This is a genomic window from Anaerococcus nagyae, from assembly GCF_017874535.1.
Taxonomy (GTDB): domain Bacteria; phylum Bacillota; class Clostridia; order Tissierellales; family Peptoniphilaceae; genus Anaerococcus; species Anaerococcus nagyae.
This window is the reverse complement of sequence record NZ_JAGGLS010000006.1, coordinates 1-115,343: the sequence shown is the minus strand read 5'-3', so window position 1 is coordinate 115,343 and position 115,343 is coordinate 1. Positions and strand designations below refer to the sequence as shown.

General features: G+C 31.0%; 94 protein-coding genes, 1 rRNA gene, 1 pseudogene, 1 riboswitch and 1 other annotated feature (1 of these 98 running past the window's edge). Of the genes and pseudogenes, 70 read left to right on the top strand and 26 right to left on the bottom strand.

The window, feature by feature from the left end:
• The 7 genes from gyrA to J2Z39_RS06010 form a co-directional block, all read left to right on the top strand.
• A protein-coding gene (gene gyrA / locus J2Z39_RS06035; RefSeq protein WP_209814288.1) for a DNA gyrase subunit A crosses the window boundary here: on the top strand, positions 1–2,266 show its 3' portion. Its footprint begins 197 nt before the window's first position; the window shows 2,266 of its 2,463 coding nt (coding positions 198–2,463); the start codon falls outside the window, past its left edge; its stop codon occupies positions 2,264–2,266.
• Positions 2,259–2,561 (top strand): STAS domain-containing protein, encoded by a 303-nt coding sequence (locus J2Z39_RS06030; protein ID WP_117520590.1) that lies wholly within the window; start codon positions 2,259–2,261, stop codon positions 2,559–2,561. The genes gyrA and J2Z39_RS06030 overlap by 8 nt, the downstream gene beginning before the upstream one ends.
• 3 nt (positions 2,562–2,564) lie before the next feature.
• Positions 2,565–2,897: an ATP-binding protein gene (locus J2Z39_RS06025; protein ID WP_117520592.1), complete on the top strand. Its 333-nt coding sequence runs from the start codon at positions 2,565–2,567 to the stop codon at positions 2,895–2,897.
• A 2-nt stretch (positions 2,898–2,899) separates the two neighbouring features.
• Positions 2,900–3,688 (top strand): SigB/SigF/SigG family RNA polymerase sigma factor, encoded by a 789-nt coding sequence (locus J2Z39_RS06020; protein WP_117520594.1) that lies wholly within the window; start codon positions 2,900–2,902, stop codon positions 3,686–3,688.
• Positions 3,689–4,289: 601 nt separating this feature from the next.
• Positions 4,290–4,679, top strand: coding sequence for a cytidine deaminase family protein (locus J2Z39_RS06015; RefSeq protein ID WP_209814286.1), 390 nt, complete (start codon positions 4,290–4,292; stop codon positions 4,677–4,679).
• Positions 4,670–4,840 (top strand): hypothetical protein, encoded by a 171-nt coding sequence (locus J2Z39_RS08475; RefSeq protein WP_245325718.1) that lies wholly within the window; start codon positions 4,670–4,672, stop codon positions 4,838–4,840. The genes J2Z39_RS06015 and J2Z39_RS08475 overlap by 10 nt, the downstream gene beginning before the upstream one ends.
• A 12-nt stretch (positions 4,841–4,852) precedes the next feature.
• Positions 4,853–5,359 carry an MBL fold metallo-hydrolase gene (locus tag J2Z39_RS06010; RefSeq protein WP_316153859.1) on the top strand — a complete coding sequence of 169 codons (507 nt, stop codon included), beginning with the start codon at positions 4,853–4,855 and terminating at the stop codon, positions 5,357–5,359.
• A gap of 172 nt (positions 5,360–5,531) precedes the next feature.
• On the opposite strand, the gene J2Z39_RS06005 is transcribed toward J2Z39_RS06010, so the two are convergent.
• The 3 genes from J2Z39_RS06005 to J2Z39_RS06000 are packed head-to-tail and all read right to left on the bottom strand — an operon-like array spanning position 5,532 to position 6,075.
• Positions 5,532–5,708: a hypothetical protein gene (locus J2Z39_RS06005; protein ID WP_209814284.1), complete on the bottom strand. Its 177-nt coding sequence runs from the start codon at positions 5,706–5,708 to the stop codon at positions 5,532–5,534.
• A 13-nt stretch (positions 5,709–5,721) separates the two neighbouring features.
• Positions 5,722–5,856 (bottom strand): hypothetical protein, encoded by a 135-nt coding sequence (locus J2Z39_RS08610; RefSeq protein WP_281063103.1) that lies wholly within the window; start codon positions 5,854–5,856, stop codon positions 5,722–5,724.
• Positions 5,857–5,874: 18 nt separating this feature from the next.
• Complete coding sequence (locus J2Z39_RS06000) at positions 5,875–6,075, bottom strand: hypothetical protein (RefSeq protein ID WP_209814283.1); 201 nt, start codon at positions 6,073–6,075, stop codon at positions 5,875–5,877.
• 601 nt (positions 6,076–6,676) lie between these two features.
• Between J2Z39_RS06000 and J2Z39_RS08470 the strand changes: the two are divergent.
• From J2Z39_RS08470 to J2Z39_RS05955, 11 genes and pseudogenes are all read left to right on the top strand, one after another.
• Positions 6,677–7,124: pseudogene (locus tag J2Z39_RS08470) on the top strand (transposase); the annotation flags it as partial.
• A 125-nt stretch (positions 7,125–7,249) separates the two neighbouring features.
• The gene (locus J2Z39_RS08605) at positions 7,250–7,378 is read left to right on the top strand and encodes a DUF1343 domain-containing protein (RefSeq protein WP_147318535.1); all 129 of its coding nucleotides are present in this window, start codon (positions 7,250–7,252) and stop codon (positions 7,376–7,378) included.
• 331 nt (positions 7,379–7,709) lie between these two features.
• Complete coding sequence (locus J2Z39_RS05995) at positions 7,710–9,065, top strand: hypothetical protein (RefSeq protein WP_209814281.1); 1,356 nt, start codon at positions 7,710–7,712, stop codon at positions 9,063–9,065.
• Positions 9,034–9,705 (top strand): ABC transporter ATP-binding protein, encoded by a 672-nt coding sequence (locus J2Z39_RS05990; protein WP_209814279.1) that lies wholly within the window; start codon positions 9,034–9,036, stop codon positions 9,703–9,705. Before J2Z39_RS05995 ends, J2Z39_RS05990 begins: the two co-directional genes overlap by 32 nt.
• A gap of 575 nt (positions 9,706–10,280) precedes the next feature.
• Positions 10,281–11,180, top strand: a complete 900-nt coding sequence (locus J2Z39_RS05985) for a helix-turn-helix domain-containing protein (protein ID WP_117521924.1) — start codon at positions 10,281–10,283, stop codon at positions 11,178–11,180.
• A 68-nt stretch (positions 11,181–11,248) separates the two neighbouring features.
• Entirely contained in the window at positions 11,249–11,425 is a 177-nt protein-coding gene (locus tag J2Z39_RS05980; RefSeq protein WP_181965144.1) for a hypothetical protein, read from the top strand.
• Between the two features lie 262 nt (positions 11,426–11,687).
• Positions 11,688–14,513, top strand: coding sequence for a lectin like domain-containing protein (locus tag J2Z39_RS05975; protein WP_117521925.1), 2,826 nt, complete (start codon positions 11,688–11,690; stop codon positions 14,511–14,513).
• Positions 14,514–14,569: 56 nt separating this feature from the next.
• Positions 14,570–16,333, top strand: coding sequence for a CAMP factor family pore-forming toxin (locus tag J2Z39_RS05970; RefSeq protein ID WP_117521926.1), 1,764 nt, complete (start codon positions 14,570–14,572; stop codon positions 16,331–16,333).
• An 11-nt stretch (positions 16,334–16,344) separates the two neighbouring features.
• Positions 16,345–17,310, top strand: a complete 966-nt coding sequence (locus J2Z39_RS05965) for a CAMP factor family pore-forming toxin (RefSeq protein ID WP_117521927.1) — start codon at positions 16,345–16,347, stop codon at positions 17,308–17,310.
• Between the two features lie 234 nt (positions 17,311–17,544).
• The gene (locus J2Z39_RS05960; protein ID WP_209814277.1) at positions 17,545–19,017 is read left to right on the top strand and encodes an aldehyde dehydrogenase family protein; all 1,473 of its coding nucleotides are present in this window, start codon (positions 17,545–17,547) and stop codon (positions 19,015–19,017) included.
• Positions 19,018–19,166: 149 nt separating this feature from the next.
• A complete protein-coding gene (locus J2Z39_RS05955; RefSeq protein ID WP_209814275.1) occupies positions 19,167–19,331 on the top strand; it encodes a hypothetical protein in 165 nt (54 codons plus the stop codon).
• Between the two features lie 76 nt (positions 19,332–19,407).
• Here the strand turns inward: J2Z39_RS05955 and J2Z39_RS05950 are convergent, their stop codons facing one another.
• The gene (locus J2Z39_RS05950; RefSeq protein ID WP_209814273.1) at positions 19,408–20,409 is read right to left on the bottom strand and encodes a hypothetical protein; all 1,002 of its coding nucleotides are present in this window, start codon (positions 20,407–20,409) and stop codon (positions 19,408–19,410) included.
• Positions 20,410–20,634: 225 nt separating this feature from the next.
• Here J2Z39_RS05950 and J2Z39_RS05945 point away from each other — a divergent pair, with 225 nt between their 5' ends.
• The 13 genes from J2Z39_RS05945 to J2Z39_RS05885 all read left to right on the top strand — a co-directional run bounded on the left by J2Z39_RS05945 (position 20,635) and on the right by J2Z39_RS05885 (position 40,049).
• A complete protein-coding gene (locus tag J2Z39_RS05945) occupies positions 20,635–22,800 on the top strand; it encodes a peptidoglycan amidohydrolase family protein (RefSeq protein WP_209814271.1) in 2,166 nt (721 codons plus the stop codon).
• 489 nt (positions 22,801–23,289) lie between these two features.
• A complete protein-coding gene (locus J2Z39_RS05940) occupies positions 23,290–25,515 on the top strand; it encodes an ABC transporter substrate-binding protein (protein ID WP_117521931.1) in 2,226 nt (741 codons plus the stop codon).
• Between the two features lie 297 nt (positions 25,516–25,812).
• Positions 25,813–28,032, top strand: coding sequence for an ABC transporter substrate-binding protein (locus J2Z39_RS05935; protein ID WP_209814268.1), 2,220 nt, complete (start codon positions 25,813–25,815; stop codon positions 28,030–28,032).
• 429 nt (positions 28,033–28,461) lie between these two features.
• The gene (locus tag J2Z39_RS05930; protein ID WP_117521933.1) at positions 28,462–29,424 is read left to right on the top strand and encodes an ABC transporter permease; all 963 of its coding nucleotides are present in this window, start codon (positions 28,462–28,464) and stop codon (positions 29,422–29,424) included.
• A 10-nt stretch (positions 29,425–29,434) separates the two neighbouring features.
• Positions 29,435–31,411, top strand: coding sequence for an ABC transporter permease subunit (locus J2Z39_RS05925; protein ID WP_117521934.1), 1,977 nt, complete (start codon positions 29,435–29,437; stop codon positions 31,409–31,411).
• Positions 31,412–31,419: 8 nt separating this feature from the next.
• Positions 31,420–32,427, top strand: coding sequence for an ABC transporter ATP-binding protein (locus J2Z39_RS05920; protein WP_209814266.1), 1,008 nt, complete (start codon positions 31,420–31,422; stop codon positions 32,425–32,427).
• Positions 32,408–34,027, top strand: coding sequence for an oligopeptide/dipeptide ABC transporter ATP-binding protein (locus J2Z39_RS05915; protein ID WP_209814264.1), 1,620 nt, complete (start codon positions 32,408–32,410; stop codon positions 34,025–34,027). Before J2Z39_RS05920 ends, J2Z39_RS05915 begins: the two co-directional genes overlap by 20 nt.
• On the top strand, positions 34,024–34,212 hold the full coding sequence (locus J2Z39_RS05910; RefSeq protein WP_117521937.1) for a hypothetical protein: 189 nt from the start codon (positions 34,024–34,026) through the stop codon (positions 34,210–34,212). The genes J2Z39_RS05915 and J2Z39_RS05910 overlap by 4 nt, the downstream gene beginning before the upstream one ends.
• 333 nt (positions 34,213–34,545) lie before the next feature.
• Positions 34,546–37,764 carry a carbamoyl-phosphate synthase large subunit gene (gene carB / locus J2Z39_RS05905; RefSeq protein WP_117521938.1) on the top strand — a complete coding sequence of 1,073 codons (3,219 nt, stop codon included), beginning with the start codon at positions 34,546–34,548 and terminating at the stop codon, positions 37,762–37,764.
• 61 nt (positions 37,765–37,825) lie between these two features.
• The gene (locus J2Z39_RS05900; protein WP_117521939.1) at positions 37,826–38,041 is read left to right on the top strand and encodes a hypothetical protein; all 216 of its coding nucleotides are present in this window, start codon (positions 37,826–37,828) and stop codon (positions 38,039–38,041) included.
• A gap of 199 nt (positions 38,042–38,240) precedes the next feature.
• Positions 38,241–38,396 (top strand): IS3 family transposase, encoded by a 156-nt coding sequence (locus J2Z39_RS08710; protein ID WP_117521993.1) that lies wholly within the window; start codon positions 38,241–38,243, stop codon positions 38,394–38,396.
• Positions 38,396–38,914, top strand: coding sequence for an ATP-binding cassette domain-containing protein (locus J2Z39_RS05890; protein ID WP_209814315.1), 519 nt, complete (start codon positions 38,396–38,398; stop codon positions 38,912–38,914). Before J2Z39_RS08710 ends, J2Z39_RS05890 begins: the two co-directional genes overlap by 1 nt.
• Positions 38,904–40,049, top strand: a complete 1,146-nt coding sequence (locus J2Z39_RS05885) for an ABC transporter permease family protein (protein ID WP_209814262.1) — start codon at positions 38,904–38,906, stop codon at positions 40,047–40,049. Before J2Z39_RS05890 ends, J2Z39_RS05885 begins: the two co-directional genes overlap by 11 nt.
• A 219-nt stretch (positions 40,050–40,268) precedes the next feature.
• On the opposite strand, the gene J2Z39_RS05880 is transcribed toward J2Z39_RS05885, so the two are convergent.
• From J2Z39_RS05880 to J2Z39_RS05870, 3 genes are read right to left on the bottom strand one after another with little or no spacing between them, the layout of a single operon-like run.
• A complete protein-coding gene (locus J2Z39_RS05880) occupies positions 40,269–40,724 on the bottom strand; it encodes a hypothetical protein (RefSeq protein ID WP_117521942.1) in 456 nt (151 codons plus the stop codon).
• A complete protein-coding gene (locus J2Z39_RS05875; RefSeq protein WP_209814260.1) occupies positions 40,705–41,514 on the bottom strand; it encodes a DUF3100 domain-containing protein in 810 nt (269 codons plus the stop codon). Before J2Z39_RS05875 ends, J2Z39_RS05880 begins: the two co-directional genes overlap by 20 nt.
• 9 nt (positions 41,515–41,523) lie before the next feature.
• Entirely contained in the window at positions 41,524–42,702 is a 1,179-nt protein-coding gene (locus J2Z39_RS05870; RefSeq protein ID WP_209814258.1) for a M20 metallopeptidase family protein, read from the bottom strand.
• Between the two features lie 157 nt (positions 42,703–42,859).
• On the opposite strand from J2Z39_RS05870, the gene J2Z39_RS05865 reads away from it, so the two are divergent.
• Together J2Z39_RS05865 and J2Z39_RS05860 are read left to right on the top strand one after the other, a co-directional pair.
• Positions 42,860–43,132 carry a glutaredoxin family protein gene (locus tag J2Z39_RS05865; protein WP_209814257.1) on the top strand — a complete coding sequence of 91 codons (273 nt, stop codon included), beginning with the start codon at positions 42,860–42,862 and terminating at the stop codon, positions 43,130–43,132.
• A gap of 197 nt (positions 43,133–43,329) precedes the next feature.
• Complete coding sequence (locus J2Z39_RS05860) at positions 43,330–44,712, top strand: Na+/H+ antiporter NhaC family protein (RefSeq protein WP_209814313.1); 1,383 nt, start codon at positions 43,330–43,332, stop codon at positions 44,710–44,712.
• Here J2Z39_RS05860 and J2Z39_RS05855 read toward each other — a convergent pair.
• Entirely contained in the window at positions 44,675–45,607 is a 933-nt protein-coding gene (locus J2Z39_RS05855) for a LysR family transcriptional regulator (RefSeq protein WP_209814255.1), read from the bottom strand. The two genes, J2Z39_RS05860 and J2Z39_RS05855, sit on opposite strands and share 38 nt — an antisense overlap.
• 76 nt (positions 45,608–45,683) lie before the next feature.
• Between J2Z39_RS05855 and J2Z39_RS05850 the strand changes: the two genes are divergently transcribed.
• Positions 45,684–46,880: an aminotransferase class I/II-fold pyridoxal phosphate-dependent enzyme gene (locus J2Z39_RS05850; RefSeq protein WP_117521947.1), complete on the top strand. Its 1,197-nt coding sequence runs from the start codon at positions 45,684–45,686 to the stop codon at positions 46,878–46,880.
• A gap of 83 nt (positions 46,881–46,963) precedes the next feature.
• Here J2Z39_RS05850 and J2Z39_RS05845 read toward each other — a convergent pair whose 3' ends face one another.
• Complete coding sequence (locus J2Z39_RS05845) at positions 46,964–47,248, bottom strand: YkvA family protein (protein WP_117521948.1); 285 nt, start codon at positions 47,246–47,248, stop codon at positions 46,964–46,966.
• 139 nt (positions 47,249–47,387) lie between these two features.
• Here J2Z39_RS05845 and J2Z39_RS05840 point away from each other — a divergent pair, with 139 nt between their 5' ends.
• From J2Z39_RS05840 to J2Z39_RS05820, 5 genes are all read left to right on the top strand, one after another.
• A complete protein-coding gene (locus tag J2Z39_RS05840; RefSeq protein ID WP_209814253.1) occupies positions 47,388–48,407 on the top strand; it encodes a DUF4236 domain-containing protein in 1,020 nt (339 codons plus the stop codon).
• 9 nt (positions 48,408–48,416) lie between these two features.
• Positions 48,417–49,424 carry an ornithine carbamoyltransferase gene (gene argF / locus J2Z39_RS05835; protein WP_209814251.1) on the top strand — a complete coding sequence of 336 codons (1,008 nt, stop codon included), beginning with the start codon at positions 48,417–48,419 and terminating at the stop codon, positions 49,422–49,424.
• 111 nt (positions 49,425–49,535) lie between these two features.
• Positions 49,536–50,630 (top strand): YkvI family membrane protein, encoded by a 1,095-nt coding sequence (locus tag J2Z39_RS05830; RefSeq protein WP_209814249.1) that lies wholly within the window; start codon positions 49,536–49,538, stop codon positions 50,628–50,630.
• Between the two features lie 298 nt (positions 50,631–50,928).
• Positions 50,929–51,438 (top strand): helix-turn-helix domain-containing protein, encoded by a 510-nt coding sequence (locus J2Z39_RS05825; RefSeq protein ID WP_209814248.1) that lies wholly within the window; start codon positions 50,929–50,931, stop codon positions 51,436–51,438.
• Positions 51,439–51,901: 463 nt separating this feature from the next.
• A complete protein-coding gene (locus J2Z39_RS05820; protein WP_209814246.1) occupies positions 51,902–53,986 on the top strand; it encodes a GmrSD restriction endonuclease domain-containing protein in 2,085 nt (694 codons plus the stop codon).
• 114 nt (positions 53,987–54,100) lie between these two features.
• Here J2Z39_RS05820 and J2Z39_RS05815 read toward each other — a convergent pair whose 3' ends face one another.
• The 3 genes from J2Z39_RS05815 to J2Z39_RS05805 are packed head-to-tail and all read right to left on the bottom strand — an operon-like array spanning position 54,101 to position 59,378.
• The gene (locus tag J2Z39_RS05815) at positions 54,101–57,427 is read right to left on the bottom strand and encodes a DEAD/DEAH box helicase (protein WP_209814244.1); all 3,327 of its coding nucleotides are present in this window, start codon (positions 57,425–57,427) and stop codon (positions 54,101–54,103) included.
• A complete protein-coding gene (locus J2Z39_RS05810) occupies positions 57,427–58,452 on the bottom strand; it encodes an Eco57I restriction-modification methylase domain-containing protein (RefSeq protein WP_209814242.1) in 1,026 nt (341 codons plus the stop codon). Before J2Z39_RS05810 ends, J2Z39_RS05815 begins: the two co-directional genes overlap by 1 nt.
• Entirely contained in the window at positions 58,449–59,378 is a 930-nt protein-coding gene (locus J2Z39_RS05805) for a restriction endonuclease subunit M (protein ID WP_209814241.1), read from the bottom strand. The genes J2Z39_RS05810 and J2Z39_RS05805 overlap by 4 nt, the downstream gene beginning before the upstream one ends.
• A gap of 313 nt (positions 59,379–59,691) precedes the next feature.
• Between J2Z39_RS05805 and J2Z39_RS05800 the strand changes: the two genes are divergently transcribed.
• The 6 genes from J2Z39_RS05800 to arsB all read left to right on the top strand — a co-directional run bounded on the left by J2Z39_RS05800 (position 59,692) and on the right by arsB (position 68,095).
• Positions 59,692–63,900 carry an NACHT domain-containing protein gene (locus tag J2Z39_RS05800; RefSeq protein WP_209814239.1) on the top strand — a complete coding sequence of 1,403 codons (4,209 nt, stop codon included), beginning with the start codon at positions 59,692–59,694 and terminating at the stop codon, positions 63,898–63,900.
• Positions 63,901–64,084: 184 nt separating this feature from the next.
• Positions 64,085–64,387, top strand: a complete 303-nt coding sequence (locus tag J2Z39_RS05795; RefSeq protein ID WP_209814237.1) for an ArsR/SmtB family transcription factor — start codon at positions 64,085–64,087, stop codon at positions 64,385–64,387.
• A gap of 104 nt (positions 64,388–64,491) precedes the next feature.
• The gene (gene arsD / locus J2Z39_RS05790) at positions 64,492–64,863 is read left to right on the top strand and encodes an arsenite efflux transporter metallochaperone ArsD (RefSeq protein WP_209814235.1); all 372 of its coding nucleotides are present in this window, start codon (positions 64,492–64,494) and stop codon (positions 64,861–64,863) included.
• 29 nt (positions 64,864–64,892) lie between these two features.
• Positions 64,893–66,635, top strand: coding sequence for an arsenical pump-driving ATPase (gene arsA, locus J2Z39_RS05785; protein WP_209814234.1), 1,743 nt, complete (start codon positions 64,893–64,895; stop codon positions 66,633–66,635).
• 6 nt (positions 66,636–66,641) lie between these two features.
• Entirely contained in the window at positions 66,642–67,058 is a 417-nt protein-coding gene (locus J2Z39_RS05780; protein ID WP_209814232.1) for an arsenate reductase ArsC, read from the top strand.
• Positions 67,055–68,095 (top strand): ACR3 family arsenite efflux transporter, encoded by a 1,041-nt coding sequence (arsB, locus tag J2Z39_RS05775; RefSeq protein ID WP_209814230.1) that lies wholly within the window; start codon positions 67,055–67,057, stop codon positions 68,093–68,095. Before J2Z39_RS05780 ends, arsB begins: the two co-directional genes overlap by 4 nt.
• Positions 68,096–68,431: 336 nt before the next feature.
• Here arsB and J2Z39_RS05770 read toward each other — a convergent pair whose 3' ends face one another.
• The gene (locus J2Z39_RS05770; protein ID WP_209814229.1) at positions 68,432–69,589 is read right to left on the bottom strand and encodes a cobalamin-independent methionine synthase II family protein; all 1,158 of its coding nucleotides are present in this window, start codon (positions 69,587–69,589) and stop codon (positions 68,432–68,434) included.
• A 72-nt stretch (positions 69,590–69,661) separates the two neighbouring features.
• Positions 69,662–69,896, bottom strand: a binding site (T-box leader).
• Between the two features lie 255 nt (positions 69,897–70,151).
• Between J2Z39_RS05770 and J2Z39_RS05765 the strand changes: the two genes are divergently transcribed.
• On the top strand, positions 70,152–70,697 hold the full coding sequence (locus J2Z39_RS05765) for a hypothetical protein (RefSeq protein ID WP_117521961.1): 546 nt from the start codon (positions 70,152–70,154) through the stop codon (positions 70,695–70,697).
• A 118-nt stretch (positions 70,698–70,815) separates the two neighbouring features.
• On the opposite strand, the gene J2Z39_RS05760 is transcribed toward J2Z39_RS05765, so the two are convergent.
• The 3 genes from J2Z39_RS05760 to J2Z39_RS05750 form a co-directional block, all read right to left on the bottom strand.
• A complete protein-coding gene (locus tag J2Z39_RS05760) occupies positions 70,816–71,016 on the bottom strand; it encodes a hypothetical protein (RefSeq protein WP_147318537.1) in 201 nt (66 codons plus the stop codon).
• Between the two features lie 383 nt (positions 71,017–71,399).
• A complete protein-coding gene (ahpF, locus tag J2Z39_RS05755; RefSeq protein ID WP_209814227.1) occupies positions 71,400–72,950 on the bottom strand; it encodes an alkyl hydroperoxide reductase subunit F in 1,551 nt (516 codons plus the stop codon).
• A gap of 21 nt (positions 72,951–72,971) precedes the next feature.
• Positions 72,972–73,541 carry a redoxin domain-containing protein gene (locus J2Z39_RS05750; protein ID WP_209814225.1) on the bottom strand — a complete coding sequence of 190 codons (570 nt, stop codon included), beginning with the start codon at positions 73,539–73,541 and terminating at the stop codon, positions 72,972–72,974.
• Positions 73,542–73,927: 386 nt separating this feature from the next.
• On the opposite strand from J2Z39_RS05750, the gene J2Z39_RS05745 reads away from it, so the two are divergent.
• The 12 genes from J2Z39_RS05745 to J2Z39_RS05690 all read left to right on the top strand — a co-directional run bounded on the left by J2Z39_RS05745 (position 73,928) and on the right by J2Z39_RS05690 (position 92,477).
• A complete protein-coding gene (locus tag J2Z39_RS05745) occupies positions 73,928–74,458 on the top strand; it encodes a hypothetical protein (RefSeq protein WP_209814223.1) in 531 nt (176 codons plus the stop codon).
• Between the two features lie 14 nt (positions 74,459–74,472).
• Entirely contained in the window at positions 74,473–76,158 is a 1,686-nt protein-coding gene (locus tag J2Z39_RS05740) for a hypothetical protein (protein ID WP_209814222.1), read from the top strand.
• Entirely contained in the window at positions 76,158–77,192 is a 1,035-nt protein-coding gene (locus tag J2Z39_RS05735) for a protein kinase domain-containing protein (protein ID WP_209814220.1), read from the top strand. The genes J2Z39_RS05740 and J2Z39_RS05735 overlap by 1 nt, the downstream gene beginning before the upstream one ends.
• 6 nt (positions 77,193–77,198) lie before the next feature.
• On the top strand, positions 77,199–80,177 hold the full coding sequence (locus J2Z39_RS05730; protein ID WP_209814218.1) for a hypothetical protein: 2,979 nt from the start codon (positions 77,199–77,201) through the stop codon (positions 80,175–80,177).
• A gap of 7 nt (positions 80,178–80,184) precedes the next feature.
• Positions 80,185–84,042, top strand: a complete 3,858-nt coding sequence (locus tag J2Z39_RS05725) for a tetratricopeptide repeat protein (RefSeq protein WP_209814217.1) — start codon at positions 80,185–80,187, stop codon at positions 84,040–84,042.
• Positions 84,043–84,240: 198 nt separating this feature from the next.
• Positions 84,241–85,857, top strand: a complete 1,617-nt coding sequence (locus tag J2Z39_RS05720) for a CAP domain-containing protein (protein ID WP_209814216.1) — start codon at positions 84,241–84,243, stop codon at positions 85,855–85,857.
• 354 nt (positions 85,858–86,211) lie between these two features.
• Positions 86,212–87,489: a bifunctional folylpolyglutamate synthase/dihydrofolate synthase gene (locus J2Z39_RS05715; RefSeq protein WP_245325712.1), complete on the top strand. Its 1,278-nt coding sequence runs from the start codon at positions 86,212–86,214 to the stop codon at positions 87,487–87,489.
• Between the two features lie 123 nt (positions 87,490–87,612).
• On the top strand, positions 87,613–88,842 hold the full coding sequence (locus J2Z39_RS05710) for an ABC transporter ATP-binding protein (protein ID WP_209814215.1): 1,230 nt from the start codon (positions 87,613–87,615) through the stop codon (positions 88,840–88,842).
• Positions 88,835–89,470: an ABC transporter permease gene (locus tag J2Z39_RS05705; protein WP_117521970.1), complete on the top strand. Its 636-nt coding sequence runs from the start codon at positions 88,835–88,837 to the stop codon at positions 89,468–89,470. Before J2Z39_RS05710 ends, J2Z39_RS05705 begins: the two co-directional genes overlap by 8 nt.
• The gene (locus tag J2Z39_RS05700; RefSeq protein WP_245325710.1) at positions 89,470–90,435 is read left to right on the top strand and encodes an osmoprotectant ABC transporter substrate-binding protein; all 966 of its coding nucleotides are present in this window, start codon (positions 89,470–89,472) and stop codon (positions 90,433–90,435) included. The genes J2Z39_RS05705 and J2Z39_RS05700 overlap by 1 nt, the downstream gene beginning before the upstream one ends.
• Positions 90,428–91,069, top strand: coding sequence for an ABC transporter permease (locus tag J2Z39_RS05695; RefSeq protein WP_209814214.1), 642 nt, complete (start codon positions 90,428–90,430; stop codon positions 91,067–91,069). Before J2Z39_RS05700 ends, J2Z39_RS05695 begins: the two co-directional genes overlap by 8 nt.
• 457 nt (positions 91,070–91,526) lie before the next feature.
• The gene (locus J2Z39_RS05690) at positions 91,527–92,477 is read left to right on the top strand and encodes a dihydropteroate synthase (RefSeq protein ID WP_209814213.1); all 951 of its coding nucleotides are present in this window, start codon (positions 91,527–91,529) and stop codon (positions 92,475–92,477) included.
• Here J2Z39_RS05690 and folK read toward each other — a convergent pair.
• From folK to thiW, 6 genes are all read right to left on the bottom strand, one after another.
• Complete coding sequence (gene folK / locus J2Z39_RS05685; protein ID WP_209814212.1) at positions 92,474–93,304, bottom strand: 2-amino-4-hydroxy-6-hydroxymethyldihydropteridine diphosphokinase; 831 nt, start codon at positions 93,302–93,304, stop codon at positions 92,474–92,476. The genes J2Z39_RS05690 and folK overlap by 4 nt on opposite strands.
• Before the next feature lie 8 nt (positions 93,305–93,312).
• The gene (locus J2Z39_RS05680; RefSeq protein WP_209814211.1) at positions 93,313–93,789 is read right to left on the bottom strand and encodes an HD domain-containing protein; all 477 of its coding nucleotides are present in this window, start codon (positions 93,787–93,789) and stop codon (positions 93,313–93,315) included.
• A 5-nt stretch (positions 93,790–93,794) separates the two neighbouring features.
• On the bottom strand, positions 93,795–94,349 hold the full coding sequence (folE, locus tag J2Z39_RS05675) for a GTP cyclohydrolase I FolE (RefSeq protein ID WP_209814210.1): 555 nt from the start codon (positions 94,347–94,349) through the stop codon (positions 93,795–93,797).
• Positions 94,350–94,806: 457 nt separating this feature from the next.
• Complete coding sequence (gene thiE, locus J2Z39_RS05670) at positions 94,807–95,445, bottom strand: thiamine phosphate synthase (RefSeq protein ID WP_209814208.1); 639 nt, start codon at positions 95,443–95,445, stop codon at positions 94,807–94,809.
• The gene (gene thiM, locus J2Z39_RS05665) at positions 95,432–96,223 is read right to left on the bottom strand and encodes a hydroxyethylthiazole kinase (protein ID WP_209814206.1); all 792 of its coding nucleotides are present in this window, start codon (positions 96,221–96,223) and stop codon (positions 95,432–95,434) included. The genes thiE and thiM overlap by 14 nt, the downstream gene beginning before the upstream one ends.
• Positions 96,216–96,722, bottom strand: a complete 507-nt coding sequence (thiW, locus tag J2Z39_RS05660; protein ID WP_117521979.1) for an energy coupling factor transporter S component ThiW — start codon at positions 96,720–96,722, stop codon at positions 96,216–96,218. Before thiW ends, thiM begins: the two co-directional genes overlap by 8 nt.
• Before the next feature lie 26 nt (positions 96,723–96,748).
• Positions 96,749–96,846: riboswitch (TPP riboswitch) on the bottom strand.
• Positions 96,847–97,077: 231 nt separating this feature from the next.
• On the opposite strand from thiW, the gene J2Z39_RS05655 reads away from it, so the two are divergent.
• From J2Z39_RS05655 to pepF, 4 genes are all read left to right on the top strand, one after another.
• Positions 97,078–98,169 carry a glycerate kinase family protein gene (locus tag J2Z39_RS05655; RefSeq protein ID WP_209814205.1) on the top strand — a complete coding sequence of 364 codons (1,092 nt, stop codon included), beginning with the start codon at positions 97,078–97,080 and terminating at the stop codon, positions 98,167–98,169.
• 147 nt (positions 98,170–98,316) lie between these two features.
• A complete protein-coding gene (locus tag J2Z39_RS05650; RefSeq protein WP_117521981.1) occupies positions 98,317–99,000 on the top strand; it encodes a rhomboid family intramembrane serine protease in 684 nt (227 codons plus the stop codon).
• Complete coding sequence (locus J2Z39_RS05645) at positions 99,001–99,891, top strand: hypothetical protein (RefSeq protein WP_209814203.1); 891 nt, start codon at positions 99,001–99,003, stop codon at positions 99,889–99,891.
• An 11-nt stretch (positions 99,892–99,902) separates the two neighbouring features.
• Entirely contained in the window at positions 99,903–101,684 is a 1,782-nt protein-coding gene (gene pepF / locus J2Z39_RS05640; protein WP_209814201.1) for an oligoendopeptidase F, read from the top strand.
• A 109-nt stretch (positions 101,685–101,793) separates the two neighbouring features.
• On the opposite strand, the gene J2Z39_RS05635 is transcribed toward pepF, so the two are convergent.
• The 3 genes from J2Z39_RS05635 to pdxS form a co-directional block, all read right to left on the bottom strand.
• Positions 101,794–103,134, bottom strand: a complete 1,341-nt coding sequence (locus tag J2Z39_RS05635) for a sodium-dependent transporter (protein ID WP_209814199.1) — start codon at positions 103,132–103,134, stop codon at positions 101,794–101,796.
• A gap of 68 nt (positions 103,135–103,202) precedes the next feature.
• Entirely contained in the window at positions 103,203–104,843 is a 1,641-nt protein-coding gene (locus tag J2Z39_RS05630) for a tryptophanase (protein ID WP_209814197.1), read from the bottom strand.
• Between the two features lie 14 nt (positions 104,844–104,857).
• On the bottom strand, positions 104,858–105,709 hold the full coding sequence (gene pdxS / locus J2Z39_RS05625; RefSeq protein ID WP_209814195.1) for a pyridoxal 5'-phosphate synthase lyase subunit PdxS: 852 nt from the start codon (positions 105,707–105,709) through the stop codon (positions 104,858–104,860).
• An 81-nt stretch (positions 105,710–105,790) separates the two neighbouring features.
• Here pdxS and pdxR point away from each other — a divergent pair, with 81 nt between their 5' ends.
• The gene (gene pdxR / locus J2Z39_RS05620) at positions 105,791–107,146 is read left to right on the top strand and encodes a MocR-like pyridoxine biosynthesis transcription factor PdxR (protein WP_209814194.1); all 1,356 of its coding nucleotides are present in this window, start codon (positions 105,791–105,793) and stop codon (positions 107,144–107,146) included.
• A 71-nt stretch (positions 107,147–107,217) separates the two neighbouring features.
• On the opposite strand, the gene J2Z39_RS05615 is transcribed toward pdxR, so the two are convergent.
• On the bottom strand, positions 107,218–108,573 hold the full coding sequence (locus J2Z39_RS05615; RefSeq protein WP_209814192.1) for a sodium-dependent transporter: 1,356 nt from the start codon (positions 108,571–108,573) through the stop codon (positions 107,218–107,220).
• Between the two features lie 198 nt (positions 108,574–108,771).
• Here J2Z39_RS05615 and J2Z39_RS05610 point away from each other — a divergent pair, with 198 nt between their 5' ends.
• The 7 genes from J2Z39_RS05610 to J2Z39_RS05580 form a co-directional block, all read left to right on the top strand.
• The gene (locus J2Z39_RS05610; RefSeq protein WP_117521988.1) at positions 108,772–109,062 is read left to right on the top strand and encodes a hypothetical protein; all 291 of its coding nucleotides are present in this window, start codon (positions 108,772–108,774) and stop codon (positions 109,060–109,062) included.
• Between the two features lie 130 nt (positions 109,063–109,192).
• A complete protein-coding gene (locus tag J2Z39_RS05605) occupies positions 109,193–109,897 on the top strand; it encodes a glycerophosphodiester phosphodiesterase (protein ID WP_209814189.1) in 705 nt (234 codons plus the stop codon).
• Between the two features lie 85 nt (positions 109,898–109,982).
• Complete coding sequence (locus tag J2Z39_RS05600; RefSeq protein ID WP_209814187.1) at positions 109,983–111,371, top strand: ABC transporter substrate-binding protein; 1,389 nt, start codon at positions 109,983–109,985, stop codon at positions 111,369–111,371.
• Complete coding sequence (locus tag J2Z39_RS05595) at positions 111,371–112,228, top strand: carbohydrate ABC transporter permease (RefSeq protein WP_209814185.1); 858 nt, start codon at positions 111,371–111,373, stop codon at positions 112,226–112,228. Before J2Z39_RS05600 ends, J2Z39_RS05595 begins: the two co-directional genes overlap by 1 nt.
• Positions 112,215–113,090 (top strand): carbohydrate ABC transporter permease, encoded by an 876-nt coding sequence (locus J2Z39_RS05590; RefSeq protein ID WP_209814182.1) that lies wholly within the window; start codon positions 112,215–112,217, stop codon positions 113,088–113,090. Before J2Z39_RS05595 ends, J2Z39_RS05590 begins: the two co-directional genes overlap by 14 nt.
• Before the next feature lie 3 nt (positions 113,091–113,093).
• Positions 113,094–114,320: an ABC transporter ATP-binding protein gene (locus tag J2Z39_RS05585; protein ID WP_209814180.1), complete on the top strand. Its 1,227-nt coding sequence runs from the start codon at positions 113,094–113,096 to the stop codon at positions 114,318–114,320.
• 725 nt (positions 114,321–115,045) lie between these two features.
• A 16S ribosomal RNA gene (locus tag J2Z39_RS05580) occupies positions 115,046–115,343 on the top strand; the annotation flags it as partial.

The window sequence follows — 115,343 nt, the reverse complement described above, 5'->3', positions numbered from 1 at the left end:
TAAATCAGCAAGAGTAGTCGGAGAAGTAATGGGTAAATATCATCCTCATGGTGACTCTGCCATATATGATGCTCTTGTAAGACTTGCTCAAGATTTCTCAACTAGATATCCTTTAGCCCAAGGTCAAGGTAACTTTGGTTCTATAGACGGGGATGACCCAGCCGCTATGCGTTATACAGAAGTTAAGATGAGTAAAATTGCCAAAGAAATGCTACGCGATATCAACAAAGATACAGTAGATTTTATGCCAAACTTCGATGAAGAAGAAAAAGAACCAATAGTTCTACCGTCCAGATTTCCAAATTTACTTGTAAATGGTTCTAATGGTATAGCTGTAGGTATGGCAACAAATATGGCACCGCATAATCTAAATGAAGCCATAGATGCATCAATTGCCTATATGAAAAATCCTGAGATTAACATCCAAGAATTAAATAAAATCATAAAAGGTCCAGATTTTCCAACAGGTGCAAAGATTTTAGGAAAATCAGGTATTAAAGAAGCCTATGAAACTGGACGTGGCAAGGTTAAGCTACGTGGTATTGCAGAGATTGAGCCATTTAAGAAAAATCGTGAACGCATAATAGTTTCAGAGATTCCTTATCAAGTTAATAAGGCAAGACTTATAGAAAAAATTGCAGATCTTGTAAAAGATAAGAGAATAGACGGCATATCTGATATACGTGATGAATCAGATAGAAAAGGTATGCGTATAGTTATTGAAATTAAACGTGATGCAAATGCTAATATAGTTTTAAATAACTTATACAAATATACTCAATTAGAAACAACATTTGGAATAATAAATCTAGCTTTAGTAGATGGTGTTCCAAAGATATTAAATCTTAAGGAACTAATAAAATATTATATTGATCATCAAAAAGATGTAGTAACTAGAAGAACAGAATTTGACTTGGCACGTGCAAATGCCCGCAAGCATATAGTGGAAGGATTGATAATTGCTATAGATAATATAGATGAAATTATCAAAATTATCAGATCTTCTTATGATGATGAGCAAATTAAAGGGATTTTCTTAGAGAGATTTGGACTTACAGATCTCCAATCTCAAGCTATCTTAGATATGAGATTAAAACGTCTATCAGGACTCGAAATTGAAAAGCTTAATGCTGAAAATAAAGAGCTTGAAGAAACAATTTCTTATTTAAGATCTATTCTAGATTCTGAGGAGAAATTAATCGAACTTATAGAAGATGAGCTTAATGAAATCAAAGAAAAATACGGAGATAAACGTCGTACTAAAATAGTAGCTGACGAGGGTGAGATTGATATAGAAGAACTAATCGAAAAAGAAGATATACTAATTACTCTTACAAATGATGGATATATTAAAAGACTTCCAGTAGATACCTACAAAGTACAAAATAGAGGTGGTAAAGGTATATCTGCGGCAAATACTAAAGAAGATGACTTTATTAAACGCATAATGACAACAAATACTCATGAAGATTTACTATTCTTTACGTCATTTGGTAGAGTTTATTCCTTAAAGGGATATCAAATCCCAGAAGGGAGTCGCACAAGCCGTGGTCAAGCTATTATAAACATTCTAAGCCTAAATACTGGAGAAAAGATAACAGAAATTATGAGTCTATCAGAACTAAATGAAGATGATCAGATAGTTTTACAAACAAAAAATGGTAAAATAAAGAAAACTGATGCAATTAATTTCACATCTATACAAAGAAATGGAATAATAGCTATAGGTCTAGAAGAAGATGACAAACTAATTTCAGCACGTCATATTGAAAAAGAAGAAGAACTAATAATATCAACTAAAGATGGTATGACTATCCAATTTAATACGGAGGATGTAAGAAGTATGGGTCGTCAAGCTCGTGGTGTTCGTGCTATAAAACTTAGCGATAACGATGAAGTAGTAGCAATGAATATCAGAGGAGATGAAACTTACTTACTAGTAGTGACAGAAAATGGCTTTGGTAAAAAGACTTCCTTTAACAATTTCAACAACCAAAACAGAGGTGGTAAAGGAATCAGATGTCATAAGGTCACAGAAAAAACAGGCTGTGTAGTAGATACCCTTCCGGTAGATCTAGATGATGATGTCTTGATGGTATCCCTAAATGGTGATATGATTAGGATTAAAGCAAAAGATATATCAACAACAGGTAGAAATACCATGGGTGTGACACTTAAAAATCTTAAGGATGAAACAGATAAGATAGTTTCTGTTGCAAAGTATGATGGTACTATTGAAGTAGAAGCAGAGGAAGAAAATGTTTGATAAAAAATTAGAAACAAATGGTAATACTCAAACTATTAAATTAATAGGCGATTTAGATGTATACTCTGAAGATGACTTTAAGTCATTCATTGATGAGCAAATAGATGTAAATAAAGATATAGTATTAGATCTTTCCGACCTAGAATATTTGGATTCCACAGGTCTTGGTATGTTTATGAATATATACAAAATGTTAGATGCAAATGGTAAGAGTATAAAAATCATAAATGCTAAAGAAAACATCAAAAAATTATTCAAAATAACAGATCTTACTGCTCTTTTTGATATGGAGTAAAGAATGGAAAATATAAGTATTAAAATTCCACCGAATAAAATATATATAAAGTCAATCAGACTATTTACAGCTTCATTAGCTAGTGATTTAGGATTTAATATAGAAAAGGTAGAGGATTTAAGAGTAGTAGTAAGCGAAGCTATAAATTATAAGCTCAGTGATGAGGCTATAACAGTTGAATTTTTACCAGAAGATGAAAGTCTATCTATAAAAGTTATAGGTAAAGATAAATCCCTAGATGAACGAGCACTAAAAATGCGTGATCTAATCCTTAAAGAGTTAGCAGATGAAGTTAATATAAGTGAGGATGCTATCGAAATCACACAAAAGGCATAGTTATGACAGATAAGAAAGACAAAGATAAAACTGAACAAGAGCATAAAGAAGAGATCAAAAGAAAGTTTGAAGAGTTTTATCAAACCCGTGATAAGGATCTTCGTGATGAGCTTATAGAAGAGCATATGTATATAGTTGATATTTTATCAAATAAATACGTTGGAAAGGGCATAGAAAAAGATGATCTTTATCAAGTAGCAAGCCTTGGCTTAATCTATGCTATCGACAGATATGATCCGACCAAAGGTTACGAATTCTCTTCATTTGCTACTCCAACTATAATGGGAGAACTCAAAAGATATTTTAGAGATAAGGGTTGGGTAATAAGAGTACCAAGAAGGATTCAAAACTTATATAAAAAGATAAACTCTGCCAAAAAAACTCTACCCCAGGAGCTTCAAAGAACTCCAACAGTAAAAGATATAGCAGACTATCTTGGGGAAGATGAAGAAACTATTCTAGAAACTATGGAAGCAAGCAAAGTATATTCTCCACAAAGCTTAGATATGAAATATCAAGTTCAAAAAGGAGAAAATTCCATAGACCTTGCAGAGATGATAGGAGAAGAAGATAGGAACTTCGATTCAGTAGAACTATCAGATCTTATAGAAAAATCAACAGCGAGACTAAATGATCTAGAAAAAGAAATACTTGAACTAAGGTATTACGAGGGACGTACACAAATAGATATAGCTAGTACCTTAGATATATCTCAAATGACAGTAAGTAGAATAGAAAAGAAGATACTCCAAAAGTTCACACTAGAACTAGAAAAAATGGAGGAAGTTTAAGGAACTATTACAAATCAATAGTTATCTATTGTTATATCATTGGACACCCTATTAGAAAGCTTGAGATCTAGTATTTCGATTCTCATATAGACTAAACTTTCTAATAGGGTATTTTAATAATTTTAGAACGATTTATCTATTTTTAATAGATTTTTTAATTATATAAATTTTTTATATCTTGTTATATTATTATTCAATTGTTTCAATTCAAATGGTATCTATAGGATTATGAAATGAGGGTTGGAATAGTATAGTTAAATACCTACAACTAATTTCTAGCAGGATCATCATTCGGTGGCTACAAAGAATCAGGAATCGATCGTGAAACAGATAAACTTGCTCTAGATGAATATACCCAAGTTAAAAACATCATGGTAGATGCATACCAAGATAAATTGGGTATGTTTTAACTAATAGAATAAATAAAAAAATTAGACTTCAATTGAGGTCTAATTTTTTAAAAATTAATAACCATTTATAAATTTTGATCTAATTTTACATAATTATTTTTATAATTGTATAGTAAAACTAGATATTTAATGATTGAAGTAAAGATCAATATATTTATATATTAATAATTATAATTAAAAAAGGAAAAATAATGACTAATAAAGAATTGTATAAAATTGCATATAATCATATAAATCATATTGATTTAAAGCAGTTTGGAACTGCAGGTCATGTTGCATGTGCCCTAGAAAGTAAAGAAGGAAATATATTTACAGGTATTTGCATTGATTTACCATGTTCAATTGGTCTTTGTGCAGAACAATCAGCTATTGCTGAAATGATAAAAAATAATGAGACTGTAATTAATAAAATAATTGTCGTGTATGAAGATGGAAGCATTTTACCTCCATGTGGAAGATGCAGAGAATTTATTTCGCAAATAGATAATAAAAATATAGAAACTATAATAGTGCTTCCAGAACTAGAAGAGGTACTACTTAAAGACTTATTACCAGAAAGTTGGGATTACAAATGGAATTAGTGAAATTTAGTGATAGAATATTTTATCTACCTCATGAAACTCAGACTGACAGGCCCCTATTAGCTTATGTAAAAGGTGAGAAGTTTTCTCTTGCCATAGACGCAGGAAATTCTGCTGACCATGTTAATAAATTCTACAAATCTTTAGAAGCAGAAAATTAAAAAAAACCAGAAGTGACAATTATTACCCATTGGCATTGGGATCATACTTTTGGTATGCACAATATAAATGGATTATCCATTGCTCATAAAAAAACCAATGAATTTTTAAAAGAAGAAAAGAATAAACTTAGAGATTCTTCTTATTTAGATAATATAAAAAAAGAAAATATTTATCTTGCTAGAGAATATGCAAATAATGAGGATATTATTGTCACTTTATCAGATATTGAATTCGATAAGAAACTTGTAATTAATCTTGGAGGTATTAAAGCAAAAATTTTCCATACCAAAGCGCCTCATTCTGAAGATACAGTTTTAATTTATATCCCTGAAGAAAAAATCTTATTTTTAGGAGATTCTACAAGTGAAGATTTCTTTAATAACAATTATATGGATATAGATAAATTAAATTCATTAATAAAAACTATAGAGAGAATAGATTGTAACACTTGCATTTTAGGACATACGTCCCCCTTAGAAAAAAATGATTTACTTAATTATTTAAGATCTATCTTATAAGTTGCTTTAAAAAGCCTAGCAAAACTAAAATAAAACCATAGCTGTACTAACCCCAAAAGTCAGAATAAAAACTGACTTCCTTAAGTTTGATTTTAGATCTAACTTTTGAAGATAAGTTCATTACGTAAAATCTACTCGTTAAAAATCTTTTTACAAGTAATATATAGCATTTTTATTTTTTTATAATATTCTTAACTATATTAATAATACCTGTAAACATTATAACTCCTGATATTATAGTCATACCATCATAAACTGAGTTACTTATATTTTTAAAAAATAAAATTGCTGCCAAAATTACAGCTACTAACTGTAATACAGTTAAGTATGTGTTATTACTTCTATCCATTTTTAAATCTCCCTTAATATCGGCCAACCGATAAATTAACTGGATACCATCCTTCTTCATAATTACCTGTATAATAGGAATATACTTTCTTATACTCTAAATCAATAGCTAAAGTTATACCAGATTTTCCAGTTAATCCATTAATCAAAGCTCCTGTTCCTAACATTCAAGATATAATATTAAGTCCAGGTAAAAATTTAGATCCTAATTTTTTTGCTATAGCATCTGCTGCAATCTTAACGACTTTAGTTCCAGATGCTAGACCTATAGTACTAGCAACACCAGAAGGTAATCCCATCGCTTCATTAGAAATTTTAACCGTATATTTTCGTTTGTCACCAACTTTAGGAGCTGAAGAATAATTCATTAAGAATTTTGAATTATTTTTTATATTACTATAATATATATTTTCAGTGATCTCTACACCCCAAGTAATACCATTTTCATCGGTAACATCTATTACTTGAGTATCTTGTCTTAATTCTTTACTCCCTCAAGACATATCAGATGCATATGAAAGATTTGGTAAAAATGAACTAATTGTCATTACCATTGCTAAAATTAACATAACAAACTTATTATTTTTCTTCATTACTTTTTCTCTGTTTTAATTACTTTAAAATATTCCCCTAATAAATAACCAACTAATATAATATTATTTAATTTATATCTTCATCTCCTATGATTTGTTATTTAATATAATAATATTTTTTATATATAATTACAATACACATAAATGTGGATTATTATAATTTATATTTAGTTTACTATAGAATATAAGATTTTAGATGAGGTATGATTTTTGTTGTTAACTTAAGTGAGTTGATCGAACAAAAAATATTGAAATAAAAATCCACCTTCTATGTAGGTAGAGGGATTAAGCTTTAGCTTCAAGCACCAAGAAAACCTTTGTAAAGTATAGTTGTGATAATCACATGGAGTTATTCATGGATAAAAATACTTTATAACATACAAGCTGGAGATGTAAATATCATGTAGTTTTTGTATCAAAATATAAAAGCCAAGTAATATATAGATAACTAAGAAAATACATAGTAATTATACTTTGAGAACTATGTTTAAGAAAAAGAATAAAAATAATAGAAGTTGAGCTATGTCCACATTTTTATAGAAATTACACAAAAATAGATAATATCACATATTATGTATATCTAAAAGTAAAAATTCATTAATAATATTCAATATGCACGCCAATCTGAAATATAAATAAGGAAATAGATATTTTTGGTATAGGGGATATTATGTATATATAGTGGGAAGAAATGAAAAAAATAAAAAAATATATACTAAATCAATTATAAATAAGATTATTACATTGACTGAATAAGTATAAAGGAATACTATTACCCTTTTACAGGAAAGTCAGTAAATAAAACAAATGGAAAAACTGATTAAGCAGTAGTTTGAAAAGTGGTGCATATGATTAAAATACTCGGCAATCATAATAGTTAGTATTGATATTTGCGCCTTATAGGTGCTGTACAAAATACAAGCGATTAAAAAATTAGGATTTTGATAAATTGATTGATCAATATAATGGTCCACTTCAAACTGGAGTCAATTCTGATAATTATGAATTAATTGATTTATTAATTAAGAATGGTTTTTCTTTAAAGAAAAAATGTTATGCGGTAGAAGTTAGCAAATAAGATTTAAAATTTGCCCTAGAAAGTATATTTGGGGATATTTTAAAAACTAAAAATGGTCAATTGGAGTATAAGTATTGTTGTAAAATTCTCTATAATTATTACGCTAAAACACATTGTAGTGTGAATTCACTTACAGAAAACTTAAACGATTTTATTGATGTAGTTCCCAAAACAATAATTTATACAAAGTCTAAAGACAAAATTAAATATTGTACATTTATTGAAAAAAAAGCAATTGCTTATCTAGCTTCTTTTAACGATACTATATGATATAAGCATGTGGGATTTTATACTTTTGAATTTGACAGATCATTATTATGTTTTGTATTGTATGATAATTTCGCTTATTGTAATAATTTCAAAAGATATAAAGGACATAAATTATACTCAACAGCTTAGGTATAAAAATATATTTGCCTATAACTTAAGTAGGATAAGATATTTTTTAGCTTTTTTAAACTTATATTTTTTAGCTCATATACTTATACTCTTGCTAATAGGCGCTTTAAATTTTAAAAATACCACATCTATAAGTCCTATAAGGCTAGAAGGATACAGTGAAATAGTCGATTTATATAATAGATATATAAATATATTTGATAATATAATTTTAGCTAATTTTGCTGTTATTATATATTTTATATTTGGTTTTACTGTATTATATGCCTTATTAACCAAGATTAATCAAAATAAGGGATATAAAAATACAATTGTATCTGCTATTATCATATATATTCTTACATATATAGGGTTTAAAACTGATTTAAAAACGAAGCTTCCAGTTTTATTTTTCAACAACTATATATTGCTACACCATGGGCTAATTGTAAATGGTTTGTTTAAATTTATATTAGTAATTGCTATTGGAATTTTAATCATACTTTTTTCTGTAGTTAAGCCCAAAACAATAGCAAAGACTAATAGATCGTTTAATGAATTAATAATAAATAGAAAAGATATAACTATAAGTCTTCTAGTAGTTTTAATCTTATACATACTTACATATATAAAGAATGTAGATAATATAGACTTTGGTATTAGAGAGCTAGGTCTTCTTACTTTGTTTGGTAGTTCTACTAAGGAGAAATCTTTTATATCTTTCTTAAGTTTAACTATAGTAAATACTACTCCTATATTTATACTTGGCTTATCTAAGAGTAGGCTTAAGAATTATTTTAACGAACCGTTGCTTATAAGATTTAAGAATATTGAGGACTTTAAATACAATGTAAGAAAAATTCATTTTTTTTATATTGTTATCTATATATTAATAGTAATTTTGATAAATTATATAACGTTTTTCATAGGAAAGACATCTGATTTGAGTTCTACTTTTCTTAAAGAAGCATATGGGATGATTTACGATCTAGGTATATTAAGTAAATATAATGTAGGATTTGCTATAAATCTTCTTTTTTGTTTTGGATTATTTTATATCCTATCATCATTTATTGGAGAAGTATTCGCTATAGTTATAATCTTACTAAGTAAGTTTATTCTTTTTTTCCTAGCTTCTTATGATGTATTAAAAATAAATTATGGGATAGTGAATTTATTAGAAGATGGACAAATCAGTTCAGTGATTTTTGTTAAATTATTAGTAGTTTTACTATATTTAATTATAGTAATTTTAAAATATAATAGAGGTTATAATTATGAAGGCAATACAAGTAGAAAATATGAGTAAAAAATTTGGCACAAAAATCCTTTATGAAGATGTATCATTTACTATAAATAAAGGAGAATGTGTAGGCATAGTAGGAAGTAATGGTACAGGAAAAAGTGTACTATTTAAGATGCTTGCAGGTATTGAAGATTATGATAGTGGTAAGATAATTGTTAAGGGCAAAAAAGTAGGTAAAAACTTAGACTTTCCAGAAGATATAGGTTACTTTGTAAATCAGCCAGGATATATAGAATTTTATGATGGTTTTACAAATCTAAAAATGCTGGCAGATATAAAAAACTTAATTACGGATGATCAGGTTATAGAAACTATGATAAGTGTGGGATTAAATCCTGATGATAAAACTAAAGTTAAGAATTATTCCCAAGGTATGAAACAAAAGCTTGGTATATGTCAAGCTATAATGGAGGGTCAAGATTTAATATTCTTAGATGAACCTTTCAACGCTCTTGACTTTCAATCAAATGTTGATGTAGTTAATATAATAAAAAATCTTAAGTCACAAGATAAAACTATATTAATAAGCTCTCATCAACATGAATATTTAGAAAAACTCTGTGATAGAATGTATATTATTATAAACAATAATATAAAATTATTAGATGAAAATCTTAAAAAGACATATTTTGAAATATTTTAATAAAATATCTCGAAATCAAAAAAATATATAATTGTTTATATACAAGACTTTAATTAAGATTTTTTGCTCTAATATTTTAGAGCATGAAATCCAATGGAACAAAATTTGTACTAAATAATAACATTGAATATGTAACTATTTTAGCAGAGAATTATTCAAAATATTAAAAAAAGAATTTGAATGAGTTTTGCTATATAAAATCACACCAAGAATAAATTTGGTGTGATTTTTATTGTTCAATTTAGTGAGTTTAGCGGGATGAAAGTAAAAACACTTGTTATTTAGATATATAATAGGACATTATTTGCAGAGGTAAAAAATCCTTATTAAAAAGTAATCGTTATTATTATGTATATGATTATAACATTAACTATTGTTTCACATGAAACAATAATTTTTTAATAGTATATAATAGCTGAAAAATTTATCATAATACTACGTTATTGTAAAAATGTAACAATTCGTTATAAGAAATTAAAAACTTTTATAGATTATTTGTAAAATCGTTTATTGTTGGTAAGATAATTATGATTAAAATCCTATACTATAAGATATAGCATGTAAAGGAGGAGCAAATGTCTTATGACTATAGCTTTATAGGTAGTGAAATTAGAAGAATTAGGAAAAGTAGAAATATTTCTCAAAAGGATTTATCTCTTATGGTTGGAATTTCTGAAGAGAGTCTTAGAAGAATCGAAAACAACCATAATAATCCACGAGTAGATAATTTTTTAGAAATTCTTGATGTTTTGGGTATAGATTTTGAGATTATTTTAATGGATGATAGTGGTTCTTCATGGAATTTGATTAACAAACAGATCAAGATCATAGACAATGATTTAGAAAATCTTTCTTTAGATAATTTGCATACCAATATTGATAAGCTTAAAAAATTAAAAGATTTTATTCCCTCATCATATGAAAAAAAACTTATGCAATATATATTATATTATGAAGGTATATATGAGAAGGATATAAAGAAAGATTATCTAACTTTTCGTAACTGTTTATTAAAAGCCTTAGAGATTAATGGTAAATCTCTAGAAAAAGGATTTAAAAATTCATATAGTGATATAGAGAAAAGAATATTAATAAAATTATCAGAATATTACTTTTATAATAATTTTGAAGCTAATTCAAAACTTATTTTAGATTATCTAGCTGAGAACATAGAGGTTACAGATATAAATTATATAGATATATTATATAATTTATCTAAATACAATTACATACAAAAAAATTATAAAGAATCAATAAATATTTGCCAAAAAGCTATAGATATAAGTTCTAAAACTAATAATTATAGGAGAATAATATTGGTTTACTACTTAATTGGGATTAGTAAATTTAAACTAAATGAAACTTCTTTTAGTGAAGATATAGAAAAATCTTTAGTCCTATGTGACTTGTTAGCTAAGCCTGAATTGAAACTTATTATAAGAAAAAATGTATCCTCAATATTAGAAGAAAAGTAACCCCACAAAACTGTGGGGTTACTTTTTTTTGTTAGTAATATATAATTATAGTTGAAAGGATGATAGATATGAGAAGAAAAAATATAAAAAAATTATGTACCTTATTAATTTTTACTCTTACTATATTTTCAAGTGCAAAATTACAAGCTAAAGATAATATGATAACTTATTCTAGAAATCCAGAGACTGAACCTATATCAATTTATAGGATTACTTCAGAAGTTGAGCCTATATCTATTTATTAAAACTAAGTTTTATAAACTTTACATTATAAAGACCATTGTGTCTTTATTTCTTTTTAACAATATATCGTAGTGATTTGCTAGGATATGCACTTATATTCATAGACAATTTGATATTAAAATTCTATCACTATGTATATATCATCTGAATAAATTTTAACTTCTGTAGATAAATTATAAATTTAATCTATCAATAACTATAAAGTATATGGCCTTATCGGCAGTTTATATCAAACCCTAAATAACAAATTGAAAGAAGGAAATCGTGAAAAAGAAGTACTTAAAAAATCTATTCGCTCTATTGGTTATGGGATCACTAATATTCCAAGCCGATCCAGCCTTAGCTACGGATCAAAAAGCTGATAGTTCAGTTAGCACACAAGAAAAGCAAGAAGCAGAACTTATTCCTCAGCTAGAAATAGCTCCAGATCCTACAGATATCTACCAAGACTCAAAAGATGAGAATGAAATACTAGAAGTAAGCCCGATATCAGATGAATTTAAGGCAGCTCAAAAGTCTGGTAATAAGGTATCTCCATTAGATGTAAATTTTGATTATATAAAGACAAGGACAAGATCCAAATCTTCAAATTTACCAGAAAAATATGATCTTAGAGATCATAATAGAGTATCACCTGTTAAAAATCAAGGAAAAAATGGTTCATGTTGGGCTTTTGCTACATATGGTTCTATGGAGTCAGTTTTAAGTAAATATGGAAAATTTGATTTTTCAGAAAAGCATCTTAGAAATACCCATGGATTTGACTGGGGTCCAAATGATGGTGGAAATAGGGATATAGCTGCAGCATATATGGCTAGATGGTCAGGTCCTGTTGATGAAAAAGACGATATGTATGATCCAGTAATATCAGTATCTCCAACAGATGTAGATAGGGTCTTAGACATTGATAAAGTTTTATATCTACCAGATGTGTACAATTTTGTAGATACTACGGATATCAAACAAACTATTATGAAATACGGTGGTGTTTATACAACTATCAATAGTTCAAAGTACTACGAAAATGCTAAAAATAATAGCTACTTTAACCCAGGTGGGGGCAGCGATGATCATGCAGTTACTATAGTTGGTTGGGATGATACCTTCCCAAAAGAATTATTCTCAATCAAGCCAAAGGCGAATGGTGCATGGATTTGTAAGAATTCATGGGGATCTTCCTATATGGATAATGGATACTATTATGTATCCTATGAAGATGTTTATGCAGGTAAATCTAATGCTTGTTTTATACCCAAGAAAAAAGATCCTAATGGGCATATTTACCAATATGATCCACTAGGTGCTACTAGATCTGTAGGCTATAATAAACAAGGATATATGTGTAATATCTTTAAGTCAGATGGTAAAGAAACTCTTCACGAAATTGGAATTTTCAATGTAAGTATGTATACAGATTATAAACTATATGTAGTAAGAAATATTGAAAGGACTAGCCAATTAGATAGTGAAAAAGTAGAAGTGGCTTCAGGAACTTTACAATATCCAGGATATTATACAATTGATATTAGTCAAATGGAATTAGAGGAAGGTGAACAATTTGCTGTGATGGCATATCTAGATTCATCAAAGGCAAATTACAAATATCCTCTAGCAGTTGAAGCAAGAATAAATAATTTTTCATCCAAAGCAGATTCGGAACCTGGTCAATCTTTTGTATCAAGTGATGGTAAAAAATGGACTGATCTTTCAAGCGAACTAAAAGGAGCAAATGTATGCCTAAAGGCTATTACTACAACAGGTGAAGTTATAGGAGATGATGAATTACCAGTAGATCCTAACACTCCAGAACCTGTTAAAGAGGTTAAAAATATAAGTGTTGCAGAAGGAGCTGGTGGTTATCTAAGAATAAATAAAAAAGGAAAACTAACTCCAATAATTGAACCTAAAGATATAGAAAACGTAGCCATAAAGATCTACACTTTAGATACAGATATAGTAGATGTAAAAGCAGATGGAGTGATAGTTCCTAAAAAAGTTGGAACGGCAAATATATTAGTAGAAACAAGAGTTTCTCGTGGAATTCTAAGATCTAGATTTAACCTTGAAATAATTCCAGAAAATTTACGTTATGACAAATTAAGTGAAATACCTGTGGTAGGGGATAACGAATTGTATGAGAATGGAGAAATAGATAATGGGGAAAAATTCCCGGATCCTCCAAAGCCATATGAAGATCCTTACATTATAAGAAATATGTCTATAAAAATTCCTCAAGCAAGCCTAAGGGAAGGTGAAACTTTAGACCTATCAGAAAAGATTACAGTTTATCCAGATACTGCTAAAAGAGAATTCACTTATGAATCAAAAAATCCAGAAATAGCAAATATCGATAAAAATGGTCTAGTTACAGCAAAATCTGTAGGAAAAACTACATTAACTGTTAAAACAAATAACAATATAAAAAAATCAGTAAACGTAAGGGTACTACCAAACTTTGAAAATTATCCGGTTGAATTAGATGGATTTGATGTATCACAAAGAAAAAGTGGATATTTCACTATAAGCCTTAAAGCCAGTCAAAATGGAGTGGGATATCAAGGTCCTGCAACTATTACAACTAGGGCTGGCAATAAAGAAGATAAGCTAGTAGAAAAAACGTCAACACTTTACTTTAAAAATGGAGAAGCTAGTATCACATATAATGGTGGACAATTTGGTGTTTGGAGAACTAACTTTCAAACAGATCTAAAACTACGTGATATAGAGGATCATATATCTTATGAATTCTCTAAGGATAATAAGTCAGAAGCTTTTATAAGAGAATATCCTAAAAAAGTTGTTGGTCTTACTCAAAAACAATATGAACTTGGTGATATAAAAGTGGGACAACGAGAAAATGGATTTTTTACTTTATCGTTTGAAGCTTTTGAAGATGGAAATCTTTATAATGGCATGGGTATTGTAGAAACAATATCTGAAGGGACAACAAGAATAAATACTGTGAATTTTAAAGATGGCAAAGCTAGTATTAGATATTCTGGAGGTGATTTTGGAGTTTGGAAAAAAGATTTTGTAACTAGCTTAAAAGTTGTCAATACTCAATCAAGTGTTGCTTATAGTATGAACTAATAATAATTGTGGTATTTAGTAAGGCTAAATATAAATAAATCCAATGGGAGGGAAATATGAAAAAGAGCAAAAATGTTGCCATAGCTCTTGTACTTCTAATGTCAAGTTTGGCAGTAGCTCCAGGTATCAGTTCTATTGCTTATGCAAATAATCTTGAAATCAATGAGGATACATTGATTAGAGAAAGAAAACCAGGCATAACAGTAGATACTAATATCGGATCAGACCAACAAAAGCTAGAAATTGCAGAAGTTAGAGAAGAACTAACTAAAGCACAAAAGTCAGTAGAAGGAGTAGAAGCTGCCGATGAAAAGTATGAAGAATGCTTAAAACAATTTAATGAGGCAGTAAGAACAGTGGGTCTAGAAATAGACGATTATGAACAAGGTGTAGAAAACGGAACGCTATCTCGTCAAGGTGGACTAGCAGAAGGAAGCATCTATGATTTAACAACTATTCCAGTTAGAGTTCAACTTTTAATAAGAATAGGTAGAGCAATAAGGTTTGGTAGTACTGAATTATCAAATAAGATTATAGCAGCTCATACAAAGCTGACTGAATATATACTAACAGGAATAGTATATGCTGCTAATCCATTTGCGAGTGAAAGTCAAATCATGGAATACATAGAAAAATTTGAAGCTTTAGAGCAAGAACTTCTATCATATCCTGATCTATCACCAGAAGATATAGCAACCATTTATAAAAAGGCTGCTTATCATAGAACTATAAGAGAAGCTCGCAAGGTAAGAAATGATGCTAATAGAACAGGTAGAAAATTTCAAGCTAGAGAATTGGATAAGGAAATATCCAAAGCAGCAGGATTATGGTGGAGAATCACCGTCACTTGTGGAGAGCTTGATGAAGAAGAGGAAAAATTAATATTAGCTATAGAAAAAGTTGCTGGACCTAAAATTAGAGCAGAAAAAATCGAATTTATGGAAGGTGGAGCAGGAGCTATCAACATAGATAATAAAACAAAGATAAGACCTGTAATCATGCCAGCAGAGGTAAAAAATAAAGATTATATAATTTACTCATCAAACCCATATGTAGCTCGTGTTATAGGCAATGAAATCATTCCTCTAAAAACAGGTAATGTAATTATCACTGTTATGGCTTTAGATAACGGAATAACAAAAGATTTTGAATTACAAATCCTAAATCCAGGTGAACCAACAAGCCTACCAATGCTAGAACCAACTGGTGCAAATGATCAATATTTAAGTGCAAAAAAAGATACAGATAAACAGGAAAAATTAGTTAAAAATAATTCCGATGAAGTAAATGATATATCATTTACAGTAGGATCTGTTGAAATGAAATTAGGTGAAACTTATCCACTAGGACAAAAGGTTCTAGTATTTCCAGAAAGAGTAAGTGATAAGACTCTTACTTATGATATTTCTAATCCAGATATAGCAAGTATAGATGAAAATGGAAATATAACAGCCCTTAACCCTGGTAATACAGAAGTAACAGCAACAAGTGTAAATGGTATAAAAAAATCTATAAAAGTAAACATAGCCGAAAAAGAAGTGGAAAAAACTTATTCTATTACAAATATTGAGATTTCACCAAGGAATGCAGGAGTATTTACTATTAGTGTAGAAGCTATGGAAAATGACAAGGCTTACAATGGTCCATGCGATATTACACTTTTTTACGGAAATAAAACTATAAACAATAGAATATATCTAAAAAATGGGAAGGCAGTTAAAAAATATACAGGCTTTGATATACCAACATGGCAAAAAGAATTATCAGGCACAGTCAATATAAAAGATATCAGTCAAGATATAGAATTAGCTTTTAATTAAAGGAGAAATAAATGAAACTTAATAAAATTTTTGCATCAGCCCTAGCAATAACACTAACATTTGGACATATTGCTCCAACATTTGCTTCAAATATTATAGTAGATACACCAGAAGAAACAAATAGTCTTACAATGGATGAGGCAGAAGTATATAAACAACAAATTAGGTCAATGAGAGATGAAGTTAATTCACTAAATATCACAGATGACCAAGATAAAGAAATGGTAGATGAATTTAACTCAAAAACATTAGAAATTGAAGATAATATAGAAAAATCTTCACAAGGATTTAGTGCTGCTGACCTATATGACCCAGCATCAATTCCGCAAAGATTATTAGTATTAGGTAGAGTTGGTAGAGCAATTAGATTTGCAACAACACAACTAAGATACAAAGTTGATGATGCCCATGCAGAAATAGCTGAATACGTATTTGAAGGCTTAGTCATAGCAGCATCACCATTTCATACAGTAGAAGATATGAAAGCTTACATGGCAAAATTTGAAGTATTAAAGGCAAAACTATTATCTTATCCAGAAATGGGCCTAAATGATACAGCAAATATGTATGTAAGAAGTGATCTAGATGTTAAACTTCACAAGGCAAGATTCATGAAATATAATGAATTAAAAAATAAACCAACTTATGTAATTAAAGAATTGGATAAGGAAGTAGCTGAGATTACAAATGGTAGATTACGTCCACAAGCAACAGTTCTAGAAATTTATCAATTATCAGATAGACTAGATCAAGCTGTAGCAGTAGCTCTAAGTAATGAAGATGAAAGAGCAATGCCAAATGAAATTGATAAATTGAAAGAACTTTTAGCAGATCTAAAGAAGGCAAAAAGACGTGGAGATAGCAGACCAGAAGTAGCAGAAGCTATTGATAGAGCAAAAGAAGAATTAGGATACATTCGTCCTTCAAAAATGAATGTAAATGGCCTAATACAAACAATGGAGGCATTAAAATACTAGGATAGTATTGTATAAAACTTATTAATTTAAAATTTTCCTTCTAAATAGAAAATCACACCAATTTAAGTTGATCCTAAAAAAGTTGTAGATATTAATACAACTTAAGGAGTCGATCAGTTCAATTATGGTGTGATTTTTTATTGTACAAATTTTATTTTAGTTTTGAATACATAACTTTAAGGGTAAATTGATATTAAATATCAATTGATTAAATTATAATACTTAGGAGGATATATGAATACTTTAGATAGATATGAACTTTTTATAGATGGCGAATGGGTTAAGCCGGAAAGTGGCGAATATATAGATATTATTAACCCATCCACTGGGGAAAAGCTTGGTGAATTTGCTGCTGCAAATAGTGCTGATGTGGATAAGGCTGTTGTTGCAGCTCGCAAAGCTTTCGATGGAGAATATGGTTTATGGTCAAAAGAGAAGAGAGTAGAACTTCTATTAGATATAGCAGCTAAGGTTGATGAAAATAGAGAATATTTAGCAAAACTAGAATCAATGGATAATGGTAAGCCAATTCGCGAAACACTTAATGGAGATATTCCGCTAGTTTCTGATCATTTCAAATATTTTGCAGCCATTCTAAGAGCAGATGAAGATGAGATTACAAAACTCGGTGGAAGATTTATATCAATTAGAAAACGTGAACCATGGGGAGTAGTTGGACAAATGATACCTTGGAACTTTCCTCTACTAATGGCAGCTTGGAAGCTTGCTCCAGCAATAGCAGGAGGAAATACTATAGTAATTTCTCCATCAAGTCATACATCACTTTCTATTCTTGAGTTTATACGTATTATCGAAGATATACTTCCAAAAGGTCTTATTAATCTTGTAACAGGAAAAGGATCAGTAACTGGAGAATATCTACAACACCATCATGGATTTGATAAATTGGCCTTTACTGGATCTACAGCGATAGGCCGTCATATAGGAGTATCAGCAGCCGAAAATATAATACCAGCAACTCTAGAGCTAGGAGGTAAGTCAGCTCATGTCATATTTGATGATTGCGATATTGATAAAGCTATAGAAGGCACTCAATTAGGTATATTATTTAATCAAGGTGAAGTATGCTCAGCAGGTTCAAGATTATTTATTCAAGAAACAATTTATGATGAATTTGTAGAAAAACTTGTAAAAGCATTTGAACATGTAAAGGTAGGCGATCCGTTAGATCTAGAAACTCAAATGGGAGCTTTGAGAGATAAAGAAAGATTTGCAGTACTTGAAAAATTTATTGAAAAAGCTAAAGCTGCTGGTGGAAAAGTTCTTACAGGTGGTCATCCACTTACAGAAAATGGACTAGATAAAGGGGCTTTCTTTGCACCAACCATACTTGCAAATGTTCCAGAGGATAATGATGCAGTAAAGGAAGAAATTTTTGGTCCTGTAATAGTTGTAGATAAATTTAAAGATGAGGAAAATGTAATCGAAAAAGCCAACGATAGTAGATATGGCCTAGCAGGTGGAATATACTCCAATGATATATATAGAATAATGAAAGTAGCAAATGGAATGAGAACAGGAAGAGTTTGGGTAAATACTTACAATCAATTCCCAGCAGGATCCTCATTTGGTGGCTATAAAGAATCAGGTATAGGTCGTGAAACAGATAAACTTACTTATGAAGCCTATACACAGGTTAAAAATATTATGATAGATGGTTCAAAAGATAAGATTGGTATGTTTTAAGTAAATATAAACGAAATCAGATTTAACTTGAAGTTCAATTTTTTATTTAATAAATTTTACTATATATAGTTTATAGGATTCCAAAAAAATTGTGCAGTAGTTTAGGGATTTATAGAAATTTTTTATTTAATAAATTTATGAGTTAGAATATGAATAAAACATTAAAAATAGTACAAATAATAGCTATAATATTTGCAATTATATTACTTATAAAAAATTTAAGTACCGGTAATTACGATTTTATGACTATATTAGCAGCTATTATAGCTATAACAGGAGTCATTAATATAGTTAATGATTTAAAGAATAAATAGAAAATAAAATAAGGATAATTTATAAAAAATGAACTGGAATGCATTATAAAAATACACAAAACAGTTCATTTTTTTATTAATTATTTGATTCAGAATTCTCGCTTTCATCTCCTGGATACATTGTTGATGAGCCTGGATACATCTTACCTAATTCTTCAAATATTACTCCTATATCACCAAAGCCTGTTTCATCTAATCTTTTTAAAGCGCGTGTATAGGCTATATCTATATCTTCGTTGGTCATTTGATTTACACTTGAAGGACTAAATTCATAGTATTGCACTAGAGCTGATTTTATAGCATCATAGTCTGTTTGACTTGATCCATATTTTTTAAGTTTATTTTTGTCACTATTATTAGAAGTATTATTATCTGTTTCTTCTACATTTTCTTCACTTGTTTTTTCTTTATCATCTTCTGCATTTTCGGTTGCTTTATTTTCTTCTTGATCATCTATTTTTTCAAAGAGTAAATCGGCTGCATTTTTAACATAATCATCATAATAAAGTTTTGGATCATTTTCATAAGCTGTATGGAAGGCATCTTCAATTAGCTTATCATCTATAGACCAAACAGAATTTGATGGATATCCCAAATCTGCCATGACTTGTCTTTCATAGTTAAATTTATCAGTAACTTCACCTTTTTTAGATGCAGTCCAATTTTCTCTTCTTCCTATAGTATCTAAAGGAAATTTATTAGATAATTCTGGATATTGTCTGGATAATTCTTGAAATACAAAATCTTTTACATCCCAATATCCAGTTTCTTTTGATTTTTTAGTAGCATCATCTACTAGTTCTTGAATTTGATCATCTGTAAGATTTTTTGCAAGTGTTTGGGAAAAATCTCCCATATCTACTATTATATCTCTCCAGTCATCGGCACCTAATTTTTTTGATTTTTTTTCTTTATCATCTGAATCTAAGATTTCATTAGATTTTTTTTCTTTTTCTCCATCTAAGGCTTGGGCTATGGTTTCTTCTGACACTGAATTTTTATTTTGGTTATTTGTTTGATTGCAAGATGTAAGAAGTAATCCTAAAGATAAGCTTATAATAATTTTATTTTTTTTCATAAGGCCTCCTTAATTGCTTTTATTTTACCATATATAGCTAAATTTAAATAGCTTTAGACCTAATTGTAATTAATTTTTAACTAATTTTGTAAGAAGTCTTGATATTTTTTAATAAAACTGTAACCTTTTTGTTGCAATTATCAGAAAGATATATTATAATAGGGGCAGTGATTAGCGAAAGAATTAAATTTGTAATAATATTGTAATATAGAGTGAGGGAGAATAATGAAAAAATTAAATAAAACATTGTTACTTGCCTCAACATTATTTGTATCCTCAACTGTTAGCTTAGCTGATAAATCTTATGCGGATGAGGGGTATGACCTAAATGTTGAACCGAGCAAGTCGACTAATTTAGATAATAACGAAACTCAAACAAATAACGAAGCAGAAAATTCAAGCACAACTGAAGCTAGTGAAGATGAATCTAGCTTTATTTCTGATGGAACAAATGAATATTCTGAAACTAATAATGATTCTATAGATAAAACAGATGAAACTACTAGTCTTACACCACAAGAAAATACTTTAGAACAACAAGATGAAGAATCAGAACAATCAAAAGAAATAAAAGAAACACCAGAAGTAAATGAATCTTTAGAAAATCCTGAAGCTAATAAAGATTTTGAAGATGAAGCTGATAAGGACGATATTAGCAAAGATGATGATAAACAGCAAGATAAAAAAGAAGAAGATTCTGATGGTATAGAGAATGACTATAAAGAAGATGAAGATAAAGAAACTATATCTAAGGAAAATTTAGATGATGTAGTTTATTATAACAACAAAAATCTCGATGAAATCTTTAATCCTAATTATAAGCCAGCAAAAACTACTAACAAAAATGAAAATCAAACTCTAGATACAAATCAAAATACTACTTCTGATAATAAAGCTGATGAAGAAAAATCAGATTCCAGCAATGATAAATCAAAAAAATTAGATGATGATGAATCTAAAGAAGAAGAAACAAAATTAGAAAAAACAAATTATTACTCACAAAAAGGTACTGGCTACCTTGTTAATGAAAATGGTAATGTTAAATACTATGAAGATAATAAATTAGTTAAGAATGCTCGTATTCTTATAGAAGATAAAATTTATGATATAGATCAAAATGGTATTGCTACAAATCCAAAATCTATGTGGTCAAGCATTAATAAGAATATTTTCTATCTGAATGAAGAAGGAAATATTATAAGAGGTATCAAGGAGATTAATGGCAGCAAGTATTATTTCAATAAGCAAGGTCATTTACAAAGAAATAAAATTATAGTAACGAATAAATCATTTTACAATGTATCCAATGATGGTTCTATGATAAATCCTAAGAATCAATGGATAAATATTAATAATCGTAAATACTATAATGATAACAATGGTAAATTATTAAAAGGTATTGCAACTATCAAGAATAAGTCATATTATTTTGATAGTAAAGGTGCACTTTCAACAAATAAAAAGCTAATAGCTGCTGACAAGTATTATTTAGTTGATAGAAATGGTGTGGTTAAAAACCCTAAAAATGCTTGGTTTAGCATGGGTGGTAAGACATATAGATCTGATCAAAATGGTAAACTTGCAAAAGGTGCCAAGACAATAAATAATAATACATATGTGTTTGAAAGCAATGGTGTAATGATCCAAAATAGATCTGTAATATCTGCTGGAAAATACTACAGAATTGATAATAGAGGTGTAGCAACTGTTGTTAGAAACTCTTGGGTAAATCTTGATGGAAAAAAATATCATACTAATTCAAATGGATATGTTAAAGAAGGTGTTTGGAAAATAGATAATCAATACTACTATTTCACTCAAAATGGATTGACACCAAATAAGAAAATTACTCAAAGAGGAGTAGTATATACAGTTGATAAAAATGGAATAGCAACAAAAGAAGATAATAATATCCCAGGAAGTAAGAGTTTAGATAAAGCTCTTGAATGGATGTTCAATGCAAGAGATAGAAGAATGACTTATAATATGGGAGCTGGAAGAAACTCTTCAACTCAAGCCGATTGTTCTTCAGCTGTTTATAGATCATTAATATATGGTGGTTTCCTAAGTAAAAATGCTTGGGTGGGTAATACAGAAACTTTATTCCAACTAGGAGCAGAGGGTAAGGTTATGTATGAAATCAAAGAAAATGAACTTCAATATGGTGATATATTCGTATCAGGAAGACCAGGAGGCTCAGCAGGAGCAGCAGGTCATACAGGATTTATATTAAACCCACATAAAGATACAATTATCCATATGACATATAGCAAAAATGGAGTAGCTGTAACACCTAGAAAAGGATATATGGGAGACTCTAGAGGTTTACCAGTTAGGTACTATAGACTAGTAGGCTCAAACTCTAGTAAGAAGTACCTAAATAGAAGATAGACTAATAACATGTTTAAAGAGCTGTTGTAGAAAATTGATTTTCTATAAGAGCTCTTTTTTTGTTATAATATAAATTCATATATTATCTTTTCTGCTAGTATATAGTTTTAAATATTGATAATAAAAACAATTCTATAAGTTTGATTAGATAAAGAAAATTTTTAAAGTAGGTTTTTTATAAAGCCTATTTTTTATTAGTCAAAGAGTAATTAATAATTTATAGTAAAACTGCATAATGAGCATAAATAATAATTAATAATCTTTACTTGGGAAATCCATATCCTAAACGGCTATATATCAGTACCCAATATTTTAATGAGATAAAGAATTGTGGAATTTAATCCAAATGATTTTGTATAATCCTTAAATATTAATCATCTTTGTGTATAAAAATACTTAATAATATATAATAATTATATATAAACTATTGACAAAATGATCGATAAGGATTAAAATGAAAGTTAACAAAATATTAATGGAGGGTAAACCATGAAAATGAAAAGAGTTTTTTCTTCCTTAATGGCTTTAGGACTTGCAACAACCCTAGTGGCATGTGGAGGAGATACAGATTCAGCAAAAAAATCAAAAGATGATTCAAAGACTAAGGATTCTGCGACAGAAGATAAAAAAGATGATAGTCAAGATGCTGATAATGCAGATGATAAAACAGCTGATGGAAAAGAAGGCGAACAAAATGCAGCAGATCAAAAAGAACTTGAAGACTTCGATGCTCAAACAAGCGATGATACTATAGTTTTAGGTATCGGAGAATTTTCTGGAGACTTCCTAGAAGGTTGGCAAAACAACACATCCGACGTACAAGTCAGAAGACTTCTTGGTATAGAAGGTAATAATGGCTATAGAACAGTAGTTCAAGATGAAACTGGTGCTTGGGTAAATAATAAAGCCGTTCTTGAAGAAGATCCAAAAGTTACAGACAATGAAGATGGTTCTAGAACATATACTTATAAGATTAAAAAAGGTTTGAAATGGTCAGATGGAAAAGAAATCACTGCTGATGATTATTTATATGATTCATTAATATATTCTCACCCATCATTTATACCAGTAACTGGATCTACAAGAATTGGTTCAAATGCCTTAAAAGGATATGAAGATTATCATTTAGGTAAAAGTGATACATTCGAAGGTTTAAAGAAAATTGATGATTATACTTTCGAATCTACAATAGATAGCTCATTCTTACCATACTATGAAGAAGTATCTTTAGCAGCGTTAGATCCACTTCCATTACATGTAGTAAGTGAAAACCTTATTCTTAATGAAGAAGGTAACAAACTAGTAGCTAAAGATGGCTATGAACCAAGTGAAGAAGAAAAACAAAAATACAAAGATTCTCTTCAAGAACAAATTGACAATTTAGATAAAGATTTTGAAGAAAATAATGAAAAACCAGCAGATGATGCTTCAGAAGATGAAAAATCAGCTTATGATGAAGCTAAAAAGGAACATGATGATCAAGTAAAAGAGCTTGAAGATCGTCTTAACGGAGATGTAGATCCTACTCAACAACTTCTTGAACAAGCTATGCTTAATATAACTAATGAATATAGATTAGCTCCAAGTGTAGTTTGTGGACCATATGTATTTGACGAATACAAGAATAATATGGTTAAGTTATCTCTAAACCCTAACTACGCTGGAAACTTCAAGGGTGAAAAGGCAACTATACCACATATTATAGCTCAATATGTAAACCAAAATATAGCTGTTGACTTAGTAGAAAATGGCGACATTGACGTTTGGGAAAAAGAAACTGATGGCGGTAAGATTGACCAAATCAGATCAGAAGCAGATGCTGGTAAGATAAAATACAATACTTATGAAAGAAATGGTTATGGTTCTATAAATTTCTTAACGGATAGAGGAAATACAAAGTATAAAGAAGTGCGTCAAGCTATAGCTCACTTAATAGATAGAAATTCTTTCGTCCAATCATATGCAGGTGGTTACGGTGTAGTAACTAATGGTATGTACGGTACTAGTCAATGGATGTATCAAGATAGAGGGGCTGATCTTGAAGGAAAACTTACAAATTATCAATTAAATATAGATAAAGCTAATGAATTACTTGATAAAACACCTTATAAGTTTGAATCTGATGGTAAAACTGCTTGGGATAAAGCAAAAGCAGAAGAAGCGTTCAACTCTGACGCAGATAATTTTGATTATTATAGATATGATGAAAATGGCAAGAAGCTTGTAGTTAATCAATACGGATCTGATGAATCACCTATAACTACATTGATTTCTAACCAACTTCCAAACAACGCTAAACAAGCAGGTATGGAATATAATGTAACAGCTGGTTCTTTTGCTACACTTCTTCAATATTATTACACACAAGAAGAAGATCCAGAATATACAGCATTCAATATGGGACAAGATTTTGGTACACCATTTGATCCATGGTATCAATATAATTCTAAGGGTAATGATAACAAGACTCATACAAATGATCCTAAAGCAGATGAGTTGACAGTTAAATTACGTCAAACAGATCCAAAGGATAAAGAAGGATATCTAGATAATTGGGAAGATTTTGAACTTTGGTACAACGACTATCTACCAGAAATACCACTTTATTCTAATCAATACCACACAGCTTATGCAAATAGAGTTCAAGGATTTGATGTAAGTACTCCAACATGGGGATTCTCTGATCAGATCAATGCATTATCATTGGAAAAATAATAGAGATTATTAAACAGCAGAGTTTATTCTGCTGTTTTTTTATATCTATTTTTAGAAATAGTAAAAATTTTGTTTACTTTTACACGGAGTGATAAAAGAACAGTTTATTTTAACAAAGTATTGCTATAATATGATAAAGGTTTATGGAATAAATTACAATGAAAAAATATATTCGTTAAATTATAGCGAATACAATGTATAAGAATGCAATTATATAAATAAAAAAACATATAAAGTATTGACAAAAGTTAAAATTAAGAATAGAATATCAATAATATAAATTATGGAGGTTAGATTATGAAAATGAAAAAAGTCTTTTCTTCTTTAATGGCTTTAGGACTTGCTACAACTTTAGCAGCCTGTGGCGGAGGAAATGATTCAATAAATACATCTGATGAAAAAGATAAGAAATCAGATGTAGAAAAAACAGACGAATCTAAGAGTGAAGATACTTCAAAAATTGATGAAGATTCTACTGAATTAGGAAACGAAGAAGATAAACAAGGCCTTTCTGAAAAAGATAAGGCAGAGCTTGCTGACTTTAACAATGTAACAGGAGATGATACTCTTGTAATTGGTACAAGTGAGATGAGTGGAGACTTTTTTGAAGGATGGTCTAACAATTCTTATGATGTTATCGTAAGAAGACTTATAGGTACTGAAGGGACTAATTCTTATGCTACTGCAGTAGTGGATGAATCTGGACAATGGGTAAATAATGATACAGTTCTTGCTGAAGAACCTAAAAAAGTTGAGAATGAAGATGGATCTAAAACTATTACTTATAAGTTAAACAAAGATTTGAAATGGTCTGATGGTAAGCCTGTAACAGCAGATGATTATCTATTTTATAGCTTATTATTCTCTGATTCATCATACATACCAGTAACTGGAGCTACAGCAGTAGGTAAAGATTCTTTAAAAGGCTATGAAGCTTTCCATGATACTAGCAATCCTGCTGAGGAATTTGAAGGACTTGAAAAAATTGATGACTATACTTTTTCGGTAACAATAGACTCATCGTTCTTGCCTTATTATGAAGAATCTTATTTAGCCCAACAAGTTCCATTCCCAATGCATGTAGTAACTGATAACTTATCAATAAGCGATAATGGTAAAAAACTTGTAGTTAAAGACGGTTATGAGGTTACAGAAGAGGATAAGAAAGCTTATAAGGAATCTATTGAAAAGCAAATTGAAAACTTAAATAAACAATTTGAAGAGGAGAATGAAGGTTCTGAAGTTGATGAGGAAAGTCAAAAAGCTCATGATGAAGCAATAGCTAGTCTTAAAGAAAGATTAAATGCTGATGTAGATCCTATTCAGCAGCTTAAAGAACAAGCTATGCTAAAAGTAGCCAATGAATATAGGCTAAATCCATCAGTAGTATGTGGGCCATATGTATTTGATAGTTACTCTAATAATATGGCTAAACTTTCTCTAAATGAAAACTACAAGGGAAATTTTAAAGGTGAAAAAGCGAGCATTCCTCATGTAATAGTTCAGTTTGTAAATAAAAATATAGCAATTGATCTTCTTGAAAATGGAAATATAGATATATGGCAAGATGAAACTGAAGGTGGACAAATTGAACATATGAGAAGTGCCGCTGATGAAGGAAAAATTAAATACAACACTTATGATAGAAATGGTTATGGCAACGTAGCTTTCTTAACAGATAGAGGCTCAACTCAATATAAAGAGGTTAGACAAGCTATAGCACATCTTATGGATAGAAACTCTTTTGTTCAACAATTTGCAGGTGGTTATGGTGTAGTAACAAATGCCATGTATGGTACTAGCCAATGGATGTATAAGGAAAGAGGAGCAGACCTCGAGAACAATCCAGAATTAGTAAACTATCAACTAAACCTAGATGAAGCTAATGAATTATTAGATAAGAGTCCATATAAGTATGAATCTGATGGTAAGACAGCTTGGGATAAGTCAAAGGCTGATGATTTATTTAGTAAAGATTCAGATGGCTTTGACTACTATAGATATGATGAAAAAGGTGATAGACTTGTTGTAAATCAATATGGTTCTGATGAATCACCTATAACTACATTGATTTCTAATCAAGTTCCAAACAATGCTAAGCAAGTAGGTATGGAATATAACGTAACAGCTGGAAGCTTTGCTACATTGCTTGACTACTACTACAATCCAACGGAAAATGCGGAATATACAGCATTTAATATGGGACAATCATTTGAACCGCCATTCGATCCATACTATCAATTTAACTCTAAAGGATTTGATAACCATACTAAGACAAACGACTCTAAGGGCGATGAGGTAACAGAATCTCTTAGAAAGACAGATCCAGAGGATAAAGAAGGATACTTAGATAAATGGGAAGACTTCCAATTATGGTATAACGACTATCTACCAGAAATACCGCTTTACTCTAATCAATACCACACAGGGTATACAAATAGAGTTCAGGGTTTTGATATAAATACACCTCAGTGGCCAGCTTCATATCAAATAAACGCAATGTCACTTTCAAAATAGATTTAACTAAATAGGGGCTGTTGCAGAATGAATAAATCGTCCCAAAATCATTAGAGAATTTCTACGGAAATTTTGTATTCACTAGTTGGCAGGCTATGTAAAAAAATTTCCTAAGATGACCTTCTAATAGTGGGACGATAATTATTTATAGTTTTGCAACAGTCTCTTTTGATTTTTGTTATGAATAAATTATATATCATTTTGTATTTATAAAAATTATTGCATAATTATATTTTGGGGAAATAAAAAAAATAGAAAAATTAATCATCTATAATCCCATGATTTAGAGTTTGAGAACGGTATTTTATTTGACAAAATTTGTGAATTATTATAATATAGTACTAATAAAATTTATTATTTAAATTTTACATTTTAATAATTTATTGGAATGAATAATTGAAATTTAAATATGAACTAGGAAGGGAAATTATGCTTCGTTATATAGTAAAGAGAATTATTAACTTAATACCAGTAGCTCTTATAATCTCTATTTTGCTTTTTGCTTTTTCTAAGGCCATGCCTGGAGATCCTATCCAAGCAATGATGCCAACGGGTACACGTATGACCAAGGCTCAGCAAGAAGAATTATATCAAACCTTATCAGAACGTTATGGTCTTGATAAACCGCTACCAGAACAATATGTTAGATGGTTAGGTAGAACCCTAAAGGGTGACTTTGGTGAGTCTATAAGAGTAAGACGCGACGTACGTGAATATCTAAGAGAACCACTTAAAAACACTATTTATCTAAATCTCGGTTCTACAATAATATCATTTATTCTTTCGGTGCTTATAGGTATAAGGTCGGCCACCCATAGAGGCGGGGTTTTTGATAGGACTTTCCAGACTTTAACTCTAATTGGTATGTCTATACCAGTATTTTTTATAGGTCTAATTTTAATTTATATTTTTGCATTTAAACTAAAATGGTTGCCAGCCAATGGTATGCCTCGTGAAAATACATTTGGTCAATGGGTTAGATACTTAGCACTTCCAACTATAACCTTAACTATAGGTTCTCTTGCAGGTCTTTCCAGATATGTAAGAAATTCTATGATAGATGCTTTAAATCAGGATTATATAAGAACAGCTAGATCTAAGGGTCTTAAGGAAAAGACAGTTATTTATTCTCATGCTTTTAGAAATGCTTTAATTCCTGTTGTTACAGCTCTTACTTGGGCTATACTTGGAATGTTTTCTGGTTCTGCTATTACAGAAAGAATTTTCTCTTATAGGGGAATTGGTAATGAGCTTATAACTGCTGTTATGGCCCAAGACTACAATATCATACTAGCCCTATCAATGTTTTATGCGGTTCTTACACTTTTAGGAAACTTGTTAATGGATATAGCCTACGCATTAGTAGATCCAAGGGTTAAATTAGACGCTTAAGAGGGGTAATATGAATAAAACTTTTAATAAATCAATAAAATCTTATGCTAGGTTTTTAAAATCATATGCCCTAAGGGGTTTTACTTTCTCAAGTGATACACCTGATATGGCTAATGAGCCTAGATTAGCGGAAGATCAGAGACTTGATCCAGATGTTCGTGAAAATTTAAATGGATCAAATACAAATGTGGGACAAAATCCTCAAAATAATGAAAATGACAAATTAAAAGAAGAAGCTATCCTTTCTCCAGGTAAGGTAGCTGTCAGAAATTACTTTAGAAATCCACTTGGTGTTATTGGGCTTATAATGTTTATAGCAATTATCCTAATTGTATTTGTAGGGAGTGCTATATTACCATTTAATCAATATTATTCACAAGGTAATCTTACTAATGTAGCTCCAGGAGGAGCTTACATGAACTACCCTAAAGAGATGGAAAAAGAAGGAACTGAGAAAATATCCATAGGTAATACATTTGCTGTCGGCCTTACTAAAGAAGGCAATGTTTATGTTTGGGGATCAGATAATGAAGATAAGATTATATCTATACCTGAAAAGGTAAAAGATGGTCTCGATGGCAAAAAGGTTACCGATGTTACTGCAGGAGATAGACATATACTAGTAGCAACTGAAGATAACGAAATATATGGTTGGGGAAATAATTCTTTCCAACAAACTGAAATGCCAAAGATGCAAGAAAGTCAAATCAAAAGCGAAGGTATAAAAAAACTTGGTGCAGGTGTTCAATATTCAGTTGTCCTAACAAATGCGAAAAATATCGTTGTTTGGGGTTCTACAATGGCAAGTCGTCTTAATCTAATACCATCAGATGTTCAAGGCAAAGTAGAAGATTTTGACACTTCTCCAATAAATATGATAGTAGCAAAGACAGATGGTACTGTTCAATTACTAGGTGTAATGGGAGCGGAAAATCAAACAGCTATGCCAAGTGAAGTAACAGATGGGTCACACTTTATCAAAAAAGTAGCCTTATCTAGTTCATCTGCAGCAGCACTTGATGATAAGGGTGAACTTTTTGTATGGGGTCCTTCTCGTTCGGGACTTACTGGGGATAAGATACCAAAATTTGAAGCTCCAATAGTGGATATTCAAGGTGGAGATACAACATTTACTGCACTTGATAAAAATGGAAAAATTTATACTTGGGGTAAGGATAATTACGGTGAGCTAAATGCTCCTGAAGGAGAATTTGACCAAATATATGCTTCTTACTTCAATCAATATGCAGTAGAAAAAGAAGGTGGAATTAAAACTTGGGGTCTTAATGGATTTAGATTTGGATCAGATGACCAAGGTCGTGATATTTTTACAAGACTTATTCATGGTGGTCGTATGACTATGATAATTGCCCTTATTTCTACAGTGATCCAAGTAGTTCTGGGTGTATTAATTGGTATGATATCAGGTTTTGCAGGCGGTAAGGTTGATAATGTATTAATGAGAATTTCTGAAATTATTTCATCATTCCCATTTTATCCAATGCTTATCTCCTTATCAGCTCTACTTCCGCCAGGAGCCAGTCAAACAAAGAGGATTACTATGGTAATGATACTTTTAGGTTTGCTTGGTTGGACAGGACTTGCTCGTCTTGTACGTGGACAAATACTTGCAGAACGTGAACGTGATTATATTACAGCTGCTCGTGCCCTAGGTGTGAGAAACTGGTCTATAATGATAAAACATATATTGCCAAATATACTTTCTATAGTTATAGTAAATGCAACTTTAGGATATGCTGGAAACTTACTAACAGAATCTGGTTTATCATTTTTGGGTTTTGGTGTTCAAGAACCTACACCATCTTGGGGTAATATGCTAACAGCAGCACAAAGCTCTGATGTACTTAACATCTACTGGTGGAGATGGATATTCCCAGTACTTGCAGTATTTTTAGCATCTTTTTCAGTAAACCTTATAGGTGATGCTATGCGTGATGCTATAGATCCAAGAGCAAATGAGAGATAGAGGAAAAGATGAGATTACTAGAAATTAACAAGCTTCACACATATTTCTCTACAAGAAAAGGCCTTATTAAGGCTGTTAATGGGGTTTCTTTCACTATAGATGAGGGAAAGACCTTAGGTCTTGTAGGAGAATCTGGTTCAGGTAAGAGTCAAACTGCTATGAGTATTTTGCAGTTATTTGAACCTAATCAAAAGATATATGAAGGGGAAATCATCTATAAAGGTGAGGATATGACTAAATATAGTCGTAGCCAAATGGAAAAGATAAGAGGTAATGAAATCTCTATGATTTTCCAAGAACCTATGAGCTCCCTAAACCCAGTATTTACAGTTGAAAAACAAATTTCAGAAGTACTCATGCTCCATAGGCATATGAGCAAACACGAAGCAGCAAAAAGATGCGAAGAGCTCCTAGCATCTGTAAAGATACCTAATCCGCATGTAGTAGCTAAACAATATCCATTTGAGCTATCAGGTGGTATGAACCAAAGGGTAATGATTGCTATGGCTCTTGCTTGTGAACCCAAACTTCTTATAGCAGATGAGCCTACAACAGCCCTAGACGTAACTATACAAGCTCAAATCCTAAGACTTATGAATGACTTAAAGCATAGACTTAATACCTCTATTCTTTTTATTACCCATGACCTTGGAGTAATTAATCAAATGGCAGATGAAGTTGCGGTAATGTATTCAGGACAGATAGTAGAGCAATCACCAGTAGAATTTATATTTAAACATGATATAACAGACTATAACCATCCATATACGGTAGCTTTATTAAACTCAATACCATCTATAACAAGTGATAAGAACCAAAGACTTGATATAATCCCTGGTTCTGTACCACATCCACTAAACTTACCACCAGGATGTAAATTTGCAGATAGATGTAGCTTTGCCACAGAAAAATGTGTAAATCAAATGCCTGAGCTAGTTGCACTTAATGAACATCAAAAAATCAGATGCCATTATCCAAATAGAAAGGAAAGAGAAGATGGAACATACACAAGATAAAAAGGTCTTATTTAAGATAAAAAATCTTAAAAAATATTTTCCATTAAAGAAAAAAGGTCTTTTCGATAAAGGTCCAGGATCTTATGTTCATGCTAATGAATCAATTACTATAGATATTTACCAAGGAGAGACTTTAGGTCTTGTAGGAGAATCAGGGTGTGGAAAGTCAACTTTTGGTAGAACACTTCTTCAAATATATGATCAAACAGAGGGAACAACTCTGTATTATGGAAAAACTTTAGAAGATATAGCTCCTGAATATATGGGAAAAATGATTAAAAACATTCCAAGTCAATTTCCTCATTATGCCAATGCTCAAAAAGAGCTAGAAGAAATTTATGCTAATCTAGATAAAGCTGATACAGATGAGGCTAGAGCAGAATTTAATGAAAAGGCTATGTTTAAACGACGTGAGATAGAAGAAAAATATCTTAATATGATAAGAATTGCTGGAGGTCTTTTAACCAGCAAAGATCTAGCTAAGGTATCTAATCTATTAGCTGATTATTACAAGCTTCTTAAAGAACGTGCAGCTATCTTAGAATCTATAGAAATATTTGAGTATAAGCTCCAAATGAGAACTAGACAATTGGATCAGTATCATAAAGCACTTGAAAATGATTCAAAATACCAGGATTTATTGGATAAAAGAGCTACACTTTCTAAAAAAGTTGGCGAAAAATACAACAAAATCGAAGAATATAGGCAGAGTCTTGCTGGTAATGAAGGCTTTAAAGAACTAGAAAGTCAAAGAGATAGTGGTATCGACTTATCAGAATTAAATGATGAAGAAATGAGAGCTATGAGAAAAGACCTACAAATGATCTTCCAAGATCCATATGGATCTCTCGACACTAAGATGACAGTAGGTAATATCATAGGTGAGGGCGTCCTAGGTCACGATTTATTTAAATCTAGAAAAGATAAGGGATACAATGAATATATTCAAGAAATTATGGAAGAATGTGGTCTAGCACCATATTTCTTGCATAGATATCCTCATCAATTTTCAGGTGGGCAAAGACAAAGAATAGGGATTGCAAGAGCCCTTGCCCTTAAACCAAGCTTTATAGTATGTGATGAAGCGGTATCAGCTCTTGACGTATCAATACAATCACAAATTATAAATTTACTTCAAGACTTAAAAGAGGAAAATAATTTAACTTATTTATTTATTACTCATGACCTATCAGTCGTAAAATATATATCTGATAGAATAGGTGTAATGTATCTTGGAGTTCTTGTAGAATTAGCAAGTACAGAACAAATCTTCGATAGTCCATACCATCCATATACTAAGGCCTTACTTCAAGCTATACCAAGAACAGACGTAGACCAAGGGCAAGAACTGCAAACTATTGAGGGAGATATACCATCAGCAGTAAATCCACCAAAAGGATGCCGTTTCCATACTAGATGTAAATATGCTATGGATATTTGTAAAACATATGTTCCAGAGCTTAAAGACTATGGTAATGGCCATTATGTATCTTGTCACTTGATGGAAGTAAGTGAAGAGGAGAAGCAAAAAGCTCTCGAAAAGAATAGGAAAGCCAAAAAAGAATTAGACCATGAATTAGAAGAGATGAGTGCTATATGAAAAAGCCTATAGATAGATTTGAAGGAAAAAGTGAAGAAGAAATCTATCAAAAAGAGCTGCTACTAGATGAGGATAATTTGGAAAAAAACGACCGTCTAGCTATGTTTTTAGCAGCACTTAAGGTATTTCTACCAGGTCTATTAATAGTAGTAGGTCCTCTATTACTATTTGCTATATTATTATGAAATTTAAAGGGTCTGTTGCAGAATGAATAAATTGTCCTAAAATAATCAGAAGAACCTCTACGGAAGTTTTGCCTATACGATCTGGCAAGTTATGTAAAAAGATTCCTAAGAGATTCTTCTGATGATGAGATGATAGTTATTTATAGTTTTGCAACGGCCCCATTTTTATTTATATAGATTAAAATTTATAAGAAAACTTGTAATTTTTTCTAAAAAGTGTTTTAATGATAAGGATAAAAAATTTCTAGGAAGATTTTTCTACAAATTTTTTTTGTCCATTTTTAGTGATTTCAAAGACAAATTTTTTTTGCCTATTTTTAAGAAAGGATACTTATGACATTTGATAATTCTATTAAAAAGACACTTGTAATTGGATCTGGTCCTATAGTTATAGGACAAGCAGCAGAGTTTGACTATTCTGGAACTCAAGCTATAGAAACTTTTAAATCTTTAGGGATTGAAACTATTTTAGTAAACTCAAATCCAGCAACAATAATGACTGATAAAGGTGTAGCTGACAAGACTTACATAGAGCCAATTACCATTGATGTAGTAGAAGAAATAATCAAAAAAGAAAGACCGGACTCAGTTATAGCCTCTATGGGTGGTCAAACAGGGCTAAATATGACCCTTGACTTACAAGAGTCGGGTATACTTGATAAATATAATGTAAGGCTTATAGGAACAGATATTAATGCTATTAAAAAGGGTGAAGACCGTGATCTTTTCCGTCAAACTATGAGAGAAATTGGTCAACCTATTATAGAATCAGAGATTGCAACAAGTCTTGAAGAAGGTAAAAAAGCAGCAGAGAAAATTGGATACCCACTTGTTATTAGACCTGCATATACCTTAGGAGGTACTGGCGGAGGATTTGCAGCTAACGAAAAGGAATTAATAGAAACTCTAAGCCTTGGGCTTTCCTTATCACCAGTTAATGAATGTCTTATAGAAAAATCTATAAAAGGTTGGTCTGAAATAGAATTTGAAGTTCTAAGAGATAATAATGGTGGCAAAGTCATAGTTTGCGATATGGAGAATGTGGACCCAGTAGGAGTTCATACAGGAGATTCAATAGTAGTGGCTCCATGTCAAACTCTTAAAAAAGAAACTGTTGATAGGTTAAAACAAGCTTCCTTTGATATAGTAGAGGCAATCGGTGTAAAGGGTGCTTGTAATGTTCAACTTGCTTACAACAAAGAAAATGATGAATATGCAGTTATAGAGATTAATCCAAGGGTATCTCGTTCATCAGCCCTAGCAAGTAAGGCAACAGGTTATCCTATAGCAAGAATTGCTACAAAGATTGCCACAGGACTTAACTTTGATGATATTCTTAATGAAACTACGGGAGAATCTCTTGGTACAGCAAGTCCTACTGTGGATTACACAGTAGTAAAAATACCAAAATGGCCTTTTGATAAGTTTAAAAATGCTAACAGAAAACTTGGCACTAAGATGATGGCTACAGGGGAAGTTATGGCCATAGGTGATAACTTTGAGGAAGCTCTCTTAAAAGGCATTAGATCTCTAGAAATAGGTAAGTTTGGTTTAGAGTCTAAGTTTTCTAAGACTAAATCTGATCAAGAACTAGAAAAAAGAATGGAGTATCCAGATGATGAGAGACTTTTTGATATAGCTGAGTTTATAAGACGTGGCAATTCTATAAAAAGAGTTCATGAGATTACAAAAATAGATATATTCTTCCTTGAAAAAATCGAAGATCTTGTAAAAACTGAACAAGGATTAAAAGAAAAATCTTTCTTTGACCTTGATAAGGAAACTTTCCTAAATTTAAAACAAAAAGGGTTTGCTGATAAGCTCATAGCAGATTCTACTAATGCTAGTTTAAAAGAAGTTATAGCAAAGAGAAAAGATTTTGATATTCGTCCTTCTTACAAAAAAGTAGATACATCAGCATTTAGAAACAATGGTGCCTATTATTATTCAACCTATAATGATAATATCAGCGTACAAGTAGATGATAAGAAGAAAGTTATAGTTATAGGGTCAGGTCCAATTAGGATAGGTCAAGGTATAGAGTTTGACTATTGCTCAGTACATTCTATAAAATCTCTTATAAATATGGGCATTGAAACTATAACTATCAACAATAACCCAGAAACAGTAAGTACAGACTTTGACACATCTGATAAGTTATACTTTGAACCACTTACTGAAGAAGATGTAAAAGAGATTATAGATATAGAAAAACCATATGGAATTATCCTAGCCTTTGGTGGACAAACAGCTATCAAGCTTGCCAAATCTTTAGACGAGTATGGAGTAAATATACTAGGAACTGGATTTGATGCTATAGATAGGGCAGAAGATCGTGAAAGATTTGAAGAGATGCTTAAGAAACTAGATATAAACCATCCACAAGGAGTAGGCGTTACTAGTGTAGAGGATGGTATAAAGGCTTTAGACAAGCTAGGTTATCCAGTACTCGTAAGACCTTCCTATGTTCTAGGTGGACAAGGTATGGAAATCACTTATGAAGAAGAAAAACTTAGATCTTACTTAGAGTCAGCTTTTGATCGTGATAGTGAAAATCCAGTCCTTATAGATAAGTACCTCATAGGTCGTGAGATAGAAGTAGATGCTATAGCAGACGGAGAGAATGTACTAATTCCTGGTATCATGGAACACTTAGAACGTGCAGGAGTTCACTCAGGAGATTCAACGTCAATTTATCCACCTATAAATATTAGCGATAAAATCAAAGAAAAAATATTAGACTATACTACAAAACTTGCCCTAGAACTTGGAATCAACGGTATGATTAATATTCAATTTATAGAATACGACGATGATTTATATGTCATAGAGGTAAATCCTAGGGCATCCCGTACAGTTCCATATATCTCAAAGGTAACAGGTCTTCCAATAGTTGATATAGCAACAAAGCTTATGATGGGAGAAAAACTAAAAGACATGGGATATGGAACAGAAATATACAAAGAAGCAAAGATGACTTGTGTAAAAGTTCCAGTATTTTCCTTAAATAAACTTGCACGTGTAGAAGTATCCTTAGGACCAGAAATGAAATCTACAGGAGAAGTACTAGGCATAGGTAATAGCTTAGAAGAAGCACTCTATAAAGGATTTTTTGCAAGTGGAGAACCTATATCTAAAAACCACAAAAAAGTCTTAGCAACAATAAATGACACAGATAAGGAAGAATTCTTAGAAATAGCTAAGGATATGAAAGATCTAGGCTACGAATTTATAGCAACCTATGGAACAAGTGATATGCTAAAAGCAAATGGTATAGACTCAACTAGAGTTTCAAAAATAGGTAATAACGAAAATCAAGATATAGATATATTAGAACTAATAGAAAGTGGAAAAATAGATCTAGTAGTTAATACGCCAACCAAGGCAGGAGATAGCGAACGTGACGGATTTAAGATCAGACGTAAGGCTATAGAATATGGTGTAGAGATTATTACGAGCCTAGATACCCTAAGAGCAAGGATAGATATAGCAAGTTCAAACTTTAACGACTTAGATCTAAATATATATGAATTAGGAGAAGTATCTGAGTAAATTATATATATATATATGAAGTATCCTTGGGAATAAAAAGATCAAATTTTAGGAGATTAATATGGCAAATTTAAATATAAAAGATTTATGGACTGAGCATAGAGACTCAGCAATAGCCCACTGGGGCAATCTAAAAACAGAACCCCTAGAAGCAGACTTTACAAGTGTAGAAAACTTCAAAGAGTTTTTAATAGGTCAATATGGTTGGGACGATCATACAGCAAAAGAAGAGCTAAAGTGGTTTTCAGACTTTTCCAGAACTTTTGAAAGTAAATAAAAAAATTTAATTGGAGCTGTTGCAAAACTATGAATAATGTTGGAAGGATTTATTCATTTTGCAACAGCCTTTTTTTCCTTCTTTTTACTTATTTATATTCTCACCATCTCTAAATTTAATTTTAGAGTTGACTCATTCTATTTATTTACAATTTATCATTTATAAAAAATTAATATTATATTGACAATTAAAAAATGAAATTTATTATGATTATGAAAAGAGCTATAGCTCTTTTGAAGAATTTTCGAAAGTAATTGAGGAATATATTGATTATTACAATAACGAAAGAATTCAATCAAAAACAAAATGGATGCCACCTACAAAGTATAGGTTAGCATCCACTACAATTAGTTAATTATATATTGTGTCCAGTTTTATGGGTACACATCAAAGAGCACTCTTTTAAATATATTATCCTCCTATGACCAAGACTATGAAGGAGAAGTTAACTTAAATAATTTATCCATAGGATATTTATATCAAGATGATCTTTTGCTAAAAAACCTAACTGTAAGAGATAATCTGAAGCTTGAAGAATATGCTCAAAATAAAATAATAGATCAAAAAGGAATCAATATTATATCTACTAAACTTGGGATAGATGAGTTATTAGATAAAAAAGTTTCTGATTTATCTGGTGGTGAAAGAAAAAAACTATCAATTGCTCAGTTAATAATAAAAGATAAGGATGTAATATTTCTAGATGAGCCAACAGCAAATATAGAAAAGACCTACGCCAAGGATCTTATGCAATATTTACTGGATACTTTTAAAGAAAAAATAGTACTTATAGCTACTCATGATCAAATGCCTATATTTAATAGAGATATTAAGGAATTGACTCTAAAGGGGGCTAAAATATATGGACTATAATATTATCAAGATAGTAAATAATAAAAGAAAGAAGATTCTTAATATTCTTTTTATAATTTTCATTTTGGTATCTATAATTTTATCATTTGTATTGTCTTATTCATTAGGTCAATATAAAATGACAAAGTCAAATTTTACCGATAATGACTATGCTAAAATAGTAGAAGTTTCTATGGCAAGATCTTCTAATAATGAGAATAGATCTTTAGAAGAAAAAGATATAGAAGAAATCCAAAAAATTATGGAGGATTCACCTTATAAGGTAGATATATATCCTTCCTATGCTATAAATTTTGGAATATCTGCTAATGATGGAAATGTATATTATTTAAAATCTTTTTCTGATAATCTTTTTAAAGACAATTCTATTGATGTAACAAATAGTGCAATTATAAAGTTTAATAGTAGTCTAAAAAATATAAGATTAGATATACCAATAGTAAAAGAAAAGGATGGAAATTATAGCTCTGATAAGTTATTTCATAAGAATTTTAAATTAATTAGCATAGATTCGAATTCTATTTTATCTAAATATTTTTCAGATAATGAACTTTTAATAAGCCAAGAAGATTTTCAAAAAATAAGTGAAAAGATGTCTGAAAACTATAAGAATCAAGATTTAAAGAAAATTTTAGTAAAGACTAGTGATATATCTAATGTAAGAAAAGTAGCTAAATTATTGACCAAGCAAGGTTATGAAGAAACAGATGCTTTTATGTACTATAATGATTTGGATAGCAGTATATCTTCTACTCTTAAGATTAGTAAGCTAGTTATTGTAATTTTATTTATCTTTACTTTAATAGTATTGCCATTAATATATGAGATTAGTCTAAAAAGTTCAGTAGGAGATATTGCTGTTTTAAAACATATGGGTTTTTGCCAAAAACAGATTGAAAAGATATATATGGATCCTATTATTAAAGGAATTGGTATTTCATGTATCATAGTTATAGTAATTAATTTTATTTTATATAAGTTTGGTATAATAAAAGGATTTACAGACTTTTTAAATATCATTATATCAATAGGGATATTAGCCGTATTATTGATTATAATAATACATTTGAGATTAAAAGAATACTCTAAAGAGAATATATTAAATTTAATGAAAAAATTAAAGATTCAAGAGTAGGATAAATTATTAACACATATGAAAAGAAAATAATAATAATGCAAATCGCTAAGCTTATTAAGCATGGGGTAATTAATATAGAAATTAATTTTTAAAACAGCTTTTTAATAAAACTTAGCGATTTTTCATTATCTATTTTATTAAGTTTAGTAAGTAAATGTTAGTTCTATATAGACTAAATAATTAACCATAAATACATTAAGTGAGTTAATACTTTTATTAGTTAAATATTCCCATAAAGAAGTCACCTAGAAGTGATGATATTAGGAAAGTTCCTACTATTACAAATATAGCCACTATTATACCCTTGATTCCAACTGACTTGAAAGCTCCCCAGTCTTTGCCTATTATAACTCCTGCATAGGCGAGTATTGGGGTAATTATCGCATTTATATTAACCCCTTCTACGCTTTTTATAACAAAGTCTGAAACTGGGGATATTGGACTTGCAAGCAAAATTGCTATTATAGAAATCCATAGTACAGATGATATCTTTTTAAGAGGGACTACATAGGATAGGAAGTAACCAGCAAGAGTAATAGCTGATAGAACTACTATACCAGGTAGGGAATTACCAAATGTATCATATCCTATCATATTTGAAACTGTGCAGGCTATTATAGTAAATAATAGAGCTATTAATATTGATGGAAAATCAGTTTTGAACTTTTGCATCTTTTCCTCCTCTAAGCCTATTTAGCTTTTTATATAAAAATTCTGTCAGTGGTAATCCCAAAAATATACCTAGTGGCAAGGCTATTACACTCGAGATTAGATTTGAAAGTCCTGCAAATGCTGTCATCTCTGCTTCTAGGTTAGGATAATTAGCAATCAAAGCAGAAAGCCCAGCTGTCATCATAGATGCTGAGCCTGCACCAGTTCCCATAGCTGCTGCTTGAGGGCTTACTATACCTAAACTAATAGTGATTGATGTTAGTATGCTTAAAATTATAGGTCCAAGGATAGTTCCTATAATATAAACGGCCATTACACCCCTAAATTCAGGAGACTCTGCTCCATAATTATCTTGGATAAGTCCAACATTGGCCTCTCTACTTAAGGCATGGCACATGCCTATTGATTCTCTTTTTAAACCTAGAAGTATGGCGATTGGTAAAGAAATAATTATAGTTCCAAGATTACCAAAATTTTGAAGTACAAGGGCAAGTCCAGCTTCTTTGATAGCTTCAAGCTGTGATCCACTTGCGACTCCAAGCTTTGCAATTAGTATTGCAAGCATTAAGCTCATCATAGAATTTGCTGACGGTGCATCCTTTTCACTCATTGATTTTATAGGAGACATGTATAAAGCAAATGCTAATATCATAGCCCATATTAATGGAGAAAAGACTATGGTAATCCCTCCTATATTTAAGTTTTTAGGCCCTATGAGGATACTTATAATAGCTATAATAATTACTGATATATGTAGCCTTAGATCTTCTTTTAATTTAAATTTATGCATAATTCATTCCTATTGTAGTATTTCAAAAGCAGAAGCCACAAATGTAGCAACTCCCTTATAGAATAGTGATTCGTCAAGGTTAAATCTAGGGCTATGATTAGGATAGCATATACCATCAGAATGTTCTTTTAGATTTGACAAGAACATAAAGCAACCAGGTACTTCTTTTTGATAAAACGCCATATCTTCTCCGCCCATTACTGGTTTTCTCATTTCAAATACATCTTCTGGGATCATTTTGGAAACTATACTTTTAATTTGATTTGTAAATTCTGGATCATTATCTAGCACAGGATAAAATCTTTGATAATTTACTTTAGCGGAGCCACCATAAGTTCTAGCAATACCATCTGATATTTCACTGATTCTTTTTTCAACAATATCTCTTACGTCCTCATCTAATGCTCTAGATGTACCCATCATATCAACCTTATCTGGGATAATATTTTGTGTAAATCCACCATCAATTTTGCAAACGGAAACTACCGCACTATCCACGGGTGCTATTTCTCTTGATATAATTTTTTGCAGACCTAGTAATATTTCCGCAGAAATTATAATTGGGTCTACTGCAGCATGAGGACTTGCTCCATGTCCACCTTTTCCATTGACTTCTATAGTAAACTTATCCATAGCAGCCATCATCTCATTTTCTTTAAAGGCAATGCTTCCTCTAGGCACATCAGCAAGGTGACCACCGTGCATACCGACTATGAAATCGACCTTAGGATTTTCAAGGACTCCTTCTTCTATCATAGGTTTTGCACCACCAGGGATTTCTTCGCCTGGTTGGAAGATAAATTTAACAGATCCTTTTAGTTTATCCTTGTTTTCGTTGATAATTTTTGCAGCAGTTAGAGCTATGGCTGTATGAGAGTCATGTCCACATGCGTGCATCTTGCCAGGATGAGTAGATGCAAAATCTAAACCAGTTTCTTCTGTAATTGGAAGGGCATCCATGTCAGTTCTGATAGCAAGACATTTGCCTGGCAGGCTTCCTTCTATTAAGGCTGATAGACCGTTGCCATTTACGTATTCTTTGTACTTAATGCCAAATTCATCAAGCTTTGATTTAACAAAGGCAACAGTTTTTGGTAAGTTTAGTTCCAATTCTGGGATCTTATGTAGTTCACGTCTCATTTCTATGCAAAGATCTTCGTTATCTTTAGCAAGTTTGATATAATCCATATTTATTCTCCTTTATGATTTAGATTATAATTTATTTATTTTACTAATTATATGAAGATACAAAATGCTTGTCAACTAAATTCTTTTATCGAACGAACTTAAAAATTGGGTATGTATAAACTATAAGAGATACTAGATAAAATAAAAAGGAGTAAATATGACTAAGGAAATAGTAAGAAAACAAGATTTTGAATTATATTTTAAACCAGATTGTCCTTTTTGCTTAAAAGTATTAAATTACTTTAAAGATAATGGTATTATAAAATTTATTTCATATAATATAGAAGATGAAACAGCAGGATATGAAAATCAAGAAAAGCTTGAAAAAGTTGGAGGCAAGATCCAAGTACCATGCCTAGTAGTAGATGGCAAAGCTATGTATGAATCTGATGATATTATAGAATATGCTAAGGAAAACCTTGTAAAATAATTACATTTAGAGTAAACTCTCAGGGAATCTTCCCTGAGAGTTTTTGTGTGTATTAATTGAAAGTTACACATTTGGAAAAGTTTATATTTGTTGGCTATAAGTAACTCTTATAACAGATATAATTTATAGATATTTAACATTGCTGGCGTTTAATGTTAATATTTAATTAGAAAACGTTATCATGAATGGAGGTGAGAATAATGAATACCGAAAGAAAATCAGCAAAAGCTTTGATACCTATGCTAGTTTTTATTATTCTATATTTGTTAACAGGGCTTGTATTACAAGCTTCAGGAGCAGAGATGGCCTTTTACCAGCTTCCCCCACCTGTAGCTGCATTTGTAGGCATAATAGTAGCCTTTATTATTTTTAAAGGTAGTATCGAACAAAAAGCAGATACTTTTATAGAGGGTTGTGGAGACTCAAACATAATTATAATGTGTTTAATTTATTTACTAGCCGGTGCCTTTTCAACTTTAGCAAAAGCATCAGGAGGAGTTGAGTCTGTAGTAGGTATAGGACTAAGCTTAGTGCCAGTAAGATTTCTTACAGGGGGAGTATTTTTAATATCTTCCTTTTTATCACTGGCAACAGGTTCATCAGTAGGTGCTATCACAGCTCTAGGTCCTATAGCAATAGGTCTTTCATCTACAGGAGGAACAAATCCTGCTATGATGTTAGGCGCTCTAGTGGGTGGGGCTATGTTTGGTGACAATCTATCAATCATATCAGATACTAACATAGCAGCAACTAGAACTCAAAAAATAGATATGAAGGATAAATTTAAATTAAATATTAGAATGGCACTTCCAAGTGCTATAATAACGTTTTTTCTATTTTTATTCTTAGCAAAACCCGATGGTACTCCTCAAATAAGCAATATTTCATACAATATAGTAGATATACTACCATATGTATTTGTATTTATAGCAGCCCTTGCTGGAGTAAATGTATTAGTAGTCTTAACTGGTGGAGTATTTTTTTCAACTATTCTATTGTTAACTAAGACAAGTTTTGATTTATTAAATGCTGGACAGCTCATATGGGAAGGATTTACTGGTATGTTTGAAATATTCCTTTTATCCATGTTTATAGGTGGTCTCTCTCATATGGTTGAGAAGGAGGGCGGTATAAACTGGATTATTTCAAAGATTGAGAAGTCTATAAAAAGCAAGAGGTCCGCAGAAGTAGGAATAATAACTCTGGTATCTATAGCTGATATAGCTGTAGCAAATAATACAGTGGCTATCATAATTTCTGGGCCTATAGCAAAAAATATGTGCAGTAAATATAAAATTGACCCTCGAAGATCAGCCTCCTTATTAGATACCTTTGCTTGTATTTTCCAAGGTATTATACCTTACTCTGCACAGGTTTTAATAGCAGCTGGATTTACGAATGGATCTGTATGTCCCTTAGATATAATGCCATATTTATGGTATCAGTTCATTTTGTTAATATTTGCTGTAATATCAGTATACATACCATATGCTAACCCGAAAGGAGAATGGGACTACGAGAAAGATCTCCCAAAGGATAGCGCTAATTCACAGAAGAATCTTCAGGCAAACAATTTATAAGCTCAATTTTAGTAAGTTTAATAAATTCTTTTGAAAGAGGACTTAATTTATTGGATGACTTATATATGTATCCTATATCCATAGAAAGTTTTTCTGGATTATATAGCTTTATAGATTTTATATTAGGAAATCCAGAGTAAGGATCAATACAACCAGTTCCTATATTGAAAGCATTAGAATTTGCAATAAGACTTAAGGTAGTTCCTTTATCTTTAGTGTATATAATTTGTTTGTGGTCAGGTAAGTTAGTAAATTCTTCAGGTAATATTGTAGTTTCATTTTGCTCATATATAATCATAGGATAATTGTAAAGGCTTTCGGATTTTATCATATCTTCAGCTGCTAGGGGATGAGTATCTCTTAAGAATATATGGGGGTTAACGTTTGCTAATGATCTATAAGTTAATTTCTTATCTTTAAATAAGCTAAATATTGCTTTTTCATAAGATGAATTAACATATATGAAAGCTAAATCGCTGTAGTCTTTTTCTACATGTTCTATGGCTTCTAAGGAAGTGCTTTCTTTAAGAAAAAATTTAAAGTTATCTTCCTTATATTTATTAATCAATTTTATAAAGGAGGATACTATAAAGTTGTAATGTTGGCTAGAAACTCTTAGTGAAAGCTCATCCTCTTTGGGGTTATGTATGTATTCTCTTTTTAGAGCGCTGTATGAATTTACTAATTTGTTGCATTTGATCAGAAACTCCAAGCCCTTTGGAGTGGTTTGACAGCCAGAATTTGTCCTTATAAATATCTCGAATCCTAGCTCGTTTTCTAAATCTGCTATGGCTTGAGATATAGCGGGCTGAGAGATATATAGTTTTGATGCTGCTTTAGAAAAGGATCCAGTTTTAGAAACTTCTACAGCATATAATATTTTATTTAAGTCCATAAGTAACTCCTTAAAGTATTTATATATTCAATTATAGATTTTAAGGTTAACAATGTAAAATTTAGGAGGGTAAATAATGATAAAAGATTTTAATGATAAAAGATTTTCAACAAAGACAATCCATGGAGGAGATTATAGCAACGAATTTGGAAGTTTGGGTATACCGATATACCAGACTTCAACATTTATATTTAAAGATGCAGATGAAGGAGCAAGAAGATTTGCCCTTGAGGAAGATGGATTTATATACTCAAGATTAGGTAACCCAACCAACCAAGCAGTTGAAAATAAACTTGCTTTACTTGAACATGCTGAGGCAGCAGTATCATTTTCATCTGGTATGGGGGCTATTACCTCATCCATATGGCCATTTGTTAAAGCAGGAGATCATATATTAGCTTGTAAGACTCTTTATGGATGTACATTCGCCTTTTTAAATGAAATTCAAAAATTTAATATCGAAGTAGACTTTATCGATATGACAGATCTTGATAATGTAAGAAACTCTATAAGGGAGAACACTAGGTTAGTTTACCTAGAAACTCCAGCTAATCCAACCCTTGATGTTATTGATATAAAGGCTATATCAGAGATTGCCAAGGCAAATAGTAAAGATACTATGGTTATAACAGATAATACATTTGCAACACCATTTTTACAAAATCCACTTAAACTTGGAGCTGATATTGTAGTTCACTCAGCAACTAAGTACCTAAATGGCCATGGAGATGTAATAGCAGGATTCTCAGCAGGAAAAAAAGATTTAATGACTCAAGTTAGATTTATAGGTCAAAAAGACTTTACTGGATCAGTGCTTAGCCCAAATGATGCTTTTATGATTTATAGAGGAATGAAAACTCTAGGAATCCGAATGGAAAAGCATATAGCAAATGCCAAAGAGATAGTTAATTTTTTAGTAGATCATCCAAAGGTAAAGAAAGTAAACTATCCTGGCTTAGAAGACTTTGTAAATCATGAAGTAGCAAAAGAGCAGATGAATGACTACGGAGCTATGATATCATTTGAAGTTGAAGGTGGCTTAGAAGCAGGCAAGACTATAATGAACAATGTTAAGTTATGTTCATTAGCCGTTTCTTTAGGAGATGCAGAAACATTGATCGAACATCCAGCTAGCATGACTCATTCAACTTATAGTCCAGAAGATTTGAAAGAAGCAGGTATAGATCCAGGTTTAGTAAGACTTTCACCTGGACTTGAAGATGCAGAAGATATAATAGAAGACCTAAGAGAAGCTATGGATAAAATTAAGTAAAAAATAAACTAAAAATTTTGTATATAAAAAAGAGTTATTGCACAAACTCATGTGTAATAACTCTTTTTCTTTAACAATTAACCTTAATCTACCATTTCATAGTCAATATCATCTATTACTTCAGATTTTTTGGCATCCATTATATAATCTGGGATCATTTTATTTGCTATAGAAAATAAGACTGTCATGACGATGGCATCATCAAACCAACCTAAAAATGGAATAGCATCTACTACTAGGTCAGCTGGCAATATTGCATAAGCAATTGCAGCGACTACAGCAAGTTTAGCTATAATTGGTGTATTTTTATTTGTTAGAGCCTTAAAAAAAGCTGGAATTGAAGTTCTAATTGTATTGAATTTATTCATAAAAACTCCTTTATTAAAACAAGTTTAAATATAATTTATTTACATCATTATTATACTTCAAATATTTGAAAGTCAAGTTTAATTATTTTAAGTTTATTAAAATGTTTTATCTTTGGTATAATATCTATAAGGAGTTAATATGGGAATTAGATATAGAAAAAGTATAAATCTCGGTAAGGGTTTTCGTGTAAATATGAGTAAGACGGGTCCTGGTTTTAGCTGGGGTGGCAAGGGATACAGGATAACTCGTACTGCAAATGGTAACATCAGGGGTACAGCCTATATACCTGGAACAGGCATTTCATATCAAAAAGATTTTGGAAATCCTCATAAAAAAATTAATACAGCTAGCAAGGAAAAGTCATCCTCAAAAAATACAAAGTCAAGGTCAAGTGAGCCAACAAGTGTAAATATGAGAAGATTTGAGAATGACCTTTCTGCTATAAATCCAGGATCAATGGCAGATGTTATAGAGATTAGTCAAGAAAATAGGAGCAAAAAAATCCTAGCTATTTTACTAGTGGTAGTTGGTATAGGTCTTGCTATTGTCAATCCCTTGTTTTTGATCCTAGCTATTTTAGGGCTTATTTTGTTATTTTATAACAAATCAAATGACAAAATTGCTATAGACTATGACATGACAGAAGATGCTAAGAAAGAGCTAGATGCTAGCAATGATTTCCTTGCAGGAATCATGGAATCTGACCAAGTTTGGCTTGTAAGATCAGTAGAGGAATTACCAGAAACAAGTGAAGCTGATATGAAGATTAACCAGCGTATATCAATGAAATTTAGTAAGGATAATGATGAAATAGAAACTAATGCAGAAACATTTACTCTGTCTAATGACCAAACTAAACTAATATTTTTACCAGATGCATTGTTTATTAAAGAAGGATCCAAAATGTCTGCTTTAAGCTTTAATGATATGGAAATAAGTTTGCATAAGCTTACATTTTTGGAAGAAGATAGACCTCCAGCTGATGCTACACTACTAGGTAAAACATATGAGCATACCAATAAGGATGGTAGTCCTGATAAAAGATTTAAGGAAAATAGAGAGTTAAATATTGTAGAATATGGAGTTCTTTCCCTATATAAAGAACCAGGACTTAATAGCTTTATAGTATTTTCAGACACAGTTCTAGATGGAGAATAGGAGGAAATTATGGGAATCAATTTAAGAGGTAGAAGTGTACTAAAAATAGCTGATTTTAGTGAAGAAGAGATACTTTATTTATTAGATCTAGCAGAAGAATTCAAAAGATTAAAACTAACGGGGACAGATCATAAATACCTTACAGGAAAAAATATTGTTTTGCTATTTGAAAAAACCTCAACAAGAACACGTTCATCATTTGAAGTAGCAGGTTTTGATTTAGGAATGGGGGTTACATTTTTAAATAAGTCAGATAGTCAAATGAGCAAAAAGGAATCCATAGAAGATACAGCAAGAGTTCTAGGACGATATTATGATGCCATAGAATATAGGGGATTTGGACAAGAAATCGTAGAAGAAATATCTAAATACGCTGGTGTACCAGTATATAATGGACTTACAGACCAGTGGCATCCAACTCAAATGTTAGCAGATATGCTGACTATAAGAGAGAATTTTGGTAAAATACATGGTTTAAACTTTGTTTATATGGGAGATGCAAGAAATAATATGGCGAACTCCCTTGCCGTAACATGTGCTAAGCTAGGCGTAAATTTCACAGCCCTAGCTCCAAAAGACCTATGGCCAGAAAAAGAAGTTATAGACCTAGCAAAAGATTTTTCTAGAAATCATCATACAGAAGTAAACTTTAGCGAAGAGATAGAGGATACTGTCAAGAATGCAGATATTATTTATACAGACACTTGGGTTTCTATGGGAGAAGCACCAGAAGTGTGGGATGCTCGTATCAGAAAACTTTATCCATATCAAGTAAATCAAAAGATAATGAATATGACAAATGATGATGCTATATTTATGCACTGTTTACCAGCCTTTCACGATACAAATACAGAAATAGGCAGAGATGTAGCAGAAAGGTTTAAGGGAGAGTTTGATCTATCAAATGGTATGGAAGTTACAGATGAGGTCTTTAGATCAGGCAAAGCAAAATCTATTGACCAAGTAGAAAATAGGATTCATACTATAAAGGCAATGATGTATGCTACATTAAAATAATTATTTAGTCATAATTGAGACTTTTGACAACATATATCCTATGATTTTTCAATTCATTAAAGTATATTATTACCTATAAATAAGTAGATAAGAAAACATTAAGGAAGAATTATGAATAAAAAAGTTAGAATGTCAAAAGTCTTAATCTATGCTGGAGCGTTTATGGCTCTTTTGATAGGTTCAGGATTTGCAACAGGCCAAGAACTTATGCAATTTTTTGCTTCATATGGTATAAAAGGTCTTTTAGGAATAGTAGTATCGTTTATACTATTTGCATTTGTAGGAGTTGAGTTTGTAACATATGGCCATGAGAGAGAATTGGCAAATCCAAATGATGTATATAAGGAAATAGCAGGTAAGAAGATAGGGACTTTCTATGATTATTTTTCTACCTTTTTCCTATTTCTATCATTTACAGTTATGGTAGCAGGCGCCGATGCTACAGTCGAGTACCAATACCATGCACCCAACTACCTAGGAGGAATCATTCTAGGAATACTAGCCATAATAACAGTAGCATTTGGTCTAAAGACCATGGTAGAGATTATAGGAAAGATAGGACCTGTCATAGTAGTACTAGCTATCCTAGTAGGAGGAATTTCTATAATACAAAATAGAGGAGGGCTAGGAGAGTCCTTAGAAACCATCAAGGTCCTAAGCGCTAGCAATGACCTTACCAAGTCCACAAAGCTAGGATTTTTCGTATCAGCCCTAACCTATGTAGGCTTTAACATGATGTGGTTAGGAGCCTTTTCTGCAACAGTGGGAAGTGAGGCAGAAAACTTCAAGGAAGCTAGGGATGGCCAAATCCTAGGAGCCATAGGCCTATCATTAGCCATTCTTGTGATGTACTTTGCCATTATCCTATCTATAGAAAAGGTATACGATTCACAAATTCCATCCCTAATACTAGCAGGAAATATCAACCCTATCCTAGGCAAAATATTTTCCTTAACAATCATCCTAGGAATCTACACCTCAGCGGTCCCACTCCTATGGAACCCTATAGCAAGGTTCTTTGAAGAAGGCACCAAGGGATTCAAACTAGCAACTGTACTCATAGGAGCAGCCGGAATAGTAGTAGGACTACTATTTGACTTTAATATTTTGGTCAAATATATTTATGTGGTTAATGGATACTTAGGGATAGTGCTTTTGGCTATAATGGTATTTAAGTTTTTTAAGAGAAAATATAGAAGTAGTTAGAAATATCTAACTGCTTTTTTTGTGGTTAAATTGTGAAACAGTGATGGAAAGATTTAACATATTTGTGAGAATATATTATTCTAATAAAAATATATTATAAAAAATTATAAATAAAGAACTTTAATAATTTATTAAAAAATTAACCACTCACATCGATTGCATGAAATAAGTAGAGAAATCTTATAAATTAGCAAAATACAAAGAAAAAACTAAAAAATATAGGGAAAAGTGCCTAAGTTGCCCTATAGTTGCTAGCTTTTTTGAAAAATTTCCTTACAATAGGAAAAAAGGAGATTTTATGATTGGAGAAAAAATTAAAAATAAAAGAAAAGAATTGAACTTGACCCAGGAATATTTAGCAAAAGAATTAAACATTTCAAGGCAAGCTGTATCAAAGTGGGAAAAAGGACTTAGCGAACCATCTATGGATAATCTAGTTAAACTATCTGAAATATTCGGAGTTGATATAGACTACTTTAAAAAAGACAATGAGATAGAAGAGGATAAGTCCCTTGGTTCAAGAATATTTTGGGATATTTTGTACGCTGCTATAGGAATAGTTTTCTATTTCATATATTACTTTGGAATAATGGAGGGAGCCTTAAACAAAGACCCAAAACAAATGCCATTTTTAATACTTACAGTTTTTCTAGCCATATCAGTAATAGCCTTCCCACAAGCAGTTAAAAATATGGGAAACAAACTAGAAGATACCGATTATTTTACATTTTCAAAATTAATACTGCCTGTAGTTTTTATAATATCACCATTTATAGTTTTTTATTATATTTTTAAAAAAGAAAGATAAAAAAATCGACTAGGAAAGCATACTATTTAAAAGTAAATTTACCTAGTCGATTTATTATCTGTAAATATATATTAATCCTTAGGATCAATCAGGGCGTAGACAAAATCAGTTTAATAATTCATTAATAATTCAAAAATAAAATCACGCTATAACCCATCTCGACTAAGTGAGTGAAACGAACGCATGGAGAGATCTCATGAGATTTCTCCGCTCGTTGCACTCGGTCGAAATGGGCAAATTTTTAGTTTGTCAACAGTCTGATCAATCCTTAGGATCAATTATTACTTGTTGCTTTTATTTTATATACAATTCTATAACTAACATATATTGTTTATTATATCTATTCTGATGCCTATTTTCACAGAATGTGTGAATACTTTATATTCTAATTTATTCAAAGAAAGGCATGTGCAAACCAGTATAATGTATCTAATAAAATTCAAATCAATTATTAGGAGAACGAATGTCGAATATACAACCACCAATTAGAACAGGTTTATTAGATTTTATTCAAAAAAGTAGTGGAAGTCAATTTGTAATTCCGGTATATCAAAGAAATTATACTTGGACAGCCAATAAAGAAGTCAAACAATATCTGGATGATTTGAAAAGTGTTTTAAATGGAGAATACAAAAATCATTTCTTAGGAATAATCATTTATATAGATACAGCTATTGACTTTTCAACTAAAGAATTCTCGGTTATTGATGGTCAACAAAGACTCACTACAACTTTTTTAATCCTATATGCTATTAGATACATAATGAAAGAAAATAAAATGGATGATGCTATAGTAGCTTTAGATGGACAGTTTTTAACCAATCCATTTGCTAGCGAAAGGATTAAATACAAATTAAAGCCACTAGTAGCAGATGATGATGTTTATCAACTCATTATTAACGAAAAGCTTGAAAATATAACAAATAAAAATTCCACTGTTTACAAAAATTTTGTGTACATTTATAAAGAAATAAAAAAGTTAAATAAAGAGTATGATTTAAATCAAATTCTAACAGCTTTAAATCAGCTATATGTCGTTTGTATCCCTCTTTCAGAAGATGATAACGCCCAAAAAATCTTTGAATCTATCAATGCCACAGGCGTCAAATTAACAGCATCAGACCTAATAAGAAACTTTTTGTTGATGGATATGGATAGTGAAATTCAAGAAAAGTTTTATAAAGACTATTGGATGGAAATTGAAAGATTTTTGGGAAATGATTCTAAAAAACTAGAATCATTCTTTAGATTATTTTTAGCAGCTAAAAATTATAATCTTCCAAATAAAAACAGTGTATACAATGAATTCGTAAAATGGTACAAGAAAGAAAGCCAGATATTAAATAAAGAAACAATTTTTAAAGAAATAATCAGGTATGCATCATTCTATAACGAAGTTTACTACAAAGACATATCAAGTATAGATCCTGACATAAGTAAGTCTATAGGGGAATACCGTAAAACCTTATCTGAAATGCCAGCTTCACTCATAATGGATTTATATGATAAGTATGATCAAAATTTAATTAGTATAAAGCAGTTGAGTGAGTGTATATATGTTATAAATAATTATTTAATTAGACGCGCCTTAGCGGACTTAGACACTAATGCAATTACAAGGTTGTTTCCAACTCTTATTAAAGATATAGAGATCGAATGCAAGGAAAACTATAGTAACATTACATCTATTTTAAAGAAAAACTTAGTGTACAAAAACATTAATAATAGTATGTACGTACCAGATGATAAACAAATACATGACTTAATTGTTAATTCAAACATGTATAAGAACAAATCGGCCTTAAGAATATTCTTAGATAAGCTAGAACATGATAATAATCCGGCTCCTGTGAGACTAGAAAAATTAAGTGTAGAACATTTGATGCCACAGACACCTACAAGAGAATGGATAGAAATGCTTAGGACTACTGAAGATGACTACCAGAGAAATCTTAATAGGTTAGGTAATCTAACTCTGGCAGCAAAATCTGACAATAGTAAGATGAAAAACAACCCATGGGAATATAAAAATGATGTCTTAAAATCTACATCACATTTAACTATAAACCAGAAATTATTAGAAAAAGATAAATGGAATATAGAAGAGATTGACAAAAGAACTGAAGAACTCATCTGTGAAATCAACCGTCTTTTCCCATATCCAGAAACTAGTGATAAGTTTATTAAAAAGGAAGAAATATTCATAAAAACTACTAAAGTAAAAGCTGCAGTTTATCTATATTTAGATACCGGCGATGTTGAAATACTACAAGGATCTGAACTTTATAAATTTGATAACCCAGAAAAATATCCAGATGTTGAAGAAGAGAGAGACCAACTTTTAGAAGATGGCATTATCTACGATGATGGTGATAAACTTATATTTTTAGAAAATTATGTAGTTACATCTAAATCAACTTATGGAACAGCCCTTACTAGATCGGCTAATCTAATACTTCACGGTTTTAAAAATGGTTGGGATCATTGGAGAGATATTAATGGGGAATTTTTAAATAAAAATCAAAAACTTATGAATGAATTACTGTAATATAAATCTGAATATAAAAATGGAATGCAAATTGGATATTTTCCACTTGCATTCCATTTTTTATTATAATTTTATTTAGATTATTAATACTACGAAGCATCAAAGATTCAATTACTATTCGTCTAGCTCAGGAAAGACACTGATTAAATCATCTTCAAAACTATCATTTTGTATACTGTCTAGAGAATCTAGAAGCCTTAAATTATGTTTATCAATTTTTATATATTTACTAAATCCTAGGATATAGTTTGTAGCTATTTTATAAATTATTTCTGTAGGAGCAAGACCGTAAACTTGTTTAGCAAAGATATGCTTAAGTCTTTCTTGTGAATCCGGATAAAGTTTTTTAATTTTATCACTTCTGTATAACCTTTTAACAATCTCAGCCACATATAGGCCAGACTTCATGTAAGGATCCATGAAGGTAAATTCAGGGTTATCGAAACATCCTGGATTTTGCTCTTCAAGCAGGTCTAACATTTGGTTTACAACATTTATAGGTGTAAATATCTGGTTAGTTTTTTGTGGTGGGATATAGTCAAAAATATCTCTCTTAACTTCCTCATCGAAATAGTTAGCTAGACTTTCTTTTTTATCTAGGAATTCTTTTACAGAATCATCAAATACTCTTTGGTCAAAGAGATTACCTTCATAGTGCTTAACTTCTCCAGTCTCATCATCTATATAATCAAATCCATCTCTAAGCTCTCTAAATTCATCTAAGCTTATACTTGTAACCTCTAAGAAGACATCATTAGGTATAATCTGATCAAAATTTGACAATTTCGTATCATAATCCCCATAGGCCATTAGGAACGATGGTATAGTTCTAGAAAATCCTCTAAGCCTATCTCTAATATCATCTTCTATTGTTTTCTTTTGCTTTTCTTTTTCATCAGTTTCTATGATTTCTACTGTAGTATTTTTAGAATATTCTATAATATCATGGTCCTCAAAAGCTTCATTTACATTTTTGGTAAATTCATCATATTGAGACTTACTTAAGTCTTCGTACTTTTTCTCAATTTGACTAGATTCTTCTGAAGATTTAGAAGCTTTTAATTCTTCTTGTTTTTCAAAATCGAGCTTATTTCTCTTTACTTCATAATCACTATATTCTTCTCTAACTATAGCACCCACCTTATCTCCAATAGATTTTGTAATCTCTCTTTCTACAGATTTAGATACTTGATTTTTGTAAGAATTTTTAGCAATTTCCATAATAGGGTCGCTCACAGACTTGCTATAAACATCGACTATATTTTCTAGCTCATTTTTACTAGGTTTTTTCTTAATAACTTGTTTATCTTCAACCTTTTTAATGTTATCTTCTATATCTGCGTAGATTTTTTCACCGAAGATATTTTGAGCTTGGCCTATAATCTTTTCATCTGATATACTGACCTCACCATTTTGATTAAGGTCTAGATTATCAGCAGTATCATCATCTATATCGATTGATTTAACTTTCGTCTCTTTATATGGTTTTATCTTAGTTAGTGTTTCTCTAACAACTTCTGGTGCTCTAAAGATATTAGATATATTTGCAAACAGGAAGTTTGACATAAATCCACGGTTTACAACTTCAACCGACTTTATTTTTCTAGGAATACTCAATACTTTTTCAGCATCGAGCTCAATCATAATTCCATTTTCATCTTCACCATATATAGGGAAGAAGTTTAAAAGTTCTCTTACTTGTTTTTTTCTAGTCTCTTCGTCTCCACTTCCGCCACTGGTATTAGGGGATAGGTCATTAGCAAATTGTTCAAAAATCTCTAAGGTTCTGGCTGGATCAAAGTCAAAAATATAGGCGTTTTTCTTTCTTAAATAGTTATTACCATCTGAGAAAAGAAAAGGGTTTTGTGCTCTAAAAGCAGCTTGCATATAAAGAGATGGAGATTTCATATTGGCAAGCATGAGTACAGCTGTCCACTCAGGTACAGTAACCCCAGTTGTAAGTTGACCTACTGATAGCGTTATGGTTTTTTCATATTTTTCTATTGCAGTCCTTACTCTATCTAAAGACTCCTCTGTTATAACTTCATCATCAGTTTTGCCATCCCCAGCAGCAAGAACAATATCATAGTCCCTAAAAACCGGATTAACTTCTAATTTTCTTTTTAAAGCTCTTGCAGAATCAACTCTATTAAGTATCCAGAAAGAATGTTTTATTTCATCTCTAAGCTCTGGAGTAGAAAAAGGAAACTTGGTTCTATTTTCATCTGTAAGAGCATCTAAGAATTTATCCACATCCTTATCATAGACAAAAGCTCCTCTCTTATCTGTTGAGAAAAACTCATTTAGGTCAAAAGCATATTCAACCATCTCCCCATCTAAATTTATACCATCATCGAGCTTATCCATGATAATATCGGACATTTCATAGGTAAATAGATTAAGCTTTGGTAAAACTTCATAGGGATTTTCTTCTAACTCTTTAGTATTGTAATTTTCTTTAGCATCTTGCTCATCTAGATAGGTCCAATTATATATAGCATCATCATTGAACTTAAAATTAGCTAGTGCCTTAAAAGGAGTTCCAGAAAGGTGGAGAGTGTTTTTTCTTTTAATTTGATGAAAGGCTTGGTCAGTCTTATAAGTATCCACACCTTCATGGGCCTCATCAATTATAAGTATATCCCAATTAGTATTTGCAACCTCATCAAGCTTTGGCTTATCACCACCAAAATGTATTGAACCCTTTAGGTCTTGTAGGCTTACAAATTCTATACAACCCTTACTTGTATCAGGATCAAGTAAATCCATATACTCATCTCTTGAAAAGACATACTTCTCATCCTTAATACCACTTACACGGCTAACAAAAAAGTAACCACTTTTTGGTCCTATAAATTTAATATAATCATCATACCAAGAATCAGCAATGGCAGGCCTATTTGTAACTATAAGTATTTTTTCAAAACCCATCTTCATACAGAGGTCATAGGAAGTTAGTGTTTTACCAAAACGAGGTTTGGCATTCCACAAGAACTCTGGATTATTATGACTTTTGAAATACTTAATAGTTTTGTTTACCGCATCCTCTTGCTCTGCCCTTAGCTTATATGGAAGAGCTTGGTCTAGATCATCATAGGAAAATTCTTTTTTTCTAAACTTAAAAAACTTTGACTCAGCTGAATCTGGATCAATTTCAAACCATTCTTTGCCATCTTCTCTTTTCACACCCATATTTATAAGGTATTTGTGAAAATCAGTATCCTTGAAGGTTTGATTACTATTTTCATAAGTAGCATTGTTAGCCCATTCTATATTATATCTAATGCCAGCAGTAGCTACTTGTTCCTTAACCCTCTTTTCAACATCTCTTTCTGTATAGCCAATCTTAGTCCATCCCTCATGGTAGGTCACTCCTGGTGTAGTATAGGCATAGCAAACAGGGACAACAGGCTTTGTAGTATCTATCTTAGCTTTTCTCATTATTCCATCTCCTGTACTTTTTCTTCGATAAAGGCAATTTCATCATCAGATAAGCCATATTTTTTATAAAGTTGTTGGTCTATTTCAGCAATTGATTTAGTCCAGTTGATATCGGAATTTTCTGTGAAGTTCTGGAGTGGAACATTTTTCCAAACTTTTGAATTTTTATTACCTTGAGTAACTTTTCTTGAATTAAGCATAGCTCTCGAAAATTTAGTTTTTATATATTTAAGAATGTTTTCTGCTTCTCTAGAATTCGTAAAATCACCAAAAGTTACAAATGTTTCTGTATATCCTTCCATAGGTTTACCTATAAAAGGATCACTCAAAGTTTCTCCGAAATTTCCGCTACCATTTGAGCTTGGAATCACAAGCTTATAACTATAGAAATTTTGCGGAGGATTCAAATATTTTTTGTTAAAGTATTTTTTAGTTCTTTTAGAGTCCTTTCTTCCGATTATTTCTATACTATTTTGATTGATTTTTTTTTCTGTAAATACTTCTGGAAATTTTTCAAAACAAGATGATGTTAAGTACCTTTTAGACCCCCCGGAAACCCTATTTTCAAAACCAGGATTTTCTATGTAGAAAGCTTTATCATATTTATAACTTGTATTTGAATATATGATGCTATCAAAGAATGTATCGCTTATAGTTTTTACTTTTTCTACAATATTTTTAATTTCTTCATAGGGATAGAATATCTTTATAGGTTCTAAGATTTTATTGTTATCCCACGATGTAATAGCTACACCACCTTTAATATCGGTAGTTGGAAAAACTTTGGATCCATCGGGTTCATAACTTAGAATATCAAAATGTATACTATTTATCATTTTTTTATTCCATTTTGATGGCGTTTTTCCAGTATCAAATAAAAACCTGGAAGGAGTTATAAAAGTTACATTATTTCCAATATTAATAGAAGCATCATACAAGAAATGATAAATTGGTGGCTCTTCACTTCTACCCTCTATAGTTTCATTATAAGGTGGATTACCCACTACAAAATCAAATTTTTTCATATATTCTCCTTTAAAGATGCGAAGGACTGTGATTTGTTTGCCTTCCAATCATAAATTCTACATGCTACTGGTTCTTCTTTTTCTACTTCTGTCATATTATTGACCTCTGTCATACTAATCTGATTATCCTCACCAAGTGGTGCACCAAAAGGCACATTACCTGTCAGACCATCCATTTGCCAGAGGTTCCAAGATATGATATTGGATAGTTTTTTGAGCGTTTTCTTATCAACATCCTCATCCCAGCGTCTCTCAAAATACTCTACAAAGGTTAATAGGACATTTATTCTAGCTAAAAGTAGGCTATCTCCCTGGTACTCATATCCATAGCAAGACATAACTGCCTTAGTAGCCCACAAAACCCACTCTTCCTTAGTATTTGTATTTTCGTTGACTACCCTAAGCTTTCTATCTAAGATACCAATTCTATTTATAGTATGTCTGATAGGCTCACTACTTGCGGCATCATATCTAGATACCAAGTAGGGTGCCTCTCCACAAGTGATTTCTAATCTTCTAGATTCTACATAGTCTTGCCAGGTCTTACCTTCAGGAAAGGTTATTTTCTCCCTTATAGGTTCCCAAGTTTGGTCATTTTGGATATTAAATACATCCTTCCTACCAAACCAGACTTCATCACAATGATTATTCATAAGATTGACCACCCATGATGGGGTATAGACCTCAGCCTTTTTTCTGGTTCGATCAAGCTGTATTTTTGCACTCTTGCTGGTCCTAGGATTTAAGACAAATCCATGAGTAAAAGAAGCTTCCTTCATTTCGGACCTATCATCAAAACTAGCTCCCAAGTACTCATAAGTATTGGTAGCCCATATTATATTTTTTTTAGTAGATTTATCCTTTAGCAGATTCTTAAGAGTAAGCCTAATAGGATAAAAATTAAAATCAATCAACGGTTGTGTCATAAAAACCTCAAATCTAATATAGTAAAATTAGCTATTAATAATATTGTATCAGGTTTTAGTATAGATTTGAAACTGGGGAGTAAATGATATATATAAAACATCGGAAGAAAAAAGATAAATTAAGAATGACTTACCATTTATATATGTAATATGAAGTATAATTTATAATAATAATTATCTTTTAGTTACAGATTTAATCATTCTTCAACTATTATATTGATTCATAATTTATATTTTTCGATAAAAAGAGATATAGGATAGGTTTAACAACAATAAAAATATATTATATATTTAAAAAAGGAAGGTTTTAAAAATGGATTCAATTAATTGGGCGCAATTTGAAGTGGTGAATGCAAATACAACAGAGAGTTTTGAAGATTTATGTAGAAATTTATTTAGAAGACAGTTTTTCCCCAACGATACAGTATTTAATTCAAAGCCTAATCACCCAGGAACAGAGATATATCCTTTATTTAGTGAGGTGACAGGATCAAGAATCTCTTTTCAAGCAAAGTTTCTTTCTAGAAATGATTACCCACAGATAAAAAAATCAACAGATAAAGTAATTAACAACGACAGTAATAAATTAGATATTTTATATTTATATTGCAACAGAGAATTAGATATAGAAAGCGCAGGTTTTACTAAGATTAAAGATTCATTAGGCGATTCTGGTATAAAAATTGAACTCATAACAAATAAAGAAATACTTGATCAAGTTATTACGCATAAGGATTTATATTCATACTATTTCAAAAAACATAGTATAGATAAGAAATGGTTTGAGGATGAATCTAACAAATCTTTAGCTATCTTAGGTCCTAGATATAATCCTGAATTAAATGAGAAAACAGAAGCAGAATCCTATATAAATTTATTTATTAGATATGAAGAAGCAATAATTGATATTAACAATAAGAAAAAAGATTTAGAAGATTATTTGCTGGATTTAAATCGAGAAATTAGTAGCCAGAAAATATCAAAGGTTGTTGATAATATTATAGATGGAATAGAAAATTTAGATGATGTAGACTATTATACAATGGATAAAGCCATTGAATGGTCAAGTCAATTAAAAAATGAATTTTCTAATTCAATGGAAATAATTAATAACGAAATAAATGATATAAACGAGAAAAAAGATGGACTATCTAATGAACTTAAAATCGATAATCTACAAAATGAATACCATAATAAACTAAATGAACTAGATAGAAATTCTTTGTATTTAAAAAAATTATTAAACTTTTATAAGGAAATTGAATTAAGTGAAAATGAAAAAGGAATAATTAGTAATAAAATGCTAATACTTACAGGTAAAGCTGGTTCAGGTAAGTCTCATTTATTTGGTAGTACTAATAAAAGAATAATTGATAGAGATGATTATTCAATATTGATTTTAGGTCATACTTTTATAAATAATAATACTGTCATGAATCAAATAATGGAAAATTATGGATTAGATTATAGTTTTAATGAATTTCTAGATATATTAGAAGGTATAGGATCAATTAATAAACGAGATGTATATATTTTTATAGATGCAGTAAATGAAAGCAACTTCAAAAAAATATGGAAAAATAACCTATCTAATTTATATGAGGAAATAAATAAGAGAAAATTTATTAAACTAATAGTGTCAATAAGAAATGGATATGAAAAATACGTTTTAAACGAACACATAAAAAATGAAATTAAGAATAATAAAATAGCGAAAGTAGAACACTTTGGATTTAGTGGAGATAGTATAGAAGCAATGAATAGTTTTTTTAATTACTACAATATAACTTTTTCTCCTTCTGATTTTTTAAATTATGAACTAACTAATCCACTATTTTTAAAATTATATTGTGAAGTTTATTCAGAAGGTGAAAAGAGCTTTTCTAAACTTTTTGAAGATATTACTGATACAACTTATTTAGAAGTAAAAGAACGATTGAGTTTAGAATATGAATATAATATACTTAAAGATTTATTATTAGATATAGCATCTGTTCTTTATCAAAATGATGATATGTCAATATCTAGGAAAGATTTATATAGACTAGAGTATTGGAGTGTGTACAGTCTAAGAGCATTAGATATCATTCCAATATTACTTAAAAATGGCTTACTATTAAATTTTCATGTACAAGGTGAGGAATATTATAGTTTTAGTTATAATTTATTAGGTGATTATTTACAAGCTAAATATGTAGTAAAGGAATCTAAAGATATCGAAAATGTATTTTCTTCTATAAATTATTTATTACAGATAGGTGATGGAAAAATACAAAAATCTAATAATTTAGATATATTTAATTTTATATGTGAGTTATCTTTTAATAGATTTAATGTAGATCCTATAAATGACACCCTTACTAAATTAGATGATGAGGAGAGTATTGGTTTATTAATAGACAAATATATTGAAGGTCAATCAGTAAGGGACTCTAGGAATATAGATATTCAATCTTTCAATAAAATAGTAAAAAACAATTCTATAGTTCCAGAAACTTTTTTTAAAATGTTAATCGAAAATAGTTTGAAAAGTGACAGTGAATTAAATTCTAACTATTTGCATAATGTTTTATATAAACAAAATTTAAATAATAGAGACAGAATTTGGACTACATATATTAATCAGTTAGCACATGATGAAGATAGATTATATCAAATAATAAAATATATTGAAGTAGGAAGAAGTATAGATGGTTTAAATATGGAAGACAAAAAACATCTAATAACACTCCTAGCTTGGCTATTCACATCATCTAATAGAAATTTAAGAGATAAGGCTTCGAAAGCTTTAATTGAGGTATTAAAAAATTCTTATGATTTATGTTTATATACTTTAGAAAGATTTGAAGGTGTCAATGACCCTTATGTTATACAAAGATTATATGGATGCGTTTTTGGAGCTTGTACAAAAAACATGGATAGCAACAAACAGGAATTTAAGAAATTAGCAGAATATGTTTATTCATCAGTGTTCAATAAAGAAAATGTATATCCTGATATACTATTGCGTGATTATGCTAGGCTAATAATAGAAAAATATTTATCTATAAATGGGAATGGTGAAACTTCCATTGATAAAAAAAGAATACTTCCACCATATAATTCAGAAAAAATTCCAATAGTATCAGAAAAAAAATATTACGATGAGGAATTACTAATGGATAATGGATTAAATATGATCGATTTTTCTATGAGACCGGATATAAAAGGTCTGGGATATGGTGATTTTGGAAGATACGTGTTTCAAGGGGCATTAAATTATTTTAAAGATGTTGATATTTTAAATTTATATCATTATGCTGTGCAGTATATATTAAATGATTTGGGATATAAAAATGAACTGTTTGGAGTTTATGATTATCATATTGGCTATACTGATAGACATGATACAAAAAAATTAGAAAGAATAGGTAAAAAGTATCAATGGATAGCTTTTTACAATATTTTAGCTAGAGTATCAGATGAAAATCAGTTAAAAGATCTATATGGTGATGGTTTTGAATTTATAGGGTCTTGGAATCCTTACGTTAGGGATTTTGATCCAACAGTAAATATGAAAATATGTTTACCTGATAATCAAAAGCCTAAATTCACCATAAATAATAGTGAAGATTTTATATCTGAGCAGGAAAAAGACGATAAGAAAATTACAGAATGGACTGCGCTTAAAGCAAATATGTTTGATGAATCCTTAATCCAATCTGATGATAGTTCGAGGGAATGGATTGTTTTATATAATTTTAAAGAATTATATAGTAAAGCGGATAGCTATACAAAAAATAGTGAATATAATCGTAATGGAGAGCAAAATATTTGGAGAATCTCCCAAGGATATTTTATTAAAGAAGAAGAATTTAATAGATTGAAAAAATCGTTAATTAATAAAAACTTTTTAGGAAGATGGTTTCCGGAAGGATATAGTTCTATATACAATCTGTTCAATAGAGAGTATTACTGGTCATCAGGATATAAAGATACTTTCACGCATGAATGGAGCGAATATTTAAAAAAGACTGGTGAGAAACAGATAATACAAAGAGAAGGTAAATTACCTAAACTTGATGGATTCAGTATAACTTTTGAATCAAAAAAATGGGAAGAAGAGATTGAATTAAAAGAGAAGGTGGCTGATATACTACCTGCATTCCATAAGTATGTTTGGGAAGAAGAGTTTGATGCATCTCAAGACGATCCAACATCTTTTCACATCCCTTGTAAAGAATTAATTGAATCACTAAAAATTCAACAAAAAAAATATGATGGATACTTTTATGATGCTCAAAATCAGTTAATTGCATATGATAGTGTTGATAATAAATATTCCCATAGGTTTATAATAAGAAAAGATTATATAGATAAGTTTTTAGAAGAAAAAAATTATGTTTTGTTTTGGACAAATATGGGAGAGAAAAGATTCAATGTAGGAATTAACGAATTAAAATACAGTGAGTGGAGCGGACTTAATTGGTATTCTAAAGGAAAATACCAAGGAGAAATGTCTAATAAAAGAGTAATAAGATAGAACTATGATCTCCTTAGTAAATAATTATTAATCAACTTATATTATAACTTCTTATCATAGGATTTAGTCCGACAAACTTTCACTATTGTCAACAAAACTTATATCAAATTTTCCCCACCCCATTTGACACCCCCAAATCCACCGGTATTATAACATATAGAGATATTTCTATATGAGGTGGATTATGAGTGTTGATTATGAACAAATATCTAAAAAGTTAAAGGTAATATCTGATCCTAAGAGGCTTAAGATTATAGATATGTTATCTTGCGATGAGCTTTGTGCTTGTGAGATACTTGAAAAATTTGATATAAGCCAACCCACCTTATCTCATGATATGAGAAAGCTAGAAGAGGTTGGACTTGTTTCTAGCAGAAGAGAGGGTAAGAATACCTACTACTCTTTAGATAAGGCTAGTTTAGATGAGATTGAGGATGGTTTAAAGCTTATATTTCATATCCAAGATGACTGTATTTGCAAAGTGTAAAATCCTAGGCAAATATTTTTTCTAAAACATATAGAAATATTTAAATGTGTCTATATGTATTTTGTTACATATATTATTATGATTTTAAATTAAGGGAGGATTTTATGAAAAAGATGTATATATATGAAGGTGCTATGTGTTGTTCAACAGGTGTATGTGGACCAAGTCCAGATGAGGAACTTATGAGAGTGTCTACTCTAGTAGACAAGCTTAAAAAAAGTGGAGCTAGCATTGAAAGATATAACTTAACTAACAATACTAAGGAGTTTGTGGAAAACAAAACTGTTAATAGTCTCCTAGATGAAAAGGGTGAAGATATCCTACCAGTTGTAATAGTGGATGATGAAGTTGTTATGACAGCTAAGTATCCTAGCAATGAAGAGTTTTATGAAATGTTATTTTTAGATAATGATGCCATAGAAGAAACAAATAATGACGGTGGATCTTGCTGTTCTGGCAGTGGATGCTGCTGCTAATATAATTAAGAAAAAGGAAGTGACTTTAAGTGAAACAATTTGATATTAAAGAAATCGACCTAACTAAATACTTATTCTTCACAGGAAAGGGAGGAGTAGGAAAGACTTCTACTGCTTGTGCTAGCGCTATCAGCCTAGCTGATGAGGGCAATGAAGTCCTATTAATAAGTACTGACCCTGCTTCAAACCTTCAAGATGTTTTTGAAACTGAGCTTGATAATAAGGGTGTAAGGATAGAAGGTGTAGATGGTCTTACTGTTGCAAACTTAGATCCTGTAGAAGCTGCCAATGAGTATAAGGAAAGTGTGGTTGCTCCCTATAGAGGACAGTTACCTGATAGTGTAATAGAAAATATGGAAGAGCAATTATCCGGATCTTGTACCGTTGAAATAGCTGCTTTTAATGAATTTTCTAAGTTTATAACTGCTTCAGACCTTAAAGATAAATATGATTATATAATATTTGATACTGCGCCAACTGGCCATACCCTAAGGATGCTTCAGCTTCCTTCTGCTTGGACTAACTTTATCAGCGAAAGTACTCACGGAGCTTCATGCCTAGGTCAATTATCAGGTTTAGAAGATGAGAAAGAAACATACAAATTTGCTGTAGATACCTTAGCTGATAGAAAGCTTACAAGCTTAGTATTAGTTGCAAGACCTGAGGAAACTCCTCTTCTTGAAGCAAATAGAGCATCTCATGAACTATCAGAATTAGGTATTAACAATCAAATCCTTATCATAAATGGACTATTAAGTGGCCATGACGATGAAGTGTCAGAAGCTTTTTATAAAAAGCAAAAAGAATCTTTAGATAATATGCCAGAAGCTATTAAGAATCTTAAAACTTTCTTTATCCCACTTAGGGGATACAACTTAAATAGTATCGAAAACCTAAGATCACATCTGGTTGAGGATAAGGAAAATACTAGTGATGTAGATATTAATATAAATGAAAGCACAAGGCTAAAAGATATAGTAGATGACTTATATAAAAATGATAAGAAAGTTATCTTTACCATGGGAAAAGGTGGTGTAGGAAAGACTACTATGGCATCTGCTATTGCCAAAGGACTTACAGCTAAGGGAGAGAAGGTCCACCTAACTACAACCGATCCAGCTAACCATTTGACTGGCATGCTTGAAGAAGATGACTTATTAACTATAAGCCATATAGATGAAGAAGAGGAGCTTAAAAAATACCAAGAAGAAGTTCTAGAAAATGCTAAAAAAACCATGTCTGATGATGACTTAGAGTATGTAAAAGAAGATTTAAGATCACCATGTACTCAAGAGATTGCTGTATTTAGAGCCTTTGCGGATATAGTTGATAGGGCGGATGATGAGGTTGTTGTAATCGATACAGCTCCAACAGGACATACACTTCTTCTACTAGACTCTACAGAATCCTACAACCAAGAGATAGAAAAAAACCAAGGTAATGTTCCAGAATCAGCAAAAAAACTTCTACCTAGACTAAAAAATAGTGATGAAACAGAGGTCCTAATTGTAACCCTTGCTGAACCTACTCCTTTCTATGAGTCTAAGAGACTTGAAGAAGACCTAAAAAGAGCGGGAATTTATAGCAAGTGGTGGATTATAAATTCATCTATATATAAAACTGGCTCTAGAAACAAAACTTTAGAAGCTAAGGCTAATAGTGAGCTAGAATGGATAAATAAAGTTGACGAGCGCACAGATGGTAACTTCACAATAATCCCATGGTCAAGTGATGAGATTAAAGGATCTAGTTTAGATAAATTAATTAAGTAGGTATATATGACAGAAAAAACAAAAGCTGCATTTATATGCGTTCACAATTCTTGCAGGTCTCAGATAGCTGAGGCCCTTGGCAAGAAATTTGCTGGAGAAAAAATAGATTTTTACTCTGCAGGAACTGAGCTAGTAGATCAGATAAATCAAGATGCAGTAAGGCTTATGAAAGAAATACACGGGATAGATATGGAAAGAGACCAGTATTCCAAACTTATAGATGACCTACCAGAGGTAGATTATGTCATCTCTATGGGTTGCAATGTGGTATGCCCATTCCTTCCATTTAAACACAAAAAGTATGACTGGGGCATAGAAGACCCTACTGGTAAGTCTGATGAGGAGTTTATCAAAGTAATATATGAAATTGAAGGAAAGTTAAAGGACCTAATCCGAGAGATAGATGGGGAGGTAGATAGATGAAAAAACAACAAGATATAAGCTTTTTTGAGCGAAACCTTACATTCTGGGTTTTGATATGCATGGCTATAGGTGTTTTAATTGGACGCTTCCTACCTGCTATTCCAGAGGCTTTGGGAGAGTTTGAGTTTTATAATGTATCTATTCCAACAACTATACTTTTATGGATTATGATCTATCCAATGATGCTAAAGATAGACTTTAACAGTATAAAAAATATTAAGAATAATCCTAAGGGTTTATTTATAACATGGATTGCCAACTGGATTATCAAACCATTTACTATGTATCTAATAGCTAGATTATTTTTCTTTGGAATTTACAAAAATATTATTAATGAAAGTCTAGCATCAGAGTACCTAGCAGGTGCAGTTTTATTAGGGGCAGCTCCATGTACAGCCATGGTTTTTGTTTGGAGTAAGCTAACAAGAGGGGATAGTGCCTATACCCTAGTTCAAGTGGCTAGTAATGATTTGATTTTATTAATTGCCTATATACCAATAGTAAGCTTTTTACTAAAGAGGGGCAATATTAATATACCTTGGGGGACTCTACTTTTATCAATCATACTATTTATAGTAGTTCCTCTTATCCTAAGTATCATTACTAGAAGGTATATTATAAAAAATAAGGGCGAAGATTACTTAAATAACGAATTTATACCATCTTTTGATAAGTATACTATGGTTGGATTATTACTAACTTTAATAATTATATTTTCATTCCAAGGGATGAAAATTATCGATCAACCTCTAAATATTGCTCTTATAGCAGTACCACTTATTCTTCAAACCTTCCTGATATTTGCCATTACCTTTGGCATGGCATATCTTGCAAAGCTACCTTATTCTATAGCTGCTCCATGCGGTATGATAGGAGCATCTAACTTCTTTGAATTAGCTGTAGCTGTTGCTATTTCACTATTTGGACTATCCTCAGGTGCAACCCTTGCTACAGTGGTAGGAGTTTTGGTAGAGGTACCAGTAATGTTACTCTTAGTAAGAATTGCAAACTCGATGGAAAATAAGTTTAACAGATAAGTGTATAAATATTTTTAAAAATTATCATAAAAATCAGCCTATATATTAAGATGACCCCATAAAGTTTAATCTAATAGCAGAGTTAGTGTTAAAGCTTACTCTGCTATTTTTTTGTTCTTTCCCACCCCTAGGGCTGGGATTTTTTAAGAAGTAATCCTGCTTTTATCTTTGACTTATTAGCATATAGTAGAAAGGTTTTTTATAATTTATGTGGCTAGATGGACTAGCAATTTTTTATATATAATAGCAAGCAAATGCTAAGAGTAATTATTAGTTGGTTGAAGTTTTTCTTAAAGTACATGATTGTTTTATAAATATTTGCCAGATTCTACTATCTTATTCTCCCCAAAATTCTTTAGCTATTTCTTGGCCCTGGTCAATTTTTGCCCATTGCTCATCTACTGTAAGTTCATTTCCTTCATCACATGATGCAAAGCCGCATTGGTGGGATAAGTAGAGTCTATCTTTGTCTATTATCTCGCTTGCTTTTTCTAGGAGGTCTAGGACTCTTTTTTCATCATCTAGGGTGTTTGTCTTACTTGATAAAAGTCCTAGGACTATTTCGTTGTCTTTGTCTTTGAATACTTCTAAAGCCTCGATAGATCCTGCTCTTTCGTCATCCCATTCTAGGTAGAACCTGTCGTAATGTTGCTTATCTAGGAATAGGTGGGCTATGGATTCGTAGCTTCCATCGCTCATTGACCTAGACTCGTAGTTACCACGGCAGTTGTGAGCGTAGACTTTTAGTCCCAGCTCGTGGCCGTAGTCTATTGCCTCGTTGTTTAAATCTATGAATTTGTGGGCAAGCTCTTCATGGTGTTCTTGCTTTTGCTTGTCTGAAGTAAATGAAAAGTCGTTGTTATCATCAGAGAATAGCTCCCATAGGCAGTCATCAAACTGGATGATCTCTCCACCTGCTTCCTTATATTCTTTTAGAAAGTCCTTGTATGAAGCTACTAGGTCTTTGCCAAATTCTTCTTCTTTGCCAGCATAGTAACCATCATCTATGCCTATAAATAGTGTTAGTTCTCCGTATATGTGGGAAGGTGATGGGATGGTTAGCTTAGTTTGTGTATCACCAGCTAGGTCTTCTAGCCTTTTAAAGTGGTCGATAAAGGGATGGTTTTTCCCATTTAGCTTATCTACTATTTTGATACCGATATCTTTTCTAGTTTCGTATTTCTCTTCCTTGCCATCCTTGTCTCTAAAGAAATATCCATTATTTGCAATATATCTTTCTACGCCGTGTAGGCCCCATACGAAGTCTAAGTGCCATAGTGACTTGGAGAATTCCCCATCTGTGATTTGAACAAGGTCATGTTCTTTTTGTGCCTTTACCACATTTGCTACTGCCTTATCTTCAGCTTCTTTGTAGCCTTTGAGATCTTCATAAAATGGATAGGTGATATCATCACGTTTTTTGATTTCATCTTTGTATGATAATAATTCTTCTTCTCTTAGTAACGATCCTACTGTTAAAAATCTTTTGCTCATTTTTAGCTCCTTTATTTAATATATTTTCAGAAATAAAACGCCTATGGCAAAATTAAAAAAGACCCCGTCCTTAAAAAGGACGAGGTCACTCGTGTTACCACCTTAATTTTATATCAATCTCACAATTAATAACTCATCAGGTACAAATTTATACCCTATCGCTGTAACGTGCGCACACGGATTGTCTTAAATATTCGGACAACCAACTTAGAGGCCATTTTCAGTTTTCCTTTCCACGACTATTCTCACCAACCACAGTCTCTCTGGGCAGGTCTAGAAAACTTACTTTTCTCATCAACGTTTTTATTTCTTGATACAATTATAGGAGGTGATTTGGTTTTTGTCAAATTTGATTTTAAAATTTATAAATTAATATTAATATATTATAGATTTACTTTGATAAATTAGTTTGAAAAATTGAATTACTTAGCTTAGGGACTAGCTTCAGATTAGACTTAGTTTTGACTTAAGTTTGATAAAATATATAATATGATTTGTTTGAATGGAAAAATATTGGGTATTTAATGATTGTAAGTGAAATAAAATTTTTAAAGAGGAATAAATGAAACTTTTAAGAAAAATAGTACTAGCATCTTTAAGTGTTTCAATGCTTATTACTGCAGGCCCTGCAACTAGCTTGGCAAGCTCTAGTAATGTTGAAATTAATATTAATCAAAATGAGTTAGAAGCAGCTTTAACAACTTTATATCAAACTCCCGACAATTTATTAGAAAATGAAGATGAGCTAGAAAAGTATCTTAGTAAAAAAAATATTTACTTTGTTGATAGTGAGGAAGAAGCTAACAAGATTTTAGAATCCAGAACAAATATGGTAACTACATATGGTGCTTGGGAAGATGCTAAATGTATAGGATCTATAGCTTTGTTTATTAGTGGAGCTGGAGCAACTATATCAGGGGTTAAAACCCTTGTAAAAGCTGCTGGAGGTGTAAAAGCATTAGCGTCAGCATTATTGCTATATCTTCAAACTGGAAATAGACCAGAATTTATAAAGAATGAACCTAGTTTATGGGAAGTGTTTGGAACAGTTGGCGGTGCGATAACTACAGTAACAGGTTTAGATAATTGTGTACAAGAGGCTTCATAAAACTTATAAGGATTAAGATTTATCTTAAATAATTAGTATAGGAATAAGGACACAGCATGTTAAAAAAATATGATACAATTTTAATTATATTTTTCTTATTTTTGATAATTGCTTCAGTTTATTTTTCTGATACTAATTCTATTTTTTGGAGTGTAGTGGTTTTTATGTTTTTAGTATCAACTAAATTGTTTGATACAGAAAATGATAAGTTAATTAAGTATGAATCTATATTGTTTTTTGTAGCATCTATAGTTTTATTTTTAAATACATTCACAAATGTAATAACTGAAATTACATTACCAGTGATAATAGTTTTCACTATTCTTTATGGGCGGATAATATTTTTAAAAATAAAAGAAAAGAAGAATAAATATAATAAGAAAAATATATAATAATTTAAGAAGAAAATCTCTTGATAAGCTTAAAGATTGCTGGTCGGGAGGTTTTCTATTTATATTATTTAATATTTTAAAATAATTGATTTTGCAACAATAGTAGATTTGAAACATATATTTAGCTAATATATGAATATTCTAGCTTTTAAAATCACCGAGGTTATAAATAAAGAGTTAATTCTAAGTACATTTTTAAAAGGTATTTAAATTAGAATTCCTATTATATAGAGATTTCTGATAATATTTTAATGATAAATAATGACAAAAAACCGGAATTATGCATAACTCCGGTTTTTTTGCTTGTATTCTAGTTTCTCATTAAGTAATTAAAGGCACCAAGGGATGCTGTTGCACCGCTTCCTGCTGCTATTACTATTTGTTTAAATAGACTTGTTGTTGCATCTCCTGCTGCGAACACTCCTTCAAGGCTTGTAGATCCGTCTGGGTTTACTTTTATTTCTCCTCTGTCTGTTAGGTCTACTTTAGTATCTTCTAGCCATTCTGTGTTTGGCACTAGTCCTACTTGGATGAAGCATCCGTCTATATCTATGCTATGCTCTTTGTTTGTCTCACGGTCTGTATATTCTAGTCTTTCTAGCTTATTGTCTCCATAAAGGCCTGTTGTTTGAGCGTTTTTGATAACTGTTACATTATCTAGGCCGTATAGCTTATCTTGTAAGACTTGGTCTGCCTTTAGTTCTGGTAAGAATTCTAGAACAGTTACATGGTCAACCATTGCTGCAAGGTCTATGGCAGCTTCTACTCCTGAGTTGCCTCCACCTATGACTGCTACTGGTTTACCTTTAAATAGTGGGCCATCACAGTGGGTACAGTATGCTACACCCTTGTTTTTAAATTCTGTCTCGCCTGGTATGCCTAGTAGTCTCCACCTTGCTCCTGTTGCTATTACAACAGTTCTTGATTCTAGTTTTGCTCCATTATCAAGTTTAACTTCTATAAGTCTTAGGTCATTTGCAGAATGCTCTGCTTCTTTGATATCACTTGCAAGGGCTCCTGTCATGACATCTACTCCAAGTTCTGTTACTTGCTCGTTCATCTTTGCCATGAATTCTGGGCCTTCTGTGTATTTGAATCCTGGAATGTTTTCGATTCCAAGAGTTTCTACAACTTGTCCACCAAATTCACTTGCTACAAGGCCAGTTTTTACACCTTTTCTTGCTGCATATACTGCTGCAGTTGCTGCTGCTGGACCTCCACCGATGATTAGTACATCATAGGCTGGCTTTCCTTCAAAGTCATCTGATGTTTTCTTGCTACCTATTAGCTCGAGCAGGCTGTCCATGGTTTGTTTTCCACCTTCAAGGAATTGGCCATCCTTAAAGATTGCTGGAACTGCAAGGACATCACGGTCTTCTGCTATTTCTTGGAACATGGATCCTTCTATCATGGTGTGGTTGATTTTTGGGTTAAGGACTGCCATTATATTGAATGATTGGACTACTTCTGGACAGTTGTGGCATGATAGGGATACTATAGTTTCAAGATTTTGAGTATCTTTAATTGCTTGTATACGTTTTTTTGTAGATTCATCTACTTTTGGTTCTACTCCACCTACTTGAAGTAGGGCAAGTGCAAATGATGCAAATTCGTGTCCTAGTGGGACTCCTGCAAATATAATTTGTCCGTGTTCTTTTTCCCCTTTTAGTTCAAAGCTTGGTTTGTATTCAAGGTCTTTTTCTTCTACTTTGATTTTATCAGAAAGACTTGCTACATCTTCTATAAATCCACGAACTTTTTCGCCTTTTTCATCATTATTAACAGAAAGCCCAATAACGACTTCTGTTTTAAGCATGTCAAGATATTGGGCTAACTGGTTCTTTAAATTTTTATCTAACATTTAATTTTAGATCCTCAAGTCTTATAGTTTACCTACAAGGTCAAGACCTGGTGTTAATACGTCATCGCCTTCTTCTTCCCATTTAGCAGGGCAAGCTTCACCTGGATGAGATGCAATATATTTACCAGCTTTGATTTTGTTGATATTAACGTCAGCCTTACGTCCAATACCATCGGCGTTGATTTCTACAGTTTGGATAACATTTTCTGGATCAAGTACAAATGTAGCTCTTAATGCCTTGCCTGATTCATCAAGAATATCTAATTCTCTTGCTAATTCTTTGTTAGAATCAGAAATCATTGTGTATTCTAGTTTGCTAATTCTTTCTGAATTATCATGCCAAGCCTTGTGTACGAAGTGAGTATCTACTGATACAGAGTAAACTTCAGCCCCAGCTTCTTTTAAAGCTTGGTAGTTATCTTGCATATCTTCTAGTTCTGTTGGACAAACAAAGGTGAAGTCTGCTGGATAGAATATTAAAACTGTCCATTTTCCTTTAAGATCTTCACTTGAAACTGTGATGAATTCATCTTTTTTTGGGTCATAAGCGTCTAAATTAAATTCTGGTAAAGTTTTACCTATAAAAGCCATAATTATCTCCTTTGTATAATGTTCTTGTTTTCTCTTACACAATAATTATAATCACTCTAAATTAAAAGTCAAATTTATATTTACTGATTATAATAAATTATTGGCATTTAGACTATACCCATATTTGGAAAAATTAATTATAAATATTTTTAATATTATATAAAGTACATGTTATAATTTTCTTGATTTAAAATATATTCTTATAATATGCATTGAATTATAGTTAATGAGAGGATTCTTTAAATATATTTATTATCTATAAATTAATATATAAATAAGTTTATGAAAAATAGTTTTGAGGTAAAATATATCCGAGCAATGACCTAGGGAATGATTTTAATTGTTTGATAATAGCTAAATATAAAGATTTATTTAATGGGGAAAGTATGAAAAAAGTGAAGAAGACTAATGTAGAGGTGACTGCTTTTGAACTTGGTAGTGGAGCGAGTTTAGAGGAAAAACTTATACTTCTAGGGAAAATTAAAAAACATAGTGATTTTTATGAGATTTACTCGAGAGAATCGAAATCCGATGGAGAAATTGCCTATAAGGGAGACTTTATTAAAATAGATCAGTCCAAAATTCCTTATCCAAATAGACGTGATAGATTTTTAAAATATCATATACATACATATGGTTATAATTATAAACAATATCCTAGAGAAATTTTGAGTTGGACTTATGAAGATAGGAAGGATGAGGTTATAGATTATCTATTGAATTCTGGTATGCTAAAGGTCAATTTAGGCTCGTATGATTATTTCTATGAGGCAAAGTTATGGGGAACAGTATTATGGGGCAAAAAATCTGATATTGTTCTTATTTATAAAGTGATAAAAGATAGGAATGGAATAGTTGATGTAGATTTCAACTTAATTGATAAAGATGAGTTTGACCAAAGCTATGAATATATATAAATAAAGGAGTATATATGGAAGGTAGGATAATTTCTGGCGAAACTGCCATTATTGAGATTAATGAGTTTGAGTGGCAAAAGAATATTAGTTCTGGGGAATATCTTGATATTGAAAGTATAGAGATAGGGACTAATAATACCATATCTTTAAGAAAGAAAATTCCTTTTTATAAATACATAATTAATTATATGTTAACAAGTTATAGCGATAGGCTGGATATAGAAAAAGAAGACATAGGTGAAATAGCAAGTAATATATTTACTTCTATTCAAAAAGGTGAAAAGAATGCTGAATTTGAAAAAATAGTAAACTTAGTTGTTGAGTTATTTCGTGAAAAGAACCTTTATCCCCACGGATCCAAAAGCGAAGTTTATGGGTCATTAGAATATGATAAGGATAAGAGAAAGGTTTGGAAAAAAACTCAAATTAGAAAAGACTTCAAGGCGAGTGTTATTAGCAGAGATAAGATGTTCATCTATGGATTTGGTCTAGGTATAGAAATAGAAGAACTTGAAGTTTTTCTTATGAAAGTTTTAGAAGAGACGGGACTTAATATTTGGGATGAAAAAGAAGCTATGATTTATATAGCTTTGGCGCATTTTCCTAAGAATTCTGTAAACTTTTTTGTAAGAGCAATGGATCTTTATAATAATGAAAAAAAAGCTAATATTAAAGAAAGAAAAAAAGAGACTAACCTTAACACAACTATCCTACAAAATTCTCTAGATGATTACATAAATGAATATAGAAATATGGAACAAGTTGATGATTCTATAATATTAAATATTATTGCTTATCACAAGGTTTTAGTTTTAGAAAATACCAATCGTACAATTCTTAAAGAATTTATATCTACATTTAGAGAAGTAGAAAAAAAATTATCTGATGAAATTTCTGCCTTTTCTAATGTAAAATATGGTAATTCAGATGATAACACTACAAATGCTGATTATTTTTCAAGAGGAAATGTAAAAATATTCTATCAATCTACTGATGATATAATAATTCCTGTTGATACAGGTTTTGAATTTAAATCAGAAAAGACAGGAGAAATTAAGGTATACTATCCAGAAGAAGAAATAATTCTTAAGGCAAGTACACAAAAGATAGAAAAAGAAGTAAGTGTTCAAAGCGCTTCTTATAAGTATAAAGACGAGGTTCCTGTATTAGGTTCTAGTGAGGAGTACAGTGATTTTATTTATCAAAATAATATAGAAGGAATCATAGATATAAATCAAGATTCTATTTATATATCAGAAAAAAGATTATCTTCGCTTTTAACCTATCTTTATAATAAAGATGCCATAATATCAACAGAGGATGTAACTTTATCAGATGAAGAAGTAGAAGCTTTAGATGACTTGTTAAAGGAGACTAGGATTAAGCATGAAAATTTGAATGCCATTATAGAAAAAGGCAAAATTTCTCAAATTACCAGACCAAGGCTTATAACTCTATATTTTTTATCCTATGTATTAGATAATGAAGATATATGGTTTGATAAGCTATCTACACCAGCTCGTAGGAAAAGAGACTATTTGATCTTTATGGACTCTAAGTTACGTAACTCAAGACTTTATGAGTACAATATCTCAAATCCTTATGAGGAAACTTTATTAAAGCTAGTAGTCTATGATGAACCAATAGACGCCTTTAGGGATTTGTGGGCTAAGTACCTGATAAATATAGGAGAAGATTAATGAAAAACTTTAAGACCCAAGAAGAATTTATTAGCAAAATAAAAGATTCCCTGGATAAGTCAAGACCATCACTTTCAGGTCATAGATTTAAGATCTATGGAGATAAGGGAGACCTCATTTATGAAGCGGAAGTAGGCAGACTTGTAGGAACAGGGTCTTCTTGTTTGGTCTATGAAGTTATAATTGATGATAATTATCCTCCAAAGAAAAATATGATTATGAAAGAATTTTTTCCGACTTTTCCAAATGACTCTATAAAAGGAGTTAGAGATAAGGAAAATCCTCACATAATCCACTATGAAAGTAAAAATGAAGAAGATCTTATAAACTTAGTTCGTGATCAAAAAAAATTTATAGAATCATATGATAAACACATTAAAGTGATTGATATAGATCCAGTCCTTGAAGATAGGATAGTAAGACCATATAAGTTGGAAAAATCTTCTGACTACATTTTTGCTTTATATGATATAGATAATGCACAAAGTGTAGACAAATACTACAATTTAGATTTAGCTAGGATCATAAGTATACTTAAGCAAAGCTCGGAAATCTTATCTCTGCTTCACCAAAAAGATATTATTTATATGGATTTAAAGCCAGCAAATATCCTTTATGATTATAAAAGAGATACTGTAAAGCTATTTGATTTTGATGCTGCTGTATTTTTAGATGATTTGGATAATATAAATGAATTTTATATGCCAAAACAAAGAGCTTTCATTCCGCCTGAACTTAGGTATGTTTCAAATATAAATAAGCGAAAGGATATATTTATAAGTGAAGAGATAGACTTATATATGCTGGGTGTAACATTTTTTTATCTATTGATGGATAGGTATCCTGAAGATTTAGAAAATGAAAATATGGATTATTTAGCTCGTAATATAAGAGAAGTATTACTTAAAAAATCTAATAGAATATTCTTAAATAATCAAACTACAGATAGGATAATAGATTTACTAAAGGAAAGTTTATCAATTCATAGATATCTTACGGTAAATGAGTTTAGCGAAAGACTAGATGAAATTTAAAGAGGTTTGGATACTAGTAAGAATAAGAGTATATCAAACTTATTGTCTGCAGCCTATATAATGGATTCTTTTCCCCTGTATAATTACATAAGTAAAGATGAAAATGTTTCCTATATTGATATAGCTTTAGTAGGAAGTTTATCTAGAGGTAGAGAATTGTTTAACCTATTATTTGCATCGGTTGATCTTATAGATGTAGAAATTAGGTTTAATATATATAATGAAAATCCTAAGAAGGCTTATCAACAAATGACTAAAGCTATGCCTTTATTAAAAGAAACTTGTCATATTACTATAAATGGCAAAGTCAAGGATGATAATATTAACCATAAGATTACAGATAAAGCTTATGCTAAGCTTAACTTTTCCTCCGATTTAGATATGATAGAAAGTACTTATATCATAATCCTGCATGATGATAGTAAAAATTATTATGATTTAGGATTTAAACTTTTTGATAAATTTAAGGATAGGAAAGAAAATCATATCATACTAAACTATACAAGATATACAAATAATTTAGATAGTAAAGAAATAAATAATTTGAGACTGTTTAATATAGATATAACAAGTGCAGCAAGCTTTAGAAGTAAAGAATATAGTGAGAGCATATTAGAAGAAGCCTATAATGTTCATAGGTTTTATACTAGAGCTTATAAAGGTGAGAGAGTTGATGATAATGAAATATGGCAAGACTTTATAAGAGATGACCTACATAGCGTAAAGTCATCTATAAGGTCGGCTCTTTCTATGAGATACAGAGTTTATATGGCAGGATCTTATCAAGCTAGTGATATAGCTCGTGACTTTTATGAGAAAGTAGTTAAGCCTGGACAAAATACCAAGAGTATAAGTTTAAGGAATATATTTGCTGATAGAGAACATCATACTTGGAATAGGTTTATGATAACACAAGGTTATAGGAGGCCTAGTAAAGAAGAGTTTAAGTCTTATGCTTATATAGGTTCTAATAATCACATAGATAGAATTCATAAGCTCCATCCACTTATTGCTAATACAGATATAAAGAAGTTTAAAAATGGTCAGGATGATGAATTTGAGAAAGTTTGCAATGAAATTTATGAGTATTTATATTACAAAACTCAAGATCTTGATAAAAAGGTAATGGATAGGATAAGCCATAGTCTAAATAATACCAACTGGTATACTAATGATACTTTAATGGAGATATTCCCTTTATGGGAAGAACTTTACAATGTTACAGATAGAATGATAGATCAGGAAGCTTTTGCTATAAATACCTTAAAACAACTAATGAGTATTATAGATGAGATATTTGAAAAAGACTTTTATGGAAAAGATGATCTTTTTAGTGATTATAAGCTTATTAAACAGGATATTGATCTTTTGATTGAGCGCAATCAAAAGAAATCTTTTAGGTACTTAGATTATATGATTATAGATGCAAAACCTCTTATTAAAAGTGGATCTATCAAAACAATTTTTACTCCCTTTATAAAAGAAAATGAACTCTTATGGGCAAATGTCATTGCAGCTATAAAATTTAGTCCACAGAATTTGATTTTACTTACAGATGATAAAGACAAGTACAGGGAGAAATTTGATAGAATTGTCTCCTTTATGAAAGATAGGAGAATGCAAAGGTCATTAAATATAGAAATAATTAGCTATGATGAAATGACTCTTTATAGTAAGGAAAGTGCTATAGTAGACTTGACCTTAAATACCCATACAGATGCTAATAGAGAAGAATTTGATGGTTTAGAATATGTAGAGTATCTTGGGTCAAACAAGTGGGGTGGCAACTATAAGGCTGTTGATTATTATACAAATGAGAGAAGCTTAACTGTGGAAGAAACTTTCTTTCTTAACAACGCTAAATTTTATAATGCCACAAGTGAGAGTAATCTAGCAAGGCTTAGCAATTATTATGAGAAGCTATGGCTTACATATTTGTCCTTACCATCCTATAAGTGGCAGGAGTTTACACAAATATTTAGACACAGTATGGATCAGTATATTATAGATCTATCTTATCCCAAAGATGAAAAAACTAATATGATGGAAATAGGAGATTTTATCTTCAGAAGAGATGATAAAGTCAAATATTCTAAACTTACTTCGTTTTTGGATAATCTTAAAAAAGAAGGGATAGTTATAGATTATAAGTATCCAACAAATCCAGGAAAGTTAAAACTGCAAACTATAAATGATAATCTGACGATTCGTTTAGGAGAGTTTATAAGTAATAATTTAAAAAAATATTTCCAAAATTTTGACTTAAGGAAATTATACTTTCCGCTTATTTATAATGAAAAACCTAAAAACTTTTATTGCTATGGAATGAGTGATAATCTTGATTTCTCATATAAAGTTGTTTATAAAGATGGCGAAAAGCTAGCTGATGACTTAAACAATATGATGATAAATCTAGACAAAAGTATAAATGATGATAAGGAAGTAAGAGTTTTCAATCAAAAAGATAAGAAAGAATATGTTAGTTATAAGGATGGATATTTAGATCTTAACTATGAAATGGGTGATATAGCTTTTAGAGAATTTTTTGAAAAAGGAATAGCTCTACAAGTTTATACTTATTTTGAGCTTATAAGAAAAAGCTCTGTATTCGATGAGATAAAAGTAGATGTAAGGTTAAAATGGAAGGCCTACGGAGACTTGACGCCTATTAGCCAGGCTGTGGGAAATCATATAGATGTTGTATGTACTAAAAAATTTTCAACCTTTATAATAAGTTGTATCCAAGAAGAACTTAAAAAAGAGGATGTATACGAGATAAAGGCTGAGTCAGAACAATTTGGTATAGATACTAAGCCAATACTTATAAATAGCTATAGTGATGGTATAGAAGTCTCAGTTAAAAAAATTGCCAAGGCCTGCGGAGTATATATTATAGATCGTCAAATGTTAAAAGAAAATGGAGTGGTAGGCTACTTAGAAAATATAGCAAGAGCAGATCAAAACTGGAAGAATATAGAAAATTAGGTGAGTAATGAAACAAGTATTTGTATCAAGCACATTTAGGGATATGCATATAGAAAGAGATTTGATTCAAACAAAGCTAATTCCTGATTTAAATGAAAAAGCTTATCAAAATAAAATAGAAGGAATTAAATTTCAAGATTTGAGATGGGGCATTGATACAGATACAGAGGATGAAGAAGATAAAGACAAAAAAATCTTAGAAGTTTGCCTTGATGAGATAGAAAATAAGAGACCATATTTTTGTGTACTTTTAGGAGATAGATATGGTTGGATTCCTGATAATGACTTAGTAAAAGAAACAGGTATAAGATATGGAATTTATGATGAAAATGAGCTTATAGAAAAATCTATAACTAATCTTGAAGTAGATTATGCATTTTTAAGAAATCCTCAATATGCTAAAAATTCCTATGCCTATATTAGAAATATAAGTGGTGATGTTAAAGGAACGATCTATGAATCAGATGAAAATGAGAAGGCTAGAATTGAAAAGCTAAAAGCAGAGATAAAAGAGATTCTACCAGCAGAAAATATCCATGAATATGATGTTGTATATAAGGATGGTAATTTAATCGGTACTGAAAAATTTATAGAATTTGCCAAAAATGATATGACTAGAGTGCTCTTAGAAGATGATCTTATCAAAGAGGACCTAACAGAAAATCAAAAAGAGATTCTCTATCATATGACTCAAGCTAGGGAAAAATCTGTCATATCTAATGCTAGAAGATCTATAGAAGAAAAGATTATGCAAGATATTAAAAGGCAAAATATTATTACTATCAAAGGAGAAAGTGGTAATGGGAAATCAACTCTGATGTCTAAGATATCAAGTAATCTTAGTAAATATACTCATTCCCTTATATTTTTTTCCTCCCTTACACCAAAAACAACAAGTTCAATTGGACTTATGAGAATAATAACAAAGTATATAAATGAAATTATTCAAAAAGAAGATCAAACTTTTGAAACCTTACCGATAAACGAAATAATAGGCGAATTTGAAAATGATATAGAAGAAAGCAATAAAAACCCTGTAAATAAGAGCAAGGAAGAGAAGCTTTATGAGTTGGCTATTAGGGAGTATTCTAACAAGGGTAAAAAAGATATCATAATATTGATAGATGCTATAGATCAGCTTGATAATCCAAGTAGTATTTCAAATTTGATAAAACCTCTAAGCTTAACTGATGACAGTAAGGTTAAATTCATCATATCATATCTGGATGATAAGCGAAACGCTGATGATTTTATATTTTTAAATAATTACACCAATTATACTTTGGGAGAATTAAGCAAGGATGACAGACTTGCTGTTATCAATTCAAGTTTAGCTGATAATAACAAGCAATTACCTTATGAAATAAAAGAGGAGATAATAAACAAAGAAGCAAGTAAATCACCTTTATATATCTCATTATTAGTACAAAGGCTATTGATGATGAATGAGCTAGACTATTTAAATATAATAAGGTCAGGAGATGGTTATGAAAAGATAACTTCATATCAAAAAGAACTCATTCAAAAAATGCCAAATGATCTTAAAAAATTAATCTTAGAACTTATAACTCAAGCTAGCAAAAATCTGGATACTAATACGGATGAGGTAGAAAATACTATAAGCTATCTTGCAGTTTCTCGCAGAGGACTTAGGGAAAGCGACCTTAAAAAGATTTATGAACTAAAAGGAGAATCTTATAATTCTCTAGATTTTGCAACTTTAAAGAGATATTTAAGAGCATTTTTCTTAGAAGATAAATATTTAAGGATTGACTTTACTCATAAGATTATAAGGCAAGCTGTATTAGAAGTCTTAAATACTGAAATAAAGTCTGCTCTTCATAATGATATAGCTAATGCCTTTATGTGTTTACCAGTAGAAGATCCTATAAAATTGCAAGAGCAATATTATTCTGCCTATAAATCATCAAATAAAAAATCTGCTTTAGAGCTTTTAGAAGGTATAGCTAAAAATATCTCTAAATTAAGTCCTGAAGAAATAGAATCATCAATAGAATCTATAACTAAGTTGCATAATATTAGCATTAATTATGAAGATGATGCTTGGATAAAAGATTTATTTGAGGATTTTATAAAATTTGATTTAAATATTCAAAAAATTTTACTAGCTTATTTTGCGTACAGATCATATGAGGAAAAAACTAGTGAATCATTAAAAGCAGCTAAGCATAATGGTATAAAACTTTTAGAATATTTAGAAAAGCTACTAGAAATATATCCTAATGACAAAGAAATAATTAGATTCTATGCTGATCAATTGAGATTTATAGGTATGAAATATAATTTAGGATCAAAAAAGGATCTTAGAAGATCAGAAGAATATTTACTAAAATCTATAAAATTAAATGAATATTTATTTGATGTAGATAAATCTTTATATAATAAAGAAAGTTTAGCTAATTCCTATAGCAATATTGCTAGGTTTTATTTAGACTTAGGTCCAAGAAGTAAAGAAAAAGCTAGGTATTATTATAAAAAATCCGTCAATATGTTTGAAGAAATAGTTAGCTTGGATAACACAATGATAAATAATGAAAACTTAGCTATAGCCTATAACAATATAGCAAACCTATACGCAAGTGGTTACGGTAAAAATGCGATGAATAAAGCTAAGGATTACTACAAAAAAACCATAGCAATAATTCAAAGACTTTTAAATAAGTATGAAGATATAGGCCTTAAAAAGACACTTGCTATGGGATATATAAATATAGCTAGTGTATATTTTAGCCAAGGCGATTATAACAGATTGGAAACTTGGTACTATAGAGCCATTGATATTATTAGTCAAATAGAAAACATAGAACCAAGCTTTGAGAATAAGGAGACTTTAGCTAAATCTTATAATAATATAGGAGATTTATTTTCAAGCGAACTAATAGATGATAAGATTAAGGCAGAAGATTTTTATCTTAAGGCAAAGATAATATTTGAATCTATATTAAAAAGTAAAGAGATAGTTTCTGCTAAGAAAAATCTATCTATAACTTATGACAATTTGGCAAGCCTTTATGCTGATTGGAAATTAGAAGAATCTTATAATTACTATGAAAAAGCTATAGAGCTTAAAGAAGATCTTTTAAATATTAGTAAAAGTAACGAGGAGGTTATTGATCTAGCCACAAGTTACAATAACCTAGGGTTTTTATATGTTGATAATAAGAGAAACTATGAACATGCTAAATCTTGTTATAATAAAGCTATAGACTTATTATATACTGTTAATGACAGCACAAGTGATAAAAAATATGGAGAAAATCTAGCGGTATCTTATACAAATCTTGGATCTGTTTATTTTATGATAAATGATAATAAGAAGAGTGAAACTTATTACAGGAAAGCTATAAAAATTCATAAAGATCTTATAAGAAAATATAAAGATGATGATAATATAGAAAAGCTTTTAATAATATATAACAATTTAGCATGTCATATGCTAGATATAGGATATAGCTTAGAAGATATTGAAAATGTATATATACAAGCAATTGAACTTATTAAGATGTTAAAAGATCCTTACAAAAAAAGAAAAAAAACTGCTATTATCTACAATAATTTAGCTAATCTTTATTTAATAAAGAGTGGAGATTATAAAATTTATGAGGATTGTTACAAGAAATCTATAGATCTTACTAAATGGGTTATTAACTATCACTGGTCAGTAGAAAATGTTGAAAGATTAATGGTAAATTATAATAATCTTGCCAAGCTATATAATGTTTGGTCTAAGGAGGATTTAAAAGAAAAGTATTTGAATTTACCTATAGAAATTGCAGATCAAATAGATTATAAAAATAATAAAGAAAACATAAATAAATTTGTATATAAGCATACAACTATATAAGTATCTTATAAGGATGTCTCATGTATTGAGACATCCTTTTTTGTCTAAAAAGCAGTAATTTATAACATTTTATTTAAAATTATTGATAATGAATTTCAAAAAAAACTAAGCTTTTTATGCTCCCCTATAATTAAATTAGATTAAAGATGAGAAATAAGAAAAGAACAAAAAACAAAAACAAGTTAAAGGGGGACACAAATGAAAAATCAAGTTAAAACATTAGTATTAGCACTAGCGCTACTAACAGCAACAGGATGTGGCTCAGAAAAAGCTGTTGAAAGCAAAGGTGTAGAAATAGGCAAAGCTCAAATAGAAACAGAAGTTAATGAAGCTAATGAAGTTAAAGAACCTAAAGTATCAAATGTTGAAAAACCAAAAGCTGAAGATATAGAAATAAAAGAAGAAGATAATAAAAATTATCTAATCCCTCAAACACGTGAACTTAAAAAAGAAAAAGAGAAGAAACAATCTAAAGAAAAAAATATAGAAGGTAAAGAAGAAGAAAAAGAATCGCAAGATAAAGAGTTTGAAGAAGTTGTAGTAAATAATAAAGAGCTAAAAGAACAAACACCAGAAATTGATGAAGTTTTAGAAGGTGATAAAGAAGAAATTGCAGAAGAAGTAAAAGAAGAAGATAAAGAGCTTGCAGAAGAAATCTCTGATGATGTTAAAGAAGTAGCTGAAGAAAATGAAGAAGATTTAGAATATATAGAAGATGATGTTGAAGCTGAGAAATTACTAGCATCTAATGATGAATATGAAGTAGAATATGATACAAAAGATTCAAAAGAGGAAGTATCTAATCTAGCAGCAAAAGCAACATCAACTCCAAAAGCAGTTGAAAAAGAGGTATCTTCTACAGATACTAAAGAAGTAAAGGCAAGCAAACCTGATAATATTACTGGTGGTCTTACAGTATCTAGCCCATCTGAAGCAGAAGTCAAATCATATTGGAAGAATTATCAATCCCAAGCTTCTAATAAAGCTGATTTTTACGGATTAAGTCTTATAAATCCAGAAAGTGAAGATATTTATTCGGCTAATCCAAGTCTTGATTTGAATAATTTAAATGTAGGTACACTTTCAAATGCTGCTCAACTTGATGCCTTACACATTGCAAATACTGCAAGATATGCTTCAGGTATAAAGGAACTTACAATTGGAAAAGATCAAGTTAAATATGCACAAGCTGCAACAATGATAAATAGACTTAACCTACAAATCGATCACTTCCCTGCTTTACCAAATGGTATGGAATCTAACTCAGCAATTTATGCTAATGGCGTTAATGGAGCTAAGAATTCAAATCTATCAAGCCAATTAAACTTACTTGATTCAGTAGTAGAATACTTAAAAGATGACCTTGGCAAAGATAATCAATTAGAAGTTGGACATAGAAGATGGATTCTTAATCCACAATCAAGTTCAGTTGGTTTTGGGCAAACAGATGAGTTCAATGCAATGTTTGTAAATAACAATAATTATGATGGAGAAAACGCAAATACAGTTTACGCCTATCCAGGACAGACAGCTATAAGCGAATTTCATTCACCAGAATCATCACTTTCATTAATGTTTGGTGAAAATTTCGACTTAACAAATGCTACAGTAGAAGTAAAAGATCTTGCAACAGGTCAAGTAAGTACTGACTTAAATGTTGATCATAGCTTTAGAGGAAATTCAAGAGCTGTAACATTTGGATACGGAATGAACTATGAACCTGGAACAAAACTTCAAGTAAAAGTTAATGGAGTTACAAAAAATGGAGTTAACTATCCAGTAGAATACATAATTAACTATATCTCAATTAGATAGTTATAATTAATAGATCGGTCCCTAAAAATTTTAAATATATGTTTTTGTTTTGCCCCCTTGAGGGGCTTTTTGTTTGACTATTTATGCTATAATTAGAGAAAAGATGAAGCTTAAATACTTTTATAATACTAAGGATGTACGATTTAATGAGAAACTTCCAAATATAATGGCTAATAAAGTTGATCAAATCATAATAGGCGGAAAGAATGGATATGATTAAGGTGCCTTTCCTGTCAAACTTTTATATAAAATTAGCACTAGCAATTGGCAAGAAGAATTGAATGTATTAAAGGTAAAGATAGATATTTTATGATCTAATGAAATAAAATTGTGAGAAATTAATAGGAGGTTATTTTGAACGATATTACTATGACTGAAGCTACCAATTATATTCTTAATAGGGGAACTTCTAAGGGAGTACATACTCTAGATAAGATAAGATTGCTTTTAGAAGAATTTGATAATCCTCAAGATAAGATACAAACCATTCATATAGCTGGCACTAATGGCAAGGGATCAACAACAAAAATGCTAGCTAAAGCTCTAGCTAGTAAGAACAAAACTGCCACTTTTACTTCTCCTTATATTAGGAGGATAAATGAAGCCATAGCTATAAACGAGTGTGATATAAGTGATGATGAATTTGTTGACTTGGTTAAAAGGCTTAAGAAACCTATTGAAATGCTAGACAATAAGGGATATTACCTAAGCTATTTTGAAGTTCTTACAGCCATGGCTTATATATATTTTTATGAACAAAAAGTTGATGTGGCAATTATAGAAACAGGACTTGGTGGTCTGCTCGATAGTACAAATATTATAAAAAAACCGCTAGCTTCTGTAATAACTACAATTTCTATGGACCATATGAATATTTTAGGTGATAGTATTGAGGAAATTGCCTACCAAAAGGCTGGAATTATAAAAGAAAATTGTCCTGTTTTCATATACCCAAATGATTCTGTCGCAATGGGAGTATTTTCAAAAAAGGTAGAAGATACTAATAGTAGTTCGTTTACTTTTAGTAAGGATGATATTGAGATAAAGCAAGCTGATGATAAGGCTAATATATTCGATTTTAGAAATTATAAGGATGTAAAATTAAAGCTTTTGGGAAAACATCAAATATATAATGCGTGTTTGGCTTTACTAATCCTCGATTATTTTAAGAAAGATTTTAATATTGACGAAAAAATTATAAAAGATGCACTAGAAAATACAGAAAATATAGGCAGACTTACAACAATTAGTAGTAATCCTAGAGTTATAGTAGATGGGAGTCATAACAAAGAAGCTATAGATGCTCTGATAGATACACTTAAAAGTTTTTCTTATGAAAAATTAATCATAGGATTTTCAGTTCTAAATGATAAGGACTATGAATACATAATAAGAAGATTAAGCGAAATAGCAGATGAATTAATAGTTACAAGTATTGATAATCCTAGAGCCTTTGACTTTGATGAACTCAGTGATATTACTAAAGAAAAGTTTAAGGCTGCTATTACTATAGAGGACAATAAAAAAGCTTATGAATATTCAAAAAATATATGTGGTAGGAACGACTTGGTATTATGGTGTGGATCACTTTATCTGATATCTGATATTATAAACTATCAATCTGAGGATTAATAGTTAATATAGGCTTCATATTAGGTTTTATTATAAAATACACTCTTTTCGGGTATAAATAAACTGATAATTTAGTTTTTGTTTTAATATAACTAAATAATTATTACGAAAGGAGTAAGTGACTTGATAGAATTTAAAGATGTTAGCAAAATCTATCCTGGCAATCAAGTCGCAGTAAAGGATATAAATTTAAAATTTAACGATAGTGAGTTTATATGCTTTATTGGGACTAGTGGTTCGGGAAAGACTACATGTATGAGAATGATAAATCGCATGAATGAAGTAACCGAGGGAGAAATATTAATTGATGGATCCAATATAAAGGATTATAATCCTGTGGATTTAAGAAGAAAAATTGGTTATGTTATTCAACAGATTGGTCTATTTCCTCATATGACGGTTTTTGATAATATAGTTTTGGTTCCAAGACTTTTAGAATGGGATGAGGATAAGCTTAGACCTATAGCAGAAAATTTAATAGAGAAGGTTGACTTACCTATATCCTATCTTGATAAGTATCCTCAAGAACTATCTGGAGGACAACAACAAAGGATAGGAGTTATTAGGGCTCTAGCAGCAGACCAAGATATTATTCTAATGGATGAACCCTTTGGTGCTCTCGATCCTATAACTCGTGATTCCCTACAAAAGATCGTAAAAAGACTTCAAAAAGAAATGGGCAAAACTATAGTATTTGTTTCTCATGATATGGATGAAGCTTTAACTCTAGCAGATAGAATTGTAATTATGAATAAGGGTGAAGTTATACAATTTGATACACCAGAAAATATTCTAAAAAACCCTGCTAGTGATTATGTTAGAGATCTTTTGGGTGAACAGAAATTAAATGAAGCTAAGACTTCTTATGAGACTGTAGATAAGATAATGTTAAAAAATCCTATATCTCTAAGCTTAGAAAAAAATACTTATGATGCTTTGCTTTTAATGAGACAAAAGAGAGTAGATACGGTGTTTGTAGTAGATAAAGATAATAAACTCTTAGGACAAGTTGGTATGTTTGATATTTTAAAATACGGTAAAAATGTCAAAGATCTAGATGAAGTTACTAAGCCAGTCTACTCTATCACTAGCAATACTCGCATAATGAATGCTATAAGTGATGTATACAATCTAGATACTAAAAACTTACCAGTTGTAGATGATAAGAATAGATTAATAGGGCTCATAACTAGAGCTACTATAGTAGATACGATTTATACAAACTTGCGGGATGATTCATCAGATAAGCAAGAGGAGACTAGAGATAAAGATGATAATTTGGAAGAATTAATGAAAGAAGCATCCCATGATTCTAAACAAAATTTAGGAAATAAAGGTGACAGCAATGGCTGATTTTCTTAGCAAAAACTATGCTGATTTATTAGCTAAATGTGGAGAGCACTTATATATTTCTGCCATATCCTTAATTTTGGGAATAATTGTAGCAGTACCAATAGGAATTCTTCTTATAAGAAGCAAAAAGGCGGCAAAAATTGTCATGGCCATAGCTTCTATTCTTCAAACAGTACCATCATTTGCGCTCTTAGCTTTAATGATTCCTCTTTTTGGTGTAGGTGTTAAGCCTGCAATTGCAGCTTTATTTATATATTCTCTTCTTCCTATAATGAGAAATACATATTTAGGCATAGATGGTGTGAATAAAGACCTACTTGATGCTGCTAAGGGTATGGGAATGTCTAGGTCACAAGTTTTATTTAAAGTTCAAATACCGATGGCTATGCCTGTCATAATGAGTGGAATAAGATTATCAGCTGTATATGTCTTAGCTTGGGCTACTCTCGCCTCTTATGTTGGAGCAGGTGGACTTGGAGATTATATATTTAATGGCTTAGATAATGCGATTTTACCTATGGTTATATGGGGAACTATACCTGTAACCCTTATGGCAATATTAATTGACTTTTTACTTGGAAGAATCGAAGATAGATTGTCCCCTGAGAAAGTAAGCGAGGTTGGATGATGAAATTTAAAAAGAGCTTCATTATGTTTATCCTATCACTTAGCTTGATATTTACCTCTTGTACCCTTCCAGGAATTGGGGCAGATGCTAATGAAGATATTGTAATAGCTTCTGGTTCAAATACTGAAAGATTAATACTTGGAGAGATTGATAGACAAATGATAGAACACTATACAGACTTAAAAGTTTCAATGATACCAAATCTTTCATCCTCTATTCTAAATCATATAGCTATGCTTAAGGGAGATGTAAATATATCAGCAGGTATGTATACAGGAACATCCTTGACAGGAGAGCTTGGCATGGATCCTATTAAAGACCCAGATAAAGCTTTGGGAGTAGTTCAAGATGAATATTATAAGAGATGGAATAGATTATGGTATCCGTCTTATGGATTTGAAAATACCTATGCTTTTATGGTAACAAAAGATTTTGCCGAGAAAAATGATGTGAAGAAAGTATCAGATCTAGAAAAAGTGAAAGATAAGATAAAGGTAGGAGTAGATACAGCTTGGATTAGTAGAAAAGGTGATGGATATGAGGCCTTTAAAGATATTTATGGATTCAAATTTAAAGAGATATATCCTATGCAAATCGGTCTAGTATATACTGCGCTTGCATCTGGTGAAATGGATGTTGTTTTGGGATATTCTACTGATGGTAAAATAGCTTCATATGATTTAGTATTATTAGAAGACGATAAAAAGCTCTTCCCACCTTATGATTGTTCTTTAGTAGCAACAGAGGATATAATAAACAAATATCCCGAAGTAAATAGCATCTTATCAAAGCTTAGTGGAAAAATAGATACAAAAACTATGCAAGAGTTAAATAGAAGAGCGGATGAAGATTTAGTGGAACCACCAGTTGTAGCAAAAGAGTTTTTAGAAAAAAATAACTATTTTGAAGATGATAATAGTTCTAAGGACTTTGATATAAAGGAAAGGATAGGAAAATATGAATAAAGTTTTATTGTATTATTCACAAAATGGATCCTATGTGTTTGAACAGTTTATTAGACACTTCCTAATATCAATCTATGGAGTATTATTTGCATCTATATTAGCAATTCCGCTAGGGTTTTTGATAGCAAGAAGGGGGAAGCTTTCTAATTTTTTCATTAGCATAGCCAATGTTATGCAGACGATACCTTCTCTTGCTATGCTTGCCATACTTATGTTTGCTATAGGTACAGGTCCTAATACTGTAGTTTTATCAGTATTTTTATACTCTATACTACCTATATTAAAAAATACGGTAGCAGGGATAAACTCAGTTTCTCCAGCCATAGTAGATGCTGCTAAAGGTATGGGAATGACAAAAAGTCAGATTAGAAGAAAAATAGAGTTTCCCTTATCCGTTTCTATAATAATGGGTGGTATCAGAAATGCCCTAGTAGTAGCAATAGGTGTAACAGCTGTAGGAACTTTTATAGGAGCTGGAGGACTTGGTGATATAATCACTAGAGGTATCACAGTAGCCAATGGTAGTCCGATAATAATTGCAGGTGCTATACCTACAGCACTTATGGCAGTTATAGCAGACTTACTCTTAGGTGCTTTAGAAAATAAATTAAAACCTAAGGAAGTTTCTATATAAATTTATTTATAGTAGATATTAAAAAGGGCTGTTTTGTATAAATAAATCCTAGATATAGGGGATAATGTTCATGTAAAATAGCCCTATTTGCATATTTTTACTTATCTAGATTTTTTTTAGATAAGTAAAAAACAATAATCATAACAATTAGTTGTATAAGTATTGTTTTTATATAGTCATAATTTATTTGTTTATCTCTGATATAGAAATAAATTACGATTAGCAAAGTTACTATTATATAAGTCAAAAAAACTTCTTTACTCTATCCATAATATCTCCTTATAGTTTTTTTTCTAGATTCTTGTCTATAATTATACATATATATAAGAATGAATAAAATACACACTTTCTTTGATGGTTATATATTATATTTAATTTTAACTATTCTTTTTAGTTTTACATTATGCCCATATTATGATAAGTTTAGTAAGAAATATAAACAATTAAAGGATAAGCTATGAAAAAATTTAAATTTAATAACAGCGAACTAAGTGATGAAAAAATTAAAATATGTGCTATTATCAACGTCACACCAGATTCTTTTTCTGATGGGGGCGAATATAACTCGGTAAATGAAGCCTTAAACAGGGCCAAAGAATTTTATAAGTATGGAATAAATTTCTTTGATATAGGTGGGGAATCTACCAGACCTCATAGCGATTTTGTAGAGATTAAAGAGGAGATAAATAGAATAGTACCTGTAATTAAAAAGATCAAGGAAGAGATACCAGATTCTATTATATCAGTAGATACTTGGAAATCAAAAGTTGCGAAAGCTGCTATAGAAGCTGGTGCAGATATTATAAACGATATCACTGGACTTTTAGGAGACCCTAATATGGCTTCTGTTATATCAAATTCAAATGTAGGCTATATTTTGATGTTTAATCCAACTATCATTAGACCAGAGCATAAGGATAGTAAAAAATTTCCTAAATTTAGCCCGGATACTTTAGGATATGAAGACTCTATGCCTTTTTCAGAAAGTGAGATAAGAGAGTATAGGGACAAGGATATTTTAGACTTATTAAATATATATTTAGATAAATCTCTAGAGATTGCAAAAAGTTATAATATTGGGAAAGATAGGATTATGCTAGATCCAGGTATTGGCTTTGGCTTAACTTATGATGAGAATTTAAAGTTATTAAAAAATATTGATCTTATAAAAAGTAGAGATTGCTTTACATTTTTGGGAGTATCTAGAAAGAGATTTTTAATGGATATTGTAGATAAGCTAGGCTTTGAAAGTGACATAAAAAAAGCAGAGGGCTTAAATAATAGTGATTTAGCCTCTGCAATATTAACAAGCTATGCTACTATAAATGATATAGATGTTATAAGAGTTCATTCACTCAAGGAACATTTAGTATCTAGTCAGATTATTACAAAAATAAAAAACGCTTAATTTTTATTTTTGCTATCTAAGTCTGATTTTAAATCTCTTATTTGATTATTATAAACTGGGTGATTTAAATATGGTTCTATTTCGTTAAGCGGGTCTAGGACAAAGCTTCTCTCTTTTATATAGGGATGGGGTATGATTAGGTCATTTTCAAAGATAACTAGGTCATCAAAAAATAATATATCTAGATCTATATTTCTTTCACCCCGGTGTCTTAGCCTAGTTCTTCCTAACTTTTCTTCTATATTATTTAGTTCATATAAAAGTTCATGAGGGCTTAGTACTGTTTCTATTTTAATTGCCATATTTAAAAAATCTGGTTGATCTACTACACCCCATGCAGCAGTTTCGTATAGGCTAGATTTTTTTAATATCTTCATATATTTATTTTCATTTATTAGATTTAAAGCATTGTTTAAGTTTTCTTCTCTATTTCCTATATTGGCTCCTAAGCCTATATATGAAATAGATTTTTTCCTAAATATTTCTACAGCTACTTCATCTATAGATTCTCTAACTGGAATATAAGGCTTGATTACCCTTACATATACTTCTTCTATATTTTTATAATTATCTAAAATGAAAATAGCTGTATCCTCAGCTGCTGCTTCTATTAAATCAAAACTTTTTCTAGAAAAATTCTCAGACACTTCTTTAGCTAAAGCTCCATAATCGATAGTTTTTTCCAGATCATCAGTAAGTCCAGCCCTTTGAGTTCTTGTACCGATCTTTAAATCTATCTTATATCTTTGTCCTAGATTTTTTTCGGATTCAAATACACCATGATAGGCAAAAACTTCTAGTCCCTTAATACTTATATAGTCAGTCATTGTATCTCCTAATAAACTAATTTTAGATTCATCTTTTCCCTACTCCACCTACAAGAATTTTGTGACCTACAATTAAAACAATCTCTGGATAGCTTATCTGCCTTATAAAAGATTTGGTTAAATAGGTCATCTTGATTTTTATTTCTGTGGTTTTTAATAGCATCTATTATTTTTTCTTTATCATCTTGTTTAAAGTCTGTGGACTCTAAAATTTTTCTAGCTATATCTACGGAAGCTATATGGTGGTCTTTTATATTTTCATATTCATAAACTCTTCCTAGATCGTGCAAGATAGCAGTAGAATATATTAAATCTTTATTTATACCTAAATTATTCTCTAAATTTAGGATATAGCAGATTCTTGCTACATCTAGGCTGTGACTTAGATCGTGAATACAGTATATTCTCTTATCTTCAAACTTATCTAACTTCTTATATAGATTTTGTGTTAGAGGGTGGTTTAAAATAATATTAGCATTTTTCATCTATCTTACTTAAGACCCATTAATAAATAAGCTTCATTTTTTAGTTCTTCATCTTCTAGATTGCCTCTAGCTACTGAAGTAATAGTAGCACTACCAGGTTTTTTAATACCTCTCATGTTCATACATAAGTGTTCAGCTTCAATAACTACCAAAGCACCCTTAGCATCCAAGTACTTCATTATATCTTCGCACACTTCTAAAGTAAGTCTTTCCTGAAGTTGTGGTTTTTTAGCATAGTGGTCAACTGTCCTAGCTATCTTAGATAGACCAGCTACTTTTCCGTCTGGAATATATGCAACATGTGCTTTTCCAAAAAAAGGAACTAGATGATGCTCACACATTGAATAAAAGGGAATATCTTTGACTACAACAGTATCTTCTCCATTATGGCTGAAAGTTTTTGATAAGATATCTTCTGCATTAGATCCAATACCAGAGAAGATTTCTTTATACATCCTAGCAACCCTTTCAGGAGTTTCTACTAGTCCTTCTCTACTAGGATCTTCTCCTATTGCTTCTAAAATCATTCTTACTGCTTCTTCTATTTTTTTCTCATTCATTTGCTTACCTCATTATTATAAAAAATACCCTGGCTTAGGGTATGACTTATTTAAACTTAATTTAAATTTTGCTAATTAGATTTATATAATATGGACCTAGTTGCTAAACCATAGGATGGACAGCTTGGCTTCCATAATATATTTAGATAACTGATTTTAAGACTTGCTATCTTACTATAAAAAATAGTCTAATATAGGCAAGGTTTTCTTCCTTCTATTTAGTATATTAAAAGGATATTTTTAGTCAAGTTATTGGATAAAATATAGCTTGTTTATACATTATATCTTTCTTATTTTAACAGTTAAAAGGGGCTGTTGCAAAATAGATAAATCGTTCCAAAATCATTCGAACTCCCTCTCAGAAAATGTCTCTGTCAGCCTACGAGCTAAATCTCAAATTTTCTGATAGGGCACCCCAATGATGGAACGATAGATATCTATTGATTTACAACAACCCCTATTTTAGTTCTAGTACATCTACAATTTTTTCTTTTAAGTTCTTGGTATCTTCATATGGATCTTTGCTATCCATAATAGCCCTAACTACAGAAACTCCCTTAGCCTTTGAGCCTTTTAGTATGTCTATATTGTCATAATTAAGGCCTCCTATAGCTACAGTTGGAATTTTTATATTGTCATTTATCTCTTTTAGGGTTCCTACACTTGTCCTAGTTGTTTTGACATGGGTTTTGGTTTCAAATATTGCTCCTACTCCTAGGTAATCAGCTCCTTTTTTTTCTTCAGCGATTGCCCAGTCTAGATTTTTGGCAGTTGAGCCTATTATTTTATTAGTGCCTAGTATCCTCCTAGCATCAGCTACATCCATATCTTCATTTCCTAAGTGTACTCCATCAAGATCTGCTGCAAGAGCTATATCAACTCTATCATCGACCAATAAGGGAACATTATAGGAGTGACAAAGATCTTTTAATTTGCGAGCAATTTTTATTACCTCACGGGCTGGGGCATCTTTTTCTCGCAATTGAACTAGGCTTACTCCTCCTTTAAGAGATTCTTCTATGACATGGAAAAATTCTTCGTTACTTAGCTTATCTCTATTTGTTACTAGATATAAGCTTAAATCAAAGTCTTTCATACATTATCCTTTCCTTCAACTTTTCTTTATTTATAAGGGATATTTCATCTAAAAGTGATATTTTAAAGCTAGCCATTCCCTTAGTTCTATCGGCTCTTTCTGCTGCTATATTCATTATGGAAATAGCAAGAGCAATTGCCTCCATGCTCATTTCAAATGATGTGCAAGCTGCTATTATAGCTCCTAGTATGCAACCTGTACCTGTAATTTTTTGCAAACATTGGTTACCATTTTTAAGAATCAAGCTTTGATCTTTGTAAGATATTATGTCTTCTTTGCCAGTTGCTACAACTATTGTGTTATACATAGTAGACAAATCTTGGCTTATTTTTAGAAGATCTTCTTTATTAATATAATGAGAATCCACACCCTTAGTTGTAAGCTTTTTGCTATAAATTGAATATATCTCACTATAATTACCCTTGATGACATTTATAGGATAGTGCTTTAGATAATATAAGCTAGAATCAAGTCTTATCTTTGTAGCCGATGCTCCTACAGGATCTAGAATTATTGGGACATTATTTTTCTTAGCTGATATTAAGGCCTCTTTTATTCCTAAAATCTTACTTTCATTTAGAGTTCCTAGATTTACTAAAAGTGCATCGGAATTTTCTGTTACTTCATAAACCTCTCTTATATATTCTGCCAAAAAAGGTGCTTGATTTAAGCTTAGAAGTACATTTGCTAAATCATTTGCTATAAGTGGACTTACTATAGAATGAATAGTATGAGTTTCACTTACTAATTTATCAAAAATATTGTCAAAATTAATCATTAAGACTCTCTTTCATTTGAGCTAAGCTACCGTTTTTTTCTAAAGCTTTTAGTAATATATAGGCTATACCAGACCCTATAATTGTAGCTATTATAAAACTTGGAGTAAATGTAAATAGGGCTACCTTGCTATCTCCCGCTATAAACTTCATTACAGGGAAACTTATTATGGATCCGATGATCCCAGTTCCTATTACCTCGCCAATACAAGCTGAGATAAAGGTATTATATTTTTTATATAAAAGTCCTGATAAAAAAGCACCGAATATAGCTCCTGTAAGGGCTAAAGGTGAAATACCCATGAGGCTCATTCTTATTATGCCAATCATAAAGGCACAGGCTAAGGAATAATAAGGACCTAATAAAACTGAGCAGATGACATTTATAAAATGCTGCATAGGTGCGAAACCATGAACTCTTAAAATAGGCGAAATAACAACTCCAATTGCAACAAGCATGGCAAGTAAGACAAATCTTTTTAGTCTTTTGGAATCTTGCATATAACTCTCCTTTTGTAGGAATAGCTAAAATTAGAATAAGAAATCCCTACGCTAGCATTATCTAGATCAGGTTTAAGACTAAAGGGTATAATCTCAGCCAATTTTAGCACCCCTCATGTAATTTCAGTTATAATGATAACATATAAGTATCATCATGTTAAATATAAAAAGACCATTACGCATAGGTAATGGTCTTTGATGGGTGAAATCTCTTTAAGATTTCTGAGTTAAACAGCGAAAGTCCATGACTTTCTTGTTTATTATAACCATTAACCTTTATTTTGTAAAGCTTAAGCTTGTGCGTCTTTACCTTATTTTGGGTAAAGTTAAAGAGAGAGTTTGAATTGAGGTAAGAATGAAAGTTTTAATAGCAATAGATTCGATAAAAAATTTTGAAAATTCAATAGAAATTGGCAACATATTTAAAGAAGAACTGGACTGTGACTCCTATGTAATTCCATTTTTAGATGGAGGAGAAGGGACAGTTGAGGCTATGAAAGGCCTTTTAGATGGTGACTATCATTACGTAAATGTACATAATCCTAAAAATGAAGTAATAACAGCACGATATGTAATGAAAGATGATGAAGCTATACTGGAAATGGCTGAGTCCTCAGGTTTGCGTTTAATCTATAAGGATGACTTAGATGTTATGCGCTCCTCATCCCTAGGTTTTGGAGAAATGTTAGTTGATGGTCTTGATGCAGGAGCTAAGTCATTTTTTATAGGCATTGGGGATACTGCTACTAATGACCTTGGCATGGGTATGCTCTATGCTTTGGGGGCTCGCTTTTATGATGAAAGTGGAAGTGAGCTTAATCCTATAGCAGAGAATATGGCTAAGGTTTCTACAGTTGACATTGATAATATAGATTATAGACTTTTTAGGACTCCTATAACGATTGCAACAAGCTCTGATACAACACTTTTTGGAGATAATTCTTTTTTGGAAAGTAGAGTTTATCGTAAAGGGGCAAGTATTGAAGATATAGCATTTTTGTATAAAGGATCCAAGAATTTTAAGCAAATCATAGAAAAGACTCTAGGCATAGATTCAATAGACTTACCATCTTTAGGATCTGGTGGAGGAGTGGCCTGGGCCTTGTATACATTTTTTAGAGTAAGGATTACTAGATCAATGGATGTGGTTTTAGAAAAACAAGACTTTAATAAGCTTGTAAAGGATTATGATTATTTGATACTAGGAGAAAATGTAGATCAATTTGACGGAGCAAGTTCTATAAATGTATCAAAATATGCCAAGGCTTATAATAAAGACATAAGTATAATCTTTTTAGAAGATAAGTATGGCAAAAAAATAGAAGCTAGGGATAACTTCAACTACATATATAGCTATGATATCTCAGATAAATTTGATAGAGAGGAACTAAAAGAAGCTATACGAGCTTTGGCTACAGAAATAAATAGCAATTTGAAAGATTATTAATATATGTAAAAATATCATAAAGATATTAAGTTTATTAAATAAAACATCATCTTTAAATTTTACTATTTATGATCTCACTTTTTTATTAGGTTATTTTAGCCACAAGAGTGCACTTTAGCAAAAAAAAGAAAGAAGTATAATTAAAGTATGAATAATTTTAAGAATTTAGGAGAAAGCAAGGTGACTAGAGCTTTACTGATAATAAATATAGCCGTATTTGCTATTATGACCTTCACAGGAGGAAGCGAGAGTACAGCCAATCTTATAAGATTTGGAGCTGTTCATAAGGGACTTATAGCAAATGGCCAATGGTGGAGACTATTTACTGCAAGCTTTATCCACATAGGTATTGCTCATATTTTATTTAATATGTATTTTTTGTATCAGCTAGGGCCAGTATTTGAAAGACTCTATGGAAGTATTAATTTTTTAATTATATATCTTCTAGCGGGTATCATGGGTAATCTTCTAACTTTTGCCTTTGGGACTCCTAATACCATAAGTGCTGGTGCATCTACATCCCTTTATGGGATGTTTGGTCTGGCTTTAGGTATAATGCTCAATTATAGAGGTGATGAGATTTTAAGGAGTTTTGGTGCTAGCTTTCTTACAGTTATAGCTATTAATATAGTCTATTCATTGCTAAGCCCAAGTGTAGGTATATTAGGTCATTTAGGTGGTCTTTTGGCAGGTGTAATTCTTTCTGGCATATTCCCAGTAGTAAATAGAAGTCTTTCTACAAGTACTCAAGCTATATCCATAGCAGCCTTTGTAGTTATTATGATTTTATTTGTAAGAATAGGTATGAAGTCAATGACTATGGGTGGATAGATGAAAAAAGTTTTATTAATTCTAGGACTAATAGTTAGCCTATCAGCCTGTGATTTTCAATCTAGAGAAGATTTTGAAAAGGAACTTTCTGCGAATAAACCTATAGAAAGTTCTGATATTAAAATGCCTACTGTTAAGTATATTTCAGCTGATAGTAATCAAAGTTTAGAAGTTAAATCGAATAGTTCTGATGATAAAGAAAATTCTAAAGAAAGATTAGACTTTATATCTATATATGGAAAAGGAAGAACAGGAAAAAATATGAACCTCAATGACTGCCTTGGAAATATAATAGATACGAACATTGGAGAAAGTCAAATAGGAATTTCCATAAAACCGTCTATTCAAGAATCTGGTGGGATTTCCTCTATACTATCCTATGATAAAGGTGATGGTATTACCGAAAGAGAGTATGGGCCAGTAGCTGGCTTTAATAATCTAACAACCATGGTTTCTTATGATAAGATTGAGTCTGAGTCAGGTTCTATGCTATTAGTCAGTCAGGTAACTGTAGATAATACGGAAACATATAGCGCTTATTATCTTTTTAATAGGTATATGAGCCTTATGGATTATCTATTATTTAGAAATTCCACTGATAATATAATTACAAGTGTAGAAAGACTTGGGGATATGATCGAAGTACCTAATTACAGTGAAAGTGGAAATATAAATGAAGCTATAAAACATAGAATTGAAACAGAAAGAGATTACTTACCGAGCCTTTTAGATGTTTATAAGGTTAAATCAAGACCTGTAACATCTTTAGTAGAAGGTAAAGAAGCTGATATCGGATATTTGCCTGACATTACAGATGAGAGCAGATTATTGCTTGTGAAGACTACTTCTAATCCTGATAATATGGGAATGAATATAGATATAGAAAAATAAAGGAGATAACTATGGAAAGAAATGATGTAGAAGAGAGATTAACCTGGGATACTAGCCTAATCTATAAACAAGATGAAGATTTTTATAAAGATATAGATGAAAGTAAAGATCTTGCAGAGCAATTGAGAAAATATAAGGGGAAAATTACAGAAAATGCTGACAGTCTCCTGGACTTCTTAAAAGATTATGAGAACTTAATGAGAAAACTTTATAAGGCTGGAGTTTACGCAAGTTTAAAAAGCGATGAGGATACAAGGGTTAGCAAATATCAAGAAATGACTCAAACTATATCTATAGTAGATTCAGAAATATCTCAAAAGTTATCTTTTATAACACCAGAAATTCTTGGGGAAGATTATGAGAAAATTAAATCACTATTAGAAGAAAAAGAAGAACTTAAAGTATATGATCACTATTTTGAAGATTTATTTAGAAGTAAAGACCATGTATTAAGTGAAGATCAAGAAAAGATAATAGCAAGCTTTTCTAAATTAAGGGAAAATCCTGTGACAACTTATATGATTTTCTCTAATGCAGATATGAAATTTCCATCTGTAGAGAAAGATGGGGAAGAGGTTTCTTTATCTGATGCAAACTTTACACTACTTGAAGAAGATAAGGATAGAGATTTTAGACGCAGAGTTTATGAAACTTATTATGGAGTATATAAGCAATTTGAAAATACAGCAGCTTCATTACTTGATGGAGAGATTACAAGCCACAATATAGTTTCTAAGATTAGAGGATATGACTCAGCACGTCAGATGAGCCTATCTGTTAATAATCTTGATGAAGAAATATATGATAACTTATTAGAAGTAGTACACGATAATATGGATATTCATAGAAACTACACAACATTGAGAAAAAATTTCTTAGGTGTTGATGATTTAGGATTCCATGATATCTATGTTCCACTTGTAAAAGATTATGATAGAAAGATAGAATTTGATGAAGCTCGCGATATAGTTCTAGAAGCAATAAAACCATTAGGTGAAGAATACGTAAAAGTTGCTCGAAAGGGATTTGAGCAAAGATGGTTTGATGTTATGCCAAATGAAGGAAAGAGAAGTGGTGCTTATTCATCAGGATCGTATGATACCCAACCATACATCTTACTTAACCATACAGATAGTATAGGTGATGTATTTACTATAGCTCATGAACTTGGACATTCTATGCATTCATATTATACAAGGAAGACTCAGCCATTTATTTACGGGTCATACTCTATATTTTTAGCAGAAATTGCATCTACAACAAATGAGTTATTATTGTTAGATTATATGTTGGAGAATAGTCAAAGTGAAGAAGAAACAGCATATCTATTAGATTACTTTGTAAATCAATTCAAATCTACAGTATTTAGACAAACATTATTTGCTGAATTTGAACACGAGGTAAATAAACTAGTAGCAAATGGAGAGCCAATCCCAGCAGCAAGACTTGATAAAATCTACGGTGACCTAAACCGTGATTATTTTGGCAAGGACATAGATGTTGACGAATATATCTCAACAGAATGGTCTAGAATACCACATTTTTATATGTTCTATTACGTATTCCAATATGCAACAGGCTTTATGTCAGCGGTAGCACTAAGCCAAAAAATCCTAAAAGGAACAGATGAAGATAGAAAAGCTTATTTAGATTATCTAAAAGCTGGAGAAAGTGAGTATCCAATAGATGTCCTTAAAAAAGCAGGTGTTGATATGACAAGTAAAGATGCTATGCAAAAGGCTATGGATGTAGCAAGAGAAGCTCTAAGAGATTTAAGAAAAGCGATAATGTAAGAAATAAGAGAGGCATTACTGAAATATATCAGCAATGCCTCTTTAAATTATTAGGACTTCATTTATCTGTAAATTAAACTGTTTTTTTAGTAAATTTTATTAAATTTACTCAACCAATACCGCCAAGTATAGCTCCTGCTATTAGAGCAATTATTGCCATAGCACAGTATAAGTATTTACCTAATGGTATAAACCAATTACCGATTGGTTTTTTACGTCCGAGGTTAACTTCAGCAAGAGCTGTTTTTTCATCAAGCACCCAGAAGAACATTACACCTGCTAGAAGAGCACCTAGTGGAGCTACGTAGATACTAACAGCATCCATCCATTCGCCAACTATACCTTGAATAAATATGGCTACTATGATACCTATAATATTTATAGTAGCAGCTGCTTTTGGTCTTTCAAAGTTGAATTCTTCTTGTAAATAAGCTACAGGAGCTTCATAAAGGTTAATGATAGATGATACACCAGCAAATAGCACAGCTATGTAGAATACCATCATAATTATCCTACCACCGGACATTTGGTTGAATACGTTTACAAGATATATAAACATAAGTCCAGGACCACCCTCACTTAGTTCTGCGCCACCAACTGCCATAGCTGGGATGATTACTAAAGCTGCAACTAGTGCTGAGATTGTATCAAATATAGCAACGTTTCTAGCTGAACTTGGAAGGTCTTCTGATTTTGGTAGGTAAGAGCCATATATGACTGAACCATTGCCGGCTATAGATAGGGAAAAGAATGCTTGACCAAAGGCAAATATCCAAAGTTTTGGATCTTTAAGCATATCAGGATTTACTGTAAATGTGTATTTAAATCCATTACTTGCGTTTGGTTGAAGTGCTACATATATGCCAAGTCCTACTAGTAATAAAAACAGTATTGGCATCATGAATTTGTTAGCTTTTTCTATACCATCTGCAACTCCCATAGACATTATAAATAAGGAAACGATTCCAGCAATTATAAGCCAAATGTTATTACCGAAAGATGTGGCAGTGGATTCAAATGTTCCAGCGATAGTACCCATGTCTCCACCAAAGCCTGATAGTGTGCCATTTATGGCAAGCCATGTATATTTAAAAATCCAACCCATAACACAAGTGTATCCTATAGCAAGTGCCATAGAACCTAAAACTGGAATGATACCTAATTTTCTTCCAGTTTCTTTATTTCCTTTTGTACCTGTACAATAACCAAAAGCTCCAACAGGTCCTGCTTGAGCTAGTCTTCCTAATGAGAATTCTTCGATTACCCCTGTAGATCCAATAAGGATAACAAATATAAAATATGGGATTAAGAAAGTCATACCGCCAAATAATGATACCATTACTGGGAATCTCCAAAGGTTTCCCATTCCTACTGCTGAACCTATACAAGCTAGTATAAAGCCCCACTTACTGGTGAATCCATCTCTTTGTTTTACTGTATTGTCAGTCATATTAAAACACCTCATTTATATATACTAATATCTCCCAGTTAAACTGGGAGTTATTAGCCATTTACTTATTATTTTTCTTCGTTTGGATATGGTTCAAGGAATGCGTGGAAGTGTCTCATTGGTAGTTCATGACCAGCTGTAATTCTCATGTTTGGAATAGATTCTCTATCTTCATATAGAGCTTTTACAGCAGCAATTACATAGTCTAAGTGTTCTTTTGAGTACATGCTACGGTTGATTGCAAATCTTACAACGTTTACTAATTCTTCTTGTTGTTCTGGAGTTTTTAGATCATATTCCATTGAATAGTCACCTAGTTCTGATACTCTTATACCGTATCTTCTGATAAGCTCTAAGCTGAAACCTTCTCCGGCAAATGTATCATGTCCTCTTTTGCCGTCAAAGAATTCGTCCATGTTGATGTAAACTCCGTGTCCACCAGCTGGAAGTACAACACCCTTAACTCCTGCATCGTAGAATCCTTTTGCTAGGTAGTTACATTGACCAACTCTTTCTTCAAGGTAGTTGAAATCACAGCATTGATATAGACCAACTGTTAATGCCATAATATCGTGACCACTCATACCACCGTATGAATCGTTACCGTATGATGAAATTTGTTTTACTTTAATTTTAATTCCTACATCGTTTGTTACATTACCATTTTCATCAAAGTCAGAGAATTTTCTCCAGAATGTTCCTTTATCTCTAAATGCTAATACACCACCCATGTTTGCGTGACCATCTTTTTTAAGAGATGCAGTAAATCCATCGCAGTATGAGAACATTTCTTTAGCTATTTCTGGGATTGATTTATCTTTGTATCCTTCTTCGTTCTCTTTAATAAAGTAGCAGTTTTCTGCCCATCTAGCAGCATCAAACATGAATGGAATGTCATATTCTTTTGCAACTTCAGCGGTTGCTTTGATAGATTTCATTGAAACAGCTTGTCCACAAACTGTATTATTTGTAATTGTTGTATAAATAAGTGGTACATTTTCTGGACCTACTTTTTCTATTAGTTCTCTAAGTTTGTCGATATCCATGTCACCTTTGAATGGGTTTACTTCGTATTCTCCACCTTCAGGAACTTCTAATAGTAAGTCTTTGTTATAAAGGTTTCTTGGAATAGATCCCATTTGTTTGATATTACCTTCTGTTGTATCAAAGTGACCATTAGAAGGAATTACAAATTGTTTATCAGGATATCTATCTGCTAAGATTTTTTTAACGATTTCAAATAATACTGATTCAGCGGCACGGCCTTGTGGCATTATGAAAGTATTTGGTCTTTCTAATTGAGCAGCTCCACCGTTGAATAAACCACCTTCGTATTCGCAAAGGTAAAGTTCGTCCATTAATTTATCAATATCTTTTTCACCAGATAAAATCATATCTACTGGTCTTTTTTGGTCATCTCCTCTTTCAAAACAATCTCTAAATGCTTCTAGAAGTACGTAGTAACCATTATTTCTTCCGTAGGATTCATCACCCATGAACATTGCAGCCCATTGTCTATCATTCATTGCTGTAGTACCAGAGTCTGATAACATATCTACTGTAAGCATACCAGCTGGGAAAGCAAATTCGTTGTAGTGGGTTCTTTTTAATGCTTCTTCACGTTGTTCGATAGTAACATTTTGAATATCTCTTTTTACAAATGAGAAAGATTTTGGTGTAGGTACGTTTAATTTGTATTCTTTAGTCATAATTTAATCTCCTTTTATCTTAATTCCATTATTTGTTCGATTTCGTCTTTGTTAATTCCAACCATGGCTTCACCTAGGTTTTTAGATACTTCTAATAAAACTTTTGGATCATCATAGTTTGCTACTGCTTTTACTATTGCTTTAGCTCTTTTTTCTGGATCACCAGATTTAAAGATACCACTACCAACAAAAACACCTTCAGCTCCAAGCTGTCTCATTAAAGCTGCATCTGCTGGAGTTGCGACCCCTCCTGCTGAGAAGTTAAGTACTGGAAGTTTTTTGTGTTCTTTAACATATTTTAAAAGTTCATAGTCAACTTCAAGTTCTTTAGCTTTTGTGTATAACTGATCGTCTCTTAAAGCAGCAACTTCAGCCATTTGTGTAGTAATAGTTCTTAAATGTCTTACAGCTTGAACCACATCACCTGTACCAGCTTCTCCTTTTGTTCTAATCATTGCTGCACCCTCTTTGATCCTTCTGAGTGCTTCAGATAAATTTCTTGCTCCACAGACAAACGGAGTCTTGAAAACCTTTTTATCAATATGATTAAAATCATCTGCTGGTGTTAATACTTCTGATTCATCTATGTAATCAATGCCAAGAGCTTCTAAAATTTGTGCTTCTACAAAATGTCCGATTCTAACTTTAGCCATTACCGGAATTGATACAGAATCTTTAATTTTTAATATCATCTCTGGATCACTCATTCTGGACACGCCTCCTGCTGCTCTAATGTCAGCTGGTACTCTTTCTAGAGCCATAACTGCTACAGCGCCAGCATCTTCTGCTATTTTAGCTTGTTCGACGTTTATTACATCCATTATAACGCCTGATTTTAAGTTATTATTGATTGATTCAAATGCCATTTCTACCTCCTAGCTTAATTCTAAATCAAGTATAATATAATTAAAAGTGACAAAATAAAAATAAAAAAAGGATACAGCTAAATGAGTAGTAGTTTTATTTACGAAAAAGTTTACATAGATATTAAAGAAAAAATATTAAATGGAACATACAAGGAAAATCATAAACTTCCATCTATAAGAAATCTTTCTACTAGTGCTGGAATCTCAAAAAATTCAGTAATTCATGCTTATGAACTTTTAGAAATAGAAGGACTCATTTATTCTGATTATAGGAATGGTTATTTTGTTAGTAGAATAGATCCTCTAAATAAGAGTATCAAAAATATGGATTCTCATGAGAAAGATATACATGAAGCTTTACCATTAAAATATGATTTTTCATTTAGTGGTGTAGGTAATAAATATTTTGACTATAAGAATTTGGGTCTGTCTTTTAAAAATACCATAAATTCTAAAGATATGGATATTATAAGTCAGGATGATCCTAAAGGCAGTTATAATTTAAGATATTCGATAAAAAAACATCTTAGTGCTGCTAGAAATATACATATAGATGAAGATCAAATAATAATTGCTCCTGGATCTTATGAGCTACTAATGATAGTTAGATTAATTTTCCCAAATAAAGTATTTGGATTTGAGAATCCTAGCTATCAATACACTTCCAATTCTATTTTTATTAATATAGATAATCTCCCAATGGATATAAGTACTAATGGAGTTATTGTTAGAAATATAGATAGAAGAATAGATTTACCAGTTGTTACTCCAGCAAGACAATTTCCTCTTACATACTTTATGGATTATCATACAAGGGTATCATTGCTTAATTGGGCCAATGAAAAAGATAGTAGATACATAATAGAAAATGATTATGATGCAGAATTTAAATACAAACTAGATAAAATTTATCCGTTAATGGCTATGGATATAAATGATAAGGTTATATACTTTGGTAATTTTTCTAGAACTATAAGTCCTGCTGTAAGGATTAGTTATATGGTTTTACCTAAACATATAGTTAGAGAGCATGATGATAAGCTCCAGATTTTAAGATGCTCTGTATCTAATTTTGTTCAAGAAGCTGTTTCTTACTTTATTGATAGAGGATATTTTGAAAAACAGGTTAATAGAATGAGAGTTCTTTATTCTAGAAAGTATGATTTTATTATGGAAAAGCTTAAAGACTCAAATTATATAAAAATATTATCAACTAATCCTGGTATATCCTTTGTTATAGAAACTATACCAGTTGATAATACAATATTAATAAAAAATTTAAGAGAAAAGGGAGTTAAAATCAAGCCTATAAATGGCTATACTTATGATAAAAAAGGATATGAAAATAAGTTTTTGATTGGATTTGCTAAGCTTGATTTTAAACAGATAGATAAGGGATTAGATATTATCATTCAAGAGGTTAAAAAACTATCATGATTAAATTTATTTTGTAATAATTAGATTAGTTGTTATTTGCTGGGTTGATTGGTTGAGTTATTTTTATATAATCAACCAATACCTCCAAAAGCAATACCCAAGATTAAGGCTAAGATACTAAGTAAACAGTAAACGTATTTACCTAGTTTATAAAATAAGGAATTTATAGGCTTGGTGCGTCCTTTATTTATTTCATATAGAGCCGAATCTTTATCTAGCATCCAGAAAAACATTATTCCAGCTAGTAGGGCACCTAATGGGGCTATTACAATTGAAACAAAGTCCATCCAAGCTCCTACTATGCCTTGCACTAGGATAGCCATTATTATTCCCGTTATATTTATTAAAGCTGCAGCATTAAATCTTTTAAATCTAAATTTTTCTTCTAAATAAGCAACAGGTGATTCGTAAAGATTTATAATCGAACTTATACCAGCAAATAAAACTGCTATATAGAATAAAATCATAATTATCCTACCACCGTGCATTTGATTAAATACATTGACTAAATAAATAAACATTAGTCCAGGGCCGCCTTCGCTTAAGTTAGCATTCCCCACAGCCATGGCTGGAATTATAACTAAACTTGCTAACATAGCTGCTAAAGTATCAAAGAATGCTACATTACGGGCAGCTGAGGGTATATCTTCTTCGCTTGGCAAATATGATCCATAGATTACAGATCCGTTTCCTGCTATAGAAAGCGAGAAGAATGCTTGACCAAAAGCAAAAACCCAAAGTTTTAAGTCTGAGATTTTATTAGGATCAATAGTAAAAATATACTGATAGCCGTTTATGGCATTGGGTTGATGATAAATATAAATTCCAAGTCCCAAGAGTAAGAAAAATAATATGGGCATTAAAATTTTATTAATCCTTTCTATACCATTGGCTATACCTAAGGACATAATCATTAAGGAAATGACTCCTGCAACTATAATCCATTTATTATTGCTAAAGCTTGACGCAGTTTGATTAAAAGTATTTACTATAAGATCCATATTAGTACCCATAGAGTTAAGTTTACCGTCAATAGCCATAAAAGTATATTTAAATATCCAACCCATAACACAGGTATATCCTATAGCTAAGGCTAAAGATCCTAAAACGGGTATGATACCTAATCTTTCTCCAAGCTTTGCCTTACCCTTTCTTCCGCTTGCATATCTAAAAGCACCAACTGGCCCCGATCTGGTTAGTCTTCCTAAAGTATATTCCTCAATAACTCCAGTTGATGCTATTAAAATGACAAATAAAATGTATGGGATAAAGAAACTCATACCTCCCCAAAGAGAAATCATAACAGGAAATCTCCAAATATTTCCCATACCTACGGCTGATCCAATAGAGGCTAGAGTAAATCCCCATTTACTTTTAAACTCATCTCTTGTATTTATTTGATTATCTTTTACGTTACTTTCACCCATAATTATTCCTATATTCTTGTTAAAGGTATTATATCAGATTAGAGAATAAGAATAAAATATTAAAATTATAGAAGAATATGTTTAGAGACAAAATCATCGGGTAAATAATGGAACGTAAAGATGTTACTTTGTAATGTACGTACATATAATGAATGAGAATGTAAAATGGAAAATAAGTAGTATTTGAAAGGAAACATCGTGAAAAATTTAAAAAAAACAGTTGGTAAGGCAAATTTAGTTATTGCATCTCTAGCCTTAGGCATTGGCATGGTATTACCTACTCATCAAGCATATGCTGATGGAGAACACAGCACTAAAGAATGTGTAGCAGGAGTTGCTGGTGAAGGTACAGCTGGTGGACTTGGCGGAGCTTATACTGGATTTAAAATTGGTGGAGCAACAGGACATCCTGGTGTGGGTTCAGTTATAGGTGGAGTTATTGGAACAATTGGCGGAGCAAGCAAGGGTGCTGCAGATCACTGTTTTTAATAATTAGTTAAGATAAGATTTACATAGGATGACAATTAATTATGAAAGGAGCTGTCTAATGTTAAGACAGTTCTTTTTTATATGACTATTTATTTAAGGGATAGATGAAATAAGAGTTTAGGAGATTTATATGATTAATTTTGCTCATAGAGGTTTTAAGGGAAGATACCCTGAAAACACGTTACTTGCTTTCAAAAAAGCGATTGAAGTTGGTGCTGATGGAATAGAATTTGATGTTCATTTTTCAAAAGATGGTGAACTTGTAATAATACATGATGAAACTCTTGAAAGGACTACAGATGGACAGGGTCTTGTAAAAGAGAAGACTTTAAAAGAATTAAAGAATTTAAATGCATCTAAATTATACCCAGAAATTAAACAACAAGAAATTTTAACTTTAAGAGAGTACTTTGATTTTGCTAAAGACCTTGACATTATGACAAATATAGAACTAAAAACGTCTATTATAACTTATGAAGGAATAGAAAATGAAGTTTATAAACTAATAAAAGAATATAATTTAGGAGAAAAAATTATAGTTTCTTCTTTTAACCATAATTCTTTAGTGCGATTTAAAGAGCTAGATTCTAATATAAAATGTGGTGTTCTTGAATCATCTAGACTCTATAAGCCTCGGGAGTACGTGAAAAATCTAGGGATGGAGTATTATCATCCTCTCAATTTTACTATAAACAAAGAATTAGCTGAAAAATTTGCTGAGAATAATATAGGTATAAATATTTGGTTTGGTAAATCTGATTACGATTACAGTGAGTATTTACCTTGTAATCCTACTGGACTTATAACGGATTATCCTGATAGAGTTAAAAAATAATTTTACAATAACCTTACAATTTATATAAGAAATTTTTACATAATTTGTCTATACTTGTAAAGAAATATAGAAAACTGGAGGAATTATGTTTAAAAAAATTGCTAGTAGACTAATGTTAGTCTTAATGTTTATTACGCTCACATCATGTGCAGGACGTGATAGTGATACATCGAGTACACCAAAGGAGAGTACTTCTACAAGTAATAATGAGGATGCATCTAAGGATGAAAAATCTACTGCGGATAAAGGTGATAGAACCACTATTGTATTTTGGCATTCTATGGGTGGAAATTTAAATGATGCTATAGATCATCTTGTAGATGAGTACAATAAATCTCAAGATAAATATTTTGTAAAGGCAGAATTTCAAGGTGAATATGATGATGCTCTAACAAAATTAAGATCATCTGCTTCAGGCAAGGATGTTGGAGCTGATCTAGTCCAAGTTTTTGATCTAGGTACAAGATATATGATCGATTCTGGTCTTATAAAGCCAATTCAAGATTTCGTAGATGAGGATGATTATGATCTATCCCAATTGGAAGATAATCTACTTGCTTATTACACAGTAGATGGGAAATTAAATTCAATGCCATTTAACTCTTCTACACCACTTCTATATTACAATAAAGATATGTTCGATAAAGCAGGAGTTAAGCCACCAAAATCATTAGAAGAAATGAAAGAAGTTGGACAAAAATTAAAAGATTCTGGTGTAACAGATATGCCAATATCCATGAGTATTTATGGTTGGTGGGTTGAACAGTTTATGAGCAAACAAGGTCTTGACTTATTTGATAATGAAAATGGTAGAAAAGCTAACCCAACAAAAACAGTATTTAACGATAATGGCGGAGTCACAAATGTACTTAAAGCTTGGAAAGAGTTAGAAGATGATGGTATTGCACCAAATGTTGGTAAGCAAGGAGGTGTACCAGAGTTTAATTCTGGAACAAGTGCTATGACTTTTGCATCAACTGCATCACTAGCACAAATTCTATCAGAAGTTGGAGATAGATTTGAAGTAGGAACTGCTTATTTCCCAGGCGTTGATGCTAGCGATAATCACGGTGTATCAATTGGTGGTGCATCTTTATACGCTCTTGATTCGGGAGATAAGGAAAAAATGGAAGGTACTTGGGATTTTATTAAATTCCTAGTAAATGTAGATTCTCAAACATATTGGAATGCGAATACAGGTTATTTCCCAGTAAATAAAGGCGTATTAGATACAGATAAGTTTAAAGAATTAATAAAAGAATCTCCACAATTTGAAACAGCTATAGATCAATTGCACGACTCAACACCAGATGATCAAGGAGCTCTTTCAACAGTATTCCAAGAATCTCGTCAGGTTATGGAAAAATATATAGAAGAAATGCTAAATGGAAATGTGAGTCCAGAAGATGCAAGTAAAAATATGGCAAAAGAAATGGATGATGCTCTTGAATCTTATAATAAGGTTAACAAGTAATGAAAGAATATAACAATAAAGCCTACTTATATATGCTACCAGCATTGGCTCTATTAATAATATTTGTATTTTATCCTTTTGTACAGACTATAATCCGTAGTCTGTACACTACGGATAATATGGGTGCTAATACACTCTTTGTTGGATTAAAAAATTATTCTAATCTTTTATCATCAGCGTCTTTTTGGAATAGCATAAAAGTAACTTTTATATATGTATTAATAGTTGTAATAATTGGAGTATTACTTGGATTTGCTACGGCCTTATTATGTAGAGTTAATTTTCCGGGTATTAGAATATTTTCAGCAGCTTATTCTCTTCCTATTGCTATAGCTTCATCAGGTATGGCTCTTGTGTTTAAAGTTATGCTTAATCAATCAGTTGGTATTTTAAATGTAATTTTAAATACACACATTAACTGGATTGGAGATCCTAAATGGGCTTTAGTGAGTGTTGGTATTCTTACAGCTTGGTTAAACTCGGGTATGAACTTCTTATACTTTTCATCAGGACTTGCCAGTATAGATGATAGTTTATATGAGGCGGCATCTATAGACGGTGCAAATTCTTGGAATCAATTTATACACGTAACCTTACCATCAGTAAAACCTATTATGTTTTTTGTTGTAGTAACAAATATTATAAATGCATTCCAATCTTTTGGACAGATTAAACTTCTTACCCAAGGAGGTCCTGGAGAAGCAACCAATGTCATAGTACATGATATTTATAAAAATGCCTTTATGAACTATAGATATGGTTATGCTTCAGCAGAATCTGTAGTTTTATTTTTTATAGTAATGATTCTTACTATTATAGCCTTTAGATCAAATGGAGATAAGAATGCAAGTAAGTAGTAATAGAAATCAAACTAGAATGTTAAATGCAAAAATAACCAAGAAAGAAAGTGTGGACGGCTCTAGAGTTTTCAGGCTTATTTTAAACATTATAGTAGTAATTTTAGTTCTATTTCCAATAATATATGCTTTTGTAATGAGCGTAAAACCTAGTCATGAATTGTATGATAAGACATTTTTTACTGCAAACCCAACTTTGCAAAATTATAAAGATGTTTTTAAGATAGCGCCTATTGAAGGGTATATAATAAACTCTTTAATAGTTTCAATAATTATTACGGTATTCCAAATGATAACTGCAATACTCGCAGCTTTTGCTCTACATTTTCTAAATTTTAGAAAAAAAGGTTTGCTTTTTGCTGTTATAATGGCAACCACTATGATACCAGGTGAAACAACTATAATTTCTAATTTTCTGATGATTTCGGGTTGGGGTTTTACAGATTCATTCTTTGGTTTAGTTGCTCCATATCTAACAAGTGCTATGGGAATATTTTTATTTAGACAAGCCTTTCAATCTTTTCCAATGGAAATATATGAAGCAAGTAAAATGGATGGTGCAAGTGATTTGGGTTTTATATTTAAAATACTAATTCCTTTATCAAAACCCACTATTGGAGCTTTGGCGGTCCAATCATTTTTGGGAGCTTGGAATATGTATATGTGGCCACTACTAATTACAGGATCTGATAGATATAGGACGGTTCAAATAGGTATATCTATGTTAAATTCAGCGGATTCTCAGTCTATGCTTTTAATGATAGCTGGGGTAGTAGTTTGTATGATACCGTCACTAATAATTTTCATGTTCGCACAAAAAAATATGGTAAAAGGATTAACGACAGGAGCGGTAAAGGGTTAAAATATGGCAAGAGTAAGATTAGATCATGTATCAAAAGTTTATGAAAATGGATTTGAGGGAGCAAAAGATATAAATCTTGATATAAAAGATAAGGAATTTGTTGTCTTGGTTGGACCATCTGGTTGCGGAAAATCGACAACGCTTAGAATGATTGCAGGTCTTGAGTCTATCAGCTCAGGTGACTTCTATATAGATGATACAAAAATGAACAATGTATCACCAAAAGATAGAGATATAGCAATGGTATTTCAATCATATGCACTATATCCACATATGACGATAAGGGAAAATATGGGCTTTGCACTAAAAATGCAAAAAATTGATAAAAATACCGTTAATCAAAAAGTAGAAGCAATAGCTGAAACATTGCAACTTAAAGATTTATTAGATAGAAAGCCAGCTCAATTATCTGGTGGACAAAGGCAAAGAGTTGCATTAGGTCGAGCTATGGTAAGAAATCCTAAAGTGTTTTTGTTGGATGAGCCATTATCAAATCTAGATGCAAAATTAAGAGTTGAAATGAGAACTGAAATAGTTAGACTCCACAACAAACTAGACACAACTTTCATTTATGTAACCCATGATCAAGTAGAAGCAATGACAATGGGTGATAGGATAGCTGTACTCAACAAAGGTGAATTAGTACAGTTCGATACACCCTTAAACCTATACTATCGTCCCAAAAATAGGTTTATAGCAGAATTTATAGGTTCACCAAAAATGAATATAGTAAAGACTACACTTAATAGAGACGGATCAAGCTTTTATGTAAACTTATTTGGTAAGGAAATTCCACTTCCGGCTTTCAAGGCAAAAGACTTACTAAATTATAAAGGTGACGGTAATAAGATTCTAATAGGTATTAGATCAGAAGAATTTAATTATAATGAAAACTCGGAAATAAAAGTTAAATTTGATAATGTAGAATATATGGGATCAGATACTTATGCTTATATGATTACTAGCGATGATACAGTTATAGCTATGAGATTTAATTACTCTAGCCCAATAGTATCAAATAAAGAAATTCCAATTAATATTAATATGGAAAATACATATCTATTCGATGTTTTAACGGAGGAGTGTATATCTTTTCCAGAAAAAACTCCTGATCCACAGAATATAAAAATATTGAATCAAGACTTAAATAAAAGATACGACTTAAAAGATAAGGCTAATAGAGCAGTAGATAAAAAAGAAATGTTGGAAACTGGGACTGTTGCAGAATGAATAAATCGTCCCAAAATCATTAGAAGAATTTCTACGGAAAATTTACATTTATAAGCCGGCAGGCTATGTAAAAAATTCCTAAGAGAACTTTCTAATGATGAGACGATAATTATCCATAGTTTTGCAAGATGATATCCAAAATAAAAAGCATATTTAACTATCCTACTTGGAATATATAAAGATTAATATTAGGCATAGTTAAATGTGCTTTTGTTATTTATAAATATATTTGGAAATAGAATCACAAAAGATAAAAATCATAACATAAAATAAAACTTGACATTTAAATAAAAAGCTAGTAACATAAATATCACCACTTAGAAAGACTGTTTAAAAAATAATTTATAAAATATTTGACAATAGCTTCTGAATGGTGTATACTATAAAAGTACTGCGTTTGCTGAGACAACGAATTTCAGTGAAAAAATTAAAATATTGCAAAAAATATTTGACAAGAGATTTTAAACGTGGTATCATATATTTTGTCGTTGAGAGGCGACAACAATGAACCAGATAAGCAATAGCTTATCTATAATTAAATAGTAATTAAACTTAAAGCAATTAATTTGAGTAACCTTAAATAATGATTCCAATCTATTTGTATATAGATTAGGATAAATATAAATCACGCATTGATTGAAAAAAAATCAGTGTAAATGAAGAGCTTGAATCAAAAAAGCTTTTATGAATAAAAAAAGAAAACTACGTTAAGTAGAGAAAATATTTTTCATGAGAGTTTGATCCTGGCTCAGGATTAACGCTGGCGGCGTGCATAACACATGCAAGTCGAACGATGAAACTTTAATGAACCCTTCGGGGAGAATTAAAGCGGATTAGTGGCGAACGGGTGAGTAACGCGTGAGTAACCTGCCTTACACAAGGGGATAGCCTTTGGAAACGAAGAATAATACCCTATAAAACCATAAAGGCACATGCAATTATGGTCAAAGTATTAGCGGTGTAAGATGGACTTGCGTCTGATTAGCTAGTTGGTGAGATAAAAGCCCACCAAGGCAACGATCA

What these genes read in the sequence shown, in the direction of transcription:
- J2Z39_RS05985 (WP_117521924.1), top strand. Translation starts at nt 10,281, where the DNA reads ATGTCTTATGACTATAGCTTTATAGGTAGTGAAATTAGAAGAATTAGG.
- J2Z39_RS05970 (WP_117521926.1), top strand. Translation starts at nt 14,570, where the DNA reads ATGAAAAAGAGCAAAAATGTTGCCATAGCTCTTGTACTTCTAATGTCA.
- J2Z39_RS05800 (WP_209814239.1), top strand. Translation starts at nt 59,692, where the DNA reads ATGGATTCAATTAATTGGGCGCAATTTGAAGTGGTGAATGCAAATACA.
- J2Z39_RS05900 (WP_117521939.1), top strand. Translation starts at nt 37,826, where the DNA reads ATGGCAAATTTAAATATAAAAGATTTATGGACTGAGCATAGAGACTCA.
- J2Z39_RS05850 (WP_117521947.1), top strand. Translation starts at nt 45,684, where the DNA reads ATGATAAAAGATTTTAATGATAAAAGATTTTCAACAAAGACAATCCAT.
- J2Z39_RS05855 (WP_209814255.1), bottom strand. Translation starts at nt 45,607, where the DNA reads ATGGACTTAAATAAAATATTATATGCTGTAGAAGTTTCTAAAACTGGA.
- J2Z39_RS06020 (WP_117520594.1), top strand. Translation starts at nt 2,900, where the DNA reads ATGACAGATAAGAAAGACAAAGATAAAACTGAACAAGAGCATAAAGAA.
- J2Z39_RS08475 (WP_245325718.1), top strand. Translation starts at nt 4,670, where the DNA reads ATGGAATTAGTGAAATTTAGTGATAGAATATTTTATCTACCTCATGAA.
- J2Z39_RS05925 (WP_117521934.1), top strand. Translation starts at nt 29,435, where the DNA reads ATGAATAAAACTTTTAATAAATCAATAAAATCTTATGCTAGGTTTTTA.
- J2Z39_RS05650 (WP_117521981.1), top strand. Translation starts at nt 98,317, where the DNA reads ATGAATAATTTTAAGAATTTAGGAGAAAGCAAGGTGACTAGAGCTTTA.
- J2Z39_RS05980 (WP_181965144.1), top strand. Translation starts at nt 11,249, where the DNA reads ATGAGAAGAAAAAATATAAAAAAATTATGTACCTTATTAATTTTTACT.
- J2Z39_RS05695 (WP_209814214.1), top strand. Translation starts at nt 90,428, where the DNA reads ATGAATAAAGTTTTATTGTATTATTCACAAAATGGATCCTATGTGTTT.
- J2Z39_RS05740 (WP_209814222.1), top strand. Translation starts at nt 74,473, where the DNA reads ATGGAAGGTAGGATAATTTCTGGCGAAACTGCCATTATTGAGATTAAT.
- J2Z39_RS05770 (WP_209814229.1), bottom strand. Translation starts at nt 69,589, where the DNA reads ATGAGCAAAAGATTTTTAACAGTAGGATCGTTACTAAGAGAAGAAGAA.
- J2Z39_RS05840 (WP_209814253.1), top strand. Translation starts at nt 47,388, where the DNA reads ATGGGAATTAGATATAGAAAAAGTATAAATCTCGGTAAGGGTTTTCGT.
- J2Z39_RS05765 (WP_117521961.1), top strand. Translation starts at nt 70,152, where the DNA reads ATGAAACTTTTAAGAAAAATAGTACTAGCATCTTTAAGTGTTTCAATG.
- J2Z39_RS05995 (WP_209814281.1), top strand. Translation starts at nt 7,710, where the DNA reads ATGATAATTTCGCTTATTGTAATAATTTCAAAAGATATAAAGGACATA.
- J2Z39_RS05705 (WP_117521970.1), top strand. Translation starts at nt 88,835, where the DNA reads ATGGCTGATTTTCTTAGCAAAAACTATGCTGATTTATTAGCTAAATGT.
- J2Z39_RS05865 (WP_209814257.1), top strand. Translation starts at nt 42,860, where the DNA reads ATGACTAAGGAAATAGTAAGAAAACAAGATTTTGAATTATATTTTAAA.
- J2Z39_RS05965 (WP_117521927.1), top strand. Translation starts at nt 16,345, where the DNA reads ATGAAACTTAATAAAATTTTTGCATCAGCCCTAGCAATAACACTAACA.
- J2Z39_RS05615 (WP_209814192.1), bottom strand. Translation starts at nt 108,573, where the DNA reads ATGGGTGAAAGTAACGTAAAAGATAATCAAATAAATACAAGAGATGAG.
- J2Z39_RS05950 (WP_209814273.1), bottom strand. Translation starts at nt 20,409, where the DNA reads ATGAAAAAAAATAAAATTATTATAAGCTTATCTTTAGGATTACTTCTT.
- J2Z39_RS06000 (WP_209814283.1), bottom strand. Translation starts at nt 6,075, where the DNA reads ATGAATTATTCTTCAGCTCCTAAAGTTGGTGACAAACGAAAATATACG.
- J2Z39_RS05955 (WP_209814275.1), top strand. Translation starts at nt 19,167, where the DNA reads ATGAATAAAACATTAAAAATAGTACAAATAATAGCTATAATATTTGCA.
- J2Z39_RS05605 (WP_209814189.1), top strand. Translation starts at nt 109,193, where the DNA reads ATGATTAATTTTGCTCATAGAGGTTTTAAGGGAAGATACCCTGAAAAC.
- thiW (WP_117521979.1), bottom strand. Translation starts at nt 96,722, where the DNA reads ATGCAAGATTCCAAAAGACTAAAAAGATTTGTCTTACTTGCCATGCTT.
- J2Z39_RS05960 (WP_209814277.1), top strand. Translation starts at nt 17,545, where the DNA reads ATGAATACTTTAGATAGATATGAACTTTTTATAGATGGCGAATGGGTT.
- J2Z39_RS05600 (WP_209814187.1), top strand. Translation starts at nt 109,983, where the DNA reads ATGTTTAAAAAAATTGCTAGTAGACTAATGTTAGTCTTAATGTTTATT.
- J2Z39_RS05690 (WP_209814213.1), top strand. Translation starts at nt 91,527, where the DNA reads ATGAAAAAATTTAAATTTAATAACAGCGAACTAAGTGATGAAAAAATT.
- ahpF (WP_209814227.1), bottom strand. Translation starts at nt 72,950, where the DNA reads ATGTTAGATAAAAATTTAAAGAACCAGTTAGCCCAATATCTTGACATG.
- J2Z39_RS05655 (WP_209814205.1), top strand. Translation starts at nt 97,078, where the DNA reads ATGAAAGTTTTAATAGCAATAGATTCGATAAAAAATTTTGAAAATTCA.
- J2Z39_RS05870 (WP_209814258.1), bottom strand. Translation starts at nt 42,702, where the DNA reads ATGGATTATATCAAACTTGCTAAAGATAACGAAGATCTTTGCATAGAA.
- J2Z39_RS05810 (WP_209814242.1), bottom strand. Translation starts at nt 58,452, where the DNA reads ATGAAAAAATTTGATTTTGTAGTGGGTAATCCACCTTATAATGAAACT.
- folE (WP_209814210.1), bottom strand. Translation starts at nt 94,349, where the DNA reads ATGAATGAGAAAAAAATAGAAGAAGCAGTAAGAATGATTTTAGAAGCA.
- J2Z39_RS05920 (WP_209814266.1), top strand. Translation starts at nt 31,420, where the DNA reads ATGAGATTACTAGAAATTAACAAGCTTCACACATATTTCTCTACAAGA.
- J2Z39_RS05635 (WP_209814199.1), bottom strand. Translation starts at nt 103,134, where the DNA reads ATGACTGACAATACAGTAAAACAAAGAGATGGATTCACCAGTAAGTGG.
- J2Z39_RS06030 (WP_117520590.1), top strand. Translation starts at nt 2,259, where the DNA reads ATGTTTGATAAAAAATTAGAAACAAATGGTAATACTCAAACTATTAAA.
- argF (WP_209814251.1), top strand. Translation starts at nt 48,417, where the DNA reads ATGGGAATCAATTTAAGAGGTAGAAGTGTACTAAAAATAGCTGATTTT.
- J2Z39_RS05940 (WP_117521931.1), top strand. Translation starts at nt 23,290, where the DNA reads ATGAAAATGAAAAGAGTTTTTTCTTCCTTAATGGCTTTAGGACTTGCA.
- J2Z39_RS06025 (WP_117520592.1), top strand. Translation starts at nt 2,565, where the DNA reads ATGGAAAATATAAGTATTAAAATTCCACCGAATAAAATATATATAAAG.
- thiM (WP_209814206.1), bottom strand. Translation starts at nt 96,223, where the DNA reads ATGATTAATTTTGACAATATTTTTGATAAATTAGTAAGTGAAACTCAT.
- thiE (WP_209814208.1), bottom strand. Translation starts at nt 95,445, where the DNA reads ATGAAAGACTTTGATTTAAGCTTATATCTAGTAACAAATAGAGATAAG.
- pepF (WP_209814201.1), top strand. Translation starts at nt 99,903, where the DNA reads ATGGAAAGAAATGATGTAGAAGAGAGATTAACCTGGGATACTAGCCTA.
- arsB (WP_209814230.1), top strand. Translation starts at nt 67,055, where the DNA reads ATGAAAAAACAACAAGATATAAGCTTTTTTGAGCGAAACCTTACATTC.
- J2Z39_RS05780 (WP_209814232.1), top strand. Translation starts at nt 66,642, where the DNA reads ATGACAGAAAAAACAAAAGCTGCATTTATATGCGTTCACAATTCTTGC.
- J2Z39_RS06005 (WP_209814284.1), bottom strand. Translation starts at nt 5,708, where the DNA reads ATGGATAGAAGTAATAACACATACTTAACTGTATTACAGTTAGTAGCT.
- J2Z39_RS06015 (WP_209814286.1), top strand. Translation starts at nt 4,290, where the DNA reads ATGACTAATAAAGAATTGTATAAAATTGCATATAATCATATAAATCAT.
- arsD (WP_209814235.1), top strand. Translation starts at nt 64,492, where the DNA reads ATGAAAAAGATGTATATATATGAAGGTGCTATGTGTTGTTCAACAGGT.
- J2Z39_RS05830 (WP_209814249.1), top strand. Translation starts at nt 49,536, where the DNA reads ATGAATAAAAAAGTTAGAATGTCAAAAGTCTTAATCTATGCTGGAGCG.
- folK (WP_209814212.1), bottom strand. Translation starts at nt 93,304, where the DNA reads ATGACTGACTATATAAGTATTAAGGGACTAGAAGTTTTTGCCTATCAT.
- J2Z39_RS05815 (WP_209814244.1), bottom strand. Translation starts at nt 57,427, where the DNA reads ATGAGAAAAGCTAAGATAGATACTACAAAGCCTGTTGTCCCTGTTTGC.
- J2Z39_RS05930 (WP_117521933.1), top strand. Translation starts at nt 28,462, where the DNA reads ATGCTTCGTTATATAGTAAAGAGAATTATTAACTTAATACCAGTAGCT.
- J2Z39_RS05820 (WP_209814246.1), top strand. Translation starts at nt 51,902, where the DNA reads ATGTCGAATATACAACCACCAATTAGAACAGGTTTATTAGATTTTATT.
- J2Z39_RS05805 (WP_209814241.1), bottom strand. Translation starts at nt 59,378, where the DNA reads ATGACACAACCGTTGATTGATTTTAATTTTTATCCTATTAGGCTTACT.
- J2Z39_RS05990 (WP_209814279.1), top strand. Translation starts at nt 9,034, where the DNA reads ATGAAGGCAATACAAGTAGAAAATATGAGTAAAAAATTTGGCACAAAA.
- J2Z39_RS05885 (WP_209814262.1), top strand. Translation starts at nt 38,904, where the DNA reads ATGGACTATAATATTATCAAGATAGTAAATAATAAAAGAAAGAAGATT.
- J2Z39_RS05880 (WP_117521942.1), bottom strand. Translation starts at nt 40,724, where the DNA reads ATGCAAAAGTTCAAAACTGATTTTCCATCAATATTAATAGCTCTATTA.
- J2Z39_RS05745 (WP_209814223.1), top strand. Translation starts at nt 73,928, where the DNA reads ATGAAAAAAGTGAAGAAGACTAATGTAGAGGTGACTGCTTTTGAACTT.
- J2Z39_RS05720 (WP_209814216.1), top strand. Translation starts at nt 84,241, where the DNA reads ATGAAAAATCAAGTTAAAACATTAGTATTAGCACTAGCGCTACTAACA.
- J2Z39_RS05725 (WP_209814217.1), top strand. Translation starts at nt 80,185, where the DNA reads ATGAAACAAGTATTTGTATCAAGCACATTTAGGGATATGCATATAGAA.
- J2Z39_RS05825 (WP_209814248.1), top strand. Translation starts at nt 50,929, where the DNA reads ATGATTGGAGAAAAAATTAAAAATAAAAGAAAAGAATTGAACTTGACC.
- J2Z39_RS05590 (WP_209814182.1), top strand. Translation starts at nt 112,215, where the DNA reads ATGCAAGTAAGTAGTAATAGAAATCAAACTAGAATGTTAAATGCAAAA.
- J2Z39_RS05750 (WP_209814225.1), bottom strand. Translation starts at nt 73,541, where the DNA reads ATGGCTTTTATAGGTAAAACTTTACCAGAATTTAATTTAGACGCTTAT.
- J2Z39_RS05915 (WP_209814264.1), top strand. Translation starts at nt 32,408, where the DNA reads ATGGAACATACACAAGATAAAAAGGTCTTATTTAAGATAAAAAATCTT.
- pdxR (WP_209814194.1), top strand. Translation starts at nt 105,791, where the DNA reads ATGAGTAGTAGTTTTATTTACGAAAAAGTTTACATAGATATTAAAGAA.
- J2Z39_RS05630 (WP_209814197.1), bottom strand. Translation starts at nt 104,843, where the DNA reads ATGACTAAAGAATACAAATTAAACGTACCTACACCAAAATCTTTCTCA.
- J2Z39_RS05910 (WP_117521937.1), top strand. Translation starts at nt 34,024, where the DNA reads ATGAAAAAGCCTATAGATAGATTTGAAGGAAAAAGTGAAGAAGAAATC.
- J2Z39_RS05735 (WP_209814220.1), top strand. Translation starts at nt 76,158, where the DNA reads ATGAAAAACTTTAAGACCCAAGAAGAATTTATTAGCAAAATAAAAGAT.
- J2Z39_RS05645 (WP_209814203.1), top strand. Translation starts at nt 99,001, where the DNA reads ATGAAAAAAGTTTTATTAATTCTAGGACTAATAGTTAGCCTATCAGCC.
- J2Z39_RS05935 (WP_209814268.1), top strand. Translation starts at nt 25,813, where the DNA reads ATGAAAATGAAAAAAGTCTTTTCTTCTTTAATGGCTTTAGGACTTGCT.
- J2Z39_RS05845 (WP_117521948.1), bottom strand. Translation starts at nt 47,248, where the DNA reads ATGAATAAATTCAATACAATTAGAACTTCAATTCCAGCTTTTTTTAAG.
- J2Z39_RS05680 (WP_209814211.1), bottom strand. Translation starts at nt 93,789, where the DNA reads ATGAAAAATGCTAATATTATTTTAAACCACCCTCTAACACAAAATCTA.
- J2Z39_RS05795 (WP_209814237.1), top strand. Translation starts at nt 64,085, where the DNA reads ATGAGTGTTGATTATGAACAAATATCTAAAAAGTTAAAGGTAATATCT.
- J2Z39_RS05945 (WP_209814271.1), top strand. Translation starts at nt 20,635, where the DNA reads ATGAAAAAATTAAATAAAACATTGTTACTTGCCTCAACATTATTTGTA.
- carB (WP_117521938.1), top strand. Translation starts at nt 34,546, where the DNA reads ATGACATTTGATAATTCTATTAAAAAGACACTTGTAATTGGATCTGGT.
- J2Z39_RS05585 (WP_209814180.1), top strand. Translation starts at nt 113,094, where the DNA reads ATGGCAAGAGTAAGATTAGATCATGTATCAAAAGTTTATGAAAATGGA.
- J2Z39_RS05875 (WP_209814260.1), bottom strand. Translation starts at nt 41,514, where the DNA reads ATGCATAAATTTAAATTAAAAGAAGATCTAAGGCTACATATATCAGTA.
- J2Z39_RS05700 (WP_245325710.1), top strand. Translation starts at nt 89,470, where the DNA reads ATGAAATTTAAAAAGAGCTTCATTATGTTTATCCTATCACTTAGCTTG.
- pdxS (WP_209814195.1), bottom strand. Translation starts at nt 105,709, where the DNA reads ATGGCATTTGAATCAATCAATAATAACTTAAAATCAGGCGTTATAATG.
- J2Z39_RS05595 (WP_209814185.1), top strand. Translation starts at nt 111,371, where the DNA reads ATGAAAGAATATAACAATAAAGCCTACTTATATATGCTACCAGCATTG.